The organism is Micromonospora sp. NBRC 110038 (genome assembly GCF_020884815.1).
GTDB lineage: Bacteria > Actinomycetota > Actinomycetes > Mycobacteriales > Micromonosporaceae > Micromonospora > Micromonospora haikouensis.
The window spans coordinates 190,609-291,914 of the sequence record NZ_BBOL01000011.1 but is presented as its reverse complement, the minus strand read 5'-3'; the positions used below and the strand labels follow the sequence as shown (position 1 = coordinate 291,914).

Below are 101,306 nucleotides of genomic sequence, written 5' to 3'. Positions count from 1 at the left end.
TTGTCCTGGAAGGACTCGTAGTCGAGGGGCGCGTCGATGACCGGTGCCTTGCCGGGGCGGGGTTCGAGTCGGTCGAAGTCGTTCCACGTTGTGACCGCAGACGGACAGCGTGGGAAGGCTTCATTGGCGAGATCATCCACCGTGACGGATTCCTTGCCGGCCAGCCGATGGCCGTGGTGCACGACCAGTACCCGGGGCTCGGCCCACAGGTCACGCAGGCGCAGTCGGTCGGTGGGGAAAGCCAGCGGGGCGCGAGTGACCAGGGCGTCCACCCGACGGTCGGTCAGGGCGCGGCCGTCAAGAAGGCCGATGTGCCGGGTGCGGATCCGGGCCGTCGGGTGTCGGTGACGGAGCCGGCGCACCGCCGACGTGATGACCAGATCACTGGCGTAACCGATCATGATTTCGTACGGGGTGGTGGCCTCACGCGCCGCAACGGTGGCAGCCTGAGCGGCTTGCATCAGGGTCTGAGCCTGCGGCAGGAAGGCGCGACCGGCTGCGGTGAGCCGGCTGCCCTGCGGCGTCCGGTCGAACAGGCGCGTACCGAGGTGCTCCTCGAGGCGCTGGATCTGACGGCTCAGCGATGGCTGCGCGACGTGCAGCGCTGCGGCCGCTCGGCCGAAGTTCGCCTGCTCTGCGACAACCAAGAAGTAGCCGACGAGGCGAAGATCAAGATCGGAGCCGGGAACGAGCATTCTCGAAGAATACCCATGTTCGCAGTGCATAACGGGTTACCGGAATGGTATTGGACGGCCGGACCGGCCCCGGACTTCAATTAACGACATGGGGAACTTCGACGGAAAGCGTGCCCTCGTCACCGGCGGAACCAGCGGAATCGGCCTGTCGATCGCGCGCCTGCTGACAGCCGGGGGCGCAAGCGTGATGGTGACCGGACGGTCCGCCAACGCACAGATCGATGGTGTCATCGCTGTCCGCAGCGACGCCACCTCCCGGGCCGACATCGACGCCCTCGCCGAGCAGGTGAAGGACACCTTCGGCACGCTGGACGCGGTGTTCTTGAACGCGGGCGTCCCTGGCGATTCGACACCGTTCGAGGCGACGACCGAAGAAGACTTCGATGCTGTCTTCGCCGCCAACGTCAAGGGGCCGTTCTTCACCCTGCAGCGGCTAGTTGGGCTACTCGCGGAAGACTCCGGCGTGGTGCTAACCACCTCGGTCGCGAACGAGATCGGCATGCCGAACATGAGCGCCTATTCGGCCAGTAAGGCCGCTCTGCGCTCGATGGCCCGCACGCTGGGCCGCGAGCTGCTGCCACGCGGCGTGCGAGTGAACGCGGTGAGCCCGGGAACGATCGACACCGGAATCCTGCACCGGAACCTGCCCACCGAGGTCGCGGACGAGATGGTCGCCGGTTTCGCCGCGCAGAACCCGATGCTGCGCATGGGCCACCCAGACGAGGTCGCCCGCGCAGCCGTCTTCCTCGCCTTCGACGCGACCTACACCATCGGATTCGAGCTCACCGTGGACGGCGGCATCACCTTGCTGTGACCCGCTCCGCCTTCGGGCTCCTCCTGCTGCACAGGACATGTCGGAGCCTGCGGCGGACGGAGTGCGGGCGGAGCAAAGTGAGCGCGCGCAGAGCGTCGACGCGGGAGACCCGACATGCCCCCGCTGCCGGTCCGACAGCGGGGGCACGGGCTGCCCGCCTACCGGGTCACGGCAGGGTCCACTTCTGGTTGGCGGCGGAGAGGCAGGTCCACAGGTGGACGGGCTGGCCGTCGGTGGCGTTGTTGTCCGACACGTCGAGGCACTTGCCGGACTGTGGGTTGCGTAGGGTTCCGTCGGCCTGGGCGGACCAGTTCTGTGCGCCGCTGCCGTTGCAGGTCCAGAGTTGGATCTTCGTGCCGTCGGCGGAAGCCCCTCCGGAGACGTCGAGGCATTTGCCGAGTGCCTTGACGGTGCTGTTCGGGGTGACCGTCCAGGTTTGTGCGGCGGTGCCGTTGCAGGTGTAGATCTGGATCTGGGTGCCGTCGGTGGTGGCCGCGTTGCGTACGTCCAGGCACTTGCCGCCGAGCCCGACGACCGGCCCGGTGCCCGGGGTGCCGGGGGTGCCGCCGCCCCGGACCAGGGTGAAGTCGTCCACGTCGAACAGGCCGGTCCCGGAGCCGGTGAAGGTCAGGTACACGGTCTGCGTACCGGCGGGCACCCCGGCCAGGGTGGTGCTGACGTCGGCGTACGTGGTCCAGCTTCCGGTGTTGGGCACCGCCACCTGGCCGAGCAGCGGGCCGGTGGCCGAGCCGGTCCGGATGCCGATGGTGCCGCCCGGACCACCGGAGACCACCCGGGCCCGCAACGAGGTGACCCCGGTCAGGTCGAGACCCGGGTACGCGGCCCAGTCGCCCGGGTCGACGTAGCCGAGGGTCTGTCCGCCGTTGGCCCCGGCCTTGGTGAACGCGCTGACCCCGTTGGCCGAGCTGAACGCCTCGGCCTGCACGGTGGTGTTGCCGCCCGGCGGCGGGGTGCCGCCCAGCTCCTTGATCCGGACGTTGCGGAACGACACGTCGTCGCCCGTACCGTGGTTCTGGAGCCCGACGTGGCCGGCGAGCGAGCGGGCCGGGTCGGTGTTGGTGAAGTCGTTGATCTTCCGCCCGTTGAGGAAGACCTGGAGGCGTTCCCCCTCGACCAGCAGCTCGTAGGTGTTCCACTCTCCCGGCGGGTTCAGGGCGGCGTCCCGGGCGGCCAGGTCGGCGGACTGGAAGGTGTAGACCGCGCCGGTGGTGCGGTCGGCCGCGTCGGTGGCGTCGATCTGGATCTCGTACCCGTTGTCCACCGCCGACCAGGGGTCGGTCGACGGCGGGAAGCCGATGAAGACGCCCGAGTTGTCGTCGCCCGACATCCGCCAGTCCAGCTTCAGGGAGTAGTTGGTGAACTGCTTGGCGCTGTACCAGTACAGGCCCATGCCGCCGACGGAGGTGAGGGTGGCGTCGGAGTTGCTGAAGCTGCCCGGACCGGCCTGCGACCAGCCGGTGGTGGACCCGTTGTAGAGGTTGCTGTAGCCGGTCTCCGGGCGGCAGTCGGCCTTCGCCCGACCCGCCGCGTACCGGATGCCGCCGAGCAGGTGGCTGCGGAACGCCGCCTCCGCGTACGACCCCTGGGTGTGCCCCAACCCGGTGTAGAACGACCGGCCGGAGCTGACGGTCTTGCACCAGGAGATCGGATGGTCACCGCCCATCGAACCGCCCGAGTACGACGACTCGTCCAGGGTGGCGAGGACCCGGGCGTCCGCGCGCGGGTTGGTCTGGTAGTTGTACCACTCGTCGGTGCGGGTCAAGGTCTGTGGCAGCTGACCGGTGGCCGGGTGCGCCCGGTTCTCGATGCGGACGTTCGCCTGCTGGATGGCCGGGTGCGAGGCGAAGTAGCCACCCACCAGGCTGCCGTAGTACGACCAGCCGTACTCGGTGTCGGCGGCGGCGTGGACGCCGACGTACCCGCCGCCGCCGTTGACGTACGACTCGAAGGCGGACTGCTGTGCGGCGTCCAGGACGTCTCCGGTGGTGTTGAGGAAGACCACCGCCTCGTACTGGGCCAGGTTCGCGGTGGTGAACCGGGACGCGTCCTCGGTCGCGGTCACGGTGAAACCGTTCGCCGCACCGAGCTCCCGGATCGCCTGGGTGCCGACGGCGATCGAGTCGTGCCGGAACCCGGCGGTCTTGGAGAACACCAGCACGTCGTACGGGGCGTCGGCCGCACTGGCCGGAGTCGCCGACGTCGTAGCGGCGAGAACTGCGGCAACGGCGGTCACCGCGCCGAGGACGGGTCGAAGGAGTCTGCGCATGTCACTCTCCCGAACGGGGTGGAGGGTGGTGCCGGGGCGCCCCGCGGACGCCCCCGGCAGGCGGGTTACGGCAGGGTCCACTTCTGGTTGGCCGCGGAGAGACAGGTCCACAGGTGGACGGGCTGGCCGTCGGTGGCGTTGTTGTCCGACACGTCCAGGCACTTGCCGGACTGTGGGTTGCGTAGGGTTCCGTCGGCCTGGGCGGACCAGTTCTGTGCGCCGCTGCCGTTGCAGGTCCAGAGTTGGATCTTCGTGCCGTCGGCGGAAGCCCCTCCGGAGACGTCCAGGCATTTGCCGAGTGCCTTGACGGTGCTGTTCGGGGTGACCGTCCAGGTCTGCGCGGCGGTGCCGTTGCAGGTGTAGATCTGGATCTGGGTGCCGTCGGTGGTGGCCGCGTTGCGTACGTCCAGGCACTTGCCGCCGAGCCCGACGACCGGCCCGGTGCCCGGGGTGGTGCCGCCGGTGACGAACGTGAACGTGTCGAGGTCGAACAGCGCCCCGGTGCCCCCGGCGAAGGTGAGGTAGAGCGTGCCGGTGCTGGCCGGCGCGCCGGAGACGGTGCCGGTGACGGTGGTGAAGGTCTCCCAGCCGCCGGTGACCGGGACGGTCGCCTGGCCCAGCACGGTGCCGGTGGGCGAACCCATCCGCACCTGGAGGGTGCCGCCGACGCCGTTGGAGGAGACCCGGGCGCTGAACGAGGTGACCTTGTCGAGTCGGTACGGCTCGAACGCGATCCAGTCGCCGTTGTCGATGCTGCCGACGGTCCGGCCGCCCTCGGCCGGGGCCTTGTCGTAGAGGGTCACCCCCGACGAGGTCTTCAGGTGCTCGGCCTGGCGCTTGCGCGGCTGGAGGGTGTGCTGCTTGTGGGTGGTCAGCCCACCGGCGTCGGTGTACTCGGCGTCGAAGATCGCGAAGATGTTCGCCGCGTCGTCGTGCTCGCCGTCGACGGGGATGGTGATCGAGCCGGAGCAGCCGTTCTTCGAGGTGATCTGGTGGCCGTGCTGGTCGTGGCCGAGCACGTAGGTCATCCTGACCTTGGCGCAGTCGATGGTGCCGTCCTCGGGGTCGGTGACGGTGATGCTGAAGGGCACCGCGTCGCCGTAGGAGAAGAGCGAGCCGTTCGCCGGGCCGGTGATGGTGACGGTCGGGGCGGTGTTGCCGACGCCGATCTGCACGCTGGCGGTGCCGGTCGCGCCCTGCGGGTCCCGGACGGTCAGGGTGACGTTGTAGGTGCCGTTGGCGGTGAACGTCTTGCTGGGGTTGGCCGCCGTGGAGGTGGTGCCGTCACCGAACGCCCACGAGTAGGTCAGCGCCCCGCCCTCCGGGTCCGACGACCCGGTCGACGAGAAGTTCACCGTCAGCGGGGCCGCCCCGGAGGTCCTGTCGGCGGCGGCGACGGCGGTCGGCGCGCGGTTGCCACCGGCGACGTAGTCGTACCGGTACAGCGCCGAGTTGGCGTCACCGTTGAAGTAGCCGGTGCCGTAGTCGAGGACGTACAGCGCGCCGTCCGGGCCGAACGCGGAGTCCATGACCTGCTTGCCGTTCCAGGGGAACGACGCGTCGATGGCGCCCCGGGAGCCGTCGGCGTTCACGTGGATGGGCTTGATCCAGCCCCGGCCCAGCTCGGCGGCGAAGAACTGGCCGTCGAAGGACTGCGGGAACTTCGTGGTGGACGGGTTCGACGCGCTGTAGCGGTAGACCGGGCCGGCCATCGGCGACTCGGAGCCGCCACCGAACTCCGGCGGGCTGCCGGCGTCACCGGCGTACCGGATCCAGGCCGGTTGCGCCCCGGGCAGGGTGGGCAGGCCGGTGTTGCGGAACGAGTTGTTGGTCGGCCCGCCGGTGCAGTCGTACTTGGCGCCCGCGGTGCCGGCGGCGAAGTCCCACTCCGCGTACGTCTCGGTGGCGGTGTTGGCACCGGTGCAGTACGGCCAGCCGTAGTTGCCCGGCCCGGTCACCCTGTTGAACTCGACCTGCCCACTGGGGCCGCGCGTGCTGGTGGTGCCGGCGTCCGGGCCGTAGTCGCCGACGTAGACGACGCCGGTGGCCTTGTCCACGCTCATCCGGAACGGGTTACGGAACCCCATCGCGTAGATCTCCGGACGGGTCCGCGCGGTGCCCGGGGCGAACATGTTCCCGGCCGGGATGGAGTAGCTCCCGTCCGCGTTCACCTTGATCCGCAGGATCTTGCCGCGCAGGTCGTTGCTGTTGGCCGCGCTGCGCTGCGCGTCGTACGCGGGGTTGCGGTTGGTCCGCTCGTCGATCGGCGCGTATCCGGCGGAGTCGAACGGGTTGCTGTCGTCGCCGGTCGACAGGTACAGGTTCCCGGCCGCGTCGAAGTCGATGTCCCCGCCGACGTGGCAGCAGATGCCCCGGTCGGCTGGCACGTCCAGGACGGTGACCTGGCTGGACGTGTTCAGCGTCCAGTCGGCGTTGAGGGTGAACCGGGACAGCCGGTTCACACCCTGCCAGGCGGAGAAGTCCGTGCCGGTGGCCGGGGCGTCCCCGGCGGGGGTGGACAGCGGCGGGGCGTGGTACAGGTAGACGTGCCGGTTGGTGGTGAAGTTCGGGTCCACCCCGACGCCCTGCAGGCCCTCCTCGTCGTGGGTGTAGACGGGGATCGTGCCGACCACGGTGGTGGTGCCGGCCGCGTCGGTACGACGCAGCGTGCCGTTGCGCGCGGTGTGCAACACCGACCGGTCGGGCAGCACCGCGATGGTCATGGGCTCGCCGACCTCGGCTACCCCCTTGGCCAGGGTGACCTGCTGGAAGTCGGTGGGGGTGATGGTGTGGGCCTGGGCGGGGGCCGGGCTGCCGAGGGCGACCAGCCCGGCGGCGGCCACCAGTAGTAGTGCGGAGCTGACCGACGTTGTTCGCCGGCCGAGCGCGCCGTCGTGGTTGGACACTGTCCGTCCGTCCCTTCCTGACGTTCGAATGCCAGGGCGGGGCGCGCGCCGTCGCGCCGGAAGCCGTAGCGGGGGAGGGGGTCGATGGATCACCGCGCCGCCGGTTCACCTCGCCGAAACACTTTCGTGATGCCGAAGACATTAAGCTGCTTCGATCTCGCTGTCCATACCTTCTGCCCAACCGCGGCGAACTTTCGCTTGAACCACGAAAAGTCCCCGGGTCTGCCCGGCGGTGCCGGCGCGGTGTACGAGCAGCCCGAAGACCTGTTCGACGCCGTGCCGTCGAGGTGGCTGATCGTCGCGGTGGCGGACTCGCGGGCAGCGGTGATGCGCTGCCGCAGCGGCGCCAGCGCGGCCGGAGGCTGGCCGGTCACGGGGGCCTGACAGCGTTCACTGAACCTGGTACGCGCCCGGCTTTCCCTGCCCTTCCACCAGCCGCCGAACCACCTCGGCGGGCACCGTCGCCCTCCAGGGCTGGGCCTCGCCGACCCGTTGCCTTGCCGACGACTACGGCGTCACCACGATCTTGCCCGTCGCCGTTCCCTTCTCCAGGTACCGGTGAGCCTCGATGATGTCGTCCAACGAGAACACCCGGTCCACCGCCGGCTGCAGCACGCCGGTGCGGACACCGGCGGTCAGGAACGCGGCGACGCGCCGGGCCGTCACCGGATCGACCATGTCCGCGGAACTCATGTAGCGGTAGACGGTCAGCGACGGATTCGCCGGGAACGACGCCGGCCGTGGGTCCAGCCAGCCCACCGTGGCCAGGGTGCCGCCGAGCTTCGCGGCCAGTGACAGTTCCGCCAGGCCCGGGCCCATGACGGCGTCCAGGATGATGTCGGCGCCCACCCCGCCGGTGTGCCGCCGGGTGGCCTCCGCGACGTCCTCCCGGTCGGTGGCGATCACTACGGCGGCTCCGGCGGCCAACAGGCTCTCCACCTTGGCGCTGTGCCGGGTGACCGCGATCGGTACGGCGCCGATCTGGTTGGCGATCTGGATCGCGGCCCGCCCGACGCCGCCCGACGCCGCAGTGATCAGGATCTGGTCCCCGGGCCGCATCCCGGCCCTCTCCACCAGCGCACCGTAGGCGGTGAAGTACGACACCCAGAGCGCCGCCGCACCGACGGGCTCCAGCCCGGCGGGCCGTCGCACCACCCGGTCGGCCGACAGCGTGGTGTACTCGGCGTAGGAGCCCCTGGTCTCGAAGTCGGGTATCGCCCCCAGGATGACCGGGTCGCCGACGGCCAGCCCGGTCACCCCGGACCCGAGCGCGTCGATCACACCGGTCCCCTCGACGCCCAGCCGGGCGTGCGGCAACTGCACGGGCCGCGGGGACTGCCCGCCCCGGACCATCTGGTCGAGCGGGTTGACGGCGAAGGCCTCGGTCCGGACGCGTACCTCACCGGCAGCAGGCTCGACGACCGGCTCATCGACGACGCGCAGAACGTCCGGACCGCCTGTCTCGTCGAACACGACTACTCGTGGCATGGTTGGCTCCTGGTGCTCCTGAAGGGCTTCACCGGGAAACGCTACGGAGCCGATAGGAACCTGCTGGTAACTTTTGGCCTTGTGGACAGCGCTCCCGGCCAGGTCTTCCTCGCCGACTGCCCCACCCGCCTGGCCGTCGAGATCATCGCCGAGAAGTGGGCGGTGATCGTGCTGTTCGCGCTCAGCCGGCAACCCCGGCGGCCCGGCGAACTGGCCGACCTCATCGGCGGCATCTCCCACAAGGTCCTCACCCAGACCCTGCGCCGCCTACAGGCGTACGGCCTGGTCGAACGCCACGCCTACGCCGAGGCGCCCCCGCGCGTCGAGTACAGCCTCACCTCACTCGGACAGACCCTGGTCGAGCCGATCAAAGTGCTGACCGACTGGGCCCGGGAGAACGGCGAAGCCATCGTCGACTTTCAGGAACAGAACGAGCGCTGAACCAACCAGCCCTACCGAAGACGTCGAAGATCCCGCCGTTCGACCCGGACACCTGGGGCGGTCCGGTGGACGCGGTGGTGACGGGGTTCTACCGCTGGCGTGCCACGGCCTGAGCGGGGTCGACCAGCGGGGGTCCGGCGGCGCGGACCCCCGCTGGCGCGCTGGGGACCTCAGCCGGTGGGCAGCGTCGCCCAGCCCCGGTTGAAGGTCTTGCTGTCCTCGTCCGGTCGGTAGTTACGTTCGATGTTGCCGGCCGCGTCCACCGAGAACCAGTGGATCTTGGTGCCGGTCGGGACGGTCAGCGTCTCGGCCCCTTCCCGGATGCCCGCCGAGGCGTACAGGGTGGACTCGAACGTCGGCCGGCTGCCGTCGAGGGTGTAGAACACCGCCGCCGGCTCGCTGACGTCGAACCGGACGCTGACCGCGCCCTCGGTGGCGCTCGGCGTGACCGACAGGGTGCTGGTCGGGCGCTTCTTGTCCTTGTCGTAGTCCCGGGCCACCCGCAGCAGCTCGACCAGGCCGTTGCTGAACTCCATGGTCTCCTGGTGCGCCTCCTCCCAGGTGGGCTGGAAGCTGGTGCCGACCTCGAAGTTCCAGGCGTAGATGCCGTACTTGTACCAGAGCATGTCGCCGGAGTTGCCGGCCGCCGAGTACAGCACGTCGGAGATCGGGCCGGTCCGGGCCGGGGTGACCGCCATGTTGCGGTGCCGCTTGATCGCGGTGAGGATGCGCGACGACGCGCCCCAGAAGAACGACTCCTCGGCCAGCGTCGGCCGGGGCGCGGAGATCCGGCCCGGGGTGGCGTACGCGCCCGGCGACCACATGAAGTAGTTGCCGGAGGAGTGCAGGTTCATCGAGAACTTCATGTTCGGCCGCTGGGCCAGCCAGTCGACGTTGCGGTTCTCCGGCTCGGACAGCTCGCTCGGCCCGGCGTAGGTGTCGCTGGTGCAGCTCGCCGACGCCCCCGAGTAGCCGTCGAAGAGGCTGTACTCGGTGTAGTTGCGGTTGTTGTCCACGCCCCACGAGTTACGGGCCAGCGCGTCGGTGGCACCGCCCGGCGCACAGTGGTTGGTCATGTTGCGGCGCTGGGAGGCGTAGTCGTAGAACGAGTAGTGCCCGCCGTCCGGGTTGATCGACGGGACGATCCAGATGTCCAGGGTGCGCAGCAGCTGCTTGGTGTTCTCGTCGGTGGCGTGGTTGCGCAGCAGTCGCTCGGCGGTCTCGATGGTCACCAGCGGCGGCACCCACTCCCGCGCGTGTTCCTGCGCGTACGCGAGCACCCCGGTGCGGGAGCCGTCGCGGTACTTGCCGATCCGGATGGCGTACACCGGGTGCGGGTCGCGGGAGACCCCGGCCGGCGCCTTCAGGTTGTCCGACAGCGGCGTCGGCGCGACCGGCGCGACCACCCCGGCGCCGGCGTCCCCCCGATAGGTGTACGCCGTGACCAGCGCACCCGCCTCGGCCGTCAGCGCTGCGGCGACCTGGGCGGCGGTGCTGGTCACCGCCCCGGCGGCGTCGGTGGCCAGGCTGACCCGGATGGCCTTGCCGGTCACCGTGACCGACAGCGGCTGGTCGGCCGCGCCCGGGGCGGCCAGCTCGACGGTGATGTCGTTGCCGCCCTCGTGCCCCCAGGCGAGCGAGTCCACCGCGACCCGGGTGGCGGTGGTCCCACCGAGCACGACCTGCGCCTTACGCCGGTACCCGTTGGTCTGGTAGGGCAGCTTCACCACCTCGGCGAGCTGCGGGTAGGCGTCGGCCAGCCGCTTGATCCGGTCGTACAGCTCGGTCGGGGTGAGGTAGCTGGTGACGAAGTCCTTCTGGTAGCCGGGTCCCTCCGGGCTGTCGGCCGGGATCGGCAGCCACTCCTTGACCTCGGCGACCGCCACGTCGCCGGAGGGGCTGGTGATCTGGATGCGCTCCGGCCGGGCGGTGACGGCGGCGGCGCCCCGGTGGTAGAGGTAGACCCCGGCATCGACGAACCGGGAGATGTTCTGGGTGCCACCGGAGCCGATCTCGGTGCCGGGGCCGCTGTCCCGGGCCACGGTCAGCGTGCTGGTGGAGGTCTGCCCCTGGGCCCACTTCGCCTCGACCGAGAGCACCTGGTTGGTGCCGGAGGTGTAGTAGTCGGCCCGGATGATCTTCACGTCGGAGGTGGCGGCGCTGCGCTCCAGGGTCGCCGTGTACGCCCGGTTCTCGGCCTGATGGGCGGCGATCGTGGCGTCCCGCTCGCTGATCCGCTGCGCGGAGTCGTCGGCGTCGTGCAGCACGGCGCCGACCCGGTAGCCCATCCGCTTCAGCCCGGCGACCTCGGTCGGGGTGACCACGGCGTGCACCACGATGCCCGCCTCGGTGGGAGTGACGTGGTGGTCGAGGTCGACGCCGGTGGCGACCAGCGCGTCGAGTTGGGCGGTGCCGTCGACCGTCACCTCCACCACGTCGGCCTGCTCGTCGGCGGAACGTTCGAGCGCGACCGGGGCGTCGGCCTCCCGGTCGGGCGGGGCGGCGGTGCCGGCGGTCGCCGGGCCGGCGAGCAGCAGCAACGCCACGCCGGCAGCCGTGGCGGCGGGTAGCCGCCGCCAGCGGCGGGGGAACGCGGAACGGGACATCTCGGGCCACCTTTCCTGGGGGTGCGAGACCGGCCGACGGCGCGCGGCAGCGCCCGCCGTCGGGCGGGTGTGCGAAACGGGGAGGTCGGACGCCGACAGTCGGGCGACGGTGGGCGACCGAACACGACGTCCACTCCGCCGACGACGGGGGACACGGGGGGTGTCCTCCGGACGCGCGGAGGCGACGGACCGGCGCCGATCCGGTCTGCGTGACGGGCGGGGGGCGTGCCTGGTTACGGTAGGTCGTGGGGGCGTTGCCGATCGGTGCGCCCATCCTGGCCGTGCCCGCTCGGATCTGTCAATGATCTGTCCGGCCGGACACGGACTGTCACAGCGCGGCGGCGCGGGTGTCCTCTCCGGACGGCCGGTCCGGCGGCGACGGTCAGGACGCCGACCGGTAGTGGCCGGCGAGCCGACCGAGCTTCATCGCCAGGTGCAGGCACAACCGTTCGTTGCCGTCCTTGAGGTCGGTGTCGGCGAGCTGCTCGACCCGTTGCAGCCGGTAGTAGAGGGTGGTCCGGTGCAGCCGCAGCTTCTCGGCGGTCGCGTGGGCGTTGCCGGCCAGGTCAAGGTACGCCTCCAGGGTCTCCAGCAGCACCTGGTGGGCGTCGTCGTGCAGTAGCCGCTCCAACCCGGGGTGCACCCCGGCGATGTCGAGGTGCCGGCCGTCGAGCTGGGACAGCACCCGGTAGATGCCCAGGCCGGCCCAGGAGACGACCCGGCCGAGCGCCGGCAGCTGCACCCCGACCCGGGCCGCCTGCACCGCCTCCCGGTAGGACTGCACCGCGTCGGCCAGCCCCGGGCGGGACTGGCCGATCCCGGTCACCGTCCGTTCCACCGAGGACAGCCCCCGGGTCGCCTGGCCCAGCGCCTCGTCGAGATGCTCGGCGGCGGCCTCCAGGGTGGGCTGGCCGGCGATCCGGCCGCCACAGATCAGCAGCACCCCGTGGTCGGGCCAGACCATGTGCAGCGACTCCCGCACGCCGAGCCACCGCCGGGTCGCCACCAGCGCCTGCTCCAGCGCGATCCGGGCCACCTCGTCGGGGTGCCGCCCGGCGGCGGGGACGAGCTGGACCACCACGGCGGTGGTGGGGCCGTCACCGGCGACCGTGCCCTCCTCCAGCAGCGCCCGGACGGCGTGCGCGCGGGCCTGCGGGCTCTCCACCAGCAGCGTCCGGGTGGCCTCCGACTCCCGCTGCGAGGCCAGCTCGCCGAGCAGGTTCTCCCGGTAGAGGGCCAGCGACAGGTCGGTGAAGGCGCTGGTCGCGGTGGCGATGTCGGCGTCGGTCATCGATCCGTCGTCGTCGATGAACCAGACGAACCCGAGCAGCAGGTCGTCGTGCCAGATCGGCACGCAGACCCGGGGGAGCAGGTCGAGGTCGACGTCGGCCGGGGTGCGCACCGGCTCACGGGCGGTGAGCACGCCCATCCGGCGGAACCAGGCGATCACCTCGGGGGTGGTCTGCCGGCGCAGGATCGACATCCGGCGCACCTCGTCCATCGGCCCGTCGTGTTCGCTGTAGACGACCACCCGCTGCCGCCGGTCCTCGATGAGGGCGGGACGCCCCACCCGGGCGGCGACGGCATCGACTATGCGTTGAAGCTCACCGTGCATGGATCTCCCCTGGTTGGCTGCGCGGCAGGGGTGCGACAGCCGGTGCCCTACCATCTGCGGCCGGTGGCCCCGGGCGCAAGGTCCACCGGGGATCTACCGACAAAAGGACGGCCCCCATGGCGACTGTTCCGGCAATTGTCCGAAGCGCCGCCGTGATCGCCGATCGTAGGGTTCCGGTGCGGTGGGCAGCGGGCCACCGGCGCGCAGGAGGGAACGCCCGAGTGACAGCTGGTAGGCCCTGGCGGGGGGTGCTGGTCGCCATCACCACACCGTTCCGCGACGACCTCGGCGTCGACTTCGACCGGCTCCAGGAGCACGTGCGCTGGCTGGCCGAGGCGGGGTGTCACGGGGTGACCCCGTGCGCGTCGGTGGGGGAGTACCGGGCGCTGTCCGACGACGAGCGGGCCGACGTGGTGCGGGCGACGGTGCAGGCCGCGCCGCCCGGCTGCGCGGTGCTGCCCGGCGTCGGCGGGTACGGCAGCCGGCAGTCCCGCCGCTGGGCGGAGCAGGCCGCCGCCGCCGGGGCGCACGGGGTGCTCGCCCCACCCCCGGACGGCTACCCCGCCGGCGACGCCGACGTGGTCGCCCACTACCGGGAGGTGACCGCCGTCGGCCTGCCGGTGGTGGCCCACAACGACCCGTACGACACCCGGGTGGACCTCACCCCGGAGCTGCTCGCCCGGGTCGCGGAGACCGACGGGATCGTCGCGGTCGAGGAGTTCTCCGGTGACGTCCGACGGGTGCACCGGATCAGGGACCTCTGCCCGCACGTGGACGTGCTGGCCGGCGCGGACGACGTGCTGCTGGAACTCGTGTTGTGCGGGGCCCGGGGCTGGGTCGCCGGCCTGTCCAACGCGCTGCCCCGGCAGGCCCTGCGCCTCTACGACCTCTGTGCCGCCGGTGACCTGGCCCGCGCGTTGCCGCTCTACGCCGAGCTGCACCCGGCGTTCGGCTGGGGCTCCCGGCCGGAGGCGGTGCAGGCGATCAAGCTTGCGATGGACTGTGCCGGGCGGTTCGGTGGACGGTGCCGCCCGCCGCGCGGCCCGCTGCCGCCGCCGGTCGCCGACCGGCTGCGCCGGGACCTGGTCCGGGCCCTGTCGGTCACCGTCGACCCGGTTGCCGACGGCCGTCCCCGCTGAGCCGTCCGGGCTGCTCCGGGCGGTGCCGGGGCGGGCCGGGCCGGTCGGTCCGGGCCGGGGCCCGGCCGGTCACGACCGGCTGCCGGTCCTTCAGGTGTCGGAAGCCGCCGGTTCACCTGCCGACATCTGCACGGTGACCGGCCCCGGCCCGGCCTCCTAGATTCGCTGCGCGGCCCGGTGCACGGCTGTCCCGGCAGTCACCCCTCGGGACACCGGTCACCGGCGGCCGCGTCCCTCCCGACGAGAGGTGAACCCGTGCACCGTGCTCCCCGCAACATCCCCCGACTGCGGCGTCGCGTGCTGGCCGCGGTCCTGGCCGGCACGCTCGTGGCGACCGCCTCGACGCAGGCCGCCGCGGCCCCGGCCAATCCGGCCGGCGGCACCGCGCCGTTCCAGGTCCTCGACCCGCAGGCGTGGCAGAACCCCGACACCATGACCTGGGACGACTACCAGGCGGTTCCCGGCAAGAACTGGGCCGATCCGAGCGTGCGGGGCTCGATCCGCAACTTCAAGATCGCCCTGGTCGCGCTCGACTATCCCGACCAGACGTTCGCGGTTTCCCAGCGGGCCCGCTCCACGGTCTTCGGCAACCCCCAGTCGGTCGCGGCCAACATCCCCCGCGCCGACGTGCCGAAGTTCTACCAGGACTTCCTCAACACCCCGAACACCCTGAACAAGGGGCACACCCTGCACGAGTACTGGATGCAGGACTCCAACGGGCGCTACGGCGTGGACCTGGCCGGGTTCGGGCCGTACCAGATGCCGGCGAAGTCCTACCAGTACGGGCTGGACAACAGCTTCAACCCCGGCGCCTGCCCGAGCGGGGACACCTGCAACAAGAACATCCGTACCGACGGGCTGGGCGCCTGGCGGGCCGCGGTCGGTGACGCGGTCGCCGACCAGTACGAGCTGGTCTTCATCCTCAGCGCCGGGCAAGACGAGTCGTCCACCTGGCAGGAGTTCGGGCAGATGATCTTCCAGAACAAGGAGGACGTGCCGGATTCCTGGGGCCCGCCGGACCCGAACCTGCCGAACTGGGCCAAGACCCGCTACGTGGAGTGGACCTCCTGGAAGGCGGCGGCGACGTTGTGGCCCAACGCCGGTTCCGGCTCCTCCACCCAGGGGGAGAGCTCCGGCATGGGGGTGTACGCCCACGAGCTGACCCACCTGCTCGGCATCGGCGACAACTACAACAACCCGTACGGCGAGCCGCTACGCAGGGCGTACACCGGCATCTGGAGCATGATGTCGCGCGGTTCGTTCAACGGACCCGGCGGCCCGCACACCCGCTGGCAGATCCCGCCGACCAACGGCGGTTCGATGGGGTCGCTGCACACGGTGCGGGACAAGCTCAAGATCGGCCTGCTCGGTGAGGAGCACGTGCTGCGGCTGTCCCGGGAGGCGCTGGCCTCCTCGGGCCTGGTTGTCGCCCAGGTGACCGCCCGTGCGGTCGACGCCGGCCCGAAGGGGCTGACCGGGGTGAACATCGCCCTGAACAAGGACCTCTCGCCGGCCTGCACGGTCGCCACGAACCCGCTGTGCGACGGCGGGAACTTCAACAACTACACGGTCGAGGTCGTCGACCGGATGGGCGCGGACTCGTTCACCCCGGACCGGGGCGTGCTGCTGAGCAAGACCAAGAACGCCGACAGCGCGCCGTTCCAGTGGGTGGTGGACGCCAACCCGCAGGACATCGACATGATCGATTTCTACCGGCCGGACGGCACCCCGCAGAAGATCACCATGGGTGACTACCGGCAGCTCTCCGACGCGCTGTTCCACGCCGGGGCGGACACCGGCAGCCAGTACGAGTACGTCGACGAGGCCAACCGGCTGCACTTCTACATCATCGACCTCAAGCGGGACGCGGCCGGCTCGCTGTCGTACACGGTGGCGGTGCGGTCGCTGGACGGCACCGGGGGGCCGAGCAGCCACGGCGTGACCCTGGGCAAGGGCGAGGTGACCAGCACCGGCAAGCCCACCAGCCGCGGCGTGACCTGCTCGTTCGAGCTGACCAACAGCGGCGTCTACTCCGCCGGTGGGCAGCAGCACCCGGAGAACGCGACCGCGTACCTGAAGTCGGACGTCTACCGGCTCTCGGCGGAGGTGGCCGGCAAGGGCTGGCGGACCTGGCTGCCCAACCCGTTGGCCACCGCCCAGTTCGGCAAGTCCACCACCGTCCGGGTTTCGGTGGGGGCCACCGCCGCCGCGGCGGACACCGGCTTCGTCAAGCTCACCGCGACCTCGGAGAGCGACCCGTCGAAGACGGTGACCAAGCAGTGCCGGGTGGAGAAGTCCTGACCGGAATCGACCGACGCCGTGGGTCCGTGGTGGCGCAGGCCGCCACGGACCCACGGCACGGGTGGGGAGGAGACCACGTGCGGCTGACCACGAGCGCCCGCCGCGGCGTCGGCGCGCTGGCGGTCCTGCTGCTGGCCGGCGCCGCCGGCTGCGGCGGCCCCGACGCCGAACCGGAGGCGGTCACCCCGACCACCGTCCGGGTGCTGGTCCGCGACATCAACATCCGGGCCGAGGGCGTGGACTGCGCCGGCACCGGACCGTACCTCTACTTCCACCACCGGGCGCCGTTCCGGGTGCTCGACCCCGACGGGGCGGCCCTGGTCACCGGGAAGCTGCCGGCGGGCACGGCGGTGGCCGCCTTCGCCGAGGACCTCGAGGTGGAGCGGGTGCCGACCTACTGCGAGTTCGCGGTGCCGGTGCAGGTGCCGCAGCGGACCGGGTACCGGCTGGAGGTGGCCGGCCGGCCGGCGCTCGACCTGACCCCGGACACCAGCGAGGGGCCGGCGCTGGTGGCGGTGGTGCCGGCGTGAGGCGGCGGCTGCTCGCGCCGCTGCTGGCGGTGCTGGTGCTGGCCGGCTGCACCGCCCGGCCGGCCGCCGAGCCCGCACCGGCGCTCGCCGGCGGCGCGTCGACGTTGCCCGGCCCGGTCCCCGCCGACCTGGCGCTGCGCCCGGCGCCCGGCACCGCGCCGGCCGCCCCCGCGTTCACCGGTGGGCTGACCGACGGCACCCCGCTCACCGCCGCCCGGCTGTGGGCCGACCGGCCGGTGGTGTTCACCTTCTTCAGCTCCTGGTGCACCACCTGCGTCGACCGGCAGGACGCGCTGAGCGACCTCGCCCGCCGCCACCGGGACCGGGTGGTCTTCGTCGGGGTGGCGGGCGCCGACCAGGCCGACGAGTTGCAGGACTACCTGCGTGCGCACCGGGTGGAGTATCCCGTCGTCGTGGACGAGCAGCAGACGATCTGGCGGTCGTACGCGGTGCGGGAGCCGCCGGCCGTCGTGCTGGTCGCCAAGGGCGGCGCGTTGCTGCGCGGGTGGCCCGGCGGGCTGGACGCGGCGGCGCTGGAGCAGCGGCTCGGGGAACTGGTGCTGGCCGGCTCCGGGTAGCCGCCCCGGGTGATGACGGCCGGCCCCCGCCGGCCCGTGCGGGCGCGGCGTCGAACCGACGGGAGGTCGACGCCGCGCCCTGCGGCGTGCCCGTGTCCTCGGACCCCCGTCACGGCCGGTGTTCGCGCTGGTGGGGGTCGGTGGATCGACGGGGGAGGCCGGTGCGGGCGACCGTCCGGCCGCTCCCCGCCGACCATCGGCAACTTTTGTTCACACGAACAAAAGTTTCTCCGTTCGAGGTCTATCTTTAGCCGCCGGCCACGGTTAGTGTCCGGTTCACGGACGTAACACGGTTGACATCACCCCTTGATCGACCAGCCATCTACCGGGCCATGCGTATTCGGCGGCGCAGGTCCTTCGACCCTCCTAGCAGGACTTCGCACGTCTCCACGGTCCGCAGGGCCGCATTCGAAAGGTGGACAATGTGAACGAGGATCAGCGCCGCATGGCCGCCGACCCCCAGTACCGCGCCCAGGTCACCCGCCGTCGGCTGCTGGCCGCGTCGGCCGGCGCCGCCGCCGTGCTCGGCGCGGCCGGCCTGCCCGTGCTCCAGACCAACGGTCCCGCCCGCGCGGATGGCAAGTGGCGGGTCGACCCGCTCATCCCGGCGCAGAACCGGGGCATCATCCTCTACAGCGTCCGGGACCGGATCTCCGCCGCCCCGGACGACAGCGGCGTGCCCTACGGCTTCGAGCGGGTGCTCGCCAGCCTGGCCGAGATGGGCTACAAGGAGATCGAGTTCGCCGGCTACAACCAGCACACCTCGATCCTGGGCCGGCAGATCACCCCGACGGAGATCCGCAAGATCCTGGACGACAACGGGCTGGTCGCCAACGGCACCCACACGTCGATCCGGGCGGACACGTTCCAGCAGCAGCTGGACATCGCCGAGGAACTCGGCATGAAGAACATCGGCACCGGCAGCGACCCGACCAACAGCGCCTACCAGTCCGACTGGGACGCCGCGGCCGACCTGTGGAACGAGCTCGGCCGGCAGGCCAAGGAGCGCAAGATGCGCCTCTACACCCACAACCACGACGTGGCCTACTCGTTCCTGCTCGACAGCGGCCCGCTGGACGCCAACGGCAAGCCCACCCGCTCCTCCGGCGTGCGCCGGCTGGAGTACTTCTTCGCCAAGACCGACCCGAAGTACGTCTTCTTCGAGTGCGACATCTACTGGGCGTACGTGGCCCGGCACAAGCACACCAAGTACATCAACTCGGCTGGCCAGGAGAAGACCTCGCTGTTCGACCCGATCCTGAACGTGGCCCGGCGCACCAAGCGGTTCCCGCTGTTCCACGCCAAGGACGGCAACCGCAACACCGCGCTGCCCAACGGCTACGAGATGATCCCGCTCGGTGAGGGCGACATCAACTTCCAGCAGTTCTTCCAGACCATCGGCGAGTCCGACTTCCACCACGCCAACTGGGAGATGGACACCGCCCCCGGCGGTGCCGCCAACCCGGGCCAGTCGCTGGACTTCGCCCGGCTGAGCTACGCCAACATGGCCGACCTGACCATCTACACCAAGGACTGACCCGCCCGCCGGCCGTCTGGGCACCGCCCGGCGGCCGCACCACCGCCGGCACCCAGGTGGCGGTCGCGTCCCCCCGACGTGACCGCCACCTCTCCCGGGGCCCGCCCCGACCGTCCGCGCCGCCCGGCGGCCCCGGACGACGACCGGGCGCGCCGCCCCCCCGTAGCCCCTCACCTCTTCCGACCCGTGACCCCGGGCCGCGCTGCCGCGCGCCCCCGGCACGGGCCCAGGCCGCACGCAGCTCCCGGTCGGCGAACCGCACGGGATCGGGACGGCGTCGTCCCGTCCCCACCGGAGAGCGAAACGCAGCACATACCACCCGGGTGGCCCCGGCGACCCGCCCGGAGCAGGCAGCACATCGTCCCCCCACCGGAGGAACCAGATGGCAAGATCGGTACACCGATGGCTCGCCGCGATCGCAGGGGTCGGGATCGTCGTCCCGCTCGCCGCGGCCGCCCCGGCGTTGGCCCAGCCGGCCCAGGACAAGACCAGCGTCCTGGTGTTCACCAAGACCGACGGTGAGCGTCACCCGTCGATCGACAAGGGCGTCAACGCGATCCGCACCCTGGGCAACGGCAACGGCTTCACCGTCGACGTCACCCAGAACTCGACCGCGTTCTCCGACGACAACCTGGCCAGCTACGGCGCGGTCGTCTTCCTCAACACCACCGGCGACGTGCTCGACAGCAGCCAGGAGGCGGCCTTCGAGCGCTACATCCGCAACGGCGGTGGCTACCTCGGCGTGCACGCCGCGGTCGAGGCGGAACCGTCGTGGACGTTCTACCGCGACATCGTCGGCACCACCGCCGCCGGCACCGCGCCGAGCGGGCCGGCGAGCATCGACGTGGCCGACCGGGCGCACCCGGCGAGCAAGCCGCTCGCCCGGCAGATCAGCCTGAACGACCAGTGGTACAACTTCACCACCAACGTCCGGGGCACCGCGCACGTGCTGGCCACGGTCGACGAGAAGACGTTCACCGGCGGCACCATGGGCTACGACCACCCGATCTCCTGGTGCAAGGACTTCCAGGGCGGCCGGTCGTTCTACACCGGGCTCGGCGACTCCGCCGACACGTACGCCAACGGCGCGTTCCGCAAGCACCTGCTCGGCGCGATCCAGTGGTCGGCCGGCATCGTCGAGGGGGACTGCGGGGCGACGGTCAAGGCCAACTACGAGAAGGTCATCCTCAACGACGAGCCGGGCGAGCCGATGACCCTGTCGGTGCTGCCCGACGGTCGGGTGCTGCACAACACCCGGGCCGGTGAGATCCGGCTGTACGACCCGAAGACCGGCGCCAGCCCGGTGATCACCACCATCCCCGTCTACCAGCACGACGAGGACGGCCTCCAGTCGGTCACCATCGGCCCGGACTTCGCCACCGACAAGTGGGTGTACGCCTACTACGCGCCGAAGCTCGACACGCCCACCACGGACGCGCCGGCGACCAGCACCGACCCGACCGCGTGGGACGTCTACAAGGGCCACAACCAGCTCTCCCGGTTCAAGTTCGTGGAGGAGCCGACCCCGCACCTGGACCTGGCCAGCGAGCAGAAGATCATGAAGGTCGACACCGACCGGGGCATCTGCTGCCACGTCGCCGGTGAGGTCAAGTTCGACGGCAAGGGGCTGCTCTACCTGGTCACCGGTGACGACACCAACGCCGGTGGCTCGGACGGCTTCACCCCGATCAACGAGTCGCCGACCCAGGGGCCGGGCTACGACGCCCAGCGGTCCGCCGGCAACACCAACGACCTGCGGGGCAAGGTGCTGCGGATCAAGGTGAAGGCGGACGGGTCGTACAGCATCCCGGCCGGCAACCTCTTCCCCGAGTCCGAGGACCGGGACAACAAGACCCGCCCGGAGATCTTCCTGATGGGTCTGCGCAACCCGTTCCGTTTCGACGTCGACTCCCGTGGCTTCGTCTACATCGGCGACTACTCGCCGGACTCGCAGGTGCCGAACCCGGCCCGGGGGCCGGAGGGCACCGGCCGGTGGATCGCCACCAACAAGGCCGGCAACTTCGGCTGGCCGTACTGCTACTCGCCGACGCTGCCGTACATCGACTACGACTTCGTCACCAAGCAGTCCAAGGGCGCGTTCAACTGCGCCGCGCCGGTGAACGACTCGCCGCGCAACACCGGCCGGCAGGTCCTCCCGCCGGTGCAGGACCCGCAGCTCAACTACACCTTCCGGGCCACCACCACCTGCGCCGAGGCGTACCTGGCCACCCCGCCCGGCACGTGTGAGTTCAAGTGGCCGGTGCTCGGCACCGGTGGCGTCGGCCCGATGGGCGGCCCGGTCTACAAGTACGACGCGGCGCTGGCCTCCGAGACCAAGTTCCCAGAGTACTACCAGGACGCAGTGGTCTTCGGGGAGTTCACCCGGGACAAGATCTTCATGATGCGCACCAACGGCAGCGGCAAGCTGGTCGGGGTGGAGCAGTTCCTGCCGGGCTTCGTCTTCGACAACCCGATGGACATGGAGTTCGGCCCGGACGGCAACCTCTACCTGCTGGAGTACGGCGACGGCTTCTTCCGGGCCAACCCGGACGCCGCGCTGTCGGTGATCCGCTACGCCAAGGGCACCCGGGCGCCGGTGGCCGAGCTGCACGCCAGCCCGACCTCCGGTCAGGCGCCGCTGACCGTGCAGTTCTCCGCCGAGGGCTCCTACGACGCGGACCCGGGTGAGACCATCACCTACGCCTGGGACTTCGACGGCAACGGCACCACCGACTCGACCCAGCGGGACGCGTCGCACACCTACACCACCAACGGGGTCTTCACCGCCAAGCTGACGGTCACCGACTCCAGCGGCAAGACGGCGGTGCTCACCCGCGAGATCACGGTGGGCAACACCGCGCCCACCGTGAAGGTCACCTCGCCGCTGTCGGGCACCTTCTTCAACTGGGGTGACACCGTGCCGTGGACGGTCACCGTGACCGACCCCGAGGACGGCCCGATCGACTGCAGCCGGGTCACGGTCTCGTTCGTGCTGGGCCACGACACCCACGGCCACGGCATGAGCGACGCCAACGGCTGCTCCGGCTCCTTCGAGACCCCGGCCGACGGCGCCGACCACGCCGGTGGCTACCTGTACGGCGCGATCAGCGCCACCTACACCGACAAGGGCGCCAACGGCCAGCCGGCGCTGTCCTCCCTCGACCAGGTGGTCCTGCAGACCTTCCGGCAGCAGGCCGAGTTCGCCCAGGTGCAGCAGGGCGTCACCCTGGCGAACACCACCGACGCCGGTGGCGGCCAGCACGTTGCCGGCATCGACAACGGCGACCACATCGCGCTCGACCCGATCAACCTGGGCGGGATCGACACGATCACCTTCCGGTACGCCGGTGGCTCCACGGCCACCGCCGGAACCCCGCGCGGCATCGTCGAGCTGCGGCTCGACTCGCCGACCGGTGAGCTGGTGACCAGCGCGACGCTCAACGCGACCACCGGCACCAGCGCCTGGGCCAGCCAGACCTTCCCGGTCAGCCAGGCGGCCGGCACGCACGCGCTCTACCTGGTCTTCAAGCCCGTCTCCGGCGGACCCACGACCAGCCTGTTCAACCTCAACTGGGTGGAGTTCGGCGGCCCGACCTCCTGACGTCACCACCCGGACGCCGGGAGGACGGAGTCTCCGTCCTCCCGGCGTCGCACCGGTACCGGGGCGGCCACCGGCACCCTGCCGGGCGGCACCCGCAGGTGCCCGACCCGGCCGGTGGCGACGGTGGCCGGCCAGGTCTGACTGACCGGCCAGTAGCCGGCCGATCGTCGATGATCTAGCGTCCCGTGCGCCCGGGGGCCACGCCCCGCCCCGGCACGCAGCGAAAACGAGGGGGGACCGTGCCGTTCCGTAACGATGCCGCCGACCGAGGGGGACAGCCCCGCCCCGACCGCCCGGGGCCGGGCGTGACCTGCCCGCCGGGCTGGCGTCCCCTGCGGGTGGCGATGATCGGCCAGAAGGGCGTGCCGGCCACCTACGGGGGGATCGAACGGCACGTCGAGGAGATGGCCAGCCGGCTGGCCGGCCTCGGCCACGAGGTGACCGTCTACTGCCGGGACAGCTACGGCGCGGTCGAGGAGACCCGGCACCGGGGCATCCGGTTACGGCGGGCCCGCACCGTGCCCAGCAAGCACCTCGACGCCATCGTGCACTCGGCCACCTCCACCGTGGCGGCGCTGACCGAGCGCCCCGACATCGTGCATTACCACGGCCTCGGCCCGGTGCTGACCGCGCCGCTGGCCCGGTACGCCTCCCGGGCCCGGGTAGTGCTCACCGTGCACGGGCTGGACAACCAGCGCGACAAGTGGGGCCGGGCGGCGCGGACCGTGCTCGGCACCGCGTACCGGCTCAGCGGGCACCTGCCCGACGCCCGGGTGACCGTCTCGCGGGGCCTGGCCGCGCACTACGCCAGCCGGTTCGGCCGGCCCGCCCGCTACATTCCCAACGGGGTGGTCGCCCCCACCCACCTGCCGCCCCGGGAACTGTCCCGGTTCGGCCTGCGCCCCGGCAACTATCTGCTGCTGGTCGGCCGGCTCGTCCCGGAGAAGGCCGCCGACCTGCTCGTGCGGGCGTTCCGTCAGCTGCCGACCGACCTGCGGCTGGCCATCGTCGGCGGTTCGGCCTTCACCGACGGGTACGTCGCCCAGCTCCGCGCCGCCGCCGGTGACGACCCGCGCATCGTGTTCACCGACTTCGTCTACGGCGACGTGCTGGCCGAGCTGTACTCGCACGCGGCGGCCTTCGTGCAGCCGTCCCGCCTGGAGGGGCTGCCGCTGACCGTGCTGGAGGCCGCCTCGTACGGCCTGCCGGTGGTGGCCAGCGACATCGAACCCCACCGCGAGATGCTCGACCGCGACGGCCCGGGGCAGCGGCTGTTCCGCGACGGCGACGTCGACGACCTGCGCCGCGCGTTGCACACGGTGACCGCCGACCTGCCTGCCGAACGGGCCGGCGCCGCGCTGCTGCGGGACCGGGTGCTCGCCGAGTACAGCTGGGATGCCGCCGCCCGTGAGCTGGAGGAACTCTACTTCTCGCTGGCTCTGCGCGCCCCCCGCCGGGGGGAACCGGACGTTGGGTCGCCCACGGTCGGCGTAACGGCCCATGTCCCCCGACCTCGGCGACCGTTAGATTAGGCCGTCCTTCCGGCCGTCGGCGGCGACCGGCAACAGTTCCCTGGAAACGAGTGGTCGGCGAGCGGTGGACGGACAGCGACACGGCACGGAGGGTGACCTCGCCCTGCCCGAGGGCGGGCGGCGCCGGTGGGCCGCCGGTGATCCGACCGCCCGCCTGCTGACCGTCGGCGCGGCCCTGCTCTGCGCCGTGGCGGCGGTCGCCGTCGGGTTGGCCGCCACCGGTGGTGGCCGGGTCGGCGCGGTGCTGCCCCTGGCGGTCCTCGCCGGGCTGGCCGTCGGCGTGCTCGCGCTGACCCGGTTCGCGGCGTACGTGCTGCTGATGCTGGCGGTCCGCTCCTGCGTCGACCTGTTCAAGCTCAGCGGCCCGACGGCCGGCCGGGCCGACGGCGCGGCGGCGACCCGGGCGATGGACCCGTCGACGATCCTCGCGGTCCTGTTCCTGCTTGCCGCCGGGCTCTGGCTCGCCGCCCAACTGCGCCAGCGGGGCCGGCTGCGCGGCTCGCCGCTCGGCGTGGCGATGCTGCTGGTCGGGGCCACCTCCCTGGTCAGCGCGGCGGGGGCCGCCCAGCCGGTGCCCAGCGCCCTGGAGGCGCTGCGGATCGGCACCGTGGTGGTGATGTTCGTGGTCCTGGAGCAACTGATGCCGGACCTGCCGGCGGTCCGCCGGGTGCTGCTCGCCGCGTACGCCTCGCTGGCGCTGGCGGTCGGCTACACCGTCGTGCTGTCCCTGCTCGGCCACCCACCGGCCGAGGTCAAGGGGGGCTTCACCCGGATCAGCGGGCCGTTCGGCCAGTCCACCACCTTCGGCCGCTACCTGATGTTCATGGTGATCTTCGGGTTCGGCATCTTCCGCTACCTGAGCCGCCGGCTCCGGCTCGGCCTCGGCGCGTTGCTCGCCGCGTCGCTGCTGTTCCTGCTGCTCACCAACACCCGCAGCGCGATCCTCGGCGCGGGGCTGGGCCTGCTGGTGGTGGCGGTGCTGCACCGCAGCCGGCGGATGCTGGTGGCGCTCTGCCTGGTCGCGGTGGCCGGGGTGGCCCTGCTGCCGAGCGTGGCGCACCGCTTCGGGCAGCTCGCCGACAGCACCGCCGTGGGCGGCGGCCCGACCGGCAACACCCTCGCCTGGCGGGTCGGCTACTGGTCGGAGATCGTGTCGCTGGCCAACCGCAACCCGGTCACCGGGATCGGCCCCAACATGACCAAGTTCGAGGCCGACGAGGCGAAGAAGCCACACAACGACTTCCTGCGCGCGTACGTGGAGACCGGGCTGGCCGGGCTGCTGGCGTACCTGGCGATGCTGGCGCTGTGTCTGCACACCGGGCTGAACGCGCTGCGCCGGGCCCCACCGGGGAGCCTCGGCCGGGGGATCGCGATCGGGTTCCTGGGCTGCGCGGTCGCCTTCGTCGCGGTCAGCGCGGCGTCCAACGTGATCTCGAACGTGGTCACCCTGTGGTACTTCGCGGCGTTCGCCGCGGCAGCCGGCGCGGTCGCCCGGGGGCTACCGGCCGAGCCGACCCGGCTGGCGACGCCCCGACCGGCGGGCACCGGGTGGCACAACCGATGAAGCAACGAGCAGTGGGGAGCGGCAGGGTGGAGATCGTCGACTATCTGCGGGTCGCGCGGCGTCGACTCTGGCTGCTGGTGGGCATTCCGCTGGTGGCCGGGGCGGCGGCCGCGCTGGTCGTCCTGCTCGGCCCGCAGCAGTACGCGGCCACCTCGTACGTCGCCGCGCCCGCCCTGGTCGGCGGCAGCGCGGCCCAGCAGTACACCGGCACCCAGGCGGCCAACCAGTTCGCGGCGGCCTTCGCCGCGGCGGTGACCTCCCCGCAGGTGGTCGACCAGGTGGCGGCCGACACCGGGGTGCCCGCCGACACGCTGCGCGGCGGGCTGGCGGTCAAGCAGGTCGGCGCGAGCAGCCAGCTCACCGTGACCTACACCGCCGCCGACCGGTCCACGGTCGACCCGGTGCTCGCCGCGACCGGCAAGCGGGCCCTGGCCTTCCTCTTCGCCAGCCAGGTCGGCATCGCCACCGACGAGGTGAAGACGGCCACCGACGAGCTGACCACCGCCACCCGGGCGATCAACGACTGGGAGAAGACCAACAAGGTCAGCCAGCCGGACAAGCTCTACCAGTCGACCCTCCAGGAGATCGCCAGCCTGCGTCAGCAGCAGTTGCAGATGCAGGCGGTCGGCAACACCCGGGGGGCCAACGCCGCCGCCGAGTCGATCAGCGCCGGGCAGAAGCGGCTCGACGGGCTCGGCCCGAAGCTGCCCGACTACCAGGCGCTGATCGCGCAACGGGACAGCGCCACCAGCGCGTTGGCCTCGGCCCGGCAGCGGCTGCAACAGGCCCGCGCCCAGTCCCAGGCCGCCGACCCGGAGAAGGTGACCAGCGTCGGCGAGGTGCAGCCGGTGTCCCGGGTGAAGGCGCTGGTCGGCCTGGTGCTCCCGGTGCTCGGCGCCGGCCTGCTGCTGGCCGTGCTGCTGGTCGCGGTGCTGGAGTGGCTGTCGCGCAGCCGCCGGGCCGGCCAGCCGTCGGCCGTCGGTCGGGCGGCTCCGGCCCCGACCGGTGGGCAGCGCGGCAGCGACGACACGGTGGTGCTGCCGGCCGTCACGGCGACCGTGCCCGAGCAGAACTCCCGGCACCGGTAGGCGGGGGTGCCGGAAGGGTCCGCGCGGGGCGACCAGCACGTCCGGGGAATGGCCCGGGGCGGTGGGCTCAACCTGCTCGGCGCCCTGCTCAGCCAGGCGGCGGTCTTCCTGATCATGCTGCTGCTGGCGCGGGTGCTGGGCATCCGGGAGGTCGGCCGGTACGCCCAGTGCTACGCGGTGCTGTCGCTGGCCGGGCTGCTGTCGCTGTCCGGGTTCCGGGCCGGCCTCACCCGGTTCGTGGCGGTGCACCTGGCCGACGCGGACGCCCCGGCGCTGCGCGGCACCATCCGGTTGGGACTGGCCGTCTCGGCCGGCTCGTCGGTCGTCCTCGCCGGGGCGCTGGCGGCGGGCGCACCCTGGCTCGCCGACCGGCTGCACGACCCGGGGCTGGTCACCGGCCTGCGGCTGGTCGCGCTCACCCTGCCCGCCTCGACGGTCTGCGAGGCGGCCCTCGCGGCGACCCGGGGCTGGCGCACCCAGCGGCCGTTCACCTTCATCGGCCAGCTCTACGAGCCGGGCGCCCGGCTGTTGCTCACCGCGCTCGCCCTGGTCACCGGGGTGGGGCTGACCGGGGCCTTCTGGGCGCTGGTGGTGGCCGGCTGGTCGGCCGCCCTGCTCGCCCTGCTGGCGCTGGGCCGGATGGTGCGCCGGGTGCCGCCGGCCCGCCCGGTGCACCGGCCGGGGGAGCTGTTCCGCTTCTCCACGGTCAGCTGGGTGTCGTCGCTGTCGTCGACCGGGCTGATCTGGGTCGACACCCTGCTGCTCGGCTTCTTCGCCAACCCGGACATCGGCGTCTACAACGTCGCCACCCGGCTCGTCACCGTCGCCATCTTCGTCCTCGCGCCGGTCAACGCCGCGTTCGGGCCGTACCTGGCGCACCTCTACCACCGGGGGGACCTCGACGACGTCCGCCGGGTCTACGCGGTGGCCACCGGCTGGGTGGTCCGGCTGTCGCTGCCGGCGTTCGTGGCGCTGCTGGTCCTCCCCGGCGACCTGCTGCGCGTCTTCGGCGGCGAGGTCGCCACCGGCGCGGCGGTGACCGTGATCCTCGCCCTCGGCCAGCTGGTCAACGCGGCCACCGGCCCGTGTGGCACGGTGCTGAACATGTCCGGCCGGGTGGCCCTCAACATGGCCGACAACCTGGTCGCCCTGCTGCTCAACGTGCTGCTCAACCTGTGGCTCATCCCGGCGTACGGGATCGTCGGCGCGGCGGCGGCGTGGAGCGCCTCGCTGATCGTGGTCAACGTCGCCCGGGTGGTGCAGGTCCGCCACCTGACCGGCGCGCTGCCGTTCACCGTCGGGATGGCCAAGGGGCTGGCCGCCGGGGTCGCCGCGCTGCTCGCCGGGCTGCTGGTGCGCTGGCTGGTGCCGGGCTGGCCGGGGCGGCCGGCCGCCGGGCTGACCGCGATCGTGGCCGTCTACCTGGGGACCGTGCTGGCACTGGGCCTCAGCCGGGAGGACGTGATGGTGCTGCGTACCTTGGCCCGCCGACGCCGTCGCGGCGGCCCGCCCGATGCCGCCGGAGACGGTCCCGCCCCGGCCGTCGACGAGGCCGGCCGGGCGGTGTCGCGGTGAGCGCGGGGCCGCGGCGGGCCACCGTGGACCGACTGCGCCGGATGGTACGCGGCACCCGCGCCTGGGCGCGGGCGGCGCGGCCCGGCCCGGTCGGCGCGCTGCCCGATTTCCTGATCATCGGCGGGCAGCGGTGCGGCACCACCTCGCTGCACCACTACCTCGCCGCGCACCCCGACGTGCGGGCCGCCACCGGCAAGGAACTCCAGTTCTTCAGCCTGCACTACGGTCGAGGGCCGCGCTGGTACCGGGCGCACTTCCCACCGGCCGCCCCCGGCCGACGCAGCTTCGAGGCCAGCCCCTACTACCTGTTCCACCCCGGCGTGCCGGCCCGGGTGGCGGCGACGCTGCCCGAGGCCCGGTTCGTGGCGCTGCTGCGCGACCCGGTCGAGCGGGCCTACTCGCACTACCTGCACACCCGCTCGTACGGGCTGGAGCCGTTGGGCTTCGCCGAGGCGCTCGCCGCCGAGCCGGGGCGGCTGGCCGCAGCGCTGGCCGACGGGCCGGACACCCCGGCGGCCCACCACGCGCTGCGCAACTTCTCCTACGCCGCCCGGGGCCGCTACGCCGAGCAGCTCGACCGGTGGTACGCCCACCTGCCCGCCGAACGGCTGCACGTGATCCGCAGCGAGGACCTGTACGCCGACCCGGCGACCGCCTACGCGGGCGTGCTGCGGTTCCTCGGGCTGGCCCCGTACACCCCGGCGGAGTTCGCCCGGCACACCCGCCGGGCGGACACCGGCCCGTCCCAGCTCACCGCCGAGTTGCGGGACGAGCTGAGTGCCGGGTTCGCCCCGCACAACGCCCGCCTCGCCGCCCTGCTCGGCTGGCCCCGCACCTGGTGAACGGCCGCCGCGTCAGCGGATCGGGGCGAGGACGCCGGCCGGGTCGCCCTTCGCGCGCAGCAGCACCGGGCTCGGCCCGATCGGCAGCGCGCCGGTGCGGGCGGCCGGGTCGGCACCGACCGGGCCGCCGGTCACCCCGGCGGTGGCCGGCAGCGACACGGTGCCCCCGGTGGTCGACCAGACCACCAGCGTGCTCTCCGCGCCCCGGCGGAAGGCCACCCCGGTCAGCCCCTTGGCGTTCACGGGTTCGACGGTCGCGTCCCGGGCCGCCGCCGCCAGGGCGGCCAGCATCGCGCCGGCCTGCCGCTGGGTGCCGTCCGGGTCGAGCAGGCCGTAGCGGACCTCCGCGCCGGCCCGGTTGTCGGGGTTGTACGCCAGCGGCAGCCAGAGCACCTCGTGGATGCCCCCGGCGACCAGCAGACTGACCACCTTGACCATCTCGTCGCCCCGGGCCGCGGCGTCGTCCGCGCCGTCCTTCCAGAACTGGCCGACCTCCCACGCCTGCACCGGCACCCCGGCCGGGGTCTCCGCGCGCAGGTAGTCCAGCAGCGCCGGCACCCCGGAGAAGTGCTCGTAGAAGTGCAGCTGCCGGACGTCAACCACCCGGTCGTCGAGCAGCTTCTCGGTGACCGCCAGGTAGGCCAGATTGCGGGAGTTCTGCGTGTTGTCCAGCGCCGCGCGCAACGCCGTCGGGTCGTTCACCGCCGGGATCAGCCGCCCCCGGGTGCCGATCCGCCGCTGGAAGTACGCCTGGTAGGCGGCGACGGCCTGGTCCGGCTGCCCGGCGCGCAACAGCCGGTCGGCCACCCCCATTCCGTACGCCACGCTGCTCATGCCCGAGTCGACCACCTTGGCCTGCGGGTCGGCCGACCGGATCGCCTCGGCGGCGGCGGTGACCAGCCGGCGGTAGTCCTCGGGGCTGCCGGCCCAGTACTGCTGCGCGTTGACCTCGTTCTCGATGGCGTACTCGCGGACCCCGTACGGGGCGTACCGCTGCACCAGGGCGCGGACGAACGCCTGGTAGGCGGCGAGGTCCCGCGGCATCGCCGACTCGGTCTTGTTGGCCTGGCCCCGGGTGAACTTCGCCGTCCCGCCGGTGGCCCAGCAGACCCCGGTGCGGATCTTCAGGTGCAGGGTGATGCCGAGCTGCCGGCTGCGCTCGGCGATCCGGTCCACCGCCGAGAAGTCCGGGCTGCCCTGGGTCTTCTCGATGTCGCACCAGCTCAGCTCGTGGTAGGTCGCCGAGCCGGAGAGCTTCTCCAGGTAGGGCACGAACTGGTCGTGGCGGGACCAGTCCCAGTGCGCGCCGAACGGGTTGCGGGCCGTCGCGCCGGCCGGTGGCGCGCCGGTGGCACCGGCCGACGGGGTGGCCGCCGACGGGCCGGTCGCCGACGGGGCCGGGCGGGGGGCGGGATCGTCCGAACAGGCCGCCCCGGCGACCAGGGCGGCCAGCAGCACCCCGGCGAGCAGCACCCGCCGCCCGGTCCGGCGGCTCACCGGTAGCCCAGTTCGCGCAGGGTGGCACCGGAGAAGATCCGGACCAGCACCCGCAGGAAGGGGTCCAGTTCACGGCGGTAGGTGCCGACCCGGGAGCCGTAGATCGGGGCGTCGGTGCCGGCGGCGGCCCGCCGACGGTCCGCCTCGGCGGTGTACTTGCCCGCCACGTCGTGCTGTTTGCCGTCGTAGTCGAGCACGCCCGCCTCCCAGGGTTCGCCGAGGAACTCGAACAGGGCACGCATGGCCTTCTCCGGGTCGGTGACCGCCTCCTCGTAGCGCAGTTCGTGGTAGCGGTCGGCCGGCAGCCGGGCCCCGGAGGCACGGGCGATGCGGATGTAGCGCGGCCACTTCACCACGCACTTCACCGCCGACCAGTAGCCGAACCGCTTGCGGTGCGACACCACCACGTCCCGGCCGTCCCGCACGACGTGCACGAACTGCGCGTCGGGGAAGACTTCGGCCAGGAAGTCGATGGACAGCGCGTAGAGCGGCGTCTTGTCGGCCCAGCGGGTCTTTCCCCGGGACCGGGCGTAGTCGGCCTGGATGCCGCCGAAGAAGTCGGCGATGCGGCCCAGCCAGTATTCCCGGGGGAACCCGAAGCGGGCCAGCCGCTCCCAGTCCCGCCCGACGATGCGCTGCATGTCGGCCAGGAACCGGGTCTCCGGGCCGCAGCTGACCCGGGAGTGCGAGTCCAGCACCAGCCGCAGCATCGTGGTGCCGGACCGCTGGCAGCCGACCAGGAAGATCGGCCCCCGGGCCGCCCCCGCCGCCGGGGTGTGCGGTTCAGCCATGGTCCACCACCTCCTGCCGGCCGGCCGCCGCGTCCAGCCGCTCGGCCAGGGTGGTGCAGAGCGCCCGTACCCGGGCGTCGATCTCCAGCCGGGGCCGCGCCGGGGTGCGCGCGCCGACGTGCGCGTGCAGCACCGGGTCGTACGGCAGGTCGAGGAAGGCGCACAGCCGCCGGGTGGACCCCGCCGGGTCGGCGACCAGCAGGTCGTACGAGCAGAGCAGGGTGTCCGGGCGGTCGGCCAGGCCGAGGGAGAAGTACAACGAGTTGCGCACGTACCAGAACAGGGCGGCGGCGGTGTGCGGGGTCATCCGGTCGTAGTCGAAGCCGGCGACCAGGTCCCGCATCGGCGCGTCCAGGCGCTGCCCCTGCCAGCGGTCCCCGATCGTGCCGTCGGCGATCGCCCGCAGCGCCCGCAGGTTGGCGTCGCCGAACTTCGCCACCTCGGAGCGGGCCCGGTCGTCGACGTCCCGGTACGCCCACAGCGCGCGCCCCGGCGCGACCCCGGCCAGGTCGAGCAGCTCGTCCACCCGGTGCGTGTCGCACAGCGGCTTGACCAGCACGTACCGGTGCCGGCTGCGCCGGATGACGGCGGCCAGCACCGGGTCGGGGCGCAACCGGAAGCGGTGGAACACGGCCCGGTCGTTCTCGTTGCGGACCTCCACCGACGGGTCGGCGTCCAGCCCCCGGGTCAGCATGTTGGTGCCGGAGCGTTGCAGGCCCACCAGGTAGACCGGGACGGCCCGGCCGGGCGGCCCGGGATGGGCCCGCCGCCAGCGCCACTTCGCCAGCGCGGTGCGGGCCCGGTCGACCGGGTCGAGCCGGTCCTCCTCGATCAGCCGCCGGACGCCCTCGGTGCGCGCCCAGCGCAGGTGCCGGCGGACCCGTCGGGCGGTGTACGCCAGCGCCGAGGGCTCGTCGGGGTGGGGCACCGGGTCCTCCTCGGGCACGTCAGGCGGGGTGGGGCACACGGTACCGGCAGATCATCACGGGTGGCCACGTGGCCGTGTGGTCGACCGGCGATGGGCCGTGTGGTCAGCTTGGGGATCATGAGCTGGACTCACGACGTGGCTGGTGCATACGGTGGGGCCCCTGGTCACCGCTGCCGTCCGGGGCGACCACCCCACCCCTGGACCCCGACGAACCGCAGCAGCCACCCCCGGAGCGGGCCGATGCGTGTCCTCCATGTCAACAAGTTCCTCTACCGGCGCGGCGGCGCCGAGGGCTACCTGCTCGACGTCGCCGAGCTGCAACGGGGCGACGGCGACGAGGTGGCCTTCTTCGGCATGACCCACCCGGACAACGACGCCCCCACCCCGTACGCCCGGCACTTCCCGTCCCGGGTGGAGCTGGACCCGGCGCCGCGTGGCGCGGGCCCCCGGGCGGCGGCGGCGGCCCGGATGATCTGGTCGCCGGCCAGCCGGCGGGGCCTGGCCCGGGTGCTCGACGAGTTCCGGCCCGACGTGGTCCACCTGCACAACATCTACCACCAGCTCTCCCCGTCGGTGCTGGCCGCGGTGCGGGCCGCCCGGGTGCCGGCGGTGATGACCCTGCACGACTACAAGCTGGCCTGCCCCAGCTACCAGATGCTCGACCGGGGGGCGGTCTGCGACGCCTGCGTGACCGGCGGTCCGCTGCGCGCGGCCCGTCGCCGCTGCAAGGACGGTTCGTTCGGGGCCAGCTCGCTGCTGGCCGTCGAGTCCTGGCTGCACCGCACCACCCGGGCGTACGGGCCGGTGCAGGCGTTCGTCAGCCCCAGCCGGTTCCTGGCCGACGTGATGCGCCGGGCCGGTGTCTTCCCCGACCGGATGCACGTGGTGTCGCACTTCGTCGACGTCGCCGCGACGGCGGTGAAGGCGGCCCCCGGCGGGCCGGTGGTCTTCGCCGGCCGGCTGGCCCCGGAGAAGGGCGTCGACGTGCTCATCGAGGCGCTCACCCGACTGCCCGACGACGTCGTGCTGGAGGTGGCCGGGGACGGCCCGGCCCGCGACGGGCTGACCGAGCTGGCCCGGCGGCGGGCCCCCGGCCGGGTCCGGTTCCACGGCCGGCTGGACAAGGCCCGGCTGCACGAGCTGGTCCGCTCGGCCACGGTGGTGGCGGTGCCGTCCCGGTGGAACGAGAACCAGCCGATGGCGGTGCTGGAGGCGTACGGCTGCGGGGTGCCGGTGGTCGCCTCCGACCTGGGCGGGCTGCCCGAGCTGGTCACCGCCGGGGTGGACGGCGAGGTGGTGCCCGCCGACGATCCGGTCGCGCTGGCCGCCGGGCTGGCCCGGGTGCTGGCCGACCCGCAGCGGGCGTACCGGATGGGGCGGGCCGGCCGGGCGCGGGTGGAGCGGGACTTCTCCCCGCAGGCGCACCTGACCCGGTTGCGGGAGGTCTACGCGACCGCCGCGCGGACCGTGCGGGAGCCGGCGTGAACCCGCCGGTGCGGGTGCTCTACCTGGCCGGCAGCGGACGCAGCGGCAGCACCCTGGTCACCACCGTGCTGGGCCAGTACGACGGGGTCTTCGCCGCCGGGGAGCTGCGCTACCTGTGGCAGCGCGGCGAGGTGGAGAACCGGCCGTGCGGCTGCGGCCGGCCGCTGCGGGACTGCCCGCTGTGGCGTGCGGTGACCCAAGAACTGCCGGTGGAGCGGGCTGCCACGATCGCCGCCGGACTGCGGGGCCGGCTGCGGATGCGCGGGCTGCCGGCGCTGCTGCGCCGCCACCGGCGGGGGATCCGGCCGGTGCCCGCGCACCCCGACGACGCGGCGCTGGCCGACCTGTACGCGGCCGTGGCCCGGCACACCGGGGCCCGGGTGGTGGTCGACTCGTCGAAACTGCCCCCGTACGGCGCGCTGGTCGGCGCGCTGCCCGGCATCGACCTGCGGGTGCTGCACCTGGTCCGCGACCCCCGGGCCACTGCCTTCTCCTGGCGTCGTCGCCGGGGGCTCGACGGCGACACCGACCCGGAGCTGATGAGCCGGCCGCCGGCATGGAAGGCGGCCCTGCTCTGGCTGGTGTGGAACACCGTGACCGTCCGGCTGTGGGGTGACCGCGCCCCGGAGGGCTACCTGCGCGTGCGCTACGAGGACCTGACCGCCGACCCGGAGCCGACGCTGCGCCGGATCGCCGCCTTCGCCGGGGTCGACCCCGACGGCGGCCCGTTCACCGGCCCGGCGACGGTCCGGCTGACGCCGACGCACTCGGTGGCCGGCAACCCGTCCCGGCACCGGACCGGCCCGGTGCCGATCACCGCCGACGTGCAGTGGCGGCGCGACCTGTCCCGCTGGTCGTACGCGCTGGTCACCGCGCTGACCGCGGCGGGGCTGCGCCGGTTCGGCTACCCGTGGCGGCGCGGCGGCCCGGGCCCGGCGGGGGCCGACCGGCCGGCGGGGGACGGGCGGCCCACGCAGGGTGGGCCGCCTGCGGCCGGTGGGCGGCCGGTGGGCGTCGGGCGGTCGGGGCCGGCCCGGCACGAGGAGGGCTGAGCGATGTTGGCGGTGGTGGTGGGCACCGGGCGGTGCGGGTCGACCCTGGTGCAGGAGCTGTTGTCCCGGCACCCCGGGGTCGGGTTCGTCTCCGGCGTCGACGACAAGCTGTCCCGGCTCAACCTGACCGGCCGGCTCAACGGCCCGCTGTACCGGCGGTCGGCACCGCGTCCGGCGGGCATGACGTCGCTGCGGCACAGCCGCCGGCTGCTGGAGAAGGGCCGGCTGCGGGTCGCCCCGTCGGAGGCGTACCACCTGCTGGACCGGCACGTGCTTGCCGGGTTCTCCCGCCCGTGCCGGGACCTGACCGCCGAGGATCTCACCCCGTACCTGCGGCGGCGGCTGCGCGCCTTCTTCGACGCCCGGATCGCCCGGCAGGGCTGCCGGCTGCTGCTGCACCACGTGACCGGTTGGCCGAGGACCGGATTCCTGCGGGCCGGCTACCCGGAGCTGCGGGTGGTCAACGTGGTCCGCGACGGCCGGGCGGTGACCAACTCCTGGCTCCAGATGGGCTGGTGGGACGGCTGGCGCGGGCCGGACAACTGGTTCCTCGGCCCACTGCCGACCGACCTGCGCCGGGAGTGGGAGGAGTACGACAGGTCGTTCCCGGTGCTCGCCGCGCTGGGCTGGAAGATGCTGATGGACTCCTTCGCCGAGGCCCGCGCGGCGCACCCCGAGGCGCAGTGGCTCGACGTGCGCTACGAGGACCTGCTCGCCGACCCGCGCGGCGAGGTGGCCCGGATGCTCGACTTCCTCGGCCTGGACTGGTCGTCGGCGTTCGAGAAGGGCTTCGGACGGTACCGGTTCCACGCCGGTCGGCAGGCGGCCTACCACGAGGAGTTGGGCGACGCGCAGCTCGCCGCCGTGGAACGGGTGCTGGACAAGCCGCTGCGGCAGTGGGGCTACCGGGACTGACCGGCGCGGCACACCGCCGTCGGGCGTCGTCGCGTCGGCGTCGTCGGAGCGGCGCGGGCAAAGTTCCTACAGGTGCAGGTGGTGGTGCCGGTCGGTCGGCCCATAGCGTGCCGGGTCTCGGGACAATAAAGGAGACTGCATGGCTGCAATGGGAACACCCCTTCGCGCCGGGGCGGCCGTACTGTCCGCGGTGCTGCTCGCCGCCCTGGGCGCGGCGCCACGGGCGGTGGCGGCGTCGGACGCACCGGCGATCGTGGTCCAGGACGGGGTCACCCAGCCGGTGTTCGGCTACGCCGACGCCATCCGGGAACGCCTGTTCATCGACTCCACCTTCGACAGCGACAACGACGGTCTGCGCGACATCATCGCGTTCGACCTGATGCGACCGGCGGCCACCGCGAACGGGCTCAAGGTGCCGGTCATCATGGACGCCAGCCCCTACTACTCGACGGTCTGCCGGGGCAACGAGTCCGAGTGCAAGGCCGACCTGGACGGCGACGGCCTGCTCGACAGGTGGCCGCTGTTCTACGACAACTACTTCGTGCCGCGCGGCTACGCGGTGATCCTGCTGGACATGGTGGGCACCAACAACTCCACCGGCTGCCCCACCACCAACGCCAACCAGGACAACCTCAGCGCCAAGCAGGCGATCAACTGGCTCAACGGCCGGGCCACCGCGCGCAACGCGGCCGGCCAGGTGGTCACCGCCGACTGGCACAACGGCAAGTCGGGCATGATCGGCAAGTCGTACGACGGCTCGCTGGCCATGGCGACGGCGGTGACCGGCGTCAAGGGCCTGACCACGGTGGTGCCGATCAGCGGTCCCACCGAGTACTACGACTACGTGCGCAGCAACGGGGTGGTCACCCGGGGCAACAGCTACGTGGCGTCGCTGGCCAACACGGTCACCAACCCGGAGCGGCGGGACTACTGCAAGCCGGTGCGCGACGCGATGGCCGCCGCCGACGGCGACGAGCACGGCGACTACACCGCCTTCTGGAACGAGCGCAGCTACGTCAAGAAGGTCCCCAACATGACCGCCAGCGTGCTGCTCTACCACGGTCTCAACGACGACAACGTCCGCCCGGACCACTTCAGCAAGTTCTGGTACGCCCTGGCGGAGAACAACATCCCGCGCAAGCTGTGGCTCTCCCAGGAGGGGCACGTAGACCCGTTCGACTCGCGCCGCGCGGTCTGGGTGTCCACCCTCCACCGGTGGTTCGACTTCTGGCTGCACGGGGTGGCCAACGGGATCATGGACGAGCCCCGGGTCGACCTGGAGCGTGCCGCCGACGTGTGGGAGACCCACGCCGACTGGCCGATCCCCGGCAAGGCCGACACCGAGGTGTTCCTCCAGCCCGGCACCACCGGGGCCGGCGGCCTGAAGCTGGTGCCGACCGCCAAGCCGGCGACCGGCGCGTTCCAGGACAGTCGTACCCAGAGCCAGAACACCATGATCCTCAACCCGGACACGGTGCAGCCGAACCGGCTGGCGTTCCTGTCCGCGCCGCTGACCGCGCCCCTGCACATCTCGGGCACGCCGACGGTGCAGCTGCGGGCCTCGGCCGACCAGACCGACACCAACTTCGGGGCGATCCTGGTCGACTACGGCACCGACGAGCGGGTGGCGCACCGGGCCTCCGGCGAGGGCATCATCACCCTGACCACGGAGGACTGCTGGGGGCTGAACAGCCCGACCGACGACGGCTGCTACAAGCAGACCGCCAAGCGGGTCGCCACGGCCGACTACGAGCTGGTCACCAAGGGCATCATGGACGCCCAGAACCGGCAGTCCATCCGCACCGCCGTGCCGCTGGTGGTGGGGGAGTCGTACAACTTCACCTTCCCGCTGCTGCCGGAGGACTACGTCTTCAAGCCGGGCCACCGGATCGGCGTGATCATCGTGGCCAGCTACCCGCAGTACTCCAGCCAGGCGGACACCACCGCCGCGAACATCACGGTCGCCCTGAAGAGCAGCAAGATCGTTCTTCCGGTGGTCGGCGGCACCACCGCCGCCCACGCGGCCGGTCTCTGACCGGTCCCCGGGTGGCCGCCGGCGCAGTGCTGCGCCGGCGGCCACCCGGCCAGGTCACCCGTGGGGGTCCCCGTCGCGTACGACGTCACCGTCGGCGAGGGAGGGCTGAGCAAGCACCTATTGACAAACATTGTTAACAATCGGACCCTGCTGAGAGAGCGCTCTCCCATCCCGTCTCCAGCGAGGTGTCGCCATGCGTCTCCGAAGAAGGCTGCTTGCCGCCGCGTCCGCACTGCTCGCCGGTCTCGCGGCCGTCGTCGTCGCCACGCCCGCCCACGCGGTCGGACCGGCGTTGCTGCCCGTCACCGTCACCAACACCACCGGCCGCAGCGACGCGGTCTACCTCTATGTCATCGGCGTCCAGCTGTCCACCGGCCGGCTCGGCTACGTCACCTCCGGCGGCGCCTTCGCGCCGTGGACCGGCGGGCAGATCCCGCCGTCGCCCGCGCCGGACGTCTCCATACCGGGCCCCGGCAACGGCGGCAGCACCACCATCCAGTTCCCCCGTGGCTTCTCCGGCCGGGTCTACTTCGCCCTCGGGCAGAAGCTGAAGTTCTTCCTCACCCCGGACGGGCTGGTGCAGCCCGCGCCCTGGGCGGCCGGTGACGCGAACCGCGACATCCTCTTCGACTGGAGCGAGTTCACCTACAACGACTCCGGCCTGTGGCTCAACAGTTCTCAGGTCGACATGTTTGCGATCCCGCACGCGGTCACCGTGACCGGCGCCAACGGCGTCACCAAGCGCACCGGCGACGTGGTGGCCAACGGCCGCAACGCGGTCATCGACGGGATCCGGGCGCAGCCGGGCTGGGCCAACACCGTCCACACCCGCTCCGACGGGACCGTGCTGCGCGTCCTGGCTCCGGGCAAGGCGGCCGGGGCCGGCCTGCTGAGCACCACCTACCTGGACTCCTACGTCGCCTCCGCGTGGAACGCGTACACCACGAAGACCCTGACCGTGGTGCCCTTCGCCGACCAGCCGGCCATCAGGTACTACGGCCGCACGTCGGGCAACACCATGACCTTCACCAACGGCAGCGGCCAGGTGGTCGCCTCCTTCAACCGGCCCTCCTCGGCCAGCGTCTGGGGCTGCGACGGCGACCTGCCCGCGCCGAACGACCAGGTGGTCGGCCCGATCTCGCGTACGCTCTGCGCCGCGCTCAACCGGGGCACGCTCGGCACCATCGACACCCAGCCCACCACCAACGCCGCCGACTTCTACCGCAACAACCCCACCAACCAGTACGCCCGCCTGATCCACGCCAACATGACCGACGGCCGGGCATACGCCTTCGCCTTCGACGACGTCGGCGGATTCGAGTCGCTGGTGCACGACGGCGACCCACGTTCGGCCGGACTGATCCTCAGCCCGTTCACCGGTGGCACCGGCAACCCGGCCACCGGGGTGCCCGTGGTCAGCACCTGGAACAACAAGTGCATCGACGTGCCGAGCTCCAACTTCGTCGACCGCGCGCCGTTGCAGATGTGGAACTGCAACAACACCAACGCGCAGAAGTGGCTCTTCAGCGGCACGGCCCTGAAGAGCCAGAACAACAAGTGCATGGACATCGACGCGGGGTCGACAGCGAACGGAGCGGTGGTGCAGCTCTACACCTGCAACGGCACCGGCGCCCAGGAGTTCACCCTGAACGCGGCCGGAGACCTGGTCAACCTTCAGGCCAACAAGTGCGTCGACATCAAGGACGCGAACGGCAGCGACGGCGCGAGGCTCCAGCTCTGGGACTGCGCCGGAACGGCCAACCAGAAGTGGCGCACGGGCTGACCGGCCAATGCGACGGGGGCGGGGGCGCGAGCCGCCCCCGCCCCGCCCGCTGGGTCTCCGGGCCGGTCACCGTCTCAGCCCGGAGCCCGCACGGGTCCGGTCCCCGGTCCAGGCCGCTTCGAGGATCGCGGTCAGGCTGGCGGTGTCGGTCGGGCCCGGATGGTTCTGGATCAGGCGGGTGACGCCACCGGCCATCTCGGCGAAGCGCGGGAGGTCGGCGCGGGCCACGCCGATGTCCGCCAGGGTGGCAGGGATGCCGATGTCGGCGAGGAGCCCGCCGAGCCAGGTGAGGAACGCGTCCGCGGCCTCGGCGTCCGAGGCGTCGGCCACGTCGAGCCCGCACGCCCCGGCGAGGACGGCCAGCCGGTCGACGATGGCATCCCTGGCCGCGTCCAGCGCGTACGGCAGCAGCAGCCCGACGCCCAGGCCGTGCGGCGTGTGCGTGGCCGCGCCGATCGGGTACTGGAGGGCGTGCGGGGCCGCGTTGCCCGCGTGGGAGAAGGCGAGCCCGGCGAGCATGGACCCGTAGGACATGTCCGCGCGCGCGTCCGTGTCGCCGCCGTCCCGGACGGCACGACGCAGGCTGCGGGCGATCCGTTCGGCGGCCCTGAGCGCGTAGTGGTCGGTGACCGGGTTGCGGCCGAGGAACACCTGCTCCACCGGGTCGCGTGGTGCGTGCGCCCGGGGCCGCGCGGTGTAGCTCTCCACCGCGTGGCAGAAGGCGTCGATGCCGGAGTGGGCGGTGACGGTCGCGGGGCAGGTGTAGGTGAGTTCGGGGTCGACGATGGCGAAGTCGGGCACGATGTGGACGCTGGAGACCCCCACCTTCAGCGCGCGGTCCGGGTCGGTCAACACCGAGACGGGGGTGAGCTCGGAGCCGGTGCCGGACGTCGTCGGGACCGCGACGAGAGGAAACGTCGGCCCCGGCACCTTCGACTCGCCGTAGAAGTCGCGTGGCGACCCACCGTGGCGCCGGATGACGCCGACGATCTTGGCGAGGTCGATCACCGTGCCGCCGCCGATGGCGAGGATGACGTCGGCGTCCACCTCGGCGGCGGCCGAGACGGCCAGGTCGACATCGGTGAGTGGCACGTCCGGGGTCGCGTCGGAGAACACCGCGACGGCCTCGACCTTCTCCCGCACGGCGGCCACGATCTCGGCCACGCCCGGCTGCCCCAGGAGAATCCGGTCGGTCACGATCAGGACCCGCGAGCCGCTCTCGGCCACCACTCGTGGGATGTTCTGCGCGACCCCTTCGCCCACGATCAGCTGGCGTGGTCCGCGGACGGTCTCAAGCATGTCGGTGCCTCTCCGGAACGTCGGCGGCGATGTGCTGGGCGGGCGTCCGGGTCACCTGCGGAACCGGGACGGCGTCGGCGGGGTCGGGTCGCCCGGGTGGCCCAGGCGCCCCCGGGTGGAGGCCGGTCACGGCAGGTCGATCGCCGCGTAGGTGAGGTCGAGGTATTCGAGGATGCCCTCGTGCGACCCCTCCTTGCCGATCCCGGACTGCTTCACGCCTCCGAACGGGGCCGACGGGTCCGAGATCAGGCCACGGTTGATGCCGACCATCCCCGTGTCCAGCCCCTCGGCGAATCGGATCGCCCGCTGCAGGTCACGGGTGAAGACGTAGCCGACCAGGCCGTGCTCGGTGTCGTTGGCCTTCGCCAGCACCTCGTCGTCGGACGTGAACGGGATGATCGGCGCCACCGGGCCGAAGATCTCCTCCCTCAGCATCCGCGCGTCCTCGGGCACGTCGACGAGGACCGTGGGCGGGTAGAAGTGGCCCGGCCCGTCCGGGCGCTCGCCGCCCACCAGGACCCGGGCGCCGCGCTCGACCGCGTCGGCGACGAGCTTGTCGATCGTGGTGACCGAGGCGTCGTCGATCAACGCCCCGACGTCCACGCCGTCGTCGAGGCCATGGCCCACCGAGAGCGCGCCCATCCGCTCGGCGAAGCGCGCCGTGAACTCCTCGCGCACCGGCTCCTCGACGTAGATCCGGTTGGCCGCGATGCAGGACTCCCCGATGTTGCGCATCTTGGCGACCATGGCACCGTCGAGCGCGACGTCCAGGTCGGCGTCCGCACACACGATCAGGGCCGCGTTGCCGCCCAGCTCCATGGAGGTACGCAGCACGTTGTCCGCAGCCTGCCGGAGCAGCACACGCCCGACCTCGGTCGACCCGGTGAAGGAGAGCTTGCGGGTCCGACCGTCGGCCAGCAGCGCGGAGACCACCTCGCCGGAGCGCTTGGTGGTCACCACGTTGACGACGCCCGGGGGAACGCCGACCTCCTCCATGATGCGGGCCAGCAACAGCATGGTGAGCGGCGTCTGGGCTGCCGGTTTGGTGATCGTCGTGCAGCCGGCGGCCAGCGCGGGGGCGATCTTGCGGGCGCCCATGGCCAGCGGGAAGTTCCAGGGCGTCACGAAGACGCACGGTCCGACCGGCTTCGGCACGGTGAGGATGCGGTATCCACCCGCGGGAGCGGTGCTGTAGCGCCCCTCGACGCGCACCGCCTCCTCGGCGAACCAACGGAAGAACTCGGCGCCGTAGGCCACCTCTGCCCGGGCCTCGGCGAGCGGCTTGCCCATCTCGAGCGTGATCAGCCGGGCGACCTCCTCGCATCGCTCGGTCAGTGCCCGGTGCGTCGCGGTCAACAGCTCCGACCGCTTCCGCGGCGGGGTCGCCGCCCACTGCGCCATCGCCGTGCTCGCCGCGTCCAGCGCGGCGAGCCCGTCGGCGACACCGGCGTCCGCCACCTCGGCGATGGTCTGGCCGGTGGCCGGGTCCTCGACGGCGAAGGTGGCTCCGCTTGCGGCGTCGCGCCAGGTGTCGCCGATCCGCAGCCGCCGGTGCTCGGGGGCCAGGACGTTCGTCGGGTCACTCACTGCGTCGCCTCCTGTGATGATCGTGGTGATGTCCGGCGTCCCGGCGATCGCGCCGTGCGCGTACCGGACGGGCCGCCCGCCCCCGTCGGCCGCGCGGCTACCGTCCGGCCGCGGACAGCGACAGCCCGGTCTCCGCGTCGAACAGGTGCGCACGGTCCAGGTCGACCGTGACCTGCAGCCGCTCGCCCGGCGTGCCGGTGACGGTGGGTCGTGCCTTGACCTTGAGGACCTCCGTCCCCACGAGGACGTCGACCACCGTCCGGTCACCGAGCGGCTCAAGTCCGTAGAGTTCCCCCGACAACGACGCGTCCCCGCGCTGTTCGATGGACAGGTCCTCCGCGCGCAGGCCCAGCAGCAGCGCACGACCGTCCTGCGCCGTGGTCCAGCGGGGCCGTGGCAGCGTCCAGCCTCCCGCACCGATCAGACGATCTCCCTCCGCCCGGCAGGCGAGCAGGCTGATCGGCGGGCTCCCGACGAAACCGGCGACCCACTGGTTGGCCGGCCGCTCGTACACCTCGGTCGGCGTGCCGACCTGTTGCACCTTCCCCTCCTTGAGGACCGCGACCTGGTCGGCCATGGACAGGGCCTCGACCTGGTCGTTGGTCACGTAGACGAAGGTCGCTCCGAGGCTGCGGTGGATGCGGGTGAGCTCGGTGCGCATCTCGACGCGGAGCTTGAGGTCGAGGTTCGTCAGCGGCTCGTCCATGAGGAACGCGCGCGGGCTACGGACCAGCGCCCGGGCCAGGGCGACCCGCTGCATCTCACCGCCCGACAACTGCGCGGGACGACGCTGCAGCAGACGTTCGATGTGCAGCAGGCTCGACATCCGCTCGACGGCGGCGGCGATCTCGGTCGAGGAACAGCGGCGTGCCCGCAGCGGCGAGGCGATGTTCTCGTACGCCGTGCGTCGCGGGTAGAGGGCGTAGTTCTGGAAGACCATGGCCAGGTCGCGTGCGGCCGGGGCGTCACCGGTCGCGTCCCTGCCGTCCAGGTGCACCGACCCGGCGTCGAGCTTGTCGAGGCCGGCGATCGCCCGCAGGGTCGTCGTCTTGCCTGCCCCGGAGGGCCCGAGCACGACGAAGAACGAACCGTCCGGCACGTCCAGCGTCACCCCGTCGAGGGCCTGGACCTTGCCGAAGGACTTGCGCAGCCCGTGCACTGCCACGGTACCCATCAGGCCACCAGCTCTTCCGTGCGCACGTCGTAGACCGCCGGGGTTCCGCCGGTGTGCCGCAGCCCGACCGGTGCGTCAGCGGCGAACCGGACGGTCGGTGGCATCCGAACCCGCACGTCGCGCTGGCCGCCGTGGTCGACCACGTAGATGATCTCGTCGCCCAGCCACTCGGCCGAGACCACGCGGGCCGGGATCGAACGTTCCGCCCCGGGCGCGGTGACCTCCAGCGCCTCCGGCCGGACGCCGGCGACCAGGCGACGGTCGCGCGGCAGGCCCGACGGTGGCGTGAGGGCCAGGCCGCCCTGACCGCGCAGGCTCCCGTCGGCCACCTCCACCTCGATCAGGTTGATCGGCGGGGAGCCGATGAACGCGGCGCAGAAGAGGCTCGCCGGACGGTCGTAGACCTCCAGCGGCGTGCCGACCTGCTCGACGCGGCCCTTGTTGAGGATGGCGATCCGATGACCGAGCGACATCGCCTCGACCTGGTCGTGGGTGACGTAGACCATCGTCGCCCCCAGCTCCCCCTGCAGGTGCTTGATCTCCGTACGCATGTCCGCCCTCAGCTCCGCGTCCAGGTTGGTGAGAGGTTCGTCCATGAGGAAGGCGCGTGGTCGTCGCACCAGGGCGCGGGCCAGCGCGACGCGCTGCTGCTCCCCGCCGGACAGCTGGCGCGGTCGCCGGTCCAGCAGCGGACCGAGCCGCATCAGCCGGGCGGCCTCGGCGACCCGCGCCTGCACCTCCGGCTTGGGCAGCCCTTCGGCGCGCAGGGGGAACGCCAGGTTGTCGCGGGTCCTCAGGTGCGGGTAGAGCGCGTAGAACTGGAACACCATGGCGATGTCGCGCTCGGCGGGCGGCAGGTCGTTGACCAGCGTGTCGCCGATGCGGATGTCGCCCGTCGTCTGCCGCTCCAGGCCGGCGATGGCCCGCAGCGTGGTCGTCTTGCCGCAACCCGAAGGGCCGAGCATCACGAACAGCTCGCCGTCGCCGATGGACAGGTCCACGTGTTCGACCGCGACCGTTCCGTCCGGGTAGCGCTTGTGCAGGGCGGTCACCTCGATGCCGGCCATCAGCGTCGCACCGCCCCGAGTGTCACACCGGCGACGAGGTGCTTGCGCACCAGGTAGGCGAAGACGAGCACCGGCAGGGCGAACACCACGGAGGCGGCGGCCACCAGACCCCAGTCCACAGTGGTGCCGCCGATGAGGCCGGCGATGGCGGGTGGAGCCGTCCGGACCTCGTCGCTGGAGGTGAGGAAGATGGCGAACACGAACTCGTTCCAGGAGAAGATGAGGGCGAAGACCGCCGTCGCGGCGATGCCGGGCACGAGCAGGGGGAGGGTGAACTTCCAGAACGCCTGCAGACGGGTGTAGCCGTCGAGCATGGCGGCGTCCTCGTACTCCGCGGGCACCTCGTCGACGAACCCCTTCATCATCCAGATCGTGAACGGGACGTTGAACGCGGCGTAGATGAGGATCAGGCCGAGCTTGCTGTCGATGAGCCCTACCTGGCGGTACATGAGGAAGATCGGGATCACGACCACCACGGGCGGCATGAAGCGGGTGGACAGGATGAAGAACAGCTGGTCCTTCTTGGCCTTCAGCGTGAACCGTGAGTAGGCCCAGGCCGCCGGGACCCCCAGCACGGTGGCCAGCACCGTGGAGACCCCGGCGACCACCACGGAGTTGAGGAACGAGACGGACAGGGCCGAGCGACCGCCGTCGGGGGCGACGAACACGTCCTTGAAGTGGTCCAGGGTGACGTTGAAGTCGAAGAACTTCGCCGGGATGGCGTAGACGTCCCGGTTGTCCTTGATGGACGTCTCGATCATCCACAGCACCGGGAAGAGCATCACGACGGCCAGCACGGTCAGCAGCACGACCTCCAGCGCGGGGCGGCCCCGGCCGCCGAAGCGGCGCGCGGGGGGCGTGTGATCCCGGGCAGGAGCTGCGGACACGGCCTCGTCGACGGAGACGGCCATCAGCCCTCCTTGAGCTTGTTCAGGTAGCGCAGGTAGAGCTGCGTGAGGACGACGACGACGAGGACCATGAGGATTCCGTACGCCGAGGCGGTGCCGGTGTTGAAGCCCAGGAACGCGACCTTGTAGACGTGGAACGACAACGTCTCGGTGGAGACCCCGGGGCCCCCGTTGGTGAGGATGTAGACGAGGTCGAACAGCCGGAACGCCTCGATGGCCCGGAACAATACGGCGATGAGGAGCAGCGGCCACACCAGCGGAAGGGTGATGGTGCGGAACCGGAACCACTCGGACGCCCGGTCGATCGAGGCGGCCTCGTACAGGTACCTGGGCACCGCGGTGAGGCCTGCGAGTGCGATGAGCATGATGAAGGGCGTCCACTGCCAGGTGTCGACCACGATCAGGGAGACCAGTGCCGTCCGCTGCCGGGTGAGCCACTCCACCTGCTCCAGGCCGATCGAGCCGAGCATGCTGTTGACCACGCCGAACTGCGCGTCGAGCATGAATCGCCAGAACAGCCCGACCACGACCGGCGACAGCATCATCGGGACCAGGAACAGGGTGGTCAGCAGCCCCCGCCCGTGCGTACGCCGGGAGATCAGGTAGGCGATGGTGAAGCCGAGCACGGTCTGCAGGGAGACCGCGCCGACCACGTAGATCAACGTCGTCAGGGCCCTCGTGTGGACCTGCGCCGACGTCAGGATGGCCGTGTAGTTGCCGAACCCGACGAAGTTGGCGGGCCCGCCGCGGGTGGCCGAGTAGTCGGTGAACGACAGGTACAACGCCCACAGCAACGGGAACACCGACATCGCGAGCAACAGCAGCAGTGCGGGGGAGATGAAGGCCACGGCGAGCCCGCGGTCGCCCAGCCGGGGGGACCGGCCCCGGGCAGGCGGTGTCGCGGACGCCACCTGCCCGGGGCCGTCGGTCGTCAGAGGGACGGGCTCACTCACAGTCCGCCGCCGCCCTTGCGGCCGCTCGAGTCGAGCACGCTCTGCTGCTCCCTGGCGATGTCGTCGAGCGCGTCCTTCGGCTTCTTCGCGCCGTTGAGGGCCGCGTTCACGTTGGTGTTCTCGATGTCGACGAGGCGCGCGTACTCGGGCACGTTCCACATGTCCCGCATCCGGGGAACCGAGTCGGCGTACACCTTGTTGAACGGCCCGGCGTTGAGGAACTCGGGCGACTCCAGGGCGTCCGTACGCGCCGGCACGCCACCGGCCGCGGCCCACTTCTTCTGGATGTCGGGCCGCTCGAACCACTTCATGAAGTTCAGCGCCTCCGCCTGGTTCGCCGCGGGGGAGTAGGCCGACACGTGCATCCCCATGCCGCCGAGGGGGACGAGGTTCGTCTTCTGGCTCGGCAGGGTGGCGAAGCCCAGCTTGTCGAGGATCTGCTCCCGCGTGGTGCCGAGCGTCGACTGCTTCGGATCGAGCAGGCCGCCGCTCGCGGCGATCCAGTTGAACGCGATGCATGCCTTGCCCTGGGCGACCGCCGCGTTCACCTCGTCGATGAACCAGTTGCCGGAGCCCTTGGCGGTCAGCGGCTTCATCTTGTTGACCAGGACGTCCATCGCCTCCTGGCCCGCGGCGTCGTTGAGGACGCCGTCGATCTTGCGCGTCTTGGGGTCCCAGAGGTTGCCGCCGTAGATGCCGTTGACCGTGTTGTAGGTGACGGCCGCGGCGTCGGAGCCGTTGGCCTGGTGGAACGCCAGCCCGCTGACGCCCGGGTTGTCCGCCTGGCACCTCCCGGCGACCGAGATCATCTCGTCCCAGGTCTGCGGCGGCTTGTCGCCGATGAGGTCCTTGCGGTAGATCATCGTCCAGGTGTCGCCGAGCAGCGGCAGTCCGTACAGGCTGGCGTTCTCGTCGCGCTTGCCGGTCTCCGCCTGGGGGAACTGGCCGTAGGCCGCCAGAAGGTAGGGGTTGTAGGCCTTGACGTCGATGTTGTTCTTGACGAAGTCGGTGAGGTCGAGGATGTTGCCGTTCGTCACGGCCTCGCCGATGTGTTGCGAGTCCAGGATCGCGATGTCGAAGTCGGTCTTGTGCGCGGCGAACTGGGTGAACATCGCGTCGTGCCAGTTCGCGTTCGGCACGGTGTTGACCTTGATGGTCGTGTTCGGCCGCTCCTTCTTGTACTCCGCGTTCGCGAAGTCTTCCAGGGCGTGAGCGGGGGGCCAGTCGAACCAGATGAAGCTGAGGGTCAGCGGGTCCTTGGTGAGCTCCGGGATGGTCGCCGGTGCCTTGGGGGCGCCCGCCTTCGCGTCGCCGTCGTCCTGGCCGTCGCCGCAGGCCGCCACGGTCGTGGCGACCAGCAGCATGGCCGCCGTCGCCAGCCGCGCCTTTCGCCCGGGAACGGACAATCGTCCTGTCAGCTTCGGATGCCGCATCTTCTGGCCTGCTTTCTGGTGGGGGTGTGGAGCCTCGCTAGGTGCTTCGCCGAGCAGGTGCCGGGTCGTTCAGGCGCGTTGCCGGGCTGTCGCGGGGCCGACCCGCGGGGGTCGGCGTCGCGAGCGCGCCGGGACGCGCCGGGTCCGCGCGCCGTCGAGCGGCCCTTCGACCCGTCCGGGCCGGTGACGACCGGGGAGGGGTGTCGAGCATGCTCGTGGGAGCGTCAGGTGATCGAGTGGAGCGGTGGCAGGTGGTTCCGGCGGTGCAGAATGACGGGCGCTCGTCGGATTTCCTATACGATCGAGCGGGGCGTCAGCATGTCGCAGCGTGGTGACTGGTGTCAACAGGTTCCCGAAGATGCAGGAAAGGACCTCACGTCACGATGGACGACGAAGCGATGGCCGCGCGGGGCCGTAGGGCCGTGACGGGTGGAACGTCGTCGGGCAGATCCGGCGGCCGGCTCGCCGACGAGGTGTACGACACGCTGCTCGGACAGCTGATGTCGCTACGGATCGAGCCTGGCTCCCGCGTCACGATCGACGTCCTGGCGCGGGAGCTGGGGGTCTCGCAGACGCCGATCCGGGACGCTCTTAACCGCATGGAGGCCGAGGGTCTGGTCGTGCGGGTGCCCCACGCCGGCTACCGCATTCCCCCCCAGATCACCCGGAACCGATTCGAAGACATGCTCGAGGTCCGCCTGCTCCTGGAGCCGGCAGCGGCGCGCAGGTCCGCCGAACGCGCCTCCTTGCCGCAGGTGGCCGGGCTGCGACGGATGCTGGAGGAGATGGCGGAGCTGGAGGGGGGCAGCGGGCCCCTGGCCTACGGCGCCTTCGGGCTGCGCGACGCCGCCTTCCACGATCTCGTCGCGCTGAGCGCGGGGAACCAGGTCATCCGCGAGGCGCTCGCCCGCCTGCACAGTCACGTCCACCTCTTCCGGCTGCACCACGACACCCAGGTCACCCACCTGGCCATGGCCGAGCACGAGGAGGTCGTGGCCGCGATCGCCGCCCGTGACCCCGACGCCGCCGCCTACGCGATGCGGCGGCACATCCTGCGGTCCGGCGAGCGTTTCCGGCGGCTGTTCGACGAGGTCGAGGGTGCGGACGCGATGCCGGTAGAGGCTTGACGGGCGGGCGGGGCAGGGGAATGCTAGCCCAATCGGATCGGATTGGATCGCGTCCGCCTCACCGCCACCAGACACGAGGAGAAGCAGGTGCCCAGAGCGCTGCTCCTGACCGGCGACGCCGCCGAGGAACTCGACACCATGTACCCCTACTACCGCGTGCAGGAGGGCGGCTGGGACGTCGACGTCTCGTCACGGACGAGACGTGACGTGCAACTGGTCATCCACGAGTTCGACCCCAACTCCGACGCCTACGTGGAGAAGAACGGCCGGAAGCTGCCGGTCGACGTGCCCTGGGCCGAGGTCGACGTCGAGCGCTACGACGCCCTCATCATCCCCGGTGGGCGCGCCCCCGAATGGATCCGGGTCGACGCCGACGTCAGGCGCATCACCGAGCACTTCTTCGCCCGCAACCTCCCCATCGCCCTGGTGTGCCACGGCGCGCAGGTCCCGGCGGTGTACGGGCTGCTGAAGGGCCGGAAGACGGCGTGCTTCCCCCCGATCACCGGGGACATGGAGAACGCGGGCGCGACGGTCATCGACGCCCCCGACGTCGTGGACGGCAACCTCGTCTCCTGCCGGGGCTGGCCCGACATGCCGCAGTTCGGCAGGGCGATGATGGAGGTCTTCTCGAAGTCCGTCGGCCCCGCGTCGGCATGAGCGCACCCGGCCTGCCCCGGTGACGGCACATCGGACCGTCACCGTCGACGGCTCCCCCGTGCACGTCTTCGAGAGCGGAGCCGGGCCCGCGGTGCTGATGCTGCACGGCTCCGGACCCGGCACGACCGGGTCCGGGGCCTGGGCGGCGACGGCGCAGGCGCTGGGCACGTCCTGGCACGTGCTGGCCCCTGACCAGGCGGGGTTCGGCCGCACCCCCGTCCCGGCGGGCTCCAGGGGCGGGCTCAGGCTGTGGACGGAGCAGGCCGCCGGCCTGATGGACGCCCTCGGTGTCGAGCACTACGCGGTCGTGGGTCACTCCATGGGCGGCGCCGTCGCGCTGGCGTTGGCGGCCGCGCGCCCTGAGCAGGTCAGCCGTGTCGTGGCGGTCTCGACGATGGGCGCCCCCGGGGCGCCGCTGTCCGCCGACCTCGACGCGATCTGGGCCGCCCCCGCCGGCCCGCCCGGGGCCCGGGACATGCTGAGTCGACTCGTCCTCGACCAGGCGCTCGTGACCGATGCGGCCGTCGAGACCCGCGCCGCCGCGATGCGGGCGGGTGCGGCCGCGTTCGCGTCGTTGTTCCCGCCACCCAGGGCGCGGTGGGCCGACGACCTCACCCTCTCGGCGCGGACGCTGGCCGCGATCCGCGCGCCCGTGCTGCTCGTGCACGGCGCCGAGGACCGGGTCACCCCGCTCGCGGCGTCGACCCTGCCCCTGCTCGAACACCTGGCTGATGTCCGGCTGCACGTGCTCGGCCGGTGCGGGCACGTGCCGGCGATCGAGCACCCGCACGAGTTCCGGCAACTGCTGTCGGGCTTCCTCCGCCGGGACAGCCGCCACTGACTGCTGCGCCAGGCCCGCGGCCCGCGCTCAGGCAGCTCAGCGGGAAGCAGGGCCGGGCCTGCTCACCGGTCGTCGCCGGAGCAGCAGGAGCAGCCCGGCTGGCATCCGCAGTCGTCCTCCCCGCCCGGGGTGGCGGCGGTGGGCGTACCGGCGGTCGGGGCCGCGCAGCAGGCGTCGCCGCGCCAGGCCTCGCGGCCTTCCTTGACGGCGACGGCGGCGATGACGAGCGCGGCGAGCGGGTCGGCCCAGGACCAGCCGAACAGGGCGTTGAGGCCGAGGCCGACGAGCAGGACCGCCGACAGGTAGGTGCAGAGCAGGGTCTGCCTGGAGTCGGCCACCGCGGTGCGGGAGCCGAGTTCCCGGCCGGCGCGTCGCTGGGCGTACGACAGTCCGGGCATGACGGCCAGGGACAGCGCGGCGAGGACGAGGCCGACGGGGGAATGGTCGGCGTCGGCGCCGCCGAGCAGGGCGCGGACGGACTCGACGGTGACGTACGCGGCGAGGGCGAAGAACGAGACCGCGATGACGCGCAGGGCGGTCTTCTCCCGGGCCTCGGGGTCGCGGCCGGCGAACTGCCAGGCCACGGCGGCGGCGGAGGAGACCTCGATGACGGAGTCGAGGCCGAAGCCGATCAGCGCGGTGGACGAGGCGATGGTGCCGGCGCTGATGGCCACGACCGCCTCGACGACGTTGTAGGTGATGGTGGCGGCGACCAGCAGGCGTACCCGCCGGGCGAGGACTGCCCGGCGGGCCGGCGTCGGGCCGGCCGGGGCCTGGACCAGGGGCAGGGCCATCAGCAGCAACCCTTCGTGGCGGCGTCGGGGCAGACGGCGGGGTCGACGGCGAGCACGAGGCCGAGCAGGTCGCCGAGGGCGTGGGCGAGGCGCGGGTCGGCGAGCTCGTAGCGGGTGCGGCGGCCTTCGGGGGTGGCCACGACGAGGCCGCAGCCGCGCAGGCAGGTCAAATGGTTGGACAGGTTCTGCCGGGTGGTGCCGAGCAGGTCGGCGAGCTGCGCCGGGTAGCCGGGGCCGTCGCGCAGCGCCAGCAGCAGGCGGGCCCGGGTGGGGTCGGACAGGGCGTGGCCGAACCGGGCCAGCACCTGCCCGTGGGTCAACGTCTCCACATCCCGGATAGTACATCCGTGGCTGTATCAAGCAAGGCGGTCCGACGCCGCCGGGGCCCTGGCTCCGGGGCGTCAGACGTCGGATTCGACGGCGAAGGTGTTGCCGTCCGGATCCTGGAACCAGGCGATACGTCCACCGCCGGCCCGGGCGGTGATTCCTCTGGCGTCGTGGTCGAGCTGGTCGTACCGGATGAACCCGACGCCGGCCGAGGCGAGCTCGTCGACGATCCGCTCGATGTCGTCGACATACCATGTCGCCAGCGTCGCCGGGCTCTTCCCGGCGGTGACCGACTGGTAGACGTTCAGCGCCGCCACGCCGCCGGAACCATAGACGCGGCTGCCGCCGGCGATGTCGGCGCTGGGGCCCGACCGCAGCGGCCGTAGGCCCAGTCGGCCTTCGTAGAACGCGACCGCCCGTTGTATGTCGGACACGGCGATCGAAGCTCTGAGGTGATGCGTGCTCAGCGGCATGGACCACTGTCGCACACGCAGACGCCGGGGTCAGGGCGAACCAGGCAACGCGCGAACCCCACCCCCGCAGCCGCCGACGACTGTGGAGGTGGGGCGGCGTTCCGCACGGATGCCGGCGCGCAGACCCGGTGTGGACGCGGGCTAGGAGTGCGGCTTGTCGACGTACCCGATCTCCTCCAGCTTGCCGTCGATGAGCCGGTAGGTGGCCGTCCGTTCGATCACCAGCTCGACCATCGAGGCGTCGTCGGGTCGGGTCAGGTAGACCACCTGCGCCTGGCCGGCACTGATGGTGACCTTCTCGACCGGGGTGCGGTCGCCGAGGTCGACCGTGCCGACGTAGGCCGGGGCGCCCTTGACGTTGCGCCAGAGCACGATGCCCCAGAACTTGCCCGTCCCGCCGCCGTCGAGCATGACCGCGCGCACCGCGTCGGCGGCACCGTCGCCGGTCAGGTCGCCGATCGCGCACGGCGGTTGCAGGGCGACCACCACGCCGTCCTCGCCGGCCCAGCGCCCCTCGGTCAGCGGGATCGGGTCAGGGTAGTCGTTGTATCGCACCTTCGTGCTGCCCAGCTCCGATTCGGCCACCTGGTCGCAGGTCAGCGCGGGGACCTTCGCGGGCGGTGCGGCGGTCGGCGAGACGTTGTCGTTCTCGCTGCTGCCGTCGCCGAACGGCTCTTCGGCCACCGGCGAATCCGTTGGCGTCGTGGTGCCGTCGGGGCCCGGCGCGGCGCCGTCGTTGATCTCGATCGTGCAACCGCCCGCCACGAGGACCAGGGCGAGCGCGGCCAGCGGCAGCAGCGTCCTGCGCATGTTGTTCCTTTCGATGAAGTCGGCCGCAGCGTAGTGCGCCCCCGCCACTGCCGGACTTCATCGCGTTCGGCGCGGGCCAGCCCCGGGCGCTGCGCCGGCCGAGCTACCTCAACCGATGCCGTCGACCGCGGCCCGGAGCGCACTGATCGACGGATCCCAGCTGAAGTTCAGCACGGGGATGCCGGAAGCGGCGGCGTTGCTGTCGCCGCCGAGGACCACTGCCCGCGGCTTGCCGGTGCCCTGGGGGACCACCAGATACCAGCTGCCCTTCACGTTCGCGATGAACACTTCGTCTACCTCCTGGTCGGTGGGGTCGGGGGTGGCGGCGTCCCCGGCGTAGTTCTCGAAGTCCGCCGTGGCGCCGAAGTTCGTCGGGCTTGCGGTGTTCAGCCAGAGGCTGGTGTGCACATGCGGCCCGACGCCGTAGTCACTGCCGTTCGCCGAGGCGCCGGAGTATGCGATCGTCTGTCCGCGCGACACGCGTTGACCGGTCGAGACGGCGATCGACGAGAGGTGCAGGTGCCGGGTGTAGTTGCCGTCGTCGTGGGCCATGCCCACGACGCGCCCGGTCGCGGTGGAGGTGTCGGTCTTCACGGAACGGATCGTGCCGTTCGCCGCGGCCATGACGGGCGTGCCGGTGCCGACCGCGTAGTCGGTGCCCGGCTCACCCGAGGGGGGCGTCCGGTTCCGGTGGTCCTGCCAGGAGCTCGAGATGCGGACGTTCCCGCACGGCCGCTGATAGCCGCCGGCAGCCCGGGCGGGGCCGGGCAGCAGGGCAAAGGCGGCCGACACCCCGGACGCCGCCAACGCGGCGCCCGTGATGAACCCCCGCCTCGAGAGTCCCCTCAGATAGGCGACGCCGGCGAGATCCTCCGGCCGCAGCTCGCCGTGGCTGACATCCTGCAGGTCAGGGTGAGGCTCCTCGTTGAGGATCATCAATGCAAACTAGGGCCACTTCCGGTGCGGGGCAAGGGTTTCTCCCCGGTCGGCCCGGAAGTCGCGTGCGCCCGCGGAGTCGCGGGGCGCGTCCGGGAGCGTATGTCGTGGTCGCCGCCGCCCGACGCCCGACACGAACCCGACGTGCGTGGTCGGCACATAGTTGCGTGCTCGGCAACGTTGTGGAAGCCTCACTCAGTGTTGAGGCCGAGACGCAAGCGCTGGTTCGGGGGCGTGTGATGCTGAGAAAACGATCGACTGAACCTCGTGCGGCAGGCGGGGACGCGCCCCTGCCCAAGGAGCTGCAGAAGATCGCCGTGGTGGTCCTGGTCGGCCTTCTGCTGATGCAGCTCGATGGAACCATGGTGGGCATCGCGCTGAACACCCTCTCCGGTGAGCTCTCCGTCTCCGTGTCGACCCTCCAGTGGGTCGTGACCGGATACCTGCTCGCGCTGATGGTGGGTATGCCGATCGCGGGCTGGGCGGCCGACCGGTTCGGCACCCGCAGAATGTGGACCGTCTCGCTCGTCGTCTTCCTCGTCGGCTCGGTGCTCTGCGGCATCGCCGTCAACATCGAGACGCTGATCTTCGCGCGGGTGGTGCAGGGCCTCGGCGGCGGCATGATGGTCCCCGTCGGGCAGGCGATGCTGATGCGGGTCGCCGGCGCCGAGCACCGCGCGCGTCTGGTGGGGCTGATGGCCATCCCGGGCGTGATCGGCCCCACGCTCGGCCCCGTCGTGGGCGGCGTCATCGTCGACGACTTCAGCTGGCGGTGGATGTTCCTCATCAACATCCCGATCGGGCTGATCGCCTTCTTCCTGGCCGGCCGCAACCTGCCCAACTTCAAGGAGGAGGCCAGCGCCGCGCTGGACGTGCTCGGCGTGGTGCTGCTGGTGCCCGGCCTGGTGGCCGTGGTCTTCGGCCTCTCCCGGGCGGCCGCCGGCGGCCTCGGCGACCCCCTGGTCGTCGCCCCGCTCGTCACGGGCGTCGTGCTGATCGCCGGATTCATCCTGCACGCCGCCCGGCCGAACATCGAGGCCCTGGTGTCGATGCGGCTGTTCAAGTACAAGAACTTCGCGGCGGCCAGCGCGTTGACGTTGCTGGCGGCGCTCACGATGGGCGCCGGGATCGTGCAGCCTCTGTTCCTGCAGCAGGTGCACGGCGAGAGCCCGATGGGCGCCGGCCTTCTGCTGGTCGGGTTCGGTGTGGGCTCGGCGCTCACCTCCGTCGTGCTCAGCCGCGTGTTCAACCGGCTCGGCGCGAGGCTGGTGGGGACCGTCGGCCTGGCCCTGACCTTCACCGGAACGGTCGCGTTCACGCAGTTCTACGCCAGCACCGGGCGGGTGTTCATCGTGCTCGCCATGCTCCTGTCCGGGGTGGGGCTCGCGATGGTCACCCTGACCATGTCGACGGCCCTCTACGTCGGGCTGCCGCCGCAGCAGATCGCCCGCGCCACCGGCGCCTCGCGGATCGTCCAGCAGCTCGGCCTCTCGACCGGCACGGCGGTGATCAGCCTGGTGCTGCAGATCCAGCTGACCAAGCAGACCGCCGGGTCCGGCCTGGACAGTCTCGCGAACGCCTACCACCACGCGTTCTGGTGGAGTGCCGGCTTCCTCGCGCTCGCGATCGTGCCGGCGCTGCTGTTGCCCGGGCGGATCCCGGCGACCCCCGGTGCCCAGGACAAGAAGGTTGCCCAGGCGCAACCCGCGTGAGCGGGACCGGGATGGCGTCACCGGTCTTCTCGACATCTCGTTGATCTGGAAGGAAAACAGGAACATGACTGCGAACTCCATCACGGCCGAGGCCGCCGGGACGCTGACGCTCGGCGGTGACCTGCCCGTGCGCCGGCTCGGCTTCGGCGCGATGCGGCTGGCGTTCGGCGGCTCCGTGCGCGATCCCGAGACTGCCGCCACGGTGCTGCGCAGCGCGGTCGACAGCGGGGTGAACCACATCGACACCGCCGGCTTCTACGGGTTCGGTGACCTCCACTCGCACGAGGTCATCCGGCAGGCGCTCTTCCCGTACCCCGCCGATCTGGTGATCGCCACCAAGGTGGGCCCGGTGATCGAGGGCGGGGTCGTGCCGACCGCGGAGGCCAAGCCCGACCAGCTCCGCCAGCTCGTCGAGGAGGACCTGCGCCGTCTCGGGGTGGACCGCCTCGACCTGGTCTACCTGCGGGTGGGCGGCGCGACGGCGGCACCGGGCGGCGTGTCGATCGGGGACCGCTTCGCGGCCCTCGCGCAGCTTCGCGAGGAGGGCCTCATCCGGCATCTCGGCGTGAGCAACGTCGACGCGGAGCAGCTTGCCGAGGCGCAGGCCATCGCCCCGGTCGCGGCCGTGCAGAACCAGTTCCACGTGCACTTCCGTGGCGACTCCGAGCTCGTCGCCCAGTGCGCGAAGGACGGCATCGCGTACGTGCCGTTCTTCCCGGTCGGCGGCGGTGGCGCGCCCATCGACCACGACCGGCTCAAGGCCGTCGCGGAGCGCCACGGAGCGACGACCCGGCAGGTCGCGCTCGCGTGGCTGCTCGCCGTGTCGCCGGCGATCCTGGCCATCCCCGGCACCAGCGTGCTGGACCACCTCACCGAGAACATCGCGGCGGCCGGCCTTGCCCTCACCGACGAGGACATGGCCGCCCTGTCCGAGTAACGCAACCGCGGGAGTCACGCCTGCCGGAACTCCCGGTCGATCAGGTCCATCAGCTCGTCCGCCGAGGCCGCCCCGATCATGGCGCCCTCGGCGGCGCGCTGTTCGGCCTCGTCCACGGGGTCGGGGCCCAGGGCCAGCAGCCGCAGCCGGTGGTCGATCAGGTCCCGGGTGGCGTCCCCGGGAAGCGCCGCGAGGGCTGCCTCCAACCGGTCCAGGTGTTCGAGGACGGCCTCCGCGGGTGACGGCTGCGGCGGAACCAGGCGCTGCCGCACGTGGTCCGCGAGAGCCCCCACCGTCGGGTAGTCGAAGACGAGCGTGGCGGGCAGCGGCAGGCCGGTCGCCCGGCGCAGCCGGTTACGCAGCTCGAGCGCCGTGAGGGAGTCGAACCCCAGGTCCTGGAACGGACGGTCGGTGGCGATGTCGCCCGGCGACCCGTGCCCCAGGACCGCGGCCAGGTGACCCCGCAGCATCTCGACCGTGACGGCCCGCTGCTCGTCGTCGTCGCGTCCGGCGAGGCGGGCCGCGAGGTCCGGTTCGGCGCTCTCGGCCCGGCGGCGCGGCACCCGGACCAGGTCGCGCAGCACCGGGGGCAGCGCGTCGGCGACGGCCTGGGCGCGCAGTTCACGCAGGTGCAGCCGGGCCACGACGACGGTGGACAGGTCGGCGTCGAGGACACGGTCGAAGCAGGCGAGCGCCTCGTCGGTGGGCAGCGGGACGAGCCCACGGCGAGCCGCGCCGCCGTGCCGGCCCTCGTCGAGTCCACCGGTCAGCGCGCTCTTCTGCTGCCACGGACCCCACGCCAGGGACACGGCCGGAAGGCCGAGGGCGTGCCGGTGCCGGGCGAGCCCGTCGAGGAAGCTGTTGGCTGCGGCGTAGTTGGCCTGGCCCGGCGCGCCCAGGACGCCCGCGGCGGAGGAGAACAGGACGAACGCCGAGAGATCGAGGTCCCGCGTCAGCTCGTGCAGGTTCCAGGCGGCGTCGACCTTCGGGCCCAGCACCGTGTCGAGCCGCTCGGGGGTGAGGGACGGCACCGTGGCGTCGTCGAGGGTCCCGGCGGCGTGGACCACGCCCGTGAGCGGGTGCTCGCCGGGTATCGCCGACAGCACCCGGGCGAGCGCGGCGCGGTCCGTGGTGTCGCAGGCCGCGACGGTGACGCTCGCGCCGAGAGCGGACAGCTCGGTCGCCAGCTCGGGCGCGCCCGGCGCGTCCAGGCCGCCGCGGCTGACCAGCACGAGATGTCCGACCCGGTGCGCGGTGACGAGGTGCCGGGCGACGAGGCCGCCGAGCGTGCCGGTGCCACCGGTGATCAGCACCGTGCCGCCCGGCCGGAAGGCAGCCGCGAGCGCGGGCCGGGCGTCGGCCCCGCCGGGCGCGTCGTCCGTCGCCGACCACCAGGCCAGGCGAGGCACGTACGCCCTGCCGTCGCGGACCGCCGACTGCGGTTCCCCGGTCGCGATCACCGCGGCGACGGTCTGCTCCGTCGCGGCGGCGTCGACGTCGACGAGCTGGAAGCGCCCCGGATTCTCCGCCTGCGCGCTGCGGACGAGGCCCCAGACGGCGGCCGCCGCGAGATCCGGCACCGGCTCCTGCTCGGTGATGCCGGTCGCGCCCCGGGTGACCAGGGCGAGCGACGACCCGGCGAAGGTGTCGTCCGCGAGCCATTCCTGCACGGTGTGCAGGGTCCGGTGCGTCGCGAGGTGCGCCTGTGCCGCCGGGTCGGCTCCCGCGCCGTCCGGGACGGGCACGACCACGACCGGGGGCACCGGGGCACCGCCGGCGAGCGCCGCGCGCAGGTCGTCCAGGGTGGCGTGCCGAGGAGCGGAGACCTGGTCGACGGCGGTCGCCCCGACGAAGACCAACGGCTGGGCGGGGGCCGCCGGCGCTGTCGCCTCGACCCACCGCCACCGCAGCGTCGGTTCGCGGTCGCGGGCCGCTGCGCTGAGATCGCCGCGCAGGGGGCGCATGCGCAGCGCGCTGATCCGCCCGGCCGGCCGGCCCTCGGCGTCGGCCAGGTCGAGGCTGACCGCCTGGTCGGCGGAGGACCTGATCCGGACGCGGAGCGCCCTGCCCACGGTCGCCTCCAGCGAGAGCCCGGTCCAGGAGAACGGCAGCAACGCCGCGGTGCCGGCCGCCTCCCGCGCCCGCGCCGGGTCGGCCATCAGCGTGTGCAGGGCCGCGTCGAGCAGCGCGGGATGGACGCCGAACCCCTCGACGTCCACCTCCTCCGGCAGGGTCACCTCGGCGCAGAGCTCGTCGCCGTGCCGCCAGGCCGCCCGCAGGCCCTGGAAGGCCGGGCCGTAGAGCTGGCCCTTGGCGAGGAACCGGTCGTACACGGCGTCGAGGTCGAGGCGCTCGGCGCCCGGCGGCGGCCAGGCCGTCAGCCCTTCGGCGGCCGGCGGCGCGGTGGCGGTCAGCGTGCCGCTGGCGTGCAGGGTCCAGTCCGCGTCGTCGTCCTCGGACTCCGGTCGCGCATGCACCGTGAGCTGCTGTGTCCCGTTCTCCTCGGCGGCGACCACCAGCTGCAGCCGCACCCCGCCCTGCTCGGGCAGCACCAGCGGCGCGAGTAGCGTGAGCTCGTCGACGGCGGCGCCGCCCGCCAGGTGCGCCGCGTACAGCGCCAGTTCGACGAAGGCGGTTCCGGGCACGACCACCACGTCCTCGACGCGGTGGTCCGCGAGCCAGGGATGGGTACGCAGCGAGACCCGGCCGGTGAAGATCCGCTGACCGTCCGCGGCGACCGACAGCCCCGCGGCGATCAGGGGGTGCCCCGTGTCGTCCAGGCCGGCCGACGTGACGTCGCCCGTCGCGGTCTGCGCCTTCAGCCAGTAGTGGCCGCGTTGGAACGGGTAGGTCGGCAGGTCGAGCCGAGCGGATCCACGGGGCAGCACCGTCGTCCAGTCCACCGGCGCGCCGTGGACGTGGGCCCTGGCGAGGGCGGCCAGCACCTCCCGGGCGCCGTCCTGGTCGCGGCGCAGCGTCCCGCCGACCTGGCCCGTACGGCCGGCGCGCTCCAGCGACTGCTCGATGCCCACGGCCAGCACGGGATGCGGGCTGGCCTCGACGAACAGGTGGTGACCGGCGTCGAGCAGGGCCTCGGTCGCCGCGGCGAACCGGACCGTGTGCCGCAGGTTCCGGAACCAGTAGCCGGCGTCCAACTCGGTGGTGTCCACCGGCGCTCCGGTGAGCGTCGAGTAGAACGGCACGGTGCCGGCGCGCGGCTGGACCGGCCCGAGAGCGTCCAGCAGCTCGGCGCGGATCGCGTCGACGTGCGGGCTGTGCGAGGCGTAGTCGACGGGGATGAGCCGGGCGCGGACGCCGTCGGCCGCGCAGCGGGCCACGAAGTCGCCCACGGCGGTGACGTCGCCGGCCACCACGCAGTCGTGCGGTCCGTTGACCGCCGCGAGGTGGACGTCGCCGGCCTCCGGAAGCCGCGCGGTGGTCTCCTCCGCCGACAGGGACACCGAGGCCATCGCGCCCAGGCCGGCGATCCGGGTGAGGATCCGGCTGCGCAGCGCCACGACGCGGGCGGCGTCGTCGAGGGACAGCGCACCGGCGACGTACGCTGCGGCGATCTCGCCCTGGGAGTGCCCGACGACCGCGTCCGGCACGACGCCCGCGGCCCGCCAGAGCGCGGCCAGCGACGTCATGACCGCGAACAGGGCGGGCTGCACGACGTCCACGCGGCCCAGGTCGGCCGAGCCGGGTGCGCCCCGAAGCACGTCGAGCAGCGACCAGTCGGTGTGCCGGTCGATCGCCTCGGCGCAGGCCCGCAGGTGCTCGGCGAACACCGGCGACTGCTCCAGCAGGTCGAGCGCCATGCCCGTCCACTGCGAGCCCTGCCCGGGGAACACCAGGACGGTCCGCGCGGGGCCGGTGGGCGTGTCCGCCCAGACGACCGCGGGATGCGACTCACCGGCGGCCACGGCGTCCAGCCCGGCCAGCAGCTCGTCCCGGTCACCGCCGAGGACGACGGCACGGTGGTCGAAGGTCGTGCGCGCCGTCGCCAGGCTCCAGGCCACGTCGGCGTCCCGCGTGGCGTCATGCTCCCGGACGTACGAGGCGATGCCGGCGGCCTGCTGCCGGAGGGCGGCCGGGGTCCGCGCCGAGACGAGCCACGCGAGGGGGGTGGGGTCGCCGCCGGGGCGGCCGGGCGACAGGGCGGCGGGCGTCGCCGCCACCTCCGGCGCGGGGGCGCGGCGGCCGTCGGCGTCCTCCGGCTGCTCCAGGATGACGTGGGCGTTGGTGCCGCTGATGCCGAACGCGGACACCCCGGCGCGCCGGGGCCGCCCGGTCTGCGGCCACGGGGCGGTCTCGGTCAGCACCGCGACGCCGCTGTCCGCCCACTCGACGTGCGGGGTGGGCGCGTCGACGTGCAGCACGGCGGGGAGGAGGCCGTGCTCGATCGCCTGCACCATCTTGATCACGCCCGCCACCCCGGCGGCCTGCTGGGTGTGGCCGATGTTGGACTTGATGGAGCCGATCCACAGGGGACTGTCGTCGGAGCGGGCCCGTCCGTACGTGGCGATGAGCGCCTGCGCCTCGATGGGGTCGCCGAGGGTGGTGCCGGTGCCGTGTGCCTCCACCGCGTCCACGTCGGCGTGGCCGAGTCCGGCGTTCGTCAGGGCCTGGTCGATCACCCGCTGCTGGGCGGGTCCGTTCGGCGCCGTCAGGCCGTTGCTGGTGCCGTCGGAGTTGACCGCGCTGCCCCGGACGACCGCCAGCACCCGGTGGTTGTTGCGCCGCGCGTCCGACAGCCGCTCCACCAGCAGCAGGCCCACGCCCTCGGAGAAGACGGTGCCGTCGGCGGCGGCCGCGAACGGCTTGCAGTGGCCGTCCGGCGCGAGGCCGCGCTGGCGGCTGAAGCCGACGAACACGCTGGGCGAGGGCATCACGGTGGCCCCGCCCGCCAGGGCCAGGTCGCACTCGCCGTTGCGCAGCGCCTGCACGGCCAGGTGCAGGGACACCAGCGACGAGGAGCAGGCGGTGTCGACGGTGACGGCCGGGCCTTCGAGGCCCAGCGCGTAGGCGATGCGGCCGGACGCGACGCTGCTCGACGCGCCGGTCAGCAGGTAGCCCTCGACCGCCTCGGCGGCCCGCGACGCCCCGCCCGGGTATCCGTAGGAGGTCATGCCGACGAAGACGCCCGTGCGGCTGTGCCGCAGCGACTCGGGCCGGATCCCGGCGCGTTCGAGGGTCTCCCACGCGGTCTCCAGGAGCACCCGCTGCTGCGGGTCGGTGCCGAGCGCCTCGCGGGGGCTCATGCCGAAGAACTCCGCGTCGAAGTGCCCGGCCCCGTCGAGGAAGCCGCCGCGGTCGACGTAGGTGGTGCCCGCGTGGTCCGGGTCGGGGTGGAAGAGCCGGTCGAGGTCCCAGCCGCGGTCCTGCGGGAACGTCGACACGTGCTCGCCGCCGGAGACCACGACGTCCCAGAGGTCCCGCGGCGACCGGATGCCGCCGGGGAACCGGCAGGCCATCCCGACGATCACGATCGGATCGCCGGCCTCCCGCGTCGTCGCCGCCCGGGCCGTGGCCGTGCGGTCCTGCCCGCTCACCCGCTCGTGCAGGTGGCCGGCGAGCGCCGCCGCATGGGGGTAGTCGAAGATCAGGGTGGCGGGCAGGCGCAGGCCGGTCTCGGCGTTGAGGCGGTTGCGCAGCTCCACCGCCGTGAGCGAGTCGAACCCGATCTCCTGGAAAGGACGCCGTGGGTCGATGGTCTGCGGCGCCGGGTGGTTCAGGACGGCGCCGACGTTGTCGCGGACGAGGTCCAGCAGCAGGGCCTGTTGTTCCGCCTCGGTACGACCGGCCAGCTCCCGCTGCAGCGCGCCCTGGCGGGCGGCGCGCCCGCCGACCTGGCGGCGGGTGGGGTGCAGGAAGCCGCGCAGCACGGCGGGGGCCGCCCGGGTGTCGGCGGCCGCCCGTACCGCACCGAGGTTGATGCCGGCGGGGACCAGGTCCGGTCGGCCGCCGTCGAGCCCGACGTCGAACAGGGCGAGGGCCTCGGCGTCGGACATCGTGGTGAGCAGGCTGTGCGCGACGGCGTGCCGCTTGTCGTCGAAGAGTTCGGCGGTGATGCCGCTGGCGCTCTGCCACAGCCCCCAGGCGAGCGAGACGGCGGGCAGGCCCCGGGCGTGCCGGTGGGCCGCGAGCGCGTCGAGGTAGGTGTTGCCGGCCGCGTAGTTGGCCTGGCCGGGGTTGCCCAGGGTGCCGGCGAGCGAGGAGAAGAGCACGAACGCGCTGAGGTCGTGTTCGGCGGTGAGCTCGTGCAGCTGCCACGCCGCGTCGGCCTTGGGCCGCAGCACCGGGTCGAGCTGCCAGGGCTCCAGCACGGTGACGGCGGCGTCGTCGGTGACCCCCGCCGAGTGGACGACGGCGGTGAGTGGGTGCTCCGGCGGGATCTCGTCGAGCAGCCGGCGCAGGTCCTCGCGGTCGGCCACGTCGCAGGCGCGGACGACGACGTCGGCGCCCAGCCCGGCCAGCTCGGCCTGCAACCGCGTGGCGCCGTCGGCCTCGATGCCGCGCCGGCTCACCAGCAGCAGGTGCCGCACGCCGTGCGCGGTGACCAGGTGCCGCCCGACCGCCGCCCCGAGGGTGCCGGTGCCGCCGGTGACCAGGACCGTGCCGTCGGCGTCGAGCGGACGCGCGACGGTGAGCACCAGCTTGCCGGTGTGCCGGGCCTGGCTCATCAGCCGGAACGCCTGGGGGGCCTGCCGGACGTCGAAGGCCGTGACCGGCAGCGGGGTCAGCGCGCCCTGCGCGAACAGCCGGCCCAGGTCGGCCAGCATCCGCTGGACGTGGTCGGGGCCGCTCTCCACCGTCTCGAAGGCCCGGTACGCGACGCCGGGATGCCGGGCCGCCACCTCGGCCGGGTCACGCACGTCGGTCTTGCCCAGCTCCAGGAAGCGCCCGCCGCGGGGCATCAGCCGCAGCGAGGCGTCCACGAACTCGCCGGCGAGCGAGTCGAGGACGACGTCGAAGCCGTCCCCGCCGGTGGCGGCGCGGAACGTCTCCTCGAAGGCGAGGGTCCGCGAGTCGGCGACGTGCCGCGCGTCGAAGCCCATCGCGTGCAGGGTGCCCCACTTCGGGGTGCTGGCGGTGGCGTAGGTCTCGGCGCCCCAGTGGCGGGCCAGCTGGACCGCCGCCATGCCGACGCCGCCGGTGGCGGCGTGGACCAGCAGCCGCTGGCCGGGCCGCAGGTCGGCGAGGTCCCGCAGGGCGTAGTAGGCGGTGAGGAATGCGACCGGCGCCGCGGCGGCCTGCACGAACGTCCAGCCGGCCGGCACGCGGGTCAGCGCCCGGCGGTCGGCGACCGCGACCGGTCCGACGGCCCCGTCGCTGAACAGTCCCATCACCGCGTCGCCGGGGGCCAGGTCCGTCACGCCCGCGCCGGTGTCGAGGACGACACCGGCGGCCTCGCTGCCGATGAGCGCCTCGCCGGGGTACATGCCGAGCGCGATCAGCACGTCGCGGAAGTTCATCCCGGCGGCCCGGACCGCCACCCGCACCTCGCCGTCGGCCAGCGGCTGCCGGTCGGCGGCGCAGGGTTCCAGGACCAGGTTGTCGAGGGTGCCGGGGCCGCTGCTGGACAGCCGCCACGCGGTGGCGTCGGCGGGCGGGACGGCCATGGCCTCGGCGTCGGCGTGGATCAGGCGCGCCGCGTACGCCTCGCCGTCGCGCAACGCGAGCTGCGGCTCGCCGGAGGCCAGCGCCGCCCGCAGCCGGCGCAGCGAGCTCTCCCGGCCGTCCACGTCCACCAGGTGGAACTGGTCGGGCTGCTCCAGTTGGGCCACGCGCAGGAACCCCCACGCCGGTGCGGCGGCCAGGCCGGTGACGTGGTCGCCGGCGCGCGCGGCGACCGCCCGTTCGGTGACGACGACCAGCCGGCTGTGCTCCAGCCGTTCGGCGGCGAGCCACCGCCGCACCAGATCGTGGACCCAGTGCGTGGTCGCGTGGGCCCCCGACGGCGGGTCGGCGTCGGCCGCCGGGGCGGGGGCGAACGCGACCACGGTGCCCGGAACCGGTGCTCCGGCGTCGACCGCCGGCCACCACGACTCGGGGTCGGCGACCACCCGGAGGTCGCCGCCGAGCCACTCGACGGGATGCGGCGGCGCGCCGAGGACCAGCCAGTCGCCGTCCTGCTCGGCCTCGGTGCCCGCGGTCACCGGCTGCCAGGAGAGCCGGTAGAGCGAGCTGCGCCGGGCGGCGCTGGCGGCGGTGCGCCCGGCGGAGAGCGGACGTACGGTCAGCGCCTCCACCGACGCGACCGGAAGCCCCGACTGGTCCATGACGGACACGCTGACGGTGTCGGGTCCCTCCGGGCGCAGCCGGACCCGCACGGCGGTGGCGCCGACGGCGTGCACGGACACGCCGCGCCACGCGAACGGCAACCGGGTCCGGCCGTCGTGTTCGCCGCCGGACAGCGCGGTGGCGTGCAGCGCGGCGTCGAACAGGGCGGGGTGCAGGGCGAACCCCCGGGCGTCGACGTCGTCGGGCAGCTCCACCTCGGCGTACAGGTCGCCGCCGAGTCCCCAGGCGGCCCGGAGCCCGCGGAAGACCGGGCCGTACGCCAGGCCGATGTCGCTCAGCCGCGGGTAGACCTCGGCGGTGTCCAGGCGGGTCGCCCCGGCCGGCGGCCACACCTCGACCGGAGCGGGCGTCGGGGCGACCTGCGGGAGCAGGAGGCCCGTCGCGTGGCAGACCCACGGGGCGTCGTCGGCGTCGTCGTCGTGCTCCGCCCGGGAGTGGATGGTGACCGGGCGCTCCCCGTCGGCTGCTGCCGCGCCGACCAGCACCTGGATCTGCACCGCGTCGCGTTCGGCCACGACCAGCGGCGTCTGCAGGGTCAGCTCGGCGAGCTGGCCGCACCCGACGCGGTAGGCGGCGTGCAGGCCCAGCTCGACCAGGGCGGTCGCGGGGACGATCACCTCGCCGTGCACGGCGTGGTCGGCGAGCCACGGGTGGGTACGCAGGGACAGCCGGCCGGAGAACAGGTGACCGCCCCCGTCGGCCAGCATGGTCTCGGCGGCCAGCAGCGGGTGGCCGGCCGAGCCCAGCCCGGCCGACCGGACGTCGCCGCCGGTCTGCACCCCGTCGGGCCAGTACCGGTGCCCGACGAAGGGGTAGGTGGGCAGGTCGACCGGGGTCACGTCGCGCCGGGGCAGGACGGTCGCCCAGTCCGGGGTCGCGCCGTGGACGTGGGCCTGGGCCAGCGAGTGCAGCAGCCGGTCCGGGCCGCCGTGGTCGCGGCGCAGCGTGCCGTGGGCGGTCGCCGGCGTTCCGCTGTCGTCGATGGTCTCCTGCAGCGGTGTGGTCAGCACCGGGTGCGGGCTGACCTCGATGAACAGGGTGTGGCCGTCGGCCAGCAGGGCCCGGACGGCGGGTTCGAGCGCGACGGGCTGCCGCAGGTTGCGGTACCAGTAGGTCGCGTCGAGCGAGCCCGTGTCGGCCGGCGCGGCGGTGACGGTGGAGTAGAACGCGATGTCGGCCGGTACGGGGGTGATCCCGGCGAGGGCCGCCTCCAGTCGTTCGCGCAGCGGCTCGACGGCCGCGGTGTGCGAGGCGTAGTCGACGGGGATCAGCCGGGCCTGCACCCCGTCGGCCTCGCAGGCCCGGACGAGGTCGTGCAGTTCGTCGGGGGGCCCGGCCACCACGGTCGAGCCGGGCGCGTTGACCGCGGCGATGCTCAGCCCGTCCCGGCCGGGATGCCGGAGCAGGCTCTCGACGTCGGCCGCGGGCAGCGGCAGCGACGCCATGCCGCCCGTGCCGGCCAGGTCGAGCAGCAGTCGGCTGCGCAGCGCGACGATCGTCGCGGCGGCGTCGAGGGGCAGCGCGCCGGCGATGTGGGCCGCCGCGATCTCCCCCTGCGAGTGGCCCACGACCGCGTCCGGGCGTATCCCGGCGGCCTGCCAGACCCGGGCGAGCGACACCATGACGGCGAACAGGGCGGGTTGGACCACGTCGACCCGGTCCAGGGCGGGCGCGCCGGGGACGCCGTGCAGGACGTCCAGCAGGGACCAGTCGGTGTGCGGGGCGAGCGCGTCGGCGCAGGCCCGCAGGTGCTCACGGAAGAGGGGGCAGCTCTCGGACAGCTCGACGGCCATCCGGTCCCACTGCGAGCCCTGCCCGGGGAAGACGAACACGGTCCTCGCCGCCGCGCCGTGCCCACTCACCACGGACGCCGCCGGCCTGCCGTCGGCGATGGCGGCGAGCCCGGCCAGCAGCTCCTCGGCGGTGTCGGCGACGACGGCCGTACGGTGCTCGTGGTGTTCGCGTTCGAACGCCAGCGCGTGGCCGATGTCGGCGAGCCGGTCCTCGGGCCGGGCGGTCGCGAACTCCCGCAGCCGCGCGGCCTGCCGGCGCAGGGCCTCCTCGCTCCTGGCGGAGAGCAGCCAGGGCAGCGTGCCGCCGGTGAGCAGCGCTCCGGCCGGGGTCGCGCGGTCCGGGGCGGGTTGCGGTGCCGGCCGGGGCGGTGCGGCCTCCAGCACCAGGTGGGCGTTGGTGCCGCCCACTCCGAAGGACGACACGGCCGCCCGGCGCGGACGGCCGGTCTCGGGCCACGGCCGCGCCTCGCCGAGCAGGCTCACCTGCCCGGAGTCCCAGTTCACGTGCGGCGTGGGCGCGTCGATGTGCAGGGTGCGCGGCAGCAGCCCGTGCTGGAGGGCCAGCACCATCTTGATCACTCCGGCCACGCCGCCGGCGCCCTGCGGGTGGCCGATGTTGGACTTGACCGAGCCCAGCCACAGCGGCTGGCCCGTGGGCCGGTCCTGCCCGTACGTGGCCAGGAGCGCCTGTGCCTCGATGGGGTCGCCCAGCGTCGTGCCGGTGCCGTGTGCCTCGACGGCGTCGATGTCGCCGGGGGTGAGCCGGGCGTCGGCCAGCGCGAGTTCGATCACCCGTTGCTGCGACGGGCCGTTCGGCGCGGTGAGCCCGTTGCTGGCGCCGTCGGAGTTGACCGCCGACCCGCGCAGCACGGCCAGGACCCGGTCGCCGTCGCGGTGGGCGTCGGACAGCCGGCGCAGCATCAGCATGCCGACGCCCTCGCCCCAGCCGATGCCGTCGGCCGCCGCCGCGAACGGCTTGCACCGCCCGTCCGGCGCCAGGCCGCGCTGCCGGCTGAACTCGGTGAACCAGGCCGACGTGGCCATGACGGTGACGCCACCGGCCAGCGCCCGGTCGCACTCGCCGTTGCGCAGTGCCCGGACGGCCAGGTGCAGCGCCACCGCCGAGGTGGAACAGGCGGTGTCCACCGTGACGGCGGGGCCTTCGAGCCCGTACGCGTACGCGATCCGCCCGGACATGATGCTGGCCTGCGTGCCGGTCAGGACGTAGCCCTCGACCTGCGCCATGGCGGGCAGCAGGCTCATGTTGTAGGTCTGGCCGATGCTGCCGACGAACACGCCGGTACGCGTGCCGCGCAGCCGCGCCGGGGGAATGCCGGCCCGCTCCAGGGTCTCCCAGGTGACCTCGAGCAGTTGGCGCTGCTGCGGGTCCATCGCCAGGGCCTCGCGCGGGCTGATCCCGAAGAACTCGGCGTCGAAGCGGTCGGCGTCGGCGAGGAACGCCCCCTCGCGGGTGTAGCTCTTGCCCACCGCGTCGGGGTCGGGGTCGTAGATGTCCTCGATGTCCCAGCCGCGGTCCGTGGGCACCCGGGTGACGGCGTCCCGCTCGGCCACGAGCAGCTCCCACAGCTGTTCGGGGGAGCCCACGCCACCGGGGAAGCGGCATCCCATGGACACGACCGCGATCGGTTCGCGCCCACGGTCCTCGACCTCCTGCAGACGCCGGCGGGCCTGGCGCAGACCGGTCGTGGTCCGCTTCAGGTACTCGCGCAGCTTCGCCTCGTTCGCCATCGGGTCGAGCTCGGCCGACTCAGAACTCATCCACGCCTCGCACGGGACTCGAAATGATTGCATAACGGCGTCGCGCTGGGCGGGCGCCAGCGGCAAGAATGGCACCGGATTCTAACGGTCGGCTTGGTCGCCGCTAAATTGCGGAATCGCCGCCGACGAATTCCGGGCGGCTGGTTGCCGAGGTCCGGGGCGGTCCCGGCGGTTCTGCATCGGCGGGCCATCGGGTGTCCGGCCGGCCCGCCGGATCCGTACGGAAACGGATAGGGCTTTTAGGGCGAATTTAAAGAACGGCAGCATAATGTGTGGACGGCGTTCGCCGAGGAGAGGTGAATGTTTTGAGTGGCATTCTCAGTCGATCTGATCCGCGGCCGTCGGTCCTGCCGGACGGGCTTCGCGTCCTGCGGTCCGGATCGGCCACCCAGGGCGTGCTGACCACGAACGAGGAGTTCTCCGCGTGGCTGCGCGAACGTGAGGCGACCGACTCGATGACGGTCGAGCAGGTCCCGCTCGACGACTTGTTGGGCTGGCACTTCAGCGCCGGCCGCGCCGCGCTCGTGCACGACAGCGGCAAGTTCTTCAGCGTCGGCGGGGTGGACGTCTCGCGCACCGGTCGCGGTCCGCGGTCCTGGCAGCAGCCGATCATCCGGCAGAACGAGGTCGGGATCCTGGGCCTGCTGGCCAAGGAGTTCGGCGGCGTCCTGCACTTCCTGATGCAGGCCAAGATCGAGCCGGGCAACCGCCGGCAGGTGCAGCTGTCGCCGACGGTGCAGGCCACGCGCAGCAACTACACCAAGGTGCATGGCGGGGCGTCCACCCCGTACCTCGAGCACTTCCTGCGTCCCGGCCGCGGCCGGGTCCTCGCCGACGTGCTGCAGTCCGAGCAGGGCACGTGGTTCCTGGGCAAACGCAACCGCAACATGGTCGTGGAGACGACCGACGACGTCCCCGTCCGGGACAACTTCCGGTGGCTGACGTTCGGTCAGATCCGGCAGCTGCTCACCGTGCCGAACATGATCAACATGGACTCCCGCACGGTGCTCTCCTGCCTGCCGAGCGACACCTCCGGCTGGCTGTTCGATCCGCTGGCGGGCAACGGCGACTGCGCGGACCCGGAGTTCGCCTTCGATCTCCAGCGGTCGCTGCAGGCCTCGGAGGCGGAGGGCCGGCACACCGACGCCGAGATCATCAGTTGGCTCAACGACGTCCGGATCGACACGACGATCGAGGTCCGGCCGGTCGGCCTGGCCCAGCTCGAGGACTGGGAACTGTCGCGTTCGCGCATCGAGCACCGGCAGGGCAAGCACTTCCGCGTCATCGGGGTCTCGGTAGCCAGCGGCCAGCGTGAGGTCACGCAGTGGGCCCAGCCCCTCATCGCGCCGTGCGACGTCGGGCTGGTGGCCTTCCTGACCCGCCGGATCAACGGTGTGCTGCACATTCTGATGCGCGCGTCGGTGGAGGCGGGGTTCCTCGACGTCGCCGAACTCGGCCCCACCCTGCAATGCAATCCGGCGACCTACGCCGACCTGCCGCCGCAGGAGCGACCGCGCTTCTACGACTACGTCCTCGCGGCGCGCGACAACATTCGATACGATGTGCTGCTTTCCGAAGAGGGCGGCCGTTTCTACCATGCCGAATGTCGTTACCTGGTGCTTGAATGCGATGCGGAGCCGGCGGTGCTGGAGCCGCATCCCGACTTCCGCTGGATGACCGTGCGGCAGTTGATGGCTTTGTTGCGCCACCACAACTACGTCAATGTCCAGGCCCGCACTCTGCTGGCCTGCCTGCACGCCCTCTGGTGAGGGCCGGGCGGCGGCGGACGACGCGGTGCGCGAAGGAGGATGAATGACGACGGCTTCACAGGAGAGCGCCCGGTGGGCCCGGCGGTTCGTGCCGGCGGCCGAGCGCGCCCCCGTGCGGTTGCTGTGCCTCCCGCACGCGGGCGGCTCGGCCAGCTACTTCCACCCGTTGGCCCGCCTGCTCGACACGCGCGTCGACGTGCTCGCGGTGCAGTACCCGGGGCGTCAGGACCGGCGCCTGGAGCCGTGCATCGACGACATCCGGGTCCTGGCCGACGCGGCGTTCGAGGCCCTGCGGCCGGTGCTCGACCGGCCGGTGGCCCTCTTCGGGCACAGCATGGGCGCCACGCTCGGGTTCGAGCTGGCGCGGCGGATCGAGGCCGCCGACGAGGCGAACCCCGTGCGGTTGTTCGCCTCGGGGCGGCGGGCGCCGGCGACGCAGGGCGGTGAGCTGGTGCACCGCTTCGACGACGACCGCCTCCTGGGCGAGCTCGCCAGCCTCAGCGGCACGGACGTCCGGGTGCTCGGCGACGAGGAGATGATGCGGTCCGTGCTGCCCGCGATCCGGGCCGACTACAAGGCCGCGGAGTCCTACCGGCTCACCGAGCAGGTGCGGCTGCGGTGCCCGATCACGGCGCTGGCCGGCGACGCGGACCCGAAGGCGAGCCTGGACGACGTCCGGGCCTGGCAACGGCACACGACGGCCGAGTTCGACCTGCGGGTCTACCCGGGCGGCCACTTCTTCCTGGCCGAACACGGCCAGGCGATCGTGCAACTCATCACCGAGCAACTGACCGTGTGCACGGCATGACAGCGAAGGAGAGCAACGCGTGCCAACCCGCAGAACGTTACTGAAGGGCGCGGCAGCGCTGGCCGCGGCCGGCACGGGCATCGTCGGGATCGGTCAGGGCGCCTCGGCGGCGGTGAACAACCGCTGGAACAGCCTCCGCCGGAACCTGTCCGGCAAGCTGGTGCTGCCCTCGGACAGCAACTACGACGTCGCCAAGCAGCTGCACTTCTCGGCCTTCGACGCCGTGCAGCCCGCGGCGATCGCCTACTGCACGTCCCCGAAGGACGTCCAGGTGTGCCTGGCCTACGCCCAGCACCACGGGCTTCCCGCCGTCCCCCGCAGCGGGGGGCACAGCTTCGGCGGCTACTCGACCACGAACGGTCTGGTCATCGACGTGTCCCGGTTGAACGGGATCCAGGTCGAGCAGAACAAGACGGTGGTCGGCCCGGGGGCGCAGCTCGTCGACCTCGTCGACACCGCGTCCGCGCACGGCGTCGCGCTGGCCGGCGGCATCTGCCCCACCGTGGCGATGGGCGGCTATCTGCAGGGCGGCGGCGTGGGCTGGCAGACCCGGGCGCTCGGCCTGGGCTGCGACTCGTTGCTGTCGGCGCAGGTCGTGCTGGCCGACGGCTGCGTGGTGACCTGCTCCGAGCAGGTCCGGCCGGACCTGTTCTGGGCGCTGCGGGGCGGTGGCGGCGGCAACTTCGGCATCGTGACCAGCTACGAGCGGCGGAACAGCACGATTCCCCGCATGGTCAACTTCACCCTCGCCTGGCTCTGGGACAGCGCGGAGAGCGTGCTGACCGCATGGCAACAGTGGCAGCGCGCGGCGCCGCGGGCACTGAGCTCACGCTGGCTGCTCGGTCTCCTGGACGCGTCACCGGGAGCGGTGCCGTTCCTGCTCGTCGACGGCACGTTCCTCGGCACCCCCGAGGACCTCACCCCGCACCTGAACGCCCTCGCCTCGGCGGTCGGCACCCCGCCCGCCTACAACAGCGTGCAGGATCTCGGCTTCCGCGACGGCATGATGGCGTTCTTCAAGTGCGGGGACAAGACCGTCGACCAGTGTCACCGGGTCGGCACCAACCCGGAGGCCATGCTCGCGCGCAGCGGCTTCATCATCCAGCGCTCCCGGTTCTTCCGGGAGGACATCCCCGGCACGGGCGTGTCGGAGATCCTCGCCGCGTTCGACGCCGACCGCCGAGCCGGGCAGACCCGTATCGCCACCGGCTTCGCCCTCGGCGGCGCGGCCTCCGACATCCCGCGCACCGCGACCGCGTACGTCCACCGGGACGCGCAGTTCTCGGTGGACTGGGCGGTCGCGCTCTCCGAGGCGGCCGACACCGGCGAGGGCCGGGCGGCCGCCTCGGTCTGGGCGGACAACGCGTTCACGGTGACCGACCGGTACTCCACCCACGAGACCTACCAGAACTACGTCGACCCGGCGCTGACCGACTGGCGGGAGGCGTACTACGCCGAGAACTACCCCCGCCTGTCCACGGTGAAGCACACGTACGACCCGCACGGGTTCTTCTCCTTCGCGCAGGCCATCAGCTGACCCGCTAGGCGCGGGCCAGGGCCTGGAGGGAGTCGACGACGGCGGACGGCGGGGGAGTGCCGGCGATCTCTTCGCGGACCTTCCCCGCCGCCGCCCGGCACGCCTCGTCGGTGAGGACCCGGGCGACGGCCGCGCCGATCTCGTCGTTGGTCGCCCTGGTCGGGTCGAGGGTGATGCCGGCGCCGCTCGCGTTGTAGTTCGCGGCGTTGAACGGGTTGTCCGCCGTCTGCGGCATCATCACCTGCGGCACGCCGAAGCAGGCGGCCGTCAGCAGGGAGCTGGTGCCGCCCTGGTTGACGATGGCCGAGCAGCTCGGCATGAACAGGTGCAGGGGGACGTTCTCGGCGACCCGGGCGTTGTCCGGCAACGAGCCGAGCTTCACCCGGTCGGCCGCGCTGATCGCCAGGACGACCTCCACGTCCATGCCGGCGAGCGCGTCGACGACCCGGGGCAGGACGAAGGCCTCGTCGCCGGCGAGGGCGGCGGTGGAGGTGCCCCAGGTGACGCACACCCGGGGGCGGCCGGGCCGGTCGAGCGCCCAGTCCGGGACGGCCGCCGCCCCGTTGTACGGGACGAACCGCACGGGCAGCCGGCCCGTCATCCCGGGAAGCTGGAGGCTGGTGGGCCAGGGGTCGACGGTCCGCTGAGGATGGTCGTTGCGGACCTCCACGCCGTAGTGGTCGTACAACTCGGGCAGCCCGACGGGCCACTGGCCGCGCACGTCCCCCGCGTCGGAGAAGCCCTGCAACGGCTGGCTGATCATCCGCATCACGTCGGGTCCCCAGGTGTGGCGGACCAGCGGAATGCCCAGCCTCGCCGCGACGATCGGCGCGGCGAACACCATCGAGTCGGTCACCACCAGGTCCGGCCGCCATCTCTCGGCGAACCGCAGGAGGTCCGGCGTCATCCTGGCGGCACCCTCGACGAGCGGGGCCATCGCCGCGTTGCGGAGGTCGGCCAGCCCCGCCTGGTCGGCCGGCGGCGGGGCGGAGGCGGCGCCGTCGGCGCTGGCCAGGCCGCTCCTGGTCCACTCGCTGGCCGGAGCCTCGATCACCCGGTGACCGCCCCGGGACGCGATCACGCCATCCATGATCTTGTAATCTCGGCCGACCTCGGCCACGGGCAGCCCGGTGGCCGTCACGGCCTGGGCGAGGTCCGGGAGCACGGCCACCCGCACCTCGTGGCCCGCCGCCCGGAAGGCCCAGGCGAGCGGCACGAGATGGAACAGCGGGGTGGCTGTCGCGGCGACCGGGGTGAACAGGATTCGCAAGGCTTCTCCTCGGGTGTCGCTGGTACGGATACGTGCCGTGGCCCTCAGGCGGCGAGCTTCACGAGCGTGTCGACGACCTCGGCCGGTGCGGGCATCCCGGCGATCTCCTCGGACACCTTCCGGGCCGCCGTGCGGATCGCCTCGTCGGTCAGGACCCGGGTGACAGCCGTGGCGATGGTCTCCTCGTCCGCCTTCGCGTAGTCGAGGACGAGGGCGGCGCCGCTCTCCCGGAAGCTGAGGGAGTTGACCGGGGTCTCGCCGGTCTCCGGCAGGAGCACCTGCGGGACCCCCACGCTGGCCGCGGTCAGCAGCGAACCCGTGCCGCCCTGGTTGACGATCGCCTGGCAGGTCGGCATGAACAGGTTGATGGGCAGGTTCTCGGCGACCCGCACGTTGTCCGGCAGCCGCCCGAGCTTGGCCCGGTCGGCGGGGCCGATGGCGAGCACGATGTCGATGTCGAGCGGCGTGAGCGCCCGGATGACCCGCGGCCAGACGTCCTTGGCGCCGCCCAGGATCTCGTTGGTCGTGCCCCAGGTGATGCAGACCCGGGGGCGGTCGGGGCGTTCGGTGACCCAGTCGGGGGCGGCACCCTCCCCGTTGTAGGCGATGAAGCGCCGCGGCAGGCGGCCGGGGGAGCCGAAGTTCTGGAGGCTGCCCGGCCACGGGTCGACCGTGTGCTTGGGGTGGTCGTTGCGGACCTCCACCCCGTAGCGGTCGAAGAGCTCGACGAGCCCGGTGGGCCAGTCGGCGCGCTCCGTGCCGGTGTGCGGCTGGCCCTGGACCGGGTGACCGTAGAGGATGTCCGGGCCCCAGATGTTGCGGACGACCGGGATGCCCTGCGCCGCGGCGACCAACGGGCCGGCGAAGATGACCGGGTCGGTGATCACCAGGTCCGGCTGCCACCGTTGCGCGAATCGCATCAGGTCGGGGGTCATCCGGGTGGCCAGCTCGACCGGCGGGACGAACCGCTCGTCGCGCAGCCGGACCCGCTCCTCGAAGGTCAGGTCGGCGACCTGCGCGGCGGTGAACTTGTTGCCGCTGCGCAGGGCGACCATGCCGGCCATGAAGTCGTAGTCGTCACCCACCTCGACCGGGGTCAGGCCGGTGTTGGCGATGATGCTCGTGAGCTGCCGCTGGGCGGCGATGCGAACGTCGTGGCCGGCCGCCCGGAAGGCCCAGGCCAGCGGGACCTGGTGGTAGTAGTGGGACCGGACGGTAAGCGGGGTGAAAAGGACGCGCACGGGCATATCCCCCAGACTCGATGACGACGCCCCCAGTTCATCCGGTCGGCCTAAAAAGCCCCTGAAAAGCCCCGTTGACGTGCACTCTTGCCTGCCTGGCAACAACTTGCCGAGCCCGCACCGGCGTGTCACCCTGTCTGCGTGTCGACAACGATTCGGGCCAACAAGGTGGCCGCCGTCCGTCGGGTGCTCAGCGAGGCGGCCCTCGGCCTCGCGGTCGAGCGTGGCTGGGACAACGTCCGGGTGGAGGACATCGCCGCCCGGGCGGGCATGTCCACCCGCTCGTTCAACAACTACTTCCGCAGCAAGAACGAGGCCCTCTACGCCGCCGACCTCGACCGGTCCGCGGCGATCCGCGAGCAACTGCGCGCCCGGCCGGCGGACGAGCCGCTGACCCAGGCCGTCATCAACGCGATGCTCGCGGCCTTCCTCGCCTGGGACAACCTGGACCGCGACCTGGTGACCAAGGTGCGGCTCGCGGTGGCGACCTCGCCGCTGGGCGGCGAATACCTCAAGGCGCACGCGGCGCGGGAGACGGCACTCGCCGAGGGGATCGCCGAGCGGCTCGGGATGGGGCTGCACGACGACATCTACCCGAGGCTGCTGGCCACGATGGTGGTCAACGCGGTGCGGGTCGCCGTCGAGTTCTGGGTCGACTCGTCGCGGGCCACCTCCCTGTCCGACGCGATCCGCGACACCCTGGAACGGATCGCGCCCGGCCTGCCCGGCCCGCCGACCGGCCGCTGAGGCACGGACCGTGGCCGCCCCCGGGGGGCAGCTCCCGGCCGGGCCCGGCCCGGCGGCACCGGCCCGGCGGCACCGGGGCCGGCGGGACCGCGCCTCAGCCGGCGGCCACAGCGCGCCGCCGCGCGAGCCGGTAGAGCAGGTCGATGACCAGGTGGACGGGGGCCTTGACCTGGCGGACCCGCAGCAGCGACCGGATCAGCCAGAGCTGGGTCTCCGCGGCGTGCGCCGGAGCGCCGTGCACGTCGTCGTGACGCAGGATCTCGATGTCGCGGACGTGCCGGGCGAGCAGGTCGACGTCGGCACCCGGGATGATCTCGTCGCGGTCGCACGCGACGTAGCGGACCGGGATGGTCAGGGCCCGCAACTGGTCGGGGGACAGCGCCCACGAGGGCAGCTCGCCCAGCGCGCTGCCCGCCTCCTTGCCCATCAGGTGGGCCAGGGTGTCCACCGTGATCCGGGGCAGGTTCGCCTGCCACCGCCGATCGGTGAACAGCGTGTCGATCGGGGCGCCCGCCGTCAGCACCGCCCTGATCCTGCTGTCCTCCAGGGCGCAGCGCAGGGCCAGGTGACCGCTGAAGCTGAGCGCGAGGGCGTACGAGTCCGTGACGTCGGCCCGATCGCTGACGTGGTCGAGCAGGTGCGACAGCATCCGCCAGCTGTCCTGGTCGTAGGGGAGGGTGTTCTCGCCGACCCCCGGCATCTCGGTGACGATGCCGGCCATGCCGAGGCGTCGGATGGCACGCAGGGTGGACGCCCACTGCTCCTTCACGGTCACGATGCCGCCGCTGACGATCAGCACCGGCCGCCGGACGCCGTCGGACATCCCGGTGGCCCAGGCCACGACCCGTCCGGTCGGCAGGTCGACCTCCAGCCGTTCGATGTCCCGGTCGCCGCGTCGCCACTGGTCGAACGTGCGCACCGTGTCGTCGAGCGCCCGCTGGCGGGCCGGCCCGTCGACGAACGGGAAGCGGGCCATGGTGTAGTGGCGGCACGCGTCCAGCAGCCGTCCGTCGCGCTCCAGCGCCCGCGCGGACCGCGTCCACTCGGCCGCCCAGGACCCGTCCCCCTCGGCGTCGGTGCGGATCCGCGCCAGCACGTCCTCGTGATCGGTGACCCGCTGCCCACGGGTGTGCGCCAGCACGAACTGCTTGAGCTCCCCGACGTCGTTGGTGCCGTCGTCCCCGGCCGGCGGGTCCTCGAACTGCTCCAGCGCCTGCTTGAGGTCCGTGAGCAGATCCGCGGCCTCCGCGCCGTCGATCACCCGGTGGTCGAACGTCAGGTTCAGCCGCATCACCGGTGCGACGGACACCGCGCCGTCGCGCACCACGGGCCGGTCGGCGATCCGGCCCAGGCCCAGCGTGACGGTCGTCCCGCCGGTGGAGTGGAAACCATCGACGTCCCGGTGGGACAGGGAGGTCACCGCGAAGGTGCCGACCGTCGTCGCCCGGGTCCGCAGGGGACGGGTCCGGCTGCGGTACGCGGCGCTGCCCAGCGCCCAGGGCAGTCGGCGGAGCAGGCGGGCGCCGGCGAACTCGGGCAGTTTCTCCGCGTCGCCCCGGGTGTAGTAGTCGACCTGCCGTTGGATCTCCGCCAGGCCGGCGCTCTGCACGTGGGGGATGTTGGCCGAGAGGACCACCCGTCGGCCGTTCACCGTGTGGTCCATGGTGAACTTGCCGTGTGCCGAGGGGAAACGGACCACCTTCGGGCGGATCCGGCCCCGGATCGCGGCGTTGGCCTCCGGGTGGGCCGCCATGGCGCGGCCCGCCGCGTACAGGACGTAGCTGAGCCAGGAGAAGTGCCGCCCCTGCGCCCGCGCCGCGGCGCGGTGGTCCCGGATCCGGGTCATGTCGACCTCGGTGTCGAGGTGCACCGGCGCGAAGGACCTGATCTCCCGCAGGAAGTACAGGGTGGGACGCCGCTCCCTGGCGACGCGTTCGATCGTCACTCGGCCACCACCGCCCGGTAGATCTCGTCGAGGTTGGTCGCCTGCAACACCGCGGGCAGCGCGATCTGCCGGCCCGTCTCCCGTTCCAGGATGGTCAGCAGGGACAACAGGTGTATCGAGTCCCACCCGGGGACCGAGTCGAGCGGCAGGTCGACCTGCTCGTGCCGAACCGGCAGGCCGAGCTCGGCGCTGACGATGGCCAGGAAGTCGTCGATGGTGGTCATCGGTTCTCCTCGTATGCAGCGGTGAGCCGCACGTGCGCGGGCGGCGGCTCGATCTCGGCGAGGTCGTGACGGAAGACGAGGACGTCGCCCTCGTCGGCGACCAGGGTGAAACCGTTGTCCGGGTAGAAGCCGCGCGCGCCGGCGTTCTTGGCGGTGGGGCGGAAGTGGGCCTCGACCGCCCGCGCGCCGGTGGCCCGGGCGTGGGACAACACCGAGCGCAGGCAGGCCGTCTCGATGCCCCGGGCGAACACCCGGCAGCTGAGCAGGAAGTTGTCGATGTGCACCAGCTCGCCGTCGACCCGCGTCAGGACCAGGCCCACCATGCCGTTGTCACCGAAGCGGTCGCCGGAGTGGATGCCGAGCACCCGGCTGCCGTGCCGCCCGGCGGCGGCCCGTACCTCCGCGGGCTGCATCCGGTGGCCGGTCAGGTTGAACTGGTGGGTCCGCAGCGTGATCTGCGAGGCCCGGGCCACCTCCCGCTCGGTCACCGGGGCCAGCGACACCCGGGTCTGCAACTGCTGGAGGTAGTCGGCGACGGAGTCGAACGTGGCGAGGAAGCTCTGCCGGTCCAGTTCCTCCCGGTACCGCGTGGGGCGGGCCCGGTCGTCCGTGCTCACCTCGCGGGTGTCGAACCAGCCGTCGCAGAGCAGGTCGCCGACGTGCCAGGCGGGTTCCTCGCCGAGCCGGACGACCGCGACGCCCGGCAACGCGTGGCGTACCAGACCGCACTCGTACGCGCTGTCGTCGGCGAACACGAACGAGTCCACGCCGAGGTTCAGCGCCCCGGCCAGCGCCGTGAGGTTCTCGGGTTTGGGACGCCAGTTCGCCGTGACCCGGACGAAGTCGTCCGGGGCCAGCACCATGCCCTCGTGCCCGCGCAGCACCGCGTCGACGGGCGCCGGGTCGTTCTTGCTCGTCACGGCCAGCAGCACCCCCTGCGAGCCGAGCTGCTTGACCACCCGCTGGAAGGCGGCGAACACCTCGCCGCGCGGCGTCCCGCCCAGCTCGATCCCGTCCGGGCCGTCGTCGCCGAGCACCCCGCCCCACAGCGTCCCGTCCAGGTCGCAGACGAGGACCTTCTTCGTCTTCCCGGTCAGGTGCCGACCGAGGTGGCCGATCTCGCGCGCATAGCGGGCCAGCAGGGCGGGCGACAGCCCGGTCCCGGCGTAGCTGCCGAGCCGTACGTCCTCCGCGGGAATCCCCTCGGCCAGCAGCGGGTCGAGATCGAGCGGGACGACCGACGGGAACTCGTCGCCGAACGCCAGCAGCCGCGCGTTGGCCTCGCGCCAGGCGGCGCCCAGCCGGGCGCGCGACCGGTAGTCCACCAGTTGCGCGGTGAACCGCCTGGGCAGCGGAAGCGTGTTCAGCACCAGGGTGCCCGCGCCCCGCCGGTCGAAGGTGGCCGCGAGCCCGCGCAGCATCGCGACCTTGGCGTCCAGGGCCTGCTCGACGTCCGCGGCGGTCCACGGCAGCGGCAGCTCGTCGAACACCACCTCCGGGTCGAGCACGCACAGGACGAGACCGGGGCCGGCGGCGTACAGCGCGCTGCCCGGGTCGCCGAGCTCGAAGACGTAGCTGTCGAAGTCGGACAGGTGCGGTCGCAGCAGCACGCCGTGCCGGGCGAACTCCGCGGTGAGCGGGGGGATCAGCGTGCCCAGCGTCCGGTGCCCGGTGACGGCCACCGTGAGCGTGGGGGTGGACGGGTGCCGGCGCAGGACCTCGTCGGCGTCGGCCCGGGCCAGCACGTGCCCCGCCCGGGACAGCTCGTCGGCCGGTAGGCCTGCGAGCAGACCCTGCACCAGGGGATACTCGGCCTCCAGCCGGCCGGCGCCGTGCAGCTCGCGCAGCGTACGCGCGGGCGCGGCGGTGTCCGGGGGGAAGGTGCCGGCCGTCGTCACGGTCCCACCTTCTCCAGGGCGAACCCCGCCTTGATCCACTTGCTGGACTCGATGGCGACGCCGACCGCGCGGTCGCCGGTGACCATGCCGGGCAGCAGCCGTTCGAGCTGGAAGAACGGCAGCGCGTTCCCGGTGTTGCCGGTCTCGCCGACGCAGCTGACCTCCTGCGCCTGCGGCACGTCGAGCCGGGCCTGGATCTCGGCGGTCATCCGGCCCGACAGCTGCGGCGGCAGCACGTAGTCGAGCCCGTCGCGGTCCCAGCCGAGCACGTCCAGGACCTCGTCCAGGGTCTCCACGGCCATGGGCGGCACCGCCTCCTGGACCGCCCGATAGTCCTCGACGGCCGCCGGGCGCAGCACGTGCCGCTCGGCCGCGCCGAACCAGTTCAGCGTCTGCCCCGGCGGCCGGTTGTGCCCGACACAGTGCACCTGCGTCCAGCGCAGGGCGACCGGTTCCGGCGGCGGCGTCGTGCCGAGGACCGCCGCGCCGGCCCCGTCACCGAACAGCACGCCGTTGACCTGCTCCTCCGGCGGCAGCGCGCTGACGTCGGCGGTGAGGTCGAAGTGCTTGGCGCAGGAGTCGGCCCCGAGCACCAGCGCGGTCCGGGCCGCCCCCGAGCGGAGCATGTGCCGGGCGACGTCGAGGGCCTGCACCGCCCCGGTGCACCCCGACTGCAGCTGGTACGTCGGCACGCCGTCGACACCGAGCTGGTCGGCCACGACGTTGACCGTGGCGGGCATCAGCATGTCGGGGGAGGAGGTGCCCATGACCACCAGGTCGACGTCGGCCGCGGTCATCCCCGCGGCGGCGAGCGCCCGCTCGGCGGCCGTGGTCGCGAGGTCGGCGAGGGAGAACCGTGCCTCGCCGGTGTCCAGGTCCACCGAGTAGTGGCGCACCGGCGTGCCGATGAACGCCTCCACCCACTGTTCCCAGATCGAGGTCATCCTGAACCGTCTGGCCAGGGTGGGGATGTCCACGGGCGGGCCGGGCAACATCGACCCGGCGGAGTACACGTACACGTCCATGCTCGTCCTCTTCGTCGCCTGCACGGCCATGGTTTTCCGCGGCCCTTAATCGGTGCTAAGAGCCCTGGGCGGGGGCGCCGGCGACGGCCGTGAGCGCGGCGTGCAGGCCGGCGGTGTCTCCCCCGGCCGGCGCGGCCCAGGCGACCCGGCCGTCGGGCCGCAGCAGCACCGCGGCGGCGTCGACGTGGGGCAGCGGCGCGGACCGCAGCAGCGTCACCCGCTTGGCCGAGCCGCTCACCGCCCGGCCGAGGCTGTCGTCGCCGGTCAGGTCGAGCAGGACCGCGTGACCGGCCGACCACGCCTCGGCGAGGCCGGGAACGGACCGCGCGGCCGCCGCGATCCCCGGCAGCCGCCGCCCGGCCAACGGGTGCGCGTCGCCGCCGGCCGGCTCGACCGGGTAGCGCGTGTCGGTGCCGCCGACCATCATGCCCAGGTACTCGTTGACGGCCGGGAAGCGCACCAGCTCGGCGACGATGTCCCGCAGCTCCGTCAGGGGGTGCAGCAGCGCCACCTGGGCGCGCGTCGTCCGGCAGGCGCGCGCCCCGGCCGGGTGCCGTTCGGTGTGGTACGTGTCGAGCAGTCCCTCCGGCGCCCGACCGCCGAGGTCCGCAGCGAGCTTCCAGCCGAGGTTCACCGCGTCGTCGAGCCCCGTGCTGAGCGCCTGCCCGCCGAGGGGGAAGTGGGTGTGCGCGGCGTCCCCGGCGACGAAGATCCGTCCCGCCCGGTACCTCTCGGCCAGCCGGGTCACGTGGAACCAGCGCGCCGACCAGGCCAGGGTGCCGCCGGTGAAGGCGACGCCGGCGATCCGGCGGACGCTGTCCTGGATCTCCGCCAGATCCGGCGCGCCGTCCCGGCGGGGCGGCTCGACCCCGAACTCGCCCGTCAGGAGGCGGACCCGCCCCGGGCCCATGGGGGTGACCGCCACCAGCCCCGCCGGATACTCCCGCGCGCCCACCAGCTCGCCGAGCGGGCTGTCGGGGCCGACGGCCAGATCGGCGACCGTGCCGTGGAAGGGCTGCTCGTCGCCGGGGAACCCGATGCCGGCGGCCTGCCGCACCCGGCTGTCCACGCCGTCGCAGCCGACCAGGTACCGGCTCCGCACGGTCTGCTCGCCCGACGGGGTCTCGATCCTGGTCCGCACCGACTCCTCGTCCTGCGTCACCTCGACGACCCGCTGCCCCAACCGCAGGTCCACCCCGAGCGACCGGGCCCGCTCGGCGAGATGGTGCACCAGCCGGGAGTGCGGGATCGCGAAGTTGAACGGATACCGGTCGGCGAGCTGGGTCGGGTCCAGCCAGATGTGCGCGAAGTGCGCCATGGGGAACTCGAACCCCTCGGCGCGGCAGGCGTCCATCAGCCCGCGCATCTCCAGCAGCTCGACCACCCCGGCGTTGAGCGCCACGCCGGGTGCCTGTGCGCCCGGCTCCGAGCCGCTCTCCAGCACCACGACGGGAGTGCCGGCCAGCCGCAGCTCGCACGCGAGCATGAGGCCGACCGGCCCGGCGCCGACGATGACGACATCGTGAAACATGAGGGTCCTCCGGATCTGGTTCAGCCGGCCGGGCACACGGCCGCGGCCAGGCTGGCGGGTGTCGGGTGGTCGAAGATCTGCCGGGGGGAGACGTCCAGGCCCACGGCGCGCAGTTGGGCGCTCAACTCCAGGGCGGCGAGCGACGACAGCCCCAGGGCGAGCAGGTCGGCGTCCGGTTCGAGGTCGTCGGCCGACTCCCTGCCCAGCACGTCGGCCGCCCGCGCCCGCACCAACTGCAGGACGATCGCGGCGCGCTCCGCCGGCCCGCTGGCGGCGAGCCGGTCGAGCAGGGTCGTGTCCACGGCCGGCGCGGTCGCCTCCGGCGCCTGCCGGAAGCCGGGCAGGTCCCGGAAGAGCCGGTCGGACCGGGGCCACGAGCCGGCGTGCGGATCGAGGTCGACCACGGTCACGTCCCCGACGCCGGGCTGGGCCACGTACCCGAGCGCCTCCACCGCCACGGCCGCGACCAGCGGCCGAAGGCCGCGCGGCGCGCCGGCCCCACCGTCGTCGCCCGGTGGGGCGTCGGCGAGCGGCCCGAAGGCCACCGACAGCGCGCGGGCCCCCCGTTCCCGCCGCCGCCCGGCGAGCGCGGCGAGGTAGGCGTGCGCGGCGGCGAGACCGGCGGAGCCCGGCGCGTACACCGCGCCCGCTCCGGCGGCGCACACCACGAACGCCGACAGCTCCAGCCGCGAGGTGACGTCGTCGAGGACCGCCGCGCCACGCGCCACGGCGGCGAACCGCTCGGCCGGCGGGCGGCCGGCCGCGTGATCGTCCCCGGCGTCGCAGGCGACGTGCACGACGGCGGTGGGCGGCCGTTCGGCGACGAGCCGTTCGAGCGCGGCCCGGTCCGCCGGGTCGCAGTCGCTGACGGCGACGTCGACGCCGTACTCGGCCAGTTCCTTGCGCAACACCGTGACGTCGGCCGAGGCGTCCGCCGGCCCGGTCAGCACGAGCTGCTCGGCCCCGTGCTCGGCGAGCCAACGGGCGACGTGGCCGCCCAGCGTCGTGGTGCCGCCGGTGACCAGGACCGTGCCCTCCGGCCGCCAGACCTCCCGGTCGGTGCCGGGCGGGGCGAGCCGCACCAGCCGCGGGGTGAGGACCCCGTCCCCGCGTACGGCCAGGCGGGTGTCGGCGGGCCGGCCGCGCAGGAGCGCGGCGAGCGCCCGCCGCGCCGGCGCGCCGAGCGCCCCGGGCAGGTCGACCAGCCTGATCTCGCGGCGCGACTGGCCGGCGACGAGCGCCTGCCCGAGCCCCCACACCGCGGCCTGGCCCGCGACGACCGGGGAGTCCGACCAGCCGGTCTCGACGGCGCCGCACGTCAGCACCCACAACGGCACGTCGAGCCCGGCCTGGTCCAGCGCGTCCGGCAGGGCGCCGGTCAACCCCAGGCCGGCCGGCACGCCCGCGTCGGCGGCGTCGCGGGGCAGGCCGAGCAGGGACACGACGCCGTCGCCCACCCCGGCCCGCCGGCCGCGCAGCAGCATGGCCAGCTCACCGGCGTCCTGCGTGGACGCCGGCACGAGCAGCGGCTTCGTGGTCGTGCCGAGGGCGTCGAGGGCCGCGGTGACCGTGGCGTCACCCGCCAGGTCCGCGGGCACCAGGGCGAGGAGCGCCCGCGGCCCCGGTTCGGCGACCGCGCCGGGCGCGGGCTGCCAGGACGTCCGGTGGTGCCAACCGGTCCAGCGCCGCCGCAGCCCGAGCGTCGGCAGGAGGGCGGCCAGCGAGGACCGCTGCTCCCGCGAGAGCCGCAGCGCCCGGCCGAGCGACTCGACGTCCTGGCCGTCCACGGCGGCCCAGAAGAGCGATTCGAGAGACGTACGGCTCCGGTCCTCGCCGCCGGCCGCTTTTCCTTCCGGCTTCGGGTCGAGCCAGTAGTGGCGCCGCCGGAACGGGTAGTTCGGCAGCCCGATGCGCTCGGCGCCGGAGCCGGCGAAGTGCGCCCCCCACTCCACGCGGTGCCCCGCCGCGTGCACCCGGGCCAGTGCCAGCAGCGCGGTCTGCGGCTCCGGGCGGCGGGCGCTCAGCAGCGGAGCGAACGTGGCCGGCCGCCCGCCGGCGTCGTGGTCGCGCAGGCACTCGCGCGCCAGCGGGGTGAGCACCGCGTCCGGGCCCACCTCCAGGTACGTGGTGACGCCGCGCGCCCGCGCGGCACGGACCCCGTCGGCGAACCGGACCGTCCCCCGGGCGTGCTCGCGCCAGTAGCCGGGCGACCGCAGCTCGGCGGGATCGGCGAGCCGGCCGGTCACGTTGGAGACCAGGGGGATCGCCGGTTCGGCGAAGGTCAGCCGCGCCGCGGCGCGCGCGAAGTCGGCCAGGACGTCGTCCATGTGCGGGCTGTGGAACGCGTGGCTGACGGTGAGTCGGCGTACCCGGCGTCCCTCGGCCTTCCACCGCGCCGCGACCTCGCCGACGGCGTCCTGGTCGCCGGAGACCACCGTGGCCCGGGGGCCGTTCACGGCGGCGATCGAGACCTGGTGCTCGCGCCCGGACAGGGAGGCGAGCACCTCCTCCTCCCCGGCGTCGAGCGAGACCATCGCCCCGTCCGCGCGGGCCCGCTGCATCGCGTGTGCCCGGACGGCGACCAGCTCGGCGGCGCCCGGCAGGTCGAGCATCCCGGCCACGTGCGCCGCGACGAGCTCGCCGATCGAATGGCCGACCAGCACGTCGGGGCGCAGGCCCCAGTGGTCGAGCAGCCGGAACAACGCCGTCTCCACGGCGAAGATCGCCGGTTGCGCGTACCCCGTCTCGTGCAGCAACCGGCTCTCCGGGTCGTCCTCGGCCGCCCACAGCAGCGGACGCAGCGGGCGGTCGAGGTGCCGGTCCAGCTCCGCGCACACCTCCTCCAGGGCGTCGGCGAAGACCGGCTGGGCCTCGGCGAGCGCGCGGCCCATCCCGGGCCGCTGGCTGCCCTGGCCGGTGAAGAGGTACGCCAGCCCGCCCGGCTCCGGCGCGGCCCGGTCCAGGACCACGTTGCCGGGCAGCAGGCCACCGCGCGCCACCGCGTCCAGCCCCCGCGCCAGCTCGGCCCGGTCCGTGCCGACGACCACGGCGCGCTGGGCCAGCGTGGTGCGCGTCGTGGCGAGGGAGTACGCCACGTCCAGGGGCCGCGGCGGCGGGTCGGCGGCCAGCCGGTCGGCCAGGCTGCGGGCCACGTCGCGCAGCGCCGCCTCGTCGTGCGCCGAGATCAGCAGCGGCAGCGGGCGGGCCGGCGCGGGCCCGGCGGAGGGCGCCACCGGATCGGCGGCTGGCGTCGTCGGCGCCTCCTCCAGGATGACGTGCGCGTTGGTGCCGCTGACCCCGAACGAGGAGACGCCGGCCCGGCGCGGGTTGCCGTCCGGCCACGGCCTCGCCTCGGTGAGCAGCTCCACCCGGCCGGCGGTCCAGTCGACGTGCCGGCTCGGTTCGCCCGCGTGCAGCGTGCGCGGCAGCACCCCGTGCCGGATCGCCTGCACCATCTTGATCACCCCGGCGACCCCGGCGGCCCCCTGCGTGTGCCCGATGTTCGACTTGACCGAGCCCAGCCACAGCGGCCGGTCCGCGGGACGGCCCTGGCCGTAGGTGGCGAGCAGCGCCTGCGCCTCGATCGGGTCACCCAGGACGGTGCCGGTGCCGTGTCCCTCCACCACGTCCACCTCCGCCGCCGTGAGGCGCGCGTCGGCCAGCGCCTGGCGGACCACCCGCTGCTGGGCGGGGCCGTTCGGGGCGGTCAGCCCGTTGCTGGCGCCGTCGGAGTTCACGGCCGATCCACGCAGCACCGCCAGCACCGGGTGCCCCCTGCGCCGCGCGTCCGAGAGCCGTTCGAGCAGCACCAGCCCGACCCCCTCGCCCCAGCCGGTGCCGTCCGCGTCGGCGGAGAAGGACCTGCACCGCCCGTCCGGGGAGAGGCCGCGCTGCCGGCTGAAGTCGACGAAGACCCCGGGGGTGGCCATCACGGTCACCCCACCGGCCAGCGCCAGCTCGCAGTCGCCGGCCCGCAGCGCCCGGGCCGCCAGGTGCAGTGCCACCAGCGACGACGAGCAGGCGGTGTCGATGGTCACGGCCGGACCCTCAAGACCCAGGGTGTACGCGATCCGGCCGGTCGCGACGCTGCCGGCGCTGCCGGTGCCCAGGTAGCCCTCGAACCCGTCCGGCGTGTGCTCCATCAGCCGGGCGGCATAGTCGTCGTACAGCACACCGGCGAACACACCGGTGCGGCTGCCGCGCAGCGAGGCGGGGTCGATGCCGGCGTTCTCGAAGGCCTCCCAGCTCGTCTCCAGCAGCAGGCGCTGCTGGGGATCGATGGCCAGCGCCTCGCGCGGGCTGATGCCGAAGAACTCGGGATCGAACTCGGCCGCGTCGTAGAGGAACGCGCCCTCCCGGGTGTAGCAGGTCCCGGGCGTCTCCGGGTCCGGGTCGTAGAGGGCGTCGAGATCCCAGCCCCGGTCGCCGGGGAAGGCCGAGACCGCGTCCACCCCGTCGGAGACCAGCCGCCACAACTGCTCGGGCGAGCGCACGTTTCCCGGGTAGCGGCAGCTCATCGCCACGATGGCGATCGGTTCCCGGTGCGCCGCCTCGACGCGGGCCAGCCGCCGACGGGTCTCCTGCAGCTCGGTCGTCGTCCACTTGAGATAGTCGACGAGCTTCTGCTCCTTGTCCATGGCACTCACTTCTCCGGGACTGCTGGCGGTGGTGGGATCGGAAGCCCCAAGTGCCTGCCCGGGGCGTGGCCGGGTCATCGCTCGTCGAGCCCGGAGACACCGAGCTCCTCGTCGAGGACCTCGAACAGCTCGTCGTCGGTGACCGCCGCGAGGTCGTCGTCAACGGCGGTCCGCGCGGTCTCCCCCGACTCGGCGATCCGGGCCAGCAGCGCCTGCAGCCGGGCGCTGAGCCGTTCCCGGGCCGCGCCGTCCCACGACTCCGCGGCGACGGCCGCCTCCAGCCGTTCGAGCTCCGCGTGGACCGGCGCCTGCGCCCCGGCTTCGCCCCGGCCGAACTGCTCGCCGAGGAAGCCGGCGATCGCGGCGGCGCTGGGATGGTCGAACACCAGCGTCGTCGGAAGCGGGAGCCCCGTCGTCCTCGACAGGTGGTTGCGCAGGGCGACGGCGGTGAGCGAGTCGAAGCCGAGCTCCTTGAGGGTCTGCCCGGGAGCGATGTCGGCGGGGGAGGTGTGCCCGAGGGTGCCGGCGATGTGGGTGCGGACCAGGTCGAGCAGCACCTGCTCGCGCTTCTCCGGGCTCAGCCCGCGCAGGCGCTCGGCCAGCGGCGCCGACGGGGACCGGGTGTTGCGGACCTGGGCCGGAACGAGCCTCTCGAACAGCGGCGGAAGCGTGCCCTCCCGGGCGTGCCGGTGCAACGCGGTCCGGTCGATGTGCGTCAGCACCAGATGCGGGCGGTCGGGGGTGCGCAGCGCGGCGTCGAACAGGGCCAGCGCGTCGTCCGTGGCGAGGGGGAGCAGCCCGGTGGCCTTGAGCCGGTCCACCTCCGTCTCCGTGAGTTTGTTGGTCATTTTGCTGGTGTGGGCCCAGAGGCCCCAGGCGAGGCTGGTGGCGGGTTGGCCTTGGGTGTGGCGGTGGTGGGCGAGGGCGTCGAGGTAGGTGTTGGCGGCGGCGTAGTTGGCTTGTCCGGGTGTGCCGAGGGTGCCGGCGGCGCTGGAGAAGAGGATGAAGTGGGTGAGGGGGTGGTCGGTGGTGAGGTGGTGGAGGTGCCAGGCGGTGTCGATTTTGGGTTGGAGGACGGTGTGGAGTTGGTGGGGGGTGAGGTTGGTGGTGGTGGCGTCGTCTAGTACGCCGGCGGTGTGGATGATGGCGGTGAGGGGGTGGTTGGGGGGGATGTTGTTGATGGTGGTGGTGAGTTGGTGGGGGTTGGTGGTGTCGCAGGTGGTGATGGTGGGGTGGGCGCCGAGGTTGGTGAGGTGTTGGTGGAGTTGTTGGGCGTGGGGGGTGTGGGGTCCGGTGCGGGTGAGGAGGAGGAGGTGTTTGATGCCGTGGTGGGTGATGAGGTGTTGGGCGATGTGGGTGGCGAGGGTGCCGGTGCCGCCGGTGATGAGGATGGTGCCGTTGGGGTCGAGGGTGGGGTGAGGTTTGCCGGTGGTGGTGGCAGTGGTTGTGGTGGTGGTGGGGGTGAGTTGGGGGGTGTGGAGGTGGTTGTTGCGGATGGCGAGTTGGGGGTGGCCGGTGGTGAGGGCGGTGGTGATGGTGTGGTTGGTGGTGGGGTGGTGGTCGTGGTCGATGAGGGTGATGCGGCCGGGGTTTTCGGTTTGGGTGGTGCGGATGAGTCCCCAGGTGGTGGTGGTGGGGAGGTTGATGGGTTGGTGGGGGGTGGTGGGGATGGCGTGTTGGGTGAGGATGACGAGGTGGGTGTGGGTGAGGTGGGGGTTGGTGAGCCATTGTTGGAGTTGGTGCAGGGTGCGTTCCGCCACCGCATGAGCCGCTTCCGGTCCGGCGTCCGGGTCCTGGCCCTGGCCGACCCGCAGCAGCAGCACCGCCGGCACGTCCGTGGGCTCCTCGGCGGCCAGCACCTCCTCCAGGTCGCCGAAGACGGTGGCCGCGCCGGAGACGTCGTCCGGCACCGGGATCCGCACCCAGTCCACGGCGAGCGGTGAGGCGAGCGCCTCGTCCGCCGCGACCGTCACGTCCGCCGCAGTGAGCGGCCGGCTCGCGACCGAGCCGATGGTGAGCAGGGGCGCGCCGGTGGCGTCCACCATGCCGACCGCGACGGTCCCGTCGGCGCGCGTGCGGGCCCGGACCGTGGCGCTCGTGGCCCCGGTCGCGTGCAGCCGCACGTCCGTGAACCGACTCGGCACCAGGGTCTCCGCGGAAAGGCCGCTCAACATCCCGTCCAGGGCCGCGGCCAGCAGCGCGGGATGGAATCCGAAACCGTCGGCGTCGACGTCGTCGGGCAGCGCGACGTCGGCGTACTCACCGTGGAAGGCGCGGATGCTCCGGTAGGCGCCGTCGTGGTCGTATCCGGCCGAGGCCAGCCGCTCGGTCAGCAGATCGAGCTGGTCCGCAGTCGCCGGAGCCGGGCCGGGGCCAGGGACGTCGGCCGGGCCCGGCGTGGTGCCGAGGACGCCTGCCGCGTGGCGCGTCCACGCGCCCGCCTGCCGCGTGTGCACCAGCACCGTGCGCCTGCCGTCCGCGTCGCCACCGGTGACCTGGACGCGCAGGTCGGTTCCGCCGCGTGCCGGGACGACGATCGGCTTGTCGACGACCAGCTCGTCGAGGTGCTGCAGCCCCAGCCCGTCCATGGTGGACAGCACGAGGTCCAGGATCCCGACGGCCGGAAGGACCGGCGTGCCCTCCAGCAGATAGCCGCCCAGCCACGAATCGGCGTCGGCCCGGATCCGGCCGGTCGCCAGCACACCCCCGCTCTCGGGCAGGTCCGCCACGGCGGCCAGCAGCGGGTGCCCGGCGTCGTCCAGGCCCGCGGCTGCCACGTCGTCCACGCCGTCGGCACCGCTGTCCAACCAGTAGTGGTGGTGTTGGAAGGGGTAGGTGGGGAGGTGGGGGGTGGTGTGTGGGGTGGGGGTGGGTTGGTGGGGGGTGAGTCCGGTGGTGTGGGCGTGGGCGAGGGCGTGTGCGAGTTGGGTGGGGGCGGGTTGGTTGCGGTGGAGGGTTGCGATGGTGGTGGCTTTGGTGGTGGTGGTGGTGTCGATGGTGTGTTGGATGGGTGTGGTGAGGACGGGGTGGGGGCTGGTTTCGATGTAGTGGGTGTGTCCGGTGTTTAGGAGGTGGGTGATGGTGGTGTGGAGTTGGACGGGTTGGCGGAGGTTGTCGTACCAGTAGTGGTTGTTGAGGGTGGGTGTGGTGTGGGGGTGGGTGGTGGAGTGGAAGGGGATGGTGGGGGTGGTGGGGGTGATGTCGGCGAGTGTGGTGAGGAGGTGGTTGCGGAGTTGTTCGGTGTGGGGGTGGTGGGAGGCGTAGGTGACGGGGAGTTTGCGGGCGTTGATGTTGTGTTGTTGGTAGTGGTTGATGATGGTGTCGATGGTGGTGGGTGTGGCGCTGATGATGGTGTGGTGGGGGCTGTTGTGGGCGGCGATGTGGAGGTCGGGGTGGTGCGGGTGGTCGGTGGTGACGGTGTCGGGGGGTAGGGGGATGGCGGCCATGGCGCCGGTGCCGGTGAGGGTGTGGAGGGCTTTGCTGCGGATGGCGATGATTTTGGCGGCGTCGTTGAGGGTGAGTGCGCCGGCGATGTGGGCGGCGGCGATTTCGCCTTGGGAGTGGCCGATGACGGCGTCGGGGTGGATGCCGTGGTGTTGCCAGGTGCGGGCGAGGGCGGTCATGAGGGCGAAGAGGGTGGGTTGGACGACGTCGACGCGGTCGAGGTCGGGTGCGTGGGGTGTCTGGTGGAGGACGTCGAGGAGGGACCAGCCGGTGTGGGGTTGGAGTGCGGTGTCGCAGGCGTGGAGGTGGTGGGCGAAGGTGGGTGAAGCGGTGTAGAGGTCGAGGCCCATGTGGGGGTATTGGCTGCCTTGGCCGGGGAAGACGAAGACGGTTTTGCCGGTGAGGGGGGTGCCTTGGATGAGTCGGTGGTGGGGGGTGTTCCCGGCTAGGGCGGTGAGGGCCTCGGTGAGTTCTTCGCGGGTGACGCCGACGATGGCGGCGCGGTGAGACAGAAGCGTCCGGGTGGCCAACGCTGCCGCGGTGTCGGCGGCGGTCAACTCGGGGTGGGTGGTGAGGTGGTGCAGCAAACGTTGGGCGTGGGTGTGTAGGGCGGTGGGGGTTTTCGCGGAGAGCATCCACGTGACCGGGGTGTCCTGGTCCGCTGGCTGAGCGTCGGTGGGTGTGGTGGCTGGTGGTGCTTGTTCGAGGATGATGTGGGCGTTGGTGCCGCTGATGCCGAAGGAGGAGACGGCGGCGCGGCGGGGCCGCCCCTGTTCGGGCCAGGGCTGGGGTTCGGTGAGGAGTGCTATGGACCCGGTGGTCCAGTCGACGTGGGGTGTGGGGGTGTCGACGTGGAGGGTCTTCGGCAGGACCCCGTGCCGGATGGCTTGGATCATTTTGATGATGCCGGCGGCTCCGGCGGCGGCTTGGGTGTGGCCGATGTTGGATTTGATGCTGCCGAGCCAGAGGGGTTGGTCGCGGTTCTGGCCGTAGGTGGCGAGCAGTGCTTGGGCTTCGATGGGGTCGCCGAGTTTCGTGCCGGTGCCGTGGGCTTCGACCGCGTCGACGTCGGTGGGGGTGAGGCCGGCGGTGGTGAGGGCCTGTCGGATGACGCGTTGTTGGGCGGGGCCGTTGGGTGCGGAGAGTTGGCTGGTGGTGCCGTCCTGGTTGACGGCGCTGGCGCGGACGACGGCGAGGATGCGGTGGCCGTGGCGTTGGGCGTCGGAGAGCCGTTCGACCAGCAGCAGACCGACGCCCTCCGACCAGGACGTGCCGTCGGCGGCGGCGGCGAACGACTTGACCCGGGCGTCCGGCGCGAGACCACGCTGACGGCTGAAGCCGGTGAACGCCACGGGGGTGGCCATCACCGACACCCCGCCGGCCAGCGCGAGGTCGCATTCGCCGCTGCGGAGAGCCTGGACGGCCAGGTGCAACGCCACCAGCGACGACGAACAGGCGGTGTCCAGCGAGATCGCGGGACCCTCGAAACCGTAGACGTAGGAGACCCGGCCCGACGCCACGCTGCCCGCGCTCCCGGTCACCACCTGGCCTTCGAGGCCCTCCGGCATCCGCCGCAGCCGGGTCGCGTAGTCGCCGTACATGACGCCGGTGAAGACGCCGGTGCGGCTGCCGCGCAGCGACTCCGGGTCGATCCCGGCGTTCTCGAACGTCTCCCAACTGGTCTCCAGCAGCAGCCGCTGCTGCGGATCCATCGCCAGCGCCTCACGCGGGCTGATCCCGAAGAAGGCCGCGTCGAACTCCGCCGCGTCCGTCAGGAAACCACCCTCACGCACATACGACTTCCCCGGCGCGTCCGGATCCGGATCGAACAACCGCTCCACGTCCCACCCACGGTCCTCCGGGAACGGCCCGATGCCGTCGCGGCCCGAGGCGACCAGGTCCCACAGGTCCTCCGGCGACCGGACGCCGCCCGGGTAGCGGCAGCCCATCCCGACGATCACGATCGGTTCGACCGGGGTGTCGGTCTGCCGTTGAAGCTGCCGTCGCAGGCGCTTGTTTTCCAGCAGTGAGGTGCGCAGCGCCTCGACGACCTTCTCGGCAGGCATGTTCATCGTCGGCTCCGTCGGTGTGGTGCGGTCATGTGTCGGTGTCTCCGAGGGCGATGCGGACCAGATCATCGACATCGGCGTCGATGAGATCGGTTTCCGCGTCCTCGTCCTGCGCGTGGCCGGGATCGGCGGTGCCGTCGGCCAGCCGCAGCACGGCGTCCAGCAGGCCGGCAGCGCGTAGGCGCTCCAGCGGGATGGCCGCGATGGCCTCGCGGATCGCCGCCTCCGGGGTGTCGGCGGTGTCGGCGGGAATGAGCAGCTCCCGCAGGCGCGCCGCGAGCTTGCGGGGGGTCGGGTAGTCGAACAACGTGGTGGCCGGCAGGCGCCATCCGGCCACCTCGCTCAGCCGGTTACGCAGTTCGAGCGCCGTCAGGGAGTCGAAGCCGAGCTCCAGGAAACCGCGGTCGAGGTCGATGGTGGCGGTCTCGCGGTGGCCCAGCGCGACCGCCATCTCCTGGTGGAGGAACTCGAGCAGGATCTCCAGTTGCGCGGCCTCGGTGCGGCCCGCGAGGCGTTCACCCAGCACCGGGCGCCCGGCGTCGTCCGGCCGGCGGGCCGTCCCGCCGACCAGGCCACCCAGGATCACGGGCAGCCGGTTCTCGTCCGCCTGCGCGCGCAGCGTCGGCAGGTCGAAGCGGGCGACCGTCATCGTGGCGTGGTCGGCGCGCAGGGCGGAGTCGAACAACGCCAGACCCTGGCCGGTGTCGAGCGGCAGCATCCCGCCCCGGCCGATGCGGGCCCGGTCGGCGGTCCCCAGCCGCCCGCCCATCGTGCCGGCCGCCGCCCAGATCCCCCAGGCCAGCGACACCGCCGGGAGTCCGAGAGCGCGCCGGTGCTCGGCCAACGCGTCGAGGAACGCGTTGGCCGCCGCGTAGTTGCCCTGGCCGGCCCCGCCGAGCACCCCGGACACCGACGAGAACAGCACGAACCGGGTGCGGCCGAGCCCGGCGGTGAGCTCGTGCAGGTGCCACGCCGCGTCGGCCTTGGGGCGCAGGACCGTGTCGACCCGGTGCGGGGTGAGGGCGGGGAGCGTGGCGTCGTCCAGCACCCCGGCGGTGTGGATGACGGCGGTGAGCGGGTGTGCCGCAGGGATCGAGGCGAGCACGCCGGCCAGGGACTCACGGTCGGCGACGTCGCAGGCGACCACGGTGGCCCGGGTGCCCAGCCGGTCCAGTTCGCCGACCAGCTCGTCCGCTCCGGCCGCGGCGGCGCCGCTGCGGCTGACCAGCAGCAGGTGCCGGACGCCGTGCCGGCGGGCCAGGTGCCGGGCCACGAGCGCGCCGAGCGCACCGGTGCCGCCGGTGACGAGCACCGTCCCGTCCGGGTCGAGCGGCGGGTCGGCGTCCCCGCCCGGTGCGGTGCTGTCGGCGGCGACGAGCCGAGCGGCGTACGCGGTGCCGTCGCGCAGCGCGAGCCAGGGTTCACCGGCGTCCAGCGCGGCGCGTAGCACGGCGGTCGACGCTTCGGTGCCGTCCGTGTCGAGCAGCACGATCCGGCCGGGATTCTCCGTCTGCGCGGCGCGGACCAGCCCGCCCACCGCGGCCCCGGCGAGGTCCGTGACGGTGTCACGGTCCACGGCGGCGACGGCCGACCGGGTCAGCACGCCCAGGCGGGTCCGGGCGAACCGGTCGTCGCCGAGGACCCGTTGCAGCACGTCGAGGGCGCGACGGGTGGCCCGGTGCGCGTCGGCGGCCGCGTCCCCGGTGGTGGTCCCGCCCGGCGCGCAGTCCAGCAGCACCAGCTCCGGCACGGGCTCGTCGTGCCCCAGATCCTGCACCGGCGCAATCGGGGCACCCGTGCCGGCCCGGTCGGCGGGCAACGCGGTCTCGGCCCACGTGACGCGGAACTGCGCCCCGTGCGGCGCGCGACCGGCCTGCTGGAGCTGGCCCGCGGCCAGCTGACGGACCGACAGCGAGGCGATGGCGGCGACCGGGTTGCCGGCCTCGTCGCTCAGCCGCAGCGCGAAGCCCGAACCGGCCGGGGCGAGCCGGACCCGCAGCGAGTCCGGTGCGGCGGCCCGCACGCTGACGCCCGACCAGGCGAAGGGCACCGGGACGCCGGCTTCCGGGTCCAGGTCACGGTAGGCGATGGCGATGGTGTGCAACGCCGCGTCGAGCAGAGCCGGGTGGATGCGGAAGCCGGGAACCGGTGCCCCGTGCAGGCGCACCTCGGCCGACACTTCGTCGCCGTGCCGCCAGGCGTTGCGCAGGCCGCGGAACGCCGGCCCGTAGCCGAACCCCAGGTCGGCGAGCCGCTCGTAGAGCTCCGCGACGTCCACGGGCGTCGCCCCGGCGGGCGGCCACGCGCCGCCGGCGACGCCGGGTGGCTCGGCGGCCGACGCGGGCGCCACGATCCCCTGGCCGTGACCGACCCACGGGTCGCCGGCGGCGCGCGAGCGGATCGTCACGGTGCGCCGGCCGGCCTCGTCGGCGGGCCCGGTCACCAGTTGCACGTGTACCGCCCCGGCGTCCGGCAGCACCAGCGGGGTGGAGACGGTGAGCTCCTCGACCAGGTCGCAGCCGGACTGCTCGCCCACGTACAGGATCAGTTCGAGCAGCGCGCTGGCCGGCACGACACCGCTGCCGTGGACGGCGTGGTCGGCGAGCCACGGCTGGCTCTCCACGGAGATCCGGCCGGTGAACAGGGAGCCCCCGTCCGGCAGTTCCGTCCCGGCGCCGAGGAACGGGTGCGAGGCCCTGTCCATGCCCAGGCCGGCGGGATCGCCCGAGCCGACGGGCCGGCTGAGCCAGAACCGCTCCCGCTGGAACGGGTAGGTCGGCAGCTCCGCGATCCGGCGCGCGCCCGGCAGCAGGGCGGCCAGGTCCACCGGGGCGCCCCGCAGGCGCACCTGGGCCAGGGCGGTGACCACCGACTCCGGCTCCGGCCGGTCCTTGCGCAGCAGGGCGCTGACGAGCGGGCCGGGGAACCTGTCGGCCAGGCAGTCCGGGGTGAGCGACGCCAGCGCGTCCGAGCCCAGCTCCAGGAAGACGCGTGCCCCGGCCTGGTACAGGGTCTCCACACCCTGCGCGAACAGCACCGGCCGCAGCACCTGGTCGACCCAGTAGTCGGGTGCGGCCAGGGCCTGCGGGTCGGCGAAGTCCCCGGTCACCGTGGACACGATCGGGACGACCGGCGCCGAGAAGGTCATCGTCTCGGCGACCGCCCGGAACGCGTCGACCATCGGCGCCATCAGCGGCGAGTGGAAGGCGTGGCTCACCAGCAGCCGCTTCACCCGGCGGCCCCGGGCCGACCACTGCTGCACCACGGACATGACCGCGACCTCGTCACCCGAGACCACCGTGCCGGCGGGACCGTTCACGGCCGCGATGCCGACCGACTCCTTGAGGCCGGCCAGCGACGTGCGTACCTCGTCGGGGTCCGCGCCGATGGCCACCATCGCGCCGTTGCCGGACACCTCGTGCATCAGCCGGCCGCGCGTGGCGACCAGCAGGCAGGCGTCCGCCAGGGACAGGACCCCGGCGACGTGCGCGGCGGCGAACTCGCCGACCGAGTGTCCCAGCAGGAAGTCCGGAACCACCCCGTGGCTGCGGAGCAACCGGTACAGGGCGACCTCGACGGCGAACAGCGCGGGCTGGGTGTACCGGGTCTCGTGCAGCAGGTCCGCCTCGCGGGAACCGGCGGGCGCGAACATCAGCTCCCGCAGCGACCGGCCGAGCAGCGCGTCGAACCGGTCGCACACCTCGTCCAACGCCCGGCGGAACTCGGGATGGGCCGCGTACAGCCCGCTGCCCATCCCCGGCCGCTGCGAGCCCTGCCCGGAGAACATGACGGCGATCGGGCCGGTCTCCCGGGAGCTCTCGCGCACCACGGCGGTCGCGGTCCGCTCGGCGGCGAGAGCGTCGAGCCCGGTCAGCAGTTCCGCGCGGGTACGCCCGACCACGGCGGCCCCGTGCTCCAGGACCGGACGGGTCGCGAGGGAGCGGGCGACGTCGGCCGGGTCGAGCGCCGGGTGCTCCCGGACGAAGGCGCGGAGCCGGTCGGCCTGCGCGGCGAGGGCGGCCTCGGACCTCGCCGACAGCAGCCAGGGTACGACCACCGCGTCCCCGGCCCGGTCAGCGGGCAGGGGCGCCTCGACGTGGGGGTCCGGCGCTTCGCGGGCGTCCTCGGCGGCCTCGAGGATGACGTGGGCGTTGGTTCCGCTGATCCCGAACGCCGAGACCGCCGCCCGCCGCGGCCCGTCGTGCTCCGGCCACGCCCGCGCCTCCCGCAGCACCGCGACGTCGCCGGCGCCCCAGTCGACGTGCGGGGAGAGCGTGTCGGCGTGCAGGGTCCGGGGCAGTTGGCCGTGGCGCAGCGCCTGCACCGTCTTGATGATCCCGGCGACCCCGGCGGCGGCCTGGGCGTGCCCGATGTTCGACTTGACGGACCCCACCCACAGCGGACGCCCGGCCGGACGGTCCTGCCCGTACGTGGCGATCAGCGCCTGCGCCTCGATGGGATCGCCGAGCGGCGTGCCGGTGCCGTGCGCCTCGACCGCGTCCACCTCGGCCGGCCGCAGCCCGGCGTCGGCGAGGGCCTGCCGGATCACCCGCTGCTGGGACGGGCCGTTCGGCGCGGTGAGCCCGTTGCTCGCGCCGTCGGAGTTGACGGCGGAGCCGCGGACCACCGCCAGCACCGTGTGACCGTTGCGGCGCGCGTCCGACAGCCGCTCGACCAGCAGCTGTCCCACCCCCTCCGCCCAGGCCACCCCGTCGGCGCCCTCGGCGAACGCCTTGCACCGGCCGTCCGGGGCGAGCCCGCGCTGCCGGCTGAACTCGACGAACGCGGCGGGCGTGGCCATCACGGTGACCCCGCCGGCGAGCGCCAGGTCGCACTCGCCGGCCCGCAGCGCCTGCACCGCGAGGTGCAGGGTGACCAGCGACGACGAGCACGCCGTGTCCACCGTGAGCGCGGGACCCTCCAGCCCGAACGAGTAGGCGACCCGCCCGGAGGCGATGCTGCCGGCGCTGCCGGTGCCGAGATACCCCTCGTACTCGTCGGCGGAGCCGCTCGCGAGCCGGGCACCGTAGTCGCTGTACATGACGCCGGTGAAGACGCCGGTACGGCTGCCGCGCAGCGTCGCCGGATCGATCCCGGCGTGCTCGAACGCCTCCCAGCTCGTCTCCAGCAGGAGCCGCTGCTGGGGGTCGGCGGCCACGGCGTCGCGCGGGCTCATGCCGAAGAACTGCGCGTCGAACCGGTCCGCGTCGTAGAGGAAGCCGCCCTGTCGGGTGTAGGACTTCCCGGGCCGGTCCGGATCCGGGTCGTACAGGTCGTCGACGTTCCAGTCCCGGTTGCCGGGGAACGGGCCGATGGCGTCCCGCCCGTCGCTGACCAGCCGCCACAGGTCCTGCGGCGAGCCGACGCCGCCGGGGAACCGACAGGCCATCCCGACGATGGCGATCGGTTCGTCGGAGGCCGGCCGGAGGGTCTGGACCCGGGCGGGTTCCGCCTGGCCCCCGTCGAACAGCAGGCCCTCCAGGTACGCGGCCAGCGCGGCCGGGTTCGGGTAGTCGAACACCAGCGTGGCCGGCAACCGGTGCCCGGTCTCGGCGGAGAGCCGGTTGCGCAGGTCGATCGCGGTCAGCGAGGTGAAGCCCAGCTCGTTGAACTCCCGGTCGGCGGCGATGTCGGCGTCGTCGTCGTGGCCGAGGACCGTGGCGACGTGGCGGGACACCGCGTCCAGCAGCAGCCGGCCGCGTTGCTGCCGGCCGGACGCCTGCAGCCGCTGGACGAGCGACGCCCGCTGCGGCGCGCGGCGCGCCGACGCGCCCGCCAGCCCGGACAGCACCGGCGGCAGGTCCGCGCGGTCGGCGGTGCGCAGCGCGGCGCGGTCGAAGCGGAGGGCGAGCAGCACCGGATGCTCCGCCGAGAGCGCGGCGTCGAACAGCCCGAGGTTCTCCTCGGTGGTCAGCGGCGTCAGCGCGGCCTGCCGGACCCGCTGGTCGTCGGCCGTCATGCCGCCGGCGTCCGGCCACGGCCCCCACACCAGGCTGGTGGCGGCAAGCCCGCGCGCGGACCGGTGGTGGGCGAGGGCGTCGAGGCCGGTGTTGGCGGCGGCGTAGTTGGCCTGACCGGGTGTGCCGAGGGTCCCGGCGACCGACGAGAACAGGACGAAGGCGGCGAGGTCCATGGCCGCGGTCAGCTCGTGCAGGTGCCACGCCGCGTCGACCTTGGGTCGCAGCACGGCGTCGAGCCGGTCCGCGGTCAGGTTGGTGAACGTCCGGTCCGCGAGCACCCCGGCGGTGTGCACCACCGCGGTGAGCGGGTGGTCCGGGTCGACGGTGGCCAGCGCGACGCCGAGGGCGGCCCGGTCGGCGGCGTCGCAGGCCACGATGGTGACGTCCGCTCCCTGCGCGGCCAGTTCGGCCCGCAGCCGCTGCGCCCCGGGCGCGTCGCCGCCGCGGCGGCTCAGCAACAGCAGGTGCCGGACGCCGTGCCGGGCGACCAGGTGCCGGGCGACGAGCGCGCCGAGGGCGCCGGTGCCCCCGGTGACCAGGACCGTCCCGTCGGCGTCCAGCGGGGTGCCGGCGGGCTCGCGCAGCGGCGCCTCCGTCACCCGCGGCAGCAGGCACCGACCCGCCCGCACCGCCACCTGCGGCTCGTCGAGGGCGAGCGCGGCGGTGACGGCGTCGGCGGACGCCCCGGTCGCGTCGAGGTCCAGCAGCACGAACCGGCCGGCGTGTTCGGCCTGGGCGCTGCGGACCAGGCCCCAGACGGCGGCGCCCGCCAGGTCCGGGGCGGGATCCTCCGCCCCGGTGGACACCGCGCCCTCGGTGACGACCACCAGCCGGGAGCCGGCCGTACGGTCCTCGGCCAGCCACCGCTGCGCGGCGTCCATGACCTCGGCCAGGGCCGCGCGCACCTGGTCCGGGCCGGGCCCGTCGTGCGGCGGCACGGGGAACAGGACCACGGCGGGCAGCGGGTCCGGCGTGCCCAGCAGGGCGGGCAGGTCGTCGTGGACGTCCGCCGCGCCGGCCAGCGCCGCGCGGAGCCGGTCGGAGCCGCCGAGCAGGCCGATGCCGCCCGGCCCCGGGTGCCGGCCCGCCGGCGCGCCGGTCCAGCCCAGCACGTACGCCGGGGAACGCTGCGCCGCGATCGCGCCGAGCGGCACCCGCCGTACCAGAAGCTCCTCGACCGCCATGACGGGGACGCCGTCGGTGTCGGTGACCGCCAGCGCCAGCGTGTCCGGCCCGGTCACGGTCAGCCTGCTGCGGATCGCCGCCGCATGCCACGAGTACGCGTCGACGCCGCGCCAGGCGAACGGGAGCAGGATCTCCGTGCCGGAGCTGAGCGACGGGTGGTTGGCCGCGAGGGCGTGCATCGCCGCGTCGACCAGCGCCGGATGCAGGCCATCCGCGGTGCCGCCGTCGGGGGCGACCGCCTCGGTGTAGACGGTCGAGCCGTCCCGCCAGGCGCCGCGCAGCCCTTGGAACGCGGGGCCGTACTCGATGCCCGCGCCGGCGAGCGCCTCGTAGAGCCCGTCCAGGTCGATCGGCTCGGCGTCGGGCGGCGGCCAGGCGGCCGGGAAACCGGTGAACGCCCCGGTCTCCCGGTCGCTCAGGGTGCCCGAGACGTGCCGCGTCCACGGGCGTTCGCCGGCCGGGTCGTCGGGCGCGGCGGCGCGCGAGCTGACGGTGAGCGACCGCACGCCGCGCGGATCCGGCCCGGACACCGTCACCTGCAGGTCCACCGGTCCCTGCGGGGGCAGCACCAGCGGGGACTCCATCGTCAGCTCGTCGACGCGGGCACCCCCGACGGTCCGCGCCACGTGCACGGCGATGTCCAGGAACACCGAGCCGGGTACGAGCGCCGCGCCGTTCACGGTGTGCTCGGCGAGCCACGGATGCGTGCTCCGGGAGACCCGGCCGCTCAGCAGCCACCCGCCGTTGTCCGCCAGCGAGGTCGTCGCCTTGAGCAGTTCGTGGTCGCCCACGCCGAGGCCCAGCGCCGCCGGACTGGCGGGCGGGGCGGCCGGCAGCCAGAACCGGCGGCCCTGGAAGGCGTAGTTGGGCAGCGGAACGGTCCGCGCGGCCAGCGGCGCGAAGAATTCCCGCCAGCCGACGGGGGTCCCGTGCGTCCACGCCTGCGCGACGGCGGAGACCAGCGTCGACGCCTGCGGATGGTCCCGGCGCTGCGTGGCGATCCGACGGCCGGCCCCCTCGTCGGCCGGCAGCGCCGTGAGGGCTCCGTCCGGGCCCACCTCCAGGCAGGTGGTGACGCCGAGCGCCCGCACGGCGCGCATCCCGTCGTGGAACCGGACGGGCAGCCGGAGCTGGTCGGTCCAGTACCGGGGGTCGCCGAGCTGCGCCGCCTCCGCCGGACGCCCGGTGCTGGCGGAGATGATCGGCAGGGCCGGCGGCCGGTAGTCCAGGCGGGCGGCCACGTCGTGGAACTCGCCGAGGATCGCGTCCATGTGCGGCGAGTGGAACGCGTGGCTGACCCGCAGCCGCGTCGTCCGGCGGCCGCGCCGCGCCCAGAGCTCCGCGACCTCCGCCACCGCCTCCTCGTCGCCGGAGACCACCGTGGCGTCGGCGGCGTTGACGGCGGCGATCGACACGACGCCGTCCCGGTCGGCGAGCGACTCGGCCACCTCGGCCGCACCGGCCCGGACGGCCACCATCG

General features: G+C 73.0%; 60 protein-coding genes (1 of these 60 running past the window's edge). 28 read left to right on the top strand and 32 right to left on the bottom strand.

The genetic code is table 11. From position 1 onward, the window contains the following. A partial coding sequence (locus LPU61_RS29520; protein ID WP_229406783.1) for a LysR family transcriptional regulator occupies nucleotides 1-695 on the bottom strand: 695 nt, incomplete at its 3' end. 88 nt (nucleotides 696-783) lie between these two features. Here LPU61_RS29520 and LPU61_RS29515 point away from each other — a divergent pair. Next, on the top strand, nucleotides 784-1,509 hold the full coding sequence (locus LPU61_RS29515) for an SDR family oxidoreductase (protein WP_043967751.1): 726 nt from the start codon (nucleotides 784-786) through the stop codon (nucleotides 1,507-1,509). 166 nt (nucleotides 1,510-1,675) lie between these two features. On the opposite strand, the gene LPU61_RS29510 is transcribed toward LPU61_RS29515, so the two are convergent. Together LPU61_RS29510 and LPU61_RS29505 are read right to left on the bottom strand one after the other, a co-directional pair. Then, a complete protein-coding gene (locus LPU61_RS29510) occupies nucleotides 1,676-3,796 on the bottom strand; it encodes a ThuA domain-containing protein (protein WP_229406782.1) in 2,121 nt (706 codons plus the stop codon). 65 nt (nucleotides 3,797-3,861) lie between these two features. Beyond that, nucleotides 3,862-6,702, bottom strand: coding sequence for a PQQ-dependent sugar dehydrogenase (locus tag LPU61_RS29505; protein ID WP_374199727.1), 2,841 nt, complete (start codon nucleotides 6,700-6,702; stop codon nucleotides 3,862-3,864). Nucleotides 6,703-6,786: 84 nt separating this feature from the next. Between LPU61_RS29505 and LPU61_RS29500 the strand changes: the two genes are divergently transcribed. After that, nucleotides 6,787-7,086 (top strand): hypothetical protein, encoded by a 300-nt coding sequence (locus tag LPU61_RS29500; protein WP_229406781.1) that lies wholly within the window; start codon nucleotides 6,787-6,789, stop codon nucleotides 7,084-7,086. 123 nt (nucleotides 7,087-7,209) lie between these two features. Here LPU61_RS29500 and LPU61_RS29495 read toward each other — a convergent pair whose 3' ends face one another. After that, nucleotides 7,210-8,190 (bottom strand): zinc-dependent alcohol dehydrogenase family protein, encoded by a 981-nt coding sequence (locus LPU61_RS29495; RefSeq protein WP_229406780.1) that lies wholly within the window; start codon nucleotides 8,188-8,190, stop codon nucleotides 7,210-7,212. A 12-nt stretch (nucleotides 8,191-8,202) separates the two neighbouring features. Between LPU61_RS29495 and LPU61_RS29490 the strand changes: the two genes are divergently transcribed. Further along, a complete protein-coding gene (locus tag LPU61_RS29490) occupies nucleotides 8,203-8,631 on the top strand; it encodes a helix-turn-helix domain-containing protein (RefSeq protein WP_229406779.1) in 429 nt (142 codons plus the stop codon). A 170-nt stretch (nucleotides 8,632-8,801) separates the two neighbouring features. On the opposite strand, the gene LPU61_RS29485 is transcribed toward LPU61_RS29490, so the two are convergent. Both LPU61_RS29485 and LPU61_RS29480 read right to left on the bottom strand, forming a co-directional pair. Further along, nucleotides 8,802-11,237 (bottom strand): M14 family metallopeptidase, encoded by a 2,436-nt coding sequence (locus LPU61_RS29485; RefSeq protein ID WP_082106580.1) that lies wholly within the window; start codon nucleotides 11,235-11,237, stop codon nucleotides 8,802-8,804. A gap of 382 nt (nucleotides 11,238-11,619) precedes the next feature. Continuing rightward, on the bottom strand, nucleotides 11,620-12,852 hold the full coding sequence (locus LPU61_RS29480; RefSeq protein WP_141722336.1) for a CdaR family transcriptional regulator: 1,233 nt from the start codon (nucleotides 12,850-12,852) through the stop codon (nucleotides 11,620-11,622). 221 nt (nucleotides 12,853-13,073) lie between these two features. Here LPU61_RS29480 and LPU61_RS29475 point away from each other — a divergent pair, with 221 nt between their 5' ends. The 11 genes from LPU61_RS29475 (at nucleotide 13,074) to LPU61_RS29425 (ending at nucleotide 29,139) form a co-directional block, all read left to right on the top strand. Next, nucleotides 13,074-13,991, top strand: a complete 918-nt coding sequence (locus tag LPU61_RS29475) for a dihydrodipicolinate synthase family protein (RefSeq protein ID WP_043967762.1) — start codon at nucleotides 13,074-13,076, stop codon at nucleotides 13,989-13,991. 255 nt (nucleotides 13,992-14,246) lie between these two features. Further along, nucleotides 14,247-16,292, top strand: a complete 2,046-nt coding sequence (locus tag LPU61_RS29470; protein WP_229406778.1) for a M6 family metalloprotease domain-containing protein — start codon at nucleotides 14,247-14,249, stop codon at nucleotides 16,290-16,292. 77 nt (nucleotides 16,293-16,369) lie between these two features. Next, entirely contained in the window at nucleotides 16,370-16,822 is a 453-nt protein-coding gene (locus LPU61_RS29465) for a hypothetical protein (protein WP_229406777.1), read from the top strand. Next, nucleotides 16,819-17,400: a TlpA disulfide reductase family protein gene (locus tag LPU61_RS29460; RefSeq protein WP_229406776.1), complete on the top strand. Its 582-nt coding sequence runs from the start codon at nucleotides 16,819-16,821 to the stop codon at nucleotides 17,398-17,400. The genes LPU61_RS29465 and LPU61_RS29460 overlap by 4 nt, the downstream gene beginning before the upstream one ends. Before the next feature lie 424 nt (nucleotides 17,401-17,824). Continuing rightward, entirely contained in the window at nucleotides 17,825-18,937 is a 1,113-nt protein-coding gene (locus LPU61_RS29455; protein WP_229406775.1) for a sugar phosphate isomerase/epimerase, read from the top strand. 382 nt (nucleotides 18,938-19,319) lie between these two features. Beyond that, nucleotides 19,320-22,538, top strand: a complete 3,219-nt coding sequence (locus LPU61_RS29450; protein WP_229406774.1) for a ThuA domain-containing protein — start codon at nucleotides 19,320-19,322, stop codon at nucleotides 22,536-22,538. A 305-nt stretch (nucleotides 22,539-22,843) separates the two neighbouring features. Then, the gene (locus LPU61_RS29445; RefSeq protein ID WP_229406773.1) at nucleotides 22,844-24,070 is read left to right on the top strand and encodes a glycosyltransferase family 4 protein; all 1,227 of its coding nucleotides are present in this window, start codon (nucleotides 22,844-22,846) and stop codon (nucleotides 24,068-24,070) included. Nucleotides 24,071-24,134: 64 nt separating this feature from the next. After that, entirely contained in the window at nucleotides 24,135-25,634 is a 1,500-nt protein-coding gene (locus LPU61_RS29440) for an O-antigen ligase (protein ID WP_043967772.1), read from the top strand. A 26-nt stretch (nucleotides 25,635-25,660) separates the two neighbouring features. Then, complete coding sequence (locus LPU61_RS29435; RefSeq protein WP_229406772.1) at nucleotides 25,661-26,722, top strand: Wzz/FepE/Etk N-terminal domain-containing protein; 1,062 nt, start codon at nucleotides 25,661-25,663, stop codon at nucleotides 26,720-26,722. A gap of 6 nt (nucleotides 26,723-26,728) precedes the next feature. Then, nucleotides 26,729-28,297 carry an oligosaccharide flippase family protein gene (locus LPU61_RS29430; RefSeq protein WP_229406771.1) on the top strand — a complete coding sequence of 523 codons (1,569 nt, stop codon included), beginning with the start codon at nucleotides 26,729-26,731 and terminating at the stop codon, nucleotides 28,295-28,297. Further along, nucleotides 28,294-29,139 carry a sulfotransferase gene (locus tag LPU61_RS29425; RefSeq protein ID WP_229406770.1) on the top strand — a complete coding sequence of 282 codons (846 nt, stop codon included), beginning with the start codon at nucleotides 28,294-28,296 and terminating at the stop codon, nucleotides 29,137-29,139. Before LPU61_RS29430 ends, LPU61_RS29425 begins: the two co-directional genes overlap by 4 nt. Before the next feature lie 12 nt (nucleotides 29,140-29,151). On the opposite strand, the gene LPU61_RS29420 is transcribed toward LPU61_RS29425, so the two are convergent. The 3 genes from LPU61_RS29420 to LPU61_RS29410 are packed head-to-tail and all read right to left on the bottom strand — an operon-like array spanning nucleotide 29,152 to nucleotide 32,355. After that, nucleotides 29,152-30,636, bottom strand: coding sequence for a hypothetical protein (locus tag LPU61_RS29420; RefSeq protein ID WP_229406769.1), 1,485 nt, complete (start codon nucleotides 30,634-30,636; stop codon nucleotides 29,152-29,154). Then, nucleotides 30,633-31,427, bottom strand: coding sequence for a sulfotransferase (locus LPU61_RS29415; RefSeq protein ID WP_043967782.1), 795 nt, complete (start codon nucleotides 31,425-31,427; stop codon nucleotides 30,633-30,635). Before LPU61_RS29415 ends, LPU61_RS29420 begins: the two co-directional genes overlap by 4 nt. Continuing rightward, on the bottom strand, nucleotides 31,420-32,355 hold the full coding sequence (locus LPU61_RS29410; protein WP_229406768.1) for a sulfotransferase: 936 nt from the start codon (nucleotides 32,353-32,355) through the stop codon (nucleotides 31,420-31,422). The genes LPU61_RS29415 and LPU61_RS29410 overlap by 8 nt, the downstream gene beginning before the upstream one ends. A 240-nt stretch (nucleotides 32,356-32,595) precedes the next feature. Here LPU61_RS29410 and LPU61_RS29405 point away from each other — a divergent pair, with 240 nt between their 5' ends. From LPU61_RS29405 to LPU61_RS29385, 5 genes are all read left to right on the top strand, one after another. Then, nucleotides 32,596-33,840: a glycosyltransferase gene (locus LPU61_RS29405; RefSeq protein WP_043967785.1), complete on the top strand. Its 1,245-nt coding sequence runs from the start codon at nucleotides 32,596-32,598 to the stop codon at nucleotides 33,838-33,840. Then, entirely contained in the window at nucleotides 33,837-34,892 is a 1,056-nt protein-coding gene (locus LPU61_RS29400) for a sulfotransferase (protein WP_229406767.1), read from the top strand. The genes LPU61_RS29405 and LPU61_RS29400 overlap by 4 nt, the downstream gene beginning before the upstream one ends. Before the next feature lie 3 nt (nucleotides 34,893-34,895). Beyond that, nucleotides 34,896-35,807 carry a sulfotransferase gene (locus tag LPU61_RS29395; RefSeq protein WP_229406766.1) on the top strand — a complete coding sequence of 304 codons (912 nt, stop codon included), beginning with the start codon at nucleotides 34,896-34,898 and terminating at the stop codon, nucleotides 35,805-35,807. A 148-nt stretch (nucleotides 35,808-35,955) separates the two neighbouring features. After that, nucleotides 35,956-37,842: a CocE/NonD family hydrolase gene (locus tag LPU61_RS29390; protein WP_043967789.1), complete on the top strand. Its 1,887-nt coding sequence runs from the start codon at nucleotides 35,956-35,958 to the stop codon at nucleotides 37,840-37,842. Between the two features lie 193 nt (nucleotides 37,843-38,035). Then, the gene (locus LPU61_RS29385) at nucleotides 38,036-39,625 is read left to right on the top strand and encodes a beta-1,3-glucanase family protein (protein WP_043967791.1); all 1,590 of its coding nucleotides are present in this window, start codon (nucleotides 38,036-38,038) and stop codon (nucleotides 39,623-39,625) included. Nucleotides 39,626-39,691: 66 nt separating this feature from the next. Here LPU61_RS29385 and LPU61_RS29380 read toward each other — a convergent pair whose 3' ends face one another. The 7 genes from LPU61_RS29380 to LPU61_RS29350 form a co-directional block, all read right to left on the bottom strand. Next, nucleotides 39,692-40,924 (bottom strand): iron-containing alcohol dehydrogenase, encoded by a 1,233-nt coding sequence (locus tag LPU61_RS29380; protein WP_229406765.1) that lies wholly within the window; start codon nucleotides 40,922-40,924, stop codon nucleotides 39,692-39,694. A gap of 126 nt (nucleotides 40,925-41,050) precedes the next feature. After that, nucleotides 41,051-42,511 (bottom strand): NAD-dependent succinate-semialdehyde dehydrogenase, encoded by a 1,461-nt coding sequence (locus LPU61_RS29375; protein WP_229406764.1) that lies wholly within the window; start codon nucleotides 42,509-42,511, stop codon nucleotides 41,051-41,053. 97 nt (nucleotides 42,512-42,608) lie between these two features. Then, complete coding sequence (locus LPU61_RS29370) at nucleotides 42,609-43,685, bottom strand: ABC transporter ATP-binding protein (RefSeq protein WP_043967796.1); 1,077 nt, start codon at nucleotides 43,683-43,685, stop codon at nucleotides 42,609-42,611. After that, on the bottom strand, nucleotides 43,685-44,752 hold the full coding sequence (locus LPU61_RS29365; protein WP_043967797.1) for an ABC transporter ATP-binding protein: 1,068 nt from the start codon (nucleotides 44,750-44,752) through the stop codon (nucleotides 43,685-43,687). The genes LPU61_RS29370 and LPU61_RS29365 overlap by 1 nt, the downstream gene beginning before the upstream one ends. Then, nucleotides 44,752-45,663, bottom strand: coding sequence for a carbohydrate ABC transporter permease (locus LPU61_RS29360; protein WP_091284712.1), 912 nt, complete (start codon nucleotides 45,661-45,663; stop codon nucleotides 44,752-44,754). The genes LPU61_RS29365 and LPU61_RS29360 overlap by 1 nt, the downstream gene beginning before the upstream one ends. Further along, the gene (locus tag LPU61_RS29355) at nucleotides 45,663-46,508 is read right to left on the bottom strand and encodes a carbohydrate ABC transporter permease (protein ID WP_229406763.1); all 846 of its coding nucleotides are present in this window, start codon (nucleotides 46,506-46,508) and stop codon (nucleotides 45,663-45,665) included. Before LPU61_RS29355 ends, LPU61_RS29360 begins: the two co-directional genes overlap by 1 nt. A 101-nt stretch (nucleotides 46,509-46,609) precedes the next feature. Then, entirely contained in the window at nucleotides 46,610-48,046 is a 1,437-nt protein-coding gene (locus tag LPU61_RS29350) for an extracellular solute-binding protein (RefSeq protein ID WP_229406762.1), read from the bottom strand. A 383-nt stretch (nucleotides 48,047-48,429) separates the two neighbouring features. Between LPU61_RS29350 and LPU61_RS29345 the strand changes: the two genes are divergently transcribed. The 3 genes from LPU61_RS29345 to LPU61_RS29335 all read left to right on the top strand — a co-directional run bounded on the left by LPU61_RS29345 (nucleotide 48,430) and on the right by LPU61_RS29335 (nucleotide 50,671). Further along, nucleotides 48,430-49,173, top strand: coding sequence for a GntR family transcriptional regulator (locus LPU61_RS29345; RefSeq protein WP_229406761.1), 744 nt, complete (start codon nucleotides 48,430-48,432; stop codon nucleotides 49,171-49,173). Nucleotides 49,174-49,260: 87 nt separating this feature from the next. Beyond that, nucleotides 49,261-49,830, top strand: a complete 570-nt coding sequence (locus LPU61_RS29340) for a DJ-1/PfpI family protein (RefSeq protein ID WP_043967805.1) — start codon at nucleotides 49,261-49,263, stop codon at nucleotides 49,828-49,830. A 19-nt stretch (nucleotides 49,831-49,849) separates the two neighbouring features. Next, nucleotides 49,850-50,671, top strand: coding sequence for an alpha/beta fold hydrolase (locus LPU61_RS29335; protein ID WP_043967807.1), 822 nt, complete (start codon nucleotides 49,850-49,852; stop codon nucleotides 50,669-50,671). A 62-nt stretch (nucleotides 50,672-50,733) separates the two neighbouring features. On the opposite strand, the gene LPU61_RS29330 is transcribed toward LPU61_RS29335, so the two are convergent. The 5 genes from LPU61_RS29330 to LPU61_RS29310 form a co-directional block, all read right to left on the bottom strand. Continuing rightward, nucleotides 50,734-51,465, bottom strand: a complete 732-nt coding sequence (locus LPU61_RS29330; RefSeq protein WP_229406760.1) for a cation transporter — start codon at nucleotides 51,463-51,465, stop codon at nucleotides 50,734-50,736. Continuing rightward, nucleotides 51,465-51,794 (bottom strand): helix-turn-helix transcriptional regulator, encoded by a 330-nt coding sequence (locus tag LPU61_RS29325; protein WP_043967811.1) that lies wholly within the window; start codon nucleotides 51,792-51,794, stop codon nucleotides 51,465-51,467. The genes LPU61_RS29330 and LPU61_RS29325 overlap by 1 nt, the downstream gene beginning before the upstream one ends. A gap of 72 nt (nucleotides 51,795-51,866) precedes the next feature. Next, nucleotides 51,867-52,265 (bottom strand): VOC family protein, encoded by a 399-nt coding sequence (locus LPU61_RS29320; RefSeq protein ID WP_043967813.1) that lies wholly within the window; start codon nucleotides 52,263-52,265, stop codon nucleotides 51,867-51,869. A gap of 141 nt (nucleotides 52,266-52,406) precedes the next feature. Next, nucleotides 52,407-53,075, bottom strand: coding sequence for a hypothetical protein (locus tag LPU61_RS29315; RefSeq protein WP_052503916.1), 669 nt, complete (start codon nucleotides 53,073-53,075; stop codon nucleotides 52,407-52,409). Between the two features lie 108 nt (nucleotides 53,076-53,183). Then, the gene (locus tag LPU61_RS29310) at nucleotides 53,184-54,011 is read right to left on the bottom strand and encodes a M23 family metallopeptidase (RefSeq protein ID WP_229406759.1); all 828 of its coding nucleotides are present in this window, start codon (nucleotides 54,009-54,011) and stop codon (nucleotides 53,184-53,186) included. Nucleotides 54,012-54,178: 167 nt separating this feature from the next. Between LPU61_RS29310 and LPU61_RS29305 the strand changes: the two genes are divergently transcribed. Continuing rightward, nucleotides 54,179-55,723: an MDR family MFS transporter gene (locus LPU61_RS29305; protein WP_158499193.1), complete on the top strand. Its 1,545-nt coding sequence runs from the start codon at nucleotides 54,179-54,181 to the stop codon at nucleotides 55,721-55,723. A 64-nt stretch (nucleotides 55,724-55,787) separates the two neighbouring features. Beyond that, a complete protein-coding gene (locus LPU61_RS29300; protein WP_043967818.1) occupies nucleotides 55,788-56,660 on the top strand; it encodes an oxidoreductase in 873 nt (290 codons plus the stop codon). Nucleotides 56,661-56,674: 14 nt separating this feature from the next. Here LPU61_RS29300 and LPU61_RS29295 read toward each other — a convergent pair whose 3' ends face one another. After that, nucleotides 56,675-68,536 (bottom strand): type I polyketide synthase, encoded by an 11,862-nt coding sequence (locus tag LPU61_RS29295; protein ID WP_229406758.1) that lies wholly within the window; start codon nucleotides 68,534-68,536, stop codon nucleotides 56,675-56,677. A 314-nt stretch (nucleotides 68,537-68,850) separates the two neighbouring features. Between LPU61_RS29295 and LPU61_RS29290 the strand changes: the two genes are divergently transcribed. The 3 genes from LPU61_RS29290 to LPU61_RS29280 are packed head-to-tail and all read left to right on the top strand — an operon-like array spanning nucleotide 68,851 to nucleotide 72,650. After that, on the top strand, nucleotides 68,851-70,305 hold the full coding sequence (locus LPU61_RS29290; protein ID WP_043969368.1) for an NDP-hexose 2,3-dehydratase family protein: 1,455 nt from the start codon (nucleotides 68,851-68,853) through the stop codon (nucleotides 70,303-70,305). Between the two features lie 43 nt (nucleotides 70,306-70,348). Further along, complete coding sequence (locus LPU61_RS29285) at nucleotides 70,349-71,113, top strand: thioesterase II family protein (protein WP_043967823.1); 765 nt, start codon at nucleotides 70,349-70,351, stop codon at nucleotides 71,111-71,113. A 19-nt stretch (nucleotides 71,114-71,132) separates the two neighbouring features. Beyond that, nucleotides 71,133-72,650 (top strand): FAD-binding oxidoreductase, encoded by a 1,518-nt coding sequence (locus LPU61_RS29280; protein ID WP_229406756.1) that lies wholly within the window; start codon nucleotides 71,133-71,135, stop codon nucleotides 72,648-72,650. Between the two features lie 4 nt (nucleotides 72,651-72,654). Here the strand turns inward: LPU61_RS29280 and LPU61_RS29275 are convergent, their stop codons facing one another. Next, nucleotides 72,655-73,920, bottom strand: coding sequence for a nucleotide disphospho-sugar-binding domain-containing protein (locus LPU61_RS29275; RefSeq protein ID WP_229406755.1), 1,266 nt, complete (start codon nucleotides 73,918-73,920; stop codon nucleotides 72,655-72,657). Nucleotides 73,921-73,964: 44 nt separating this feature from the next. After that, nucleotides 73,965-75,161: a nucleotide disphospho-sugar-binding domain-containing protein gene (locus LPU61_RS29270; RefSeq protein ID WP_158499194.1), complete on the bottom strand. Its 1,197-nt coding sequence runs from the start codon at nucleotides 75,159-75,161 to the stop codon at nucleotides 73,965-73,967. Nucleotides 75,162-75,302: 141 nt separating this feature from the next. On the opposite strand from LPU61_RS29270, the gene LPU61_RS29265 reads away from it, so the two are divergent. Then, on the top strand, nucleotides 75,303-75,908 hold the full coding sequence (locus LPU61_RS29265) for a TetR/AcrR family transcriptional regulator (protein ID WP_043967828.1): 606 nt from the start codon (nucleotides 75,303-75,305) through the stop codon (nucleotides 75,906-75,908). A gap of 94 nt (nucleotides 75,909-76,002) precedes the next feature. Here the strand turns inward: LPU61_RS29265 and LPU61_RS29260 are convergent, their stop codons facing one another. The 8 genes from LPU61_RS29260 to LPU61_RS29215 all read right to left on the bottom strand — a co-directional run. Beyond that, a complete protein-coding gene (locus tag LPU61_RS29260; RefSeq protein ID WP_229406754.1) occupies nucleotides 76,003-77,853 on the bottom strand; it encodes a 2-oxo acid dehydrogenase subunit E2 in 1,851 nt (616 codons plus the stop codon). Continuing rightward, nucleotides 77,850-78,077, bottom strand: coding sequence for an acyl carrier protein (locus LPU61_RS29255; protein ID WP_043967830.1), 228 nt, complete (start codon nucleotides 78,075-78,077; stop codon nucleotides 77,850-77,852). Before LPU61_RS29255 ends, LPU61_RS29260 begins: the two co-directional genes overlap by 4 nt. Then, nucleotides 78,074-79,975: an HAD family hydrolase gene (locus LPU61_RS29250; protein ID WP_229406753.1), complete on the bottom strand. Its 1,902-nt coding sequence runs from the start codon at nucleotides 79,973-79,975 to the stop codon at nucleotides 78,074-78,076. The genes LPU61_RS29255 and LPU61_RS29250 overlap by 4 nt, the downstream gene beginning before the upstream one ends. Further along, complete coding sequence (locus tag LPU61_RS29245; RefSeq protein WP_043967832.1) at nucleotides 79,972-81,000, bottom strand: 3-oxoacyl-ACP synthase III family protein; 1,029 nt, start codon at nucleotides 80,998-81,000, stop codon at nucleotides 79,972-79,974. Before LPU61_RS29245 ends, LPU61_RS29250 begins: the two co-directional genes overlap by 4 nt. Before the next feature lie 55 nt (nucleotides 81,001-81,055). Continuing rightward, nucleotides 81,056-82,531 carry an FAD-dependent oxidoreductase gene (locus LPU61_RS29240; RefSeq protein ID WP_043969373.1) on the bottom strand — a complete coding sequence of 492 codons (1,476 nt, stop codon included), beginning with the start codon at nucleotides 82,529-82,531 and terminating at the stop codon, nucleotides 81,056-81,058. A 20-nt stretch (nucleotides 82,532-82,551) separates the two neighbouring features. Then, nucleotides 82,552-87,168: a type I polyketide synthase gene (locus tag LPU61_RS29235; RefSeq protein WP_229406752.1), complete on the bottom strand. Its 4,617-nt coding sequence runs from the start codon at nucleotides 87,166-87,168 to the stop codon at nucleotides 82,552-82,554. A 74-nt stretch (nucleotides 87,169-87,242) separates the two neighbouring features. Next, nucleotides 87,243-92,684, bottom strand: a complete 5,442-nt coding sequence (locus LPU61_RS31685; protein ID WP_305072018.1) for a type I polyketide synthase — start codon at nucleotides 92,682-92,684, stop codon at nucleotides 87,243-87,245. A gap of 25 nt (nucleotides 92,685-92,709) precedes the next feature. After that, nucleotides 92,710-101,306: the 3' end of a type I polyketide synthase gene (locus LPU61_RS29215; protein ID WP_229406751.1), read on the bottom strand. Its footprint extends 12,421 nt past the window's final position; only the last 8,597 of its 21,018 coding nucleotides appear in the window; the start codon falls outside the window, past its right edge — the gene reads right to left on this strand; it ends in the stop codon at nucleotides 92,710-92,712.

Bases quoted from the DNA above. Each gene is read 5' to 3' on its own strand.
- LPU61_RS29515 (WP_043967751.1), top strand. From the start codon at position 784: ATGGGGAACTTCGACGGAAAGCGTGCCCTCGTCACCGGCGGAACCAGC.
- LPU61_RS29510 (WP_229406782.1), bottom strand. From the start codon at position 3,796: ATGCGCAGACTCCTTCGACCCGTCCTCGGCGCGGTGACCGCCGTTGCC.
- LPU61_RS29500 (WP_229406781.1), top strand. From the start codon at position 6,787: ATGGATCACCGCGCCGCCGGTTCACCTCGCCGAAACACTTTCGTGATG.
- LPU61_RS29495 (WP_229406780.1), bottom strand. From the start codon at position 8,190: ATGCCACGAGTAGTCGTGTTCGACGAGACAGGCGGTCCGGACGTTCTG.
- LPU61_RS29485 (WP_082106580.1), bottom strand. From the start codon at position 11,237: ATGTCCCGTTCCGCGTTCCCCCGCCGCTGGCGGCGGCTACCCGCCGCC.
- LPU61_RS29480 (WP_141722336.1), bottom strand. From the start codon at position 12,852: ATGCACGGTGAGCTTCAACGCATAGTCGATGCCGTCGCCGCCCGGGTG.
- LPU61_RS29450 (WP_229406774.1), top strand. From the start codon at position 19,320: ATGGCAAGATCGGTACACCGATGGCTCGCCGCGATCGCAGGGGTCGGG.
- LPU61_RS29415 (WP_043967782.1), bottom strand. From the start codon at position 31,427: ATGGCTGAACCGCACACCCCGGCGGCGGGGGCGGCCCGGGGGCCGATC.
- LPU61_RS29405 (WP_043967785.1), top strand. From the start codon at position 32,596: ATGCGTGTCCTCCATGTCAACAAGTTCCTCTACCGGCGCGGCGGCGCC.
- LPU61_RS29395 (WP_229406766.1), top strand. From the start codon at position 34,896: ATGTTGGCGGTGGTGGTGGGCACCGGGCGGTGCGGGTCGACCCTGGTG.
- LPU61_RS29390 (WP_043967789.1), top strand. From the start codon at position 35,956: ATGGGAACACCCCTTCGCGCCGGGGCGGCCGTACTGTCCGCGGTGCTG.
- LPU61_RS29385 (WP_043967791.1), top strand. From the start codon at position 38,036: ATGCGTCTCCGAAGAAGGCTGCTTGCCGCCGCGTCCGCACTGCTCGCC.
- LPU61_RS29380 (WP_229406765.1), bottom strand. From the start codon at position 40,924: ATGCTTGAGACCGTCCGCGGACCACGCCAGCTGATCGTGGGCGAAGGG.
- LPU61_RS29370 (WP_043967796.1), bottom strand. From the start codon at position 43,685: ATGGGTACCGTGGCAGTGCACGGGCTGCGCAAGTCCTTCGGCAAGGTC.
- LPU61_RS29365 (WP_043967797.1), bottom strand. From the start codon at position 44,752: ATGGCCGGCATCGAGGTGACCGCCCTGCACAAGCGCTACCCGGACGGA.
- LPU61_RS29360 (WP_091284712.1), bottom strand. From the start codon at position 45,663: ATGGCCGTCTCCGTCGACGAGGCCGTGTCCGCAGCTCCTGCCCGGGAT.
- LPU61_RS29350 (WP_229406762.1), bottom strand. From the start codon at position 48,046: ATGCGGCATCCGAAGCTGACAGGACGATTGTCCGTTCCCGGGCGAAAG.
- LPU61_RS29345 (WP_229406761.1), top strand. From the start codon at position 48,430: ATGGACGACGAAGCGATGGCCGCGCGGGGCCGTAGGGCCGTGACGGGT.
- LPU61_RS29330 (WP_229406760.1), bottom strand. From the start codon at position 51,465: ATGGCCCTGCCCCTGGTCCAGGCCCCGGCCGGCCCGACGCCGGCCCGC.
- LPU61_RS29320 (WP_043967813.1), bottom strand. From the start codon at position 52,265: ATGCCGCTGAGCACGCATCACCTCAGAGCTTCGATCGCCGTGTCCGAC.
- LPU61_RS29315 (WP_052503916.1), bottom strand. From the start codon at position 53,075: ATGCGCAGGACGCTGCTGCCGCTGGCCGCGCTCGCCCTGGTCCTCGTG.
- LPU61_RS29310 (WP_229406759.1), bottom strand. From the start codon at position 54,011: ATGATCCTCAACGAGGAGCCTCACCCTGACCTGCAGGATGTCAGCCAC.
- LPU61_RS29300 (WP_043967818.1), top strand. From the start codon at position 55,788: ATGACTGCGAACTCCATCACGGCCGAGGCCGCCGGGACGCTGACGCTC.
- LPU61_RS29295 (WP_229406758.1), bottom strand. From the start codon at position 68,536: ATGAGTTCTGAGTCGGCCGAGCTCGACCCGATGGCGAACGAGGCGAAG.
- LPU61_RS29285 (WP_043967823.1), top strand. From the start codon at position 70,349: ATGACGACGGCTTCACAGGAGAGCGCCCGGTGGGCCCGGCGGTTCGTG.
- LPU61_RS29255 (WP_043967830.1), bottom strand. From the start codon at position 78,077: ATGACCACCATCGACGACTTCCTGGCCATCGTCAGCGCCGAGCTCGGC.
- LPU61_RS29245 (WP_043967832.1), bottom strand. From the start codon at position 81,000: ATGGACGTGTACGTGTACTCCGCCGGGTCGATGTTGCCCGGCCCGCCC.
- LPU61_RS29240 (WP_043969373.1), bottom strand. From the start codon at position 82,531: ATGTTTCACGATGTCGTCATCGTCGGCGCCGGGCCGGTCGGCCTCATG.
- LPU61_RS29235 (WP_229406752.1), bottom strand. From the start codon at position 87,168: ATGGACAAGGAGCAGAAGCTCGTCGACTATCTCAAGTGGACGACGACC.
- LPU61_RS31685 (WP_305072018.1), bottom strand. From the start codon at position 92,684: ATGAACATGCCTGCCGAGAAGGTCGTCGAGGCGCTGCGCACCTCACTG.